At 55.3% G+C, this 115343-nt stretch carries 103 protein-coding genes, 5 tRNA genes, 2 pseudogenes and 1 riboswitch (2 of these 111 running past the window's edge); of the genes and pseudogenes, 61 read left to right on the top strand and 49 right to left on the bottom strand.

Annotated elements, in window-relative coordinates; translation table 11 throughout:
• The 4 genes and pseudogenes from OCA8868_RS16990 to lptF all read right to left on the bottom strand — a co-directional run.
• Positions 1-779 (bottom strand): annotated as a pseudogene (locus tag OCA8868_RS16990) (peptidylprolyl isomerase) (its annotated part extends 436 nt beyond the left edge of the window); the annotation flags it as partial.
• 40 nt (positions 780-819) lie between these two features.
• Positions 820-2916, bottom strand: a complete 2097-nt coding sequence (locus OCA8868_RS02750) for an LPS-assembly protein LptD (RefSeq protein WP_093995002.1) — start codon at positions 2914-2916, stop codon at positions 820-822.
• Complete coding sequence (gene lptG / locus OCA8868_RS02745; RefSeq protein ID WP_093995001.1) at positions 2916-4010, bottom strand: LPS export ABC transporter permease LptG; 1095 nt, start codon at positions 4008-4010, stop codon at positions 2916-2918. Before lptG ends, OCA8868_RS02750 begins: the two co-directional genes overlap by 1 nt.
• On the bottom strand, positions 4007-5146 hold the full coding sequence (gene lptF / locus OCA8868_RS02740) for an LPS export ABC transporter permease LptF (protein ID WP_093995000.1): 1140 nt from the start codon (positions 5144-5146) through the stop codon (positions 4007-4009). The genes lptG and lptF overlap by 4 nt, the downstream gene beginning before the upstream one ends.
• Positions 5147-5291: 145 nt before the next feature.
• On the opposite strand from lptF, the gene OCA8868_RS02735 reads away from it, so the two are divergent.
• Together OCA8868_RS02735 and OCA8868_RS02730 are read left to right on the top strand one after the other, a co-directional pair.
• A complete protein-coding gene (locus OCA8868_RS02735; protein WP_093994999.1) occupies positions 5292-6761 on the top strand; it encodes a leucyl aminopeptidase in 1470 nt (489 codons plus the stop codon).
• A gap of 6 nt (positions 6762-6767) precedes the next feature.
• Positions 6768-7226 carry a DNA polymerase III subunit chi gene (locus tag OCA8868_RS02730; RefSeq protein WP_093994998.1) on the top strand — a complete coding sequence of 153 codons (459 nt, stop codon included), beginning with the start codon at positions 6768-6770 and terminating at the stop codon, positions 7224-7226.
• A gap of 50 nt (positions 7227-7276) precedes the next feature.
• On the opposite strand, the gene OCA8868_RS02725 is transcribed toward OCA8868_RS02730, so the two are convergent.
• From OCA8868_RS02725 to OCA8868_RS02715, 3 genes are all read right to left on the bottom strand, one after another.
• Positions 7277-7849, bottom strand: coding sequence for a retropepsin-like aspartic protease family protein (locus tag OCA8868_RS02725; RefSeq protein ID WP_093994997.1), 573 nt, complete (start codon positions 7847-7849; stop codon positions 7277-7279).
• A 6-nt stretch (positions 7850-7855) separates the two neighbouring features.
• Positions 7856-8482: a MarC family protein gene (locus tag OCA8868_RS02720; protein ID WP_093994996.1), complete on the bottom strand. Its 627-nt coding sequence runs from the start codon at positions 8480-8482 to the stop codon at positions 7856-7858.
• Positions 8483-8570: 88 nt separating this feature from the next.
• Entirely contained in the window at positions 8571-10427 is a 1857-nt protein-coding gene (locus OCA8868_RS02715; RefSeq protein WP_093994995.1) for an ABC-F family ATP-binding cassette domain-containing protein, read from the bottom strand.
• A 45-nt stretch (positions 10428-10472) separates the two neighbouring features.
• Between OCA8868_RS02715 and OCA8868_RS02710 the strand changes: the two genes are divergently transcribed.
• The 3 genes from OCA8868_RS02710 to OCA8868_RS02700 all read left to right on the top strand — a co-directional run bounded on the left by OCA8868_RS02710 (position 10473) and on the right by OCA8868_RS02700 (position 12762).
• Positions 10473-11342 carry a hypothetical protein gene (locus OCA8868_RS02710; protein ID WP_179214754.1) on the top strand — a complete coding sequence of 290 codons (870 nt, stop codon included), beginning with the start codon at positions 10473-10475 and terminating at the stop codon, positions 11340-11342.
• Positions 11343-11438: 96 nt separating this feature from the next.
• The gene (gene ndk, locus OCA8868_RS02705; RefSeq protein ID WP_093994993.1) at positions 11439-11861 is read left to right on the top strand and encodes a nucleoside-diphosphate kinase; all 423 of its coding nucleotides are present in this window, start codon (positions 11439-11441) and stop codon (positions 11859-11861) included.
• Between the two features lie 76 nt (positions 11862-11937).
• Positions 11938-12762, top strand: coding sequence for a DMT family transporter (locus OCA8868_RS02700; protein WP_093994992.1), 825 nt, complete (start codon positions 11938-11940; stop codon positions 12760-12762).
• Here OCA8868_RS02700 and OCA8868_RS02695 read toward each other — a convergent pair.
• The gene (locus tag OCA8868_RS02695) at positions 12759-13247 is read right to left on the bottom strand and encodes a transglycosylase SLT domain-containing protein (protein WP_093994991.1); all 489 of its coding nucleotides are present in this window, start codon (positions 13245-13247) and stop codon (positions 12759-12761) included. The two genes, OCA8868_RS02700 and OCA8868_RS02695, sit on opposite strands and share 4 nt — an antisense overlap.
• Before the next feature lie 60 nt (positions 13248-13307).
• Positions 13308-13634, bottom strand: a complete 327-nt coding sequence (locus OCA8868_RS02690; RefSeq protein WP_093994990.1) for a TfoX/Sxy family protein — start codon at positions 13632-13634, stop codon at positions 13308-13310.
• Positions 13635-14254: 620 nt separating this feature from the next.
• Between OCA8868_RS02690 and OCA8868_RS02685 the strand changes: the two genes are divergently transcribed.
• Positions 14255-15448 carry an OmpA family protein gene (locus OCA8868_RS02685; RefSeq protein WP_093994989.1) on the top strand — a complete coding sequence of 398 codons (1194 nt, stop codon included), beginning with the start codon at positions 14255-14257 and terminating at the stop codon, positions 15446-15448.
• Positions 15449-15985: 537 nt separating this feature from the next.
• Here OCA8868_RS02685 and OCA8868_RS02680 read toward each other — a convergent pair.
• From OCA8868_RS02680 to OCA8868_RS02665, 5 genes and pseudogenes are all read right to left on the bottom strand, one after another.
• Positions 15986-16531 (bottom strand): IclR family transcriptional regulator, encoded by a 546-nt coding sequence (locus tag OCA8868_RS02680; protein ID WP_306456104.1) that lies wholly within the window; start codon positions 16529-16531, stop codon positions 15986-15988.
• 54 nt (positions 16532-16585) lie between these two features.
• Positions 16586-16759, bottom strand: a pseudogene (locus OCA8868_RS16915) (helix-turn-helix domain-containing protein); the annotation flags it as partial.
• Positions 16756-18159 (bottom strand): TRAP transporter large permease, encoded by a 1404-nt coding sequence (locus OCA8868_RS02675; RefSeq protein ID WP_093994987.1) that lies wholly within the window; start codon positions 18157-18159, stop codon positions 16756-16758. The gene OCA8868_RS02675 and the pseudogene OCA8868_RS16915, both read right to left, overlap by 4 nt.
• A 1-nt stretch (position 18160) precedes the next feature.
• Positions 18161-18856 (bottom strand): TRAP transporter small permease, encoded by a 696-nt coding sequence (locus tag OCA8868_RS02670; protein ID WP_093994986.1) that lies wholly within the window; start codon positions 18854-18856, stop codon positions 18161-18163.
• 129 nt (positions 18857-18985) lie between these two features.
• On the bottom strand, positions 18986-20215 hold the full coding sequence (locus tag OCA8868_RS02665; protein WP_093994985.1) for a TRAP transporter substrate-binding protein: 1230 nt from the start codon (positions 20213-20215) through the stop codon (positions 18986-18988).
• Between the two features lie 112 nt (positions 20216-20327).
• On the opposite strand from OCA8868_RS02665, the gene OCA8868_RS02660 reads away from it, so the two are divergent.
• The 7 genes from OCA8868_RS02660 (at position 20328) to OCA8868_RS02630 (ending at position 35574) form a co-directional block, all read left to right on the top strand.
• Positions 20328-21926 (top strand): GMC family oxidoreductase, encoded by a 1599-nt coding sequence (locus tag OCA8868_RS02660; RefSeq protein ID WP_093994984.1) that lies wholly within the window; start codon positions 20328-20330, stop codon positions 21924-21926.
• 17 nt (positions 21927-21943) lie between these two features.
• On the top strand, positions 21944-22705 hold the full coding sequence (locus tag OCA8868_RS02655) for an SDR family NAD(P)-dependent oxidoreductase (protein ID WP_093995496.1): 762 nt from the start codon (positions 21944-21946) through the stop codon (positions 22703-22705).
• Positions 22706-23108: 403 nt separating this feature from the next.
• On the top strand, positions 23109-23870 hold the full coding sequence (locus tag OCA8868_RS02650) for a tetratricopeptide repeat protein (protein WP_245848001.1): 762 nt from the start codon (positions 23109-23111) through the stop codon (positions 23868-23870).
• Between the two features lie 14 nt (positions 23871-23884).
• Positions 23885-24400, top strand: a complete 516-nt coding sequence (locus OCA8868_RS02645; protein WP_179214753.1) for an invasion associated locus B family protein — start codon at positions 23885-23887, stop codon at positions 24398-24400.
• Positions 24397-26109 (top strand): ShlB/FhaC/HecB family hemolysin secretion/activation protein, encoded by a 1713-nt coding sequence (locus tag OCA8868_RS02640; protein WP_093994981.1) that lies wholly within the window; start codon positions 24397-24399, stop codon positions 26107-26109. The genes OCA8868_RS02645 and OCA8868_RS02640 overlap by 4 nt, the downstream gene beginning before the upstream one ends.
• Before the next feature lie 14 nt (positions 26110-26123).
• Complete coding sequence (locus OCA8868_RS02635; RefSeq protein WP_093994980.1) at positions 26124-34247, top strand: two-partner secretion domain-containing protein; 8124 nt, start codon at positions 26124-26126, stop codon at positions 34245-34247.
• Positions 34248-34725: 478 nt separating this feature from the next.
• Complete coding sequence (locus tag OCA8868_RS02630) at positions 34726-35574, top strand: hypothetical protein (protein WP_093994979.1); 849 nt, start codon at positions 34726-34728, stop codon at positions 35572-35574.
• Between the two features lie 646 nt (positions 35575-36220).
• Here the strand turns inward: OCA8868_RS02630 and OCA8868_RS02625 are convergent.
• Both OCA8868_RS02625 and OCA8868_RS02620 read right to left on the bottom strand, forming a co-directional pair.
• Positions 36221-36295 (bottom strand) — tRNA-Asn (locus OCA8868_RS02625).
• A 64-nt stretch (positions 36296-36359) separates the two neighbouring features.
• Positions 36360-37259, bottom strand: coding sequence for an MBL fold metallo-hydrolase (locus OCA8868_RS02620; protein ID WP_093994978.1), 900 nt, complete (start codon positions 37257-37259; stop codon positions 36360-36362).
• A 53-nt stretch (positions 37260-37312) separates the two neighbouring features.
• On the opposite strand from OCA8868_RS02620, the gene OCA8868_RS02615 reads away from it, so the two are divergent.
• Both OCA8868_RS02615 and OCA8868_RS02610 read left to right on the top strand, forming a co-directional pair.
• The gene (locus tag OCA8868_RS02615; RefSeq protein WP_093995495.1) at positions 37313-38629 is read left to right on the top strand and encodes an ATP-binding protein; all 1317 of its coding nucleotides are present in this window, start codon (positions 37313-37315) and stop codon (positions 38627-38629) included.
• 111 nt (positions 38630-38740) lie between these two features.
• Positions 38741-39316, top strand: a complete 576-nt coding sequence (locus OCA8868_RS02610; protein ID WP_093994977.1) for an outer membrane protein — start codon at positions 38741-38743, stop codon at positions 39314-39316.
• A gap of 223 nt (positions 39317-39539) precedes the next feature.
• On the opposite strand, the gene OCA8868_RS02605 is transcribed toward OCA8868_RS02610, so the two are convergent.
• Positions 39540-39616: transfer RNA gene (locus OCA8868_RS02605), tRNA-Ile, on the bottom strand.
• 231 nt (positions 39617-39847) lie between these two features.
• Here OCA8868_RS02605 and OCA8868_RS16840 point away from each other — a divergent pair.
• On the top strand, positions 39848-39982 hold the full coding sequence (locus tag OCA8868_RS16840; RefSeq protein ID WP_281253582.1) for a hypothetical protein: 135 nt from the start codon (positions 39848-39850) through the stop codon (positions 39980-39982).
• On the opposite strand, the gene OCA8868_RS02595 is transcribed toward OCA8868_RS16840, so the two are convergent.
• Together OCA8868_RS02595 and OCA8868_RS02590 are read right to left on the bottom strand one after the other, a co-directional pair.
• Positions 39979-40497, bottom strand: a complete 519-nt coding sequence (locus tag OCA8868_RS02595; RefSeq protein ID WP_245847999.1) for a sterol desaturase family protein — start codon at positions 40495-40497, stop codon at positions 39979-39981. The genes OCA8868_RS16840 and OCA8868_RS02595 overlap by 4 nt on opposite strands.
• Before the next feature lie 44 nt (positions 40498-40541).
• On the bottom strand, positions 40542-40886 hold the full coding sequence (locus tag OCA8868_RS02590) for a hypothetical protein (protein ID WP_093994974.1): 345 nt from the start codon (positions 40884-40886) through the stop codon (positions 40542-40544).
• A 121-nt stretch (positions 40887-41007) separates the two neighbouring features.
• Between OCA8868_RS02590 and purM the strand changes: the two genes are divergently transcribed.
• The 3 genes from purM to rnd are packed head-to-tail and all read left to right on the top strand — an operon-like array spanning position 41008 to position 43869.
• On the top strand, positions 41008-42051 hold the full coding sequence (purM, locus tag OCA8868_RS02585) for a phosphoribosylformylglycinamidine cyclo-ligase (RefSeq protein WP_093994973.1): 1044 nt from the start codon (positions 41008-41010) through the stop codon (positions 42049-42051).
• Complete coding sequence (purN, locus tag OCA8868_RS02580; protein WP_093994972.1) at positions 42048-42659, top strand: phosphoribosylglycinamide formyltransferase; 612 nt, start codon at positions 42048-42050, stop codon at positions 42657-42659. Before purM ends, purN begins: the two co-directional genes overlap by 4 nt.
• A gap of 52 nt (positions 42660-42711) precedes the next feature.
• Entirely contained in the window at positions 42712-43869 is a 1158-nt protein-coding gene (rnd, locus tag OCA8868_RS02575) for a ribonuclease D (RefSeq protein WP_093994971.1), read from the top strand.
• 6 nt (positions 43870-43875) lie between these two features.
• Here rnd and OCA8868_RS02570 read toward each other — a convergent pair whose 3' ends face one another.
• Positions 43876-44361 carry a hypothetical protein gene (locus OCA8868_RS02570; RefSeq protein WP_093994970.1) on the bottom strand — a complete coding sequence of 162 codons (486 nt, stop codon included), beginning with the start codon at positions 44359-44361 and terminating at the stop codon, positions 43876-43878.
• 120 nt (positions 44362-44481) lie between these two features.
• Between OCA8868_RS02570 and OCA8868_RS02565 the strand changes: the two genes are divergently transcribed.
• Entirely contained in the window at positions 44482-44883 is a 402-nt protein-coding gene (locus tag OCA8868_RS02565; protein ID WP_093994969.1) for a SufE family protein, read from the top strand.
• Here OCA8868_RS02565 and OCA8868_RS02560 read toward each other — a convergent pair.
• The 5 genes from OCA8868_RS02560 to OCA8868_RS02540 all read right to left on the bottom strand — a co-directional run bounded on the left by OCA8868_RS02560 (position 44880) and on the right by OCA8868_RS02540 (position 49776).
• Positions 44880-45494, bottom strand: a complete 615-nt coding sequence (locus tag OCA8868_RS02560) for a DUF1638 domain-containing protein (RefSeq protein ID WP_093994968.1) — start codon at positions 45492-45494, stop codon at positions 44880-44882. The two genes, OCA8868_RS02565 and OCA8868_RS02560, sit on opposite strands and share 4 nt — an antisense overlap.
• 75 nt (positions 45495-45569) lie before the next feature.
• Positions 45570-46274 (bottom strand): cobalamin B12-binding domain-containing protein, encoded by a 705-nt coding sequence (locus OCA8868_RS02555; RefSeq protein ID WP_093994967.1) that lies wholly within the window; start codon positions 46272-46274, stop codon positions 45570-45572.
• Between the two features lie 154 nt (positions 46275-46428).
• Positions 46429-47457 carry a betaine--homocysteine S-methyltransferase gene (gene bmt / locus OCA8868_RS02550; protein WP_093994966.1) on the bottom strand — a complete coding sequence of 343 codons (1029 nt, stop codon included), beginning with the start codon at positions 47455-47457 and terminating at the stop codon, positions 46429-46431.
• A complete protein-coding gene (locus tag OCA8868_RS02545; protein WP_179214752.1) occupies positions 47426-49306 on the bottom strand; it encodes a phosphatidylglycerol lysyltransferase domain-containing protein in 1881 nt (626 codons plus the stop codon). Before OCA8868_RS02545 ends, bmt begins: the two co-directional genes overlap by 32 nt.
• A gap of 155 nt (positions 49307-49461) precedes the next feature.
• The gene (locus OCA8868_RS02540) at positions 49462-49776 is read right to left on the bottom strand and encodes a DUF1476 domain-containing protein (protein ID WP_093995494.1); all 315 of its coding nucleotides are present in this window, start codon (positions 49774-49776) and stop codon (positions 49462-49464) included.
• A gap of 140 nt (positions 49777-49916) precedes the next feature.
• Here OCA8868_RS02540 and purC point away from each other — a divergent pair, with 140 nt between their 5' ends.
• The 7 genes from purC to OCA8868_RS02500 all read left to right on the top strand — a co-directional run bounded on the left by purC (position 49917) and on the right by OCA8868_RS02500 (position 58697).
• Positions 49917-50678, top strand: a complete 762-nt coding sequence (gene purC, locus OCA8868_RS02535) for a phosphoribosylaminoimidazolesuccinocarboxamide synthase (RefSeq protein WP_093994964.1) — start codon at positions 49917-49919, stop codon at positions 50676-50678.
• Between the two features lie 18 nt (positions 50679-50696).
• Positions 50697-50927, top strand: coding sequence for a phosphoribosylformylglycinamidine synthase subunit PurS (gene purS / locus OCA8868_RS02530; protein ID WP_093994963.1), 231 nt, complete (start codon positions 50697-50699; stop codon positions 50925-50927).
• On the top strand, positions 50908-51300 hold the full coding sequence (locus tag OCA8868_RS02525; RefSeq protein WP_093994962.1) for a hypothetical protein: 393 nt from the start codon (positions 50908-50910) through the stop codon (positions 51298-51300). Before purS ends, OCA8868_RS02525 begins: the two co-directional genes overlap by 20 nt.
• Positions 51301-51363: 63 nt before the next feature.
• Positions 51364-52032, top strand: a complete 669-nt coding sequence (gene purQ / locus OCA8868_RS02520; RefSeq protein WP_093994961.1) for a phosphoribosylformylglycinamidine synthase subunit PurQ — start codon at positions 51364-51366, stop codon at positions 52030-52032.
• Between the two features lie 76 nt (positions 52033-52108).
• The gene (locus OCA8868_RS02515) at positions 52109-53830 is read left to right on the top strand and encodes a sensor histidine kinase (RefSeq protein ID WP_245847997.1); all 1722 of its coding nucleotides are present in this window, start codon (positions 52109-52111) and stop codon (positions 53828-53830) included.
• Between the two features lie 6 nt (positions 53831-53836).
• Positions 53837-55171: a sigma-54-dependent transcriptional regulator gene (locus tag OCA8868_RS02510; protein ID WP_093994960.1), complete on the top strand. Its 1335-nt coding sequence runs from the start codon at positions 53837-53839 to the stop codon at positions 55169-55171.
• A gap of 802 nt (positions 55172-55973) precedes the next feature.
• Positions 55974-58697 carry an Rne/Rng family ribonuclease gene (locus OCA8868_RS02500; RefSeq protein ID WP_093995492.1) on the top strand — a complete coding sequence of 908 codons (2724 nt, stop codon included), beginning with the start codon at positions 55974-55976 and terminating at the stop codon, positions 58695-58697.
• A gap of 71 nt (positions 58698-58768) precedes the next feature.
• Here the strand turns inward: OCA8868_RS02500 and OCA8868_RS02495 are convergent, their stop codons facing one another.
• Positions 58769-58996 (bottom strand): sulfurtransferase TusA family protein, encoded by a 228-nt coding sequence (locus OCA8868_RS02495; protein ID WP_093994958.1) that lies wholly within the window; start codon positions 58994-58996, stop codon positions 58769-58771.
• A 92-nt stretch (positions 58997-59088) separates the two neighbouring features.
• Between OCA8868_RS02495 and OCA8868_RS02490 the strand changes: the two genes are divergently transcribed.
• The 4 genes from OCA8868_RS02490 to OCA8868_RS02475 all read left to right on the top strand — a co-directional run bounded on the left by OCA8868_RS02490 (position 59089) and on the right by OCA8868_RS02475 (position 63099).
• A complete protein-coding gene (locus OCA8868_RS02490) occupies positions 59089-59844 on the top strand; it encodes a cytochrome c biogenesis CcdA family protein (protein ID WP_093994957.1) in 756 nt (251 codons plus the stop codon).
• Positions 59845-59906: 62 nt separating this feature from the next.
• Positions 59907-61226, top strand: coding sequence for an alpha/beta hydrolase family protein (locus OCA8868_RS02485; RefSeq protein ID WP_093994956.1), 1320 nt, complete (start codon positions 59907-59909; stop codon positions 61224-61226).
• Positions 61195-62544 (top strand): cytochrome P450, encoded by a 1350-nt coding sequence (locus OCA8868_RS02480; RefSeq protein WP_093994955.1) that lies wholly within the window; start codon positions 61195-61197, stop codon positions 62542-62544. The genes OCA8868_RS02485 and OCA8868_RS02480 overlap by 32 nt, the downstream gene beginning before the upstream one ends.
• A 282-nt stretch (positions 62545-62826) precedes the next feature.
• The gene (locus OCA8868_RS02475; protein WP_093994954.1) at positions 62827-63099 is read left to right on the top strand and encodes a hypothetical protein; all 273 of its coding nucleotides are present in this window, start codon (positions 62827-62829) and stop codon (positions 63097-63099) included.
• Here OCA8868_RS02475 and OCA8868_RS02470 read toward each other — a convergent pair.
• From OCA8868_RS02470 to tpiA, 8 genes are all read right to left on the bottom strand, one after another.
• Positions 63087-63311 (bottom strand): ribbon-helix-helix domain-containing protein, encoded by a 225-nt coding sequence (locus tag OCA8868_RS02470; RefSeq protein WP_093994953.1) that lies wholly within the window; start codon positions 63309-63311, stop codon positions 63087-63089. The genes OCA8868_RS02475 and OCA8868_RS02470 overlap by 13 nt on opposite strands.
• On the bottom strand, positions 63308-63487 hold the full coding sequence (locus OCA8868_RS02465) for a DUF4169 family protein (RefSeq protein WP_093994952.1): 180 nt from the start codon (positions 63485-63487) through the stop codon (positions 63308-63310). The genes OCA8868_RS02470 and OCA8868_RS02465 overlap by 4 nt, the downstream gene beginning before the upstream one ends.
• The gene (gene fumC / locus OCA8868_RS02460) at positions 63484-64875 is read right to left on the bottom strand and encodes a class II fumarate hydratase (protein ID WP_093994951.1); all 1392 of its coding nucleotides are present in this window, start codon (positions 64873-64875) and stop codon (positions 63484-63486) included. Before fumC ends, OCA8868_RS02465 begins: the two co-directional genes overlap by 4 nt.
• 87 nt (positions 64876-64962) lie before the next feature.
• Positions 64963-65475: an SspB family protein gene (locus tag OCA8868_RS02455; RefSeq protein WP_093994950.1), complete on the bottom strand. Its 513-nt coding sequence runs from the start codon at positions 65473-65475 to the stop codon at positions 64963-64965.
• A 30-nt stretch (positions 65476-65505) separates the two neighbouring features.
• Positions 65506-66744, bottom strand: coding sequence for a chromate efflux transporter (chrA, locus tag OCA8868_RS02450; RefSeq protein WP_093994949.1), 1239 nt, complete (start codon positions 66742-66744; stop codon positions 65506-65508).
• Entirely contained in the window at positions 66741-67538 is a 798-nt protein-coding gene (locus OCA8868_RS02445) for a chromate resistance protein ChrB domain-containing protein (protein ID WP_093994948.1), read from the bottom strand. Before OCA8868_RS02445 ends, chrA begins: the two co-directional genes overlap by 4 nt.
• Positions 67539-67644: 106 nt before the next feature.
• On the bottom strand, positions 67645-68808 hold the full coding sequence (locus OCA8868_RS02440; RefSeq protein ID WP_093994947.1) for a cytochrome P450: 1164 nt from the start codon (positions 68806-68808) through the stop codon (positions 67645-67647).
• A gap of 168 nt (positions 68809-68976) precedes the next feature.
• Positions 68977-69711, bottom strand: a complete 735-nt coding sequence (gene tpiA, locus OCA8868_RS02435) for a triose-phosphate isomerase (RefSeq protein WP_093994946.1) — start codon at positions 69709-69711, stop codon at positions 68977-68979.
• A gap of 63 nt (positions 69712-69774) precedes the next feature.
• Between tpiA and OCA8868_RS02430 the strand changes: the two genes are divergently transcribed.
• Both OCA8868_RS02430 and OCA8868_RS02425 read left to right on the top strand, forming a co-directional pair.
• Positions 69775-70683, top strand: a complete 909-nt coding sequence (locus OCA8868_RS02430) for an isopenicillin N synthase family dioxygenase (protein WP_093994945.1) — start codon at positions 69775-69777, stop codon at positions 70681-70683.
• Positions 70680-71264: a hypothetical protein gene (locus OCA8868_RS02425; RefSeq protein WP_179214751.1), complete on the top strand. Its 585-nt coding sequence runs from the start codon at positions 70680-70682 to the stop codon at positions 71262-71264. The genes OCA8868_RS02430 and OCA8868_RS02425 overlap by 4 nt, the downstream gene beginning before the upstream one ends.
• Here OCA8868_RS02425 and OCA8868_RS02420 read toward each other — a convergent pair.
• From OCA8868_RS02420 to OCA8868_RS02410, 3 genes are read right to left on the bottom strand one after another with little or no spacing between them, the layout of a single operon-like run.
• Complete coding sequence (locus OCA8868_RS02420; RefSeq protein WP_093994944.1) at positions 71261-71587, bottom strand: TfoX/Sxy family protein; 327 nt, start codon at positions 71585-71587, stop codon at positions 71261-71263. The genes OCA8868_RS02425 and OCA8868_RS02420 overlap by 4 nt on opposite strands.
• The gene (locus tag OCA8868_RS02415; protein ID WP_093994943.1) at positions 71584-71943 is read right to left on the bottom strand and encodes a HesB/IscA family protein; all 360 of its coding nucleotides are present in this window, start codon (positions 71941-71943) and stop codon (positions 71584-71586) included. Before OCA8868_RS02415 ends, OCA8868_RS02420 begins: the two co-directional genes overlap by 4 nt.
• A 27-nt stretch (positions 71944-71970) precedes the next feature.
• Positions 71971-72333, bottom strand: a complete 363-nt coding sequence (locus OCA8868_RS02410) for an SUF system Fe-S cluster assembly protein (protein WP_093994942.1) — start codon at positions 72331-72333, stop codon at positions 71971-71973.
• 164 nt (positions 72334-72497) lie between these two features.
• On the opposite strand from OCA8868_RS02410, the gene tgt reads away from it, so the two are divergent.
• The 3 genes from tgt (at position 72498) to lon (ending at position 76812) form a co-directional block, all read left to right on the top strand.
• Positions 72498-73628, top strand: coding sequence for a tRNA guanosine(34) transglycosylase Tgt (gene tgt / locus OCA8868_RS02405; protein WP_093994941.1), 1131 nt, complete (start codon positions 72498-72500; stop codon positions 73626-73628).
• Positions 73625-74164, top strand: coding sequence for a hypothetical protein (locus OCA8868_RS02400; protein ID WP_093994940.1), 540 nt, complete (start codon positions 73625-73627; stop codon positions 74162-74164). The genes tgt and OCA8868_RS02400 overlap by 4 nt, the downstream gene beginning before the upstream one ends.
• A gap of 236 nt (positions 74165-74400) precedes the next feature.
• The gene (lon, locus tag OCA8868_RS02395) at positions 74401-76812 is read left to right on the top strand and encodes an endopeptidase La (protein ID WP_093994939.1); all 2412 of its coding nucleotides are present in this window, start codon (positions 74401-74403) and stop codon (positions 76810-76812) included.
• A 71-nt stretch (positions 76813-76883) separates the two neighbouring features.
• Here the strand turns inward: lon and OCA8868_RS16580 are convergent, their stop codons facing one another.
• On the bottom strand, positions 76884-77315 hold the full coding sequence (locus tag OCA8868_RS16580) for a tail fiber domain-containing protein (RefSeq protein WP_179214750.1): 432 nt from the start codon (positions 77313-77315) through the stop codon (positions 76884-76886).
• A gap of 189 nt (positions 77316-77504) precedes the next feature.
• Between OCA8868_RS16580 and OCA8868_RS16715 the strand changes: the two genes are divergently transcribed.
• Positions 77505-77969, top strand: coding sequence for an HU family DNA-binding protein (locus OCA8868_RS16715; protein WP_093994937.1), 465 nt, complete (start codon positions 77505-77507; stop codon positions 77967-77969).
• An 88-nt stretch (positions 77970-78057) separates the two neighbouring features.
• Here OCA8868_RS16715 and OCA8868_RS02380 read toward each other — a convergent pair whose 3' ends face one another.
• Positions 78058-79293, bottom strand: a complete 1236-nt coding sequence (locus OCA8868_RS02380; protein ID WP_093994936.1) for a D-amino acid dehydrogenase — start codon at positions 79291-79293, stop codon at positions 78058-78060.
• Positions 79294-79436: 143 nt separating this feature from the next.
• Positions 79437-79525: riboswitch (glycine riboswitch) on the bottom strand.
• Positions 79526-79613: 88 nt separating this feature from the next.
• Here OCA8868_RS02380 and OCA8868_RS02375 point away from each other — a divergent pair.
• From OCA8868_RS02375 to OCA8868_RS02365, 3 genes are all read left to right on the top strand, one after another.
• Positions 79614-80174: a histidine phosphatase family protein gene (locus tag OCA8868_RS02375; RefSeq protein ID WP_093994935.1), complete on the top strand. Its 561-nt coding sequence runs from the start codon at positions 79614-79616 to the stop codon at positions 80172-80174.
• Positions 80175-80224: 50 nt separating this feature from the next.
• A tRNA-Val gene (locus OCA8868_RS02370) sits at positions 80225-80300 on the top strand.
• A 223-nt stretch (positions 80301-80523) separates the two neighbouring features.
• On the top strand, positions 80524-80760 hold the full coding sequence (locus OCA8868_RS02365) for a hypothetical protein (RefSeq protein ID WP_093994934.1): 237 nt from the start codon (positions 80524-80526) through the stop codon (positions 80758-80760).
• Between the two features lie 76 nt (positions 80761-80836).
• Here the strand turns inward: OCA8868_RS02365 and OCA8868_RS02360 are convergent, their stop codons facing one another.
• The gene (locus OCA8868_RS02360) at positions 80837-82852 is read right to left on the bottom strand and encodes a DEAD/DEAH box helicase (protein ID WP_093995490.1); all 2016 of its coding nucleotides are present in this window, start codon (positions 82850-82852) and stop codon (positions 80837-80839) included.
• 326 nt (positions 82853-83178) lie between these two features.
• Here OCA8868_RS02360 and OCA8868_RS02355 point away from each other — a divergent pair.
• The 4 genes from OCA8868_RS02355 to OCA8868_RS02340 all read left to right on the top strand — a co-directional run bounded on the left by OCA8868_RS02355 (position 83179) and on the right by OCA8868_RS02340 (position 84271).
• A tRNA-Asp gene (locus OCA8868_RS02355) sits at positions 83179-83255 on the top strand.
• Positions 83256-83315: 60 nt separating this feature from the next.
• A tRNA-Asp gene (locus tag OCA8868_RS02350) sits at positions 83316-83392 on the top strand.
• 133 nt (positions 83393-83525) lie between these two features.
• A complete protein-coding gene (locus tag OCA8868_RS02345; protein ID WP_093994933.1) occupies positions 83526-84017 on the top strand; it encodes a calcium-binding protein in 492 nt (163 codons plus the stop codon).
• Positions 84014-84271 (top strand): hypothetical protein, encoded by a 258-nt coding sequence (locus tag OCA8868_RS02340; RefSeq protein WP_093994932.1) that lies wholly within the window; start codon positions 84014-84016, stop codon positions 84269-84271. Before OCA8868_RS02345 ends, OCA8868_RS02340 begins: the two co-directional genes overlap by 4 nt.
• Positions 84272-84274: 3 nt before the next feature.
• Here OCA8868_RS02340 and OCA8868_RS02335 read toward each other — a convergent pair whose 3' ends face one another.
• Positions 84275-85639, bottom strand: a complete 1365-nt coding sequence (locus tag OCA8868_RS02335) for a S41 family peptidase (RefSeq protein WP_245847995.1) — start codon at positions 85637-85639, stop codon at positions 84275-84277.
• On the bottom strand, positions 85609-86982 hold the full coding sequence (locus OCA8868_RS02330; RefSeq protein ID WP_093994930.1) for a dipeptidase: 1374 nt from the start codon (positions 86980-86982) through the stop codon (positions 85609-85611). Before OCA8868_RS02330 ends, OCA8868_RS02335 begins: the two co-directional genes overlap by 31 nt.
• Before the next feature lie 239 nt (positions 86983-87221).
• Here OCA8868_RS02330 and hemA point away from each other — a divergent pair, with 239 nt between their 5' ends.
• From hemA to OCA8868_RS16835, 4 genes are all read left to right on the top strand, one after another.
• A complete protein-coding gene (gene hemA, locus OCA8868_RS02325; RefSeq protein WP_093994929.1) occupies positions 87222-88445 on the top strand; it encodes a 5-aminolevulinate synthase in 1224 nt (407 codons plus the stop codon).
• A 139-nt stretch (positions 88446-88584) separates the two neighbouring features.
• Complete coding sequence (locus OCA8868_RS02320; RefSeq protein ID WP_093994928.1) at positions 88585-89799, top strand: helix-turn-helix domain-containing protein; 1215 nt, start codon at positions 88585-88587, stop codon at positions 89797-89799.
• 83 nt (positions 89800-89882) lie between these two features.
• On the top strand, positions 89883-91004 hold the full coding sequence (gene ispG, locus OCA8868_RS02315) for a flavodoxin-dependent (E)-4-hydroxy-3-methylbut-2-enyl-diphosphate synthase (RefSeq protein WP_093994927.1): 1122 nt from the start codon (positions 89883-89885) through the stop codon (positions 91002-91004).
• A gap of 156 nt (positions 91005-91160) precedes the next feature.
• Positions 91161-91289 carry a hypothetical protein gene (locus OCA8868_RS16835; RefSeq protein ID WP_281253581.1) on the top strand — a complete coding sequence of 43 codons (129 nt, stop codon included), beginning with the start codon at positions 91161-91163 and terminating at the stop codon, positions 91287-91289.
• 253 nt (positions 91290-91542) lie between these two features.
• On the opposite strand, the gene OCA8868_RS02310 is transcribed toward OCA8868_RS16835, so the two are convergent.
• On the bottom strand, positions 91543-92283 hold the full coding sequence (locus OCA8868_RS02310; protein WP_093994926.1) for a DsbA family protein: 741 nt from the start codon (positions 92281-92283) through the stop codon (positions 91543-91545).
• 19 nt (positions 92284-92302) lie between these two features.
• Positions 92303-93622: a M48 family metalloprotease gene (locus tag OCA8868_RS02305; protein WP_093994925.1), complete on the bottom strand. Its 1320-nt coding sequence runs from the start codon at positions 93620-93622 to the stop codon at positions 92303-92305.
• Between the two features lie 57 nt (positions 93623-93679).
• Here OCA8868_RS02305 and OCA8868_RS02300 point away from each other — a divergent pair, with 57 nt between their 5' ends.
• On the top strand, positions 93680-94834 hold the full coding sequence (locus tag OCA8868_RS02300; RefSeq protein ID WP_093994924.1) for a pyridoxal phosphate-dependent aminotransferase: 1155 nt from the start codon (positions 93680-93682) through the stop codon (positions 94832-94834).
• Positions 94831-96060: an N-acetylmuramoyl-L-alanine amidase gene (locus OCA8868_RS02295; protein ID WP_245847994.1), complete on the top strand. Its 1230-nt coding sequence runs from the start codon at positions 94831-94833 to the stop codon at positions 96058-96060. Before OCA8868_RS02300 ends, OCA8868_RS02295 begins: the two co-directional genes overlap by 4 nt.
• On the opposite strand, the gene OCA8868_RS02290 is transcribed toward OCA8868_RS02295, so the two are convergent.
• Positions 96047-96670, bottom strand: a complete 624-nt coding sequence (locus OCA8868_RS02290) for a class I SAM-dependent methyltransferase (RefSeq protein WP_093994923.1) — start codon at positions 96668-96670, stop codon at positions 96047-96049. The genes OCA8868_RS02295 and OCA8868_RS02290 overlap by 14 nt on opposite strands.
• A gap of 157 nt (positions 96671-96827) precedes the next feature.
• Here OCA8868_RS02290 and OCA8868_RS02285 point away from each other — a divergent pair, with 157 nt between their 5' ends.
• The 3 genes from OCA8868_RS02285 (at position 96828) to OCA8868_RS02275 (ending at position 101504) form a co-directional block, all read left to right on the top strand.
• Positions 96828-99359 (top strand): penicillin-binding protein 1A, encoded by a 2532-nt coding sequence (locus OCA8868_RS02285; RefSeq protein ID WP_093994922.1) that lies wholly within the window; start codon positions 96828-96830, stop codon positions 99357-99359.
• A gap of 72 nt (positions 99360-99431) precedes the next feature.
• The gene (prfB, locus tag OCA8868_RS02280) at positions 99432-100559 is read left to right on the top strand and encodes a peptide chain release factor 2 (protein ID WP_093994921.1); all 1128 of its coding nucleotides are present in this window, start codon (positions 99432-99434) and stop codon (positions 100557-100559) included.
• Between the two features lie 165 nt (positions 100560-100724).
• Entirely contained in the window at positions 100725-101504 is a 780-nt protein-coding gene (locus OCA8868_RS02275) for a DUF2189 domain-containing protein (protein WP_093994920.1), read from the top strand.
• A gap of 63 nt (positions 101505-101567) precedes the next feature.
• On the opposite strand, the gene OCA8868_RS02270 is transcribed toward OCA8868_RS02275, so the two are convergent.
• The 3 genes from OCA8868_RS02270 to OCA8868_RS02260 form a co-directional block, all read right to left on the bottom strand.
• A complete protein-coding gene (locus OCA8868_RS02270) occupies positions 101568-102065 on the bottom strand; it encodes a bactofilin family protein (RefSeq protein WP_093994919.1) in 498 nt (165 codons plus the stop codon).
• Positions 102055-103374 carry a M23 family metallopeptidase gene (locus OCA8868_RS02265; protein WP_179214749.1) on the bottom strand — a complete coding sequence of 440 codons (1320 nt, stop codon included), beginning with the start codon at positions 103372-103374 and terminating at the stop codon, positions 102055-102057. Before OCA8868_RS02265 ends, OCA8868_RS02270 begins: the two co-directional genes overlap by 11 nt.
• 183 nt (positions 103375-103557) lie before the next feature.
• Entirely contained in the window at positions 103558-104373 is an 816-nt protein-coding gene (locus OCA8868_RS02260; RefSeq protein ID WP_093994918.1) for a ferritin-like domain-containing protein, read from the bottom strand.
• Positions 104374-104501: 128 nt separating this feature from the next.
• Between OCA8868_RS02260 and OCA8868_RS02255 the strand changes: the two genes are divergently transcribed.
• On the top strand, positions 104502-104948 hold the full coding sequence (locus tag OCA8868_RS02255; RefSeq protein WP_093994917.1) for a universal stress protein: 447 nt from the start codon (positions 104502-104504) through the stop codon (positions 104946-104948).
• Positions 104949-104977: 29 nt separating this feature from the next.
• Here OCA8868_RS02255 and OCA8868_RS02250 read toward each other — a convergent pair whose 3' ends face one another.
• Positions 104978-105439: a peroxiredoxin gene (locus OCA8868_RS02250; RefSeq protein ID WP_093995487.1), complete on the bottom strand. Its 462-nt coding sequence runs from the start codon at positions 105437-105439 to the stop codon at positions 104978-104980.
• A 65-nt stretch (positions 105440-105504) separates the two neighbouring features.
• Here OCA8868_RS02250 and OCA8868_RS02245 point away from each other — a divergent pair, with 65 nt between their 5' ends.
• From OCA8868_RS02245 to lpdA, 7 genes are all read left to right on the top strand, one after another.
• Positions 105505-108807, top strand: coding sequence for a YhdP family protein (locus tag OCA8868_RS02245; RefSeq protein ID WP_093994916.1), 3303 nt, complete (start codon positions 105505-105507; stop codon positions 108805-108807).
• An 8-nt stretch (positions 108808-108815) separates the two neighbouring features.
• Positions 108816-109862, top strand: a complete 1047-nt coding sequence (queA, locus tag OCA8868_RS02240) for a tRNA preQ1(34) S-adenosylmethionine ribosyltransferase-isomerase QueA (protein WP_093994915.1) — start codon at positions 108816-108818, stop codon at positions 109860-109862.
• 90 nt (positions 109863-109952) lie between these two features.
• Positions 109953-110294: a hypothetical protein gene (locus tag OCA8868_RS02235; protein WP_093994914.1), complete on the top strand. Its 342-nt coding sequence runs from the start codon at positions 109953-109955 to the stop codon at positions 110292-110294.
• A gap of 531 nt (positions 110295-110825) precedes the next feature.
• Positions 110826-112100 carry an MFS transporter gene (locus tag OCA8868_RS02230; RefSeq protein ID WP_093994913.1) on the top strand — a complete coding sequence of 425 codons (1275 nt, stop codon included), beginning with the start codon at positions 110826-110828 and terminating at the stop codon, positions 112098-112100.
• An 82-nt stretch (positions 112101-112182) separates the two neighbouring features.
• Positions 112183-112770, top strand: coding sequence for a DUF924 family protein (locus OCA8868_RS02225; RefSeq protein ID WP_093994912.1), 588 nt, complete (start codon positions 112183-112185; stop codon positions 112768-112770).
• Positions 112771-112834: 64 nt separating this feature from the next.
• Positions 112835-114379: a diguanylate cyclase gene (locus OCA8868_RS02220; RefSeq protein WP_093994911.1), complete on the top strand. Its 1545-nt coding sequence runs from the start codon at positions 112835-112837 to the stop codon at positions 114377-114379.
• Positions 114380-114473: 94 nt separating this feature from the next.
• A protein-coding gene (gene lpdA, locus OCA8868_RS02215; protein ID WP_093994910.1) for a dihydrolipoyl dehydrogenase crosses the window boundary here: on the top strand, positions 114474-115343 show its 5' portion. The gene runs 504 nt beyond the window's last position; only the first 870 of its 1374 coding nucleotides appear in the window; it begins with the start codon at positions 114474-114476; its stop codon lies beyond the right edge, outside the window.

Raw genomic sequence — 115343 nt, 5'->3', positions numbered from 1 at the left:
CGAACGCCGCGCATTTGGAACAAGGCCACGCCGTTTGTGATTGGAATTGGGGCTGTGACTTCACCGGGGGAAAGGTCGAGCAGTAGGCCACGCAATCCGGCAGGGTAGTTGGTGATTGGCAGCCAATCGAGGCGACCACCGCGGGTTCTGGAAGGCAGAGCCGACACGCGGCGCGCTTCGGCTTCAAACGCTGAGGTTGATGTAAGTTGCGCGATACGCGTGGCCGTGGCGATGGCCGCTTGCGCACGTGGTGGCGGGGCCGGAATGATGATTTCGCTAAGCAGGACTTCGATTCTGGATGAGCCGCCGGATTGGCCCAAGGCTTGGTCGATGTCGGCTTCGGAAACTTGTGCGCGGTCGCTGAAACGGGAGCGGATAAAGTCGCGCCAGCTGACATTGACGCGTACGAAATCGCGGAAGGTTTCCTCGGATACGCCGGACTGCGCGAGGACGGTGATGAACTGATCCAAGGACAGGTTCGCGCGCGCTGCGAATTCTTCCATCGCTTCAAGGAGGCCTTCGTCGGTGATGCGCAGGCCAGCATTGTTAAGCGCTTCGAGTTTCAGACGGTCTTCGATCAGCTGTTCACGAGCGAGATCTTCAAGATTTCCGGGGGTGCGGAAAGTGCGCAGCATAATGATGCGCTGGTCGATTTCGAATTCACTCACGACGCTGTCATTCACGGTAATAACAGGCGCAAATTGCGCCGTCGCGTAAGTGGGGGTCATCAGGGCCAGTGTTGTGGCAATGGCAGAGATTAGAACGCGCATCGAAGTCCTCGTTTTTTGTCTAGTCGGGTCGTTTCTTTTGTCTTGATCGTCAGTTTGAACATTGGCGTGATGGAAGACCCGTCGCGCGTCCGGCGCTAAAGCCGTTCAACCCGATAGAAAGCCCAAAATTCGTGCTTGGCGTGAGTGTAGTGGAAGATGTGAAGCGGCGCGACACCGAAAAATCAACCGTAACGCATTCGTTTTGCCAACCGATTTCCAGACCGGATTTGGTTGGGGACGTGGAGGCCACATCATATCGGGTATCTAGGCCCATCGACCATGTGTCGTTGAAACGGTAGGTCGTGTCGAAAGCCCATTCCGAAACGTCAACACTGCGGGATTCATCCAAATCTGAAGGCAGGAAGATGTATCCGGCGGTCAGGTCGAGTTTGCCGCCAGACCAGCTTGCAAGCGTTTCTGAGCGTGTGATGTCCAACTCGTCATCCACTAACATGCGGCTATCAATGGAAAAACCAGCAGGTGTGTGCAACTGCGCAGCAATAAGCCAATCAGACGACGTACCGCGCAGGCCCGACGTCTGGGAGAAGTTCAGATCAGGTGTTTCACGAAACACCCGACCAACCGTCATCGTGCTGTTCCATCCGCTGGTGCCAACGCGCGACCAGGATAGGCCCACAGCCCCCCGCAAGCCGGTTTCAACGGCGTCTTCGCCAGCAAAGCGGGACAAGGCGAGAAGATTGGCCTGGTCGAACTCTGTCGCGGTGCTGTCTTCGTTCGTGACTGTATCACCCTGCACATCAGACCACGCGAGCTGCACCATTGGTTCTAAGACATGGGTTGCGCGGGCGGTTTGGCGGATAAGCGGATAGCGCAGGGTGGTTTGCGCATAAATAGTGCTGCGCAGCGTGTCATCAACGAGGCTGTCATCGCTCACGTCGTAGTAATCAAAATCAAACCCGACAGTTCCGTCCACCACGAGGCCGTATTGCGTGACATGATCATTGCGCCACGCCGTTCCAAAGCTGATGCGTGCAACATCGCGGCCTGCAACGTCTGCCCCTGTTTCGCGAAAATGGCTTTGTATGTCTGAGGTAAAACTCAGCGTGCCGCCCCAGTCCGGTGTAAGGCGGCGCTCCCAACTGATGTCAGCGAGAAGCGGGGGCAGCGTTGCTGAATTCTCGCCAGAGCGCAAAGAGCTGTAATAGGTAAACGAGGCTTGGGTCAGATCGCGATCCCGTACGCGCTCAAGAGCGATTTCACTATCAAGGCGGTCTTTGCTCGAATAGCCGTATTGTAGTAGATAGACATCATCAGATGTGTATTCGATATCGAAACTGAGTTTGATTTCTTGGCCAAGGTCAAACACACCGTTTGCAAAAACATATGCACGCGGTTCGTCCGTGATGTCATCGTTTGTTATGGCAGCATCAATAGTGATGTCTCCGTGCAGGAATGCGTGCCGATACGCAGCCTCTAGTGTGGTAGTCGAGGAAGACAAGTAAGGGGTCAGGGTAAGATCGCGATGGTCATCAAGGCGTATGAAATACGGCAATTTAAGTCCCGTTCCCAAACTGTTGGACGACGAAATCGTGGGCGTAAGCAAGCCGGTGGCGCGTGCAAGGGTCGGGTCGGGCAGGCGCATACGTGGTAGCCAGAGAATAGGCACGCCAGCGACACGGAATGTTGCATCGTCAAAGTAAAGCTGGCGTTCGTCTTGGTCGTGGATTACGCGGCGGGCGCGGATTTCCCAGAGCGGGGTCTCACCGGTTTCACAAATTTGGCAAGACGTTGCCGCGACTTGATACAGCTGGGTGTAGCGCCCTTCGACACGATCAATTTGCGACGCAGCCATCTGTAATTGTTCGTTCAGAACCAGTCGTGCGCCGCGCAGGATGCCATTTTTAAGTTGGGGGTCGAGCGACGCGCTGTCAGCGGTAAAGATCATACCGTCCGCGCCCGTGACAAACAGCGGCCCTTCGATGGTCAAACTGTCCGTGGCTTGATTAAACGTGATGCGTTGCGCGGACAGTCGGGTTCCATCAAAGAAAACCTCAACGTTCCCTTGCGCGATAAGCTGCTGGCCACCTGCTGGAACGTAAACGCTGTCGGCAACAAGCGTCGCTGCACCCTGGGCGGACGCCAGCACTGGCAAAAACGAAAGGAGCAAGGTGAGTAGGAAGCGCATTAGCCGTCCTCAAGGTGTAATAAAAAGCCAAGGGACGCTGCGATGGCCGCGATTGGAGGAGCCCATGCCGCGAGCACTGCGGGAATCTGCCCGTTGTCCCCCAAGATTTGCGCGAAATTGCGCAAGAAGAAAAGCGCGAAACAGATTAGGATCGCCGCAAGGACCATGACACCCGTGCGTCCACCGCGTTGGTGGCGCATCGTGAAACACGCACCGATCAAAACCATCGAAATCAAAAACAATGGCAGTGCGAGTTCCATCTGCAACCAAACCTGATGGCGGGTCGCAGAAAAACCCGCGACTTCTAGACGTAAGATGAAAGCGGGAAGGTCCCAGATCGGGATCGAAGAGGGGACGCCAAAGCTATCGCGGATTTCATCAGCAGTAAGGGTGGACGGGATACGTAATTCTGTATGTGTCGTTGCCCATTGTTCCGAAACACGGTTATCGCCCAATGGCCAAACCTTCGCGTCCGTCAATTCCCACGCACCCGTCGACAACACGGCCGACGCCGCTTCAATCCGACGTGTTGGGCCAGTTTCTGGAGAAAAAGTAATAAACGTCACATACTGAAGTTCTGTGCCGTCTAGATTTGTTCCTGCAGCGCGGATCACAGTCTGGGTGGCTTCGTTCCCTTGGCGCAACCAAAGCCCGTTCTCGGAAATGGATAAGACAGAGGACTCACCAGAACGAAGGGCGGATTCACGAACTTCGAATTCCTTGGAGGTCGCCGCGACAAGGGGGTTAAACATCCCAATCGCGATTGCTCCGATAACGAGCGTTACAAACAACGGTGCAAGGAGAGCACGCAGGGCGGATCGGCCGGCAGCGCGGGTCACGATCAATTCAGAGGACCGTGACAACCCGAGGAACATAGCGAGAGTTGCCAACGCGGTGATCAGCGGCAGAATTCCGTAGATGCCGCTAGGAAGATTGAGCAGGCTCAACTGAAGTAAGTCCCAGAAGCCCGCGGTCTCACCGAAACGACGGAGTTGTTCGACGAGATCTATCAATACCATCAATAGGAAGAACGAGCCGAATGTGGCTGCGAAGCTCCAAGCAAAGCGTCGGGCAAAATAACGGTGCAGGATCATGTTGTGACCCCATTTGCCACAGCTTTCGGGCGGCGTTTAAAGAAATAGGGGCGTGCAGCGATGTAGAGTAGGCCCATTGATATGGCCGCACCGCTAATTCCCGCGAGGTACATAAAAGGCCAAAGTGCCTCATTCCCGCGGGCAATGCCGGAACCGGTGCTTTCTAGTGCCTTTAACAGGATAACGAGCCCAACAGCCAAAGCAATGTAGCGCCAAAGCCCAAAGCGACTGAAGCCACCAACCACGAGCGCCGAAAACCCAAGGAGGCCTGCAACCAATCCTAATGCGGCTTGCGCAACCCGATCGTGTCCCATGAGTTGTAGGCTATATGCCGACCTGTTGGTCGCCGCGATGATTTCGGGTGTCGGATTGAACAGAGCCCACGTAGATAAGCCATTTACGGAGGTTGATCGCGTTGAAATTTCGCCAATCAGCCCGCCAACATCATAGGCAAAGTCTTCGAATTCAGTTGTTAGTAAGCGATTGGTCTCCAGATCCAAAGTTTGCGTAAGGCCATTTACCATGACTAATTGCGGCCCATTGTCCGTGCGAACAAGATAAGCGCGTGTAGCGGTGTATGTGGAACGTTGTGTCGGTGATGAGGCTTCCGAAATAAAAATATCTAGCATTTCACCATTCGGAGAAACCTCTCCAATGTAGAACGTTACATTTGAGGTGGGTGTTAAGAATTCACCGGGGGTAAGGAGACGCGCTGTCATGTTTTGCGAAATCTCCGCCTGACGCAGAATCAAGCGTTCAGTAGACAACGGCACAAGCACATGGGTGAGGATAGACATCAACGCGCCGACGATCAGTCCGAAGTACACAACCGGCCGCGCGAGGCGGAAAGGGGAGTAGCCGGTCGCCTGTACGACCGTAAGCTCTGATTCCGAAGACATACGGTTAGTGACGTAAACGGCTGCGACAAATGCAGAAAGCGGCAAGACAATGCGTATAATGCCGGGGAGAGATAGGGAGGTGAGTTCCAAAAACACCCATGCAGACTGGCCATCAGCGATTAAACGATCAAAAAGGCTGACTGCGCGGTTGATCCAGTAAATCATCACAAGGATGAGGGAAAAGAACCCAAACAACGTAAGGAGCTGCAACAGCATATAGCGGTCAAATCTCCCCACAGCTTGTGCCCCCCTATAATAGACATACGAACAGTGGCAACTTGCTACCCCATTTGACCGGCGGACCCAAGTGCTGTCTGGTCTTTGGGAGAGGCGCAAGCTACCAATTGCCTAAAGCAGAAATTCACAACCTTACAGGTGTTCCATGACTGACCTTCCCAAGCTGCACATTTCCGAAACAAACCTAACCGAATTGGCCACCCGTGAAGGTGCGATTGCCGTGTTCGTGACGCCTGACAACGCGCTTGATCAAAGTGCGCGTAAGGTGAACGGGTTGACGAAAAAGGGGATCATGCGGGCCGTAGATAACCCGCAGTTTGCCAAGGCTAAGGTGGGTGAGGCAGTTGTTATGTCTTACCCGATCGGTCTGGCAGCGACAAAAGTGATCGTTGTGAAGCTCCCGCGTCGTCCATCCGTTGAGGAAGCGCGCAAGGCAGGTGCGTCCATCGCCAAGGCGCGCGGCGACAGTGATGTGCTGATCATGGGGGGCAACATCGGACGGATGGAACAGGTCGCGCTGGGCTGTGCGCTGCGTGGCTACACATTCACGCCGCACAAAACCGCTGATCAAGACGCGCTGGGCAACATTGAACTGATGGTCAACGCGCCTGCCAATATCCAAGCGGCGGCAGATGCTGAAATGGCCGTGGCGGAAGGTGTTGTTTTCACGCGTGATTTGACGAACGAGCCCGCCAACGTGCTGACAACGACCGAATTCGCCGACCGCCTGGTAGAGCTTGAGAACCTCGGCATGAAGGTTGAGGTTCTGGAAGAGGATGAGCTTGAAAAGCTTGGCATGGGGTCGTTGCTGAGTGTTGGGCATGGCTCTGCCAGCCCATCCAAAGTTGTTGTGATGCAATGGAATGGTGGCGGCGATGAAGCACCGATCGCATTGGTCGGGAAGGGCGTTGTGTTTGATACGGGCGGTATTTCCCTGAAACCAGCGGCGGGCATGGAAGATATGACCATGGATATGGGCGGCGCTGGGGTTGTGTCCGGCGTGATGAAGACGCTTGCCCTGCGTAAAGCCAAGGCCAATGTTGTCGGGCTTGTCGGGTTGGTTGAAAATATGCCATCCGATCGCGCAACGCGCCCGGGTGATGTTGTGAAATCCATGAAGGGCGACACAATCGAGGTTATCAACACTGATGCCGAAGGCCGTTTGGTTCTGGCCGATGTGATTTGGTACGCACAGGAACGGTTTGAACCGACGGGGGTTATCAACCTTGCCACGTTGACGGGGGCGGTCATTATTGCGCTGGGCCATGAAAACGCAGGTGTGTTTTCCAACCATGACGACTTCACCAAAGGGTTCATGAAGGCCGCCTATGCCGAGGGCGAGGGCGCATGGCGTTTGCCAATGTCAGCAGCTTATGACGCCAAGCTTAAGTCGCGGATTGCGGATATGAAGAACGTGGGCGGGCGCGATGGTGGGTCCATCACCGCAGCGCAATTTATCCGTCGTTTCGTCAAGGAAGACATGCCGTGGATCCATCTGGACATTGCTGGCGTTGCCTCGGTGAAGGCGGAAACGGCACTGGCGCCCGCTGGGGCGACAGGCTGGGGTGTGATGGCAATTAACCGATTTATCGCAAACGCTTACGAAGCGGAGTGAAAGTAAGTGGGCGCTGCGTATTTCTACCATCTGACAAGTGCATCCTTGGAGCAAACGCTGCCGATGTTGCTTGAGAAGTCCCGCGCTGCGGGATGGGTGGTGGAAGTGCGCGGCGTTGATCGCGGTGCGATGGAACGCCTCGACCAAGCGCTCTGGGGTGGTCCGCCAGAGGCGTTTTTGGCCCATGGATTGGCAGGGGGGGATCACGATGTAGATCAGCCAATCTTGCTAACAACCGGTGAAGGTGCGGCCAATACGCCAACCTGTTTGATGTCTGTGCATGGTGCTGACATCAGCGCGGGCGAGGTGGACGCGGCGGAACGTGTTTGCGTGTTGTTTGACGGCCATGATGGTGACGCCTTGGCCAAGGCGCGGACCCAATGGAAAACCCTTACGGACGCGGGCTGCTCTGCGCAATATTGGTCGCAGGATTCTGGTCGTTGGGAAAAGAAGGCTGAAAAGTAGCCAAATCCTTTTAAAGGATTTGGGACAAAGTCTTTGAAAGACTTTGGGCGCTAGCGGTTCAGGATTAGGATATCGCGGCGGATTTCGATGGTCTCAAACCGGCTCAGGTAAGACATGCCCAGCAGCGAACTTTCCATAGCACCGGAATTCACGCTGGCACGCACGCGCGTGTCGCGCATGTCGCCCAGATCAACGGTGTCCAAACGAACTGGAGCCGTTGCGACCTCGCCGTTGGCAGTAAATGCTGTACCGATGTAGGCGAGGTTGTCTGGGTCTAGCCCCACGCGTTCGGCATCCTCTTGGGTTAGCACCACTTGGCTTGCGCCCGTGTCGACTAGAAAATCAATAGGAACATCGTTGATCCGTAGCGTCAGTCTGAAGTGATTGTCAGCACCTTTGGGAACCTCAATGCGGCTGTCGATGAAGGTCGGTTCGCGTTGCACGAAGTTGCTTGAGACTGTTTCCCATTCACCCGAAAACATGAACATGCCCCCGAATATCGCGATCCAGATCAAAGCGTTACGAAGTTGGGTGCTGTTGCCTAGGATTGAGCCAAGAAAGGATAGGCCGAGCACGGTAAGAAAGGCTAGAGCAATAAGTTGTCCTGCGTCCAGCCCAAACATATGCGCTTAACTTCCCAATCCGAAGGAGCGCAATCCGTCGAGGACGAACTGTACTGAGAGCGCAGCCAGCAGCATGCCTAACAAGCGTGTCACGACGGTAATTCCCGTCTTACCAAGCATGCGTTCGATGGCCGTGGAGCCGAGGAACAGCACAAACACGATCGCAAGGACCGCGAGAAGGACGCCCATAACTGCAAAGAACCCAACAGTGCCGCTTGTTTGGCCGACAAACAGGATGATGGTCGCGATGGCCCCAGGACCTGCGATTAAGGGGATCGCGAGCGGGAATACGGAGGGGTCATCGTCATGATGATCTTCCTCTTCTTCAGCCTGATCTTCGCGACGCTTCTGGCGGCGTTCAAACAACATGTCGAGTGCGGTTAGGAACAGCAGAATGCCACCCGCAATGCGGAATGCGGGCATTGAGATGCCTGCAAATTCCAGAATACCAGTGCCGAACAGCGCAAACAAAAGGAGAATTCCGATTGAAACAAGGCAAGCTCGGATCGCAATGGTGCGACGTTTTCGTTGCGACATACCGGCGGTAAGGGCGACGAACAATGGCGCGAGGCCGATGGGGTCGATGACCACAAAGAGCGCGACGAAGGCGGTGATGAGGAAATTGGGATCCATGTGGATGATCCTTTACGGGCGAAGCGTCCGGCGCAAGGGGGGACGCTCCGCGGGGGATATTTTGAAACAAAGGCAGGGTTAAGAAAGGTTAAGCCTTCTCAGCGGTGTCGAGTTTTTCCAGCGCCATCATCCAGAGGCTTTCGGCTTTTTTCAGCGCTTCGCGGACTTCGGCATATTTACGGTTCCATGTCTCAAGCTCGCCTTTGCGGGTGTCTTCGTAGAGCACGGGGTCGGCGAGTTTCTTAGACAGTTTGTCGGCCATGTCATTGATTTTGTTGACACGTTCTTCGCACTTGCGCACTTCGGCCTTCATTGCCAGCAGTTGGTCGCGGGACGCTTTGGGCTTGGCCGGTTTCTTGGGCTTTTCTTTGTCGGCCTTGCGGGTGTCCGGTGTCAGCAGCATTTTCCGGTAGGCTTGCAGGTCGTCGTCAAAGGTAGCGACGCGGCCGTCTTTGACCAGCCAGAGCCGATCAGCGACCATGGAGAGAAGGTGCATGTCGTGGCTGACGAGGATCACAGCGCCCGTATAGGCGGTAAGGGCTTCGACGAGGGCTTCGCGCGATTCGATATCGAGGTGGTTGGTCGGCTCATCGAGGATCAGCAGGTGCGGGGCGTCAAGTGTCGCCAATAGCAACGACAAACGGGCCTTTTGGCCACCGGACAGGCGGCCGACTTCGGTGTCGGCCTGATCTGCGCCAAGGCCAAATCCAGCAAGGCGGGCGCGCAGTTTTGCGCCACCTTCTTTGCCGCGTTCGCGGAACAGGTGGTCCAGTGGGGTTTCTTCGATGCGCAGTTCATCCACTTGATGTTGAGCAAAGAATCCGATGCGCAGCTTGCTTGAAGACGCGAATTTTCCGCCCATCTTTTCAAGCCGCCCTGACAGCAATTTGGACAGTGTGGATTTACCTTCGCCGTTGCGCCCCAGCAGCGCGATACGGTCGTCCTGGTCGATGCGCAGGTCGAGTTTGTCCAGTACGATTGTGTCGCCATACCCCACAGAGGCGCCCTCGGTCGCGATGATGGGCGGGGAGAGTTCTTCGGGTTTAGGGAAAGTGAAAACTGTGCGCGCGGCGTCTTCCGGTGCGCGGATTGTTTCCATCTTTTCAAGGGCTTTGACACGGGATTGCGCTTGTTTGGCTTTTGACGCTTTCGCTTTGAAACGATCCACGAAGGCCTGCAGATGGGCGCGTTTGGCGTCTTGTTTTTTGGCCGCGGCTGTCAGGAGCGCGCGTTTCTCCGCACGTTGTTTGACGAACATGTCGTAATTGCCAGTGTAGTAGATCAGCCCCTTGTCTTCGAGGTGCAGGATGCCGCCAACGGAGCGGTTCAGTAGCTCGCGGTCGTGGGACACGATCAGCACGGTGTGCGGGTATTTAACCAGATAGGCTTCAAGCCAAAGCGCGCCTTCGAGGTCGAGATAGTTGGTCGGTTCATCCAGCAACAGAAGGTCAGGTTCAGAAAACAGAACCGCAGCCAGTGCTACCCGCATGCGCCACCCACCAGAGAAGGCAGAGCAAGGTTGCAGTTGCTCAGATGCGGTAAAGCCCAGACCTTTCAGGATGGAAGATGCACGCGCTTCGGCGGACCATGCGTCGATATCGGTAAGACGGTTCTGGATTTCTGCGATGCGGTTCGGGTCAGTGGCGGTTTCGGCTTCGGCCAGCAGGTCCACGCGTTCAACGTCGGCGGCAAGCACGGTGTTGATCAATGACACTTCGTTGCCCGGAACTTCTTGGCTTACGCCACCGATTTTCCAGCCCTTTGGAATGTCGATTTCACCTGTATCCAAGACCATCTCACCGCGAATGATCTTGAACAGCGTGGTCTTACCCGTGCCGTTGCGCCCCACAAGGCCAACCTTATGGCCTGTCGGAATGGTGACGGATGTGTTTTCCAGCAGCGTGCGGCCGGCAACGGAGTATGTGATTTCTTTGATGCGTAACATGTGAGTGCGCTTGCCAGAGGGGATGGGGCGTGTCAATTCTAGGGAATGAAACAGATGATTTTGGTTTCAGGGCGATCAGCCGGCGGTATGGTCAGACGAGTTAAGCCGTCTTTCGAGATTGTCTGTTGTGTCGACAGCTTTGTTACCGGTCCATTATGTGAGATTTCGGATTTCGACAGGTTCACTGATACGCGCAGAGCCTATTGGCAGACTATACCAATGGATCTTTCATGGTTTGGGCCCAAGCCTGAGTTTTCGATCTGGGATGCGATCTTGCCGCCGATGACACAGCGGATTCGGGGCGTGGATCGGTTTGAGATTTGGGTGGGTTCCGATGTGCAGGATACCACGTTTTCGATTTTCGCCATCCTGTATCTTGCAGACAATGGCGTCGATCCTTCTCAAGTCTTTTTGCGTCATTTTCACTCAGAAAATGGTCACGGTCTGGGTGTCTTGAATGAGGAGGAGCTCAGATCAGCTGGTAGGGTCCAATCCGTTGATGTCGAAGAGGTGGACCGTTTGAAAACGGTTTGGGCGGTCATGTGTGCCTTCACCCAAGGGCGTGACGCCCCACCAGTTCCTGCTCTTGGTGCTCTGGAGGCGAAGATGTTGGGCATTTTGAAACGACGTTGGCCTAATCCCGAATCTGGCCTGACCAATATTCAGCGATACCTGTTGGAAGTTGCGCCTACGGAACGGAAGAAAGCTGCATATTTCGTTGGGCACGCCATGGGATGCGCGATGGATCACGGCGATGTCGTCGGCGATGCGGTTTTGTTTGAAGAACTGAAGAAAATGGCCCATCCGGATGTTGGTGAGCCTTTGTTTGAGATTTTCGGCAGTGGGCATTATATGCGGCGAACAGAGGCTGTCTTGACCCCCGCAGGGCGAGCAATACAAGCGCAACTTGTGTGATGGCTTTTCAAACCGTGAACCCCGTGTTACCTGCGCCGCAGAATTAATGTGAGGGCGACACGCTCTCGAAACTCTCAAACATGAAAGAGCATCAAAATGGCTATCCAGCGTACATTCTCCATCATCAAACCAGACGCAACAAAGCGTAACCTGACAGGCGCGATCGCTGCCAAGTTCGAAGAAGCTGGCCTGCGCATTGTCGCGTCCAAGCGTATTCAGTTGTCCCTTGCACAGGCGCAGACATTCTACGGCGTACACTCCGAGCGTCCGTTCTTTGGCGAACTTTGCGAATTCATGATCTCCGAACCGATCGTTGTTCAGGTTCTGGAAGGCGAAGACGCAATCGCGAAAAACCGCGAAGTTATGGGCGCAACGAACCCAGCAGACGCCGCTGACGGCACAATCCGTAAGGAATTCGCACTGTCCATCGGTGAAAACTCCGTACACGGGTCAGATGCTCCTGAAACAGCAGCAGAAGAAATCGCCTTCTTCTTCTCCGGTCTTGAGCTGGTCGGCTAAGCCACCTAGCATTTGATCTTAGGGCCCCGTCGGAGCGATCCGGCGGGGCCTTTTTCTTTCATTTAAGGATACCTGTATGCACCTGTTTGCCCTGATCGCTGTGACCATGTGCGCCTTTGCGGCCAATTCGGTGCTGGCGCGGGCAGGGGTGTTTACCTATGGGATGGAACCGTTGCTGTTTGCGGGGGTGCGGTTGGCAAGCGGGGCTGGGATGTTAGCACTGTTGGTGTCGTTGCGTGGTGGCTGGGGGCGCGTTGACGCATCGCGCGGCATTACGGCGTGCATGTTGTTGCTGTATTTGGTCCCGTTTTCGATTGCCTATCTGACGCTGCCGTCTGGCGTGGGTGCGTTGATCCTGTTCGGGGTCGTGCAGATCACCATGTTTGGCGGGTCTTATTTGTCTGGAACCCAACCAAGTCTACGCCAATGGGGGGGCATGGCCGTCGCGATGGCAGGGCTTGGCTGGTTGTTGTGGCCGACGGAGAGCATGACCTTGGACGCGGTTGGCGTGGTGTTCATGGTGGTGTCGGGCTTTGGCTGGGGCGTGTTTTCTATGCGCGGGCGTGGCAGCAAAGACCCGCTGGGTGACATGGCGCTCAGCTTTGTGATTTGTGCACCGGTGGCGTTGGTTCTGATCCTGATCGGCAGCGGTTGGTCGTTGGGTGGATTGGTCTGTGCGCTGGTCAGCGGTGCGGTGATGTCCGGCTTGGGCTATGCGCTTTGGTATCGCGTATTGCCACAGGTGGCAGCCACCACCAGTGCCGTGGCGCAGTTGAGCGTTCCGGTGATTGCAATCATCGCAGGTGCCATATTCCTCAATGAAAGCATCACATTAAGCGTGGTTGTGGCCTCTGCCGTGGTGCTCGGCGGGATCGCGGTTTCGGTGCGCAAGCGAGGTTAGCAGTCGCGGCGCACTTCGCGGTCACGCAGGCGGGTTTCGACCAACATGCAACGGTCGCGGGCTTCGTAGTAATAGCCACGGGCGTACCATTGAACGGCTGTGTTGATGTCCCCATCCGACAAAAGCCACGCGCCGCGCAGGTAGCGCCCCGCATACAATAGGTTGGTTTCGGCATCGAGCAAATCGTTCGGAGCACCCGTAAACCCCATCTGGCCCGCCGTTTCTGGCAAAATCTGCATCAGCCCGTAATACGGCCCGTTGCGTGCCTCGGCACGGTAGTCGCTTTCGCGTTGAATGACCGCATGCAGCAAGGCTTCGGGGATGTCGTGAATTGCAGCGTATTTCACGACCAATGCGCGCATTTCAGCCGTTTCACCAGGGTTGAGGGTCGGTTCGCTGACGGCGATTGGCGCAGTGGTCTGAGCCGTCTGCGGTTGCGAACAAGCGGTTACGCCGAGGAGGGGGATCAATAACAGATGTCTCATGGCGTAACGACTAGCTGCTGACTGTTCACTGCAAAAGGTCCTGTTGCGGAGAGGCGCGGGTTACCGCCGATCGATCAGGCCGATCTGGTCCATAAAGGCGTCCAGTTCTGATTTGTCTTCGTTGAAATGCGTAGCCTTTAGCGCGTCAAACTTAACCCGTAGGGCTTTCTTTTCTTCGCCCTTGCAGTCATTCCACGGTCGCCCCTGAAGCGCCATGTGCAGTGCATAAAACCCGATGAAATGGGGGCGGTTTCCGTTTTCTAGCAGCTTTGCATAGGCCGCATCCGCTCCAATTTCGCGCAAGTCCTCGGCCGTCATAATACCCGCAGCATTATACATCGCTTCGGACGCGGGGCCGATGTTTCGAATTGTTGATATGGCTGCCATTGGACCAGCTTATGCGTCAGGCAAAAAAAGGGCCAGAGGGACGCGGTAGGATGCTGGAGAACATCAACGCGGCGTACCATCTGGCCTGAATTCCGTCGCCTGAGGGGGAGGAAAGGCGCCGGGGTCTTTTGAAAGCTTGGGTTGTCTGGGTTAGATGCTTGCGAAGTCTTTGAAGACGACAGGCTTGGGGGGGCCAGGTCTGCGCTGCGTCCCATTGGGGGAGGGCTGCTGGTTGCTCGGTGCGGGTATCGGCGTGTGAGTCGGCATCGGGCCGCTCCTTTGTCTGCTGTTTTGTTGCCTCGGATTGGCGGATGGGCCGCCGATTTTTCGACCTCTTTTTGGGCCGTGAAATGAGCAAAGCGCGGGTTCGTGTCGAAGGGGTGGCGCAAATGTGGCGCGAATATGGCGGTGAATTCTTGTGGCGAAAAAGACACGCGAATTTGTGATGGCATTGATTCTGGTGAGGAAATTTGGGTTGAGGCAGGTTTTGCAACCTTATGTTGATGTAGGGGGTGGTCTTGCTACTAAATATCAGTAAAACATCTATATATGGGCAATTTGTTCTGCCTTGTTACCGAGGCAAATCGTTTGAGACGAACTGACTGTTCTGGGGGGAACGGATGACAAACAAATTAATCAAGAATTTACCATGGATTGCGCCGACCGTAGCGATCTTGGCTGTCGGGTCGGGTTTCATGGATCGCATCAAGCTGTCGTTTGCTGGTGACGGGCAAGAGATCGCCCAAGAAACCTCAATCGAGACCGTAAAAGCGGCCGAAGCGGCTATTGCGGCTGTGCAGCCGGTCGAAGAAACCGTCCCGTTAACGCCTGCTGAACCGGAAAACGTATCACAGCAATTGGCGGTTCTGCTGAATGGAAACAGTGACGTTGAGGTGACACGCAGCGCAGGGTTCTCAATTGATACGCTGGAACAGGCGCGCGATGTGGCGTTGGGAGCAGAAGCAGCGACCGCTACCCCTGAACCGGACCCTGTCGGGGCTGACTTTTTCGCAGCAGCGCAAGAAAGCCTCGCGCGTGACAATCAGTGCGTGGAAGAGTTGCGCATTTTGGCGTCCCAAGCGCGTGTGTATTTCCCAAGCGGTGGCTTGACCGGATCCCAAGAAGGGCTCGGCCAAGCACGTATCTTGGGTCTGTTGGCGCACCAATGCCCTGGCGTGACGATCCGTGTCGAAGGCCACTCTGACCCGTCCGGTGACCCTGTCATTAATCAACGTCTTAGCCTTGAGCGGGCCGAAGCCGTCGTTGCACGCGTTGCCGCCTCAGGTGTTGATGCGCAGCTGTATGATGCTGTTGGCCTAGGCGACACAGTTCCGTCATTGGTTGAGGGGCCGCAGCCATCTGCGTTTTACGACCGCCGCGTGGAGTTCTCAATCGTTGAAAACGCGCAGCCAGCCAGTTACGTCGCGCCGTCCTTTGAAACATCCGGTACACAGTTTCAACTCGCCGCATGTGTAGCGCAGCTTGAGGCGGCGGTGCAGGGGGCTTCGATTGAATATGCGCCTAGCGGGATGATCGTTGAAGACGCGGATTTCGCGCTTGCATCAGAACTGGCAACGATTGCGGCCAATTGCCCACAGGCGCGTTTGCGTCTTATCGGACAACATTCCGATGCGGCGTTTTCCGGTGAAGACAGCGCGACAGGCCGATTGCGTGCCGCTGTGTTGATGGCGAAACTGGTGAATGCTGGTTTTCCTTCAGATCAGCTGATCCTCGCGGCGCCATCTGATTCACGTCCGCTGGATGGGTTCAGTAACAGCCGCGTCGATTTCGCTGTGATCCGCGAAGAGCTGTAAGCCAATTTGGAATTCTTGAGCGCGCCCGGCCTTTGGTCGGGCGTTTTCGGTAGATTTCGCCACTTCGCCGATATTCATCGTCGTCTGGAATCGGTTTGTTAACCGAGAGGGGCTTGAATTGACCATTGCGGCGAAGTTGGTCAGTTTCCTGTCTAACCTATTCTTTAGGCTGGGAATTTCCAGTCGATCTATACGCGACAGACTGCCTAGATTTTCATTGGCGCAGCTTTTGATGCCACTCCAGCCGCTTAAGAATTTTACCAATGCAATTGGGGACCCGATATCTGGATGAAACGGGATGTTGTCCGGCCTTGAGGGTGGGGGCAACAAAACGCGCAAGCTCGAATTTGTCGTTGGTGATGCCATTTAACGCCGATTGAACAGGAACTGGCCACGTGTGAGCGGGCCCGAACGGCACTCGAATAGGCGAGACTAGGCTTTCTCATTGTTGGAAATTGTTAGCAAGGTGGGCTCAACGGAGCTATCTGACGCGTCGCAACATAGAGCCGCGCAGGTATCAGGGAAGTCGGCGCGACTTTAGTCGTTGGAAATCAGGGCCGTTAGTGCCCTGGATGCTTCTTGCAGCGCTGGAAGGTGGCTTAGGGCATCTTCGACATTGAACCGCAATTTCGGCGCGTGAAAAGACAGCGTCGAAACCAGACCGCCGTTTGTTTCAAGGATAGGAACCGCGAGGGCAATCATGTCAGTCATGAATTCTTGGCGATCAAGTGCGTAGCCTTGTTGCGCAACACTTTCGATTTCATCAGCAAGCGCCGCCGGATCCGTTATCGTGTTTTCTGTATGCCGCGTAAGTTTTTCTGAATTCGCATAATGCAAAAGGTGTTTCTTCGGCAGCGTAGAAAGGTACATCTTCCCTGAGGCCGTGCAGTAAAACGGCACCTCTGTTCCGATGGGCAATTGGATACGCAGGGGCCATTCTGTTTCAACGCGCTCAAGGTAGACCATGGCATCTCGACCGGGCAGGGCGATGTTGCAGGTCTCTCCGATTTTGGCACTTAACTCCCGTAGAATGGCCAGACGTGCTGTCCGGATGCGCAATGACGAAAGTACACCGGTCGACAATTTCCTCGATCGCGCACCAAAAGAGTAACTGCGACCGTCAATGTCCCTTTGCAGAAAGCCCTCTTTCTCTAATGTGGCGAATAACCTGTGAATTGTGGGCTTCGGGAGACCCAGCTGCTCATTCGCCTGTGTCGGCGTCATGGGCATTCCAGCGCTGGAAATCTCCTCTAAGACCAACAGCAATCGAAGGCTGCTAGGTATTGTATCTGGAATTGGTGTTTCTTTCACCCGTCTCCCCCAAGGAACAATCCGCTAAGCGTTTCATAAACTATGCCACCCGGCAGAAGTGTCTTCGACAATTCCGGGATCAGCGCCACAGCGACCCATACAATGAGCAGTGAGATGAGGTAAAGCGTCGAATACCGCAGCAGTCGGAAATAGGGCACGCCCGTCACGCCAGAGGCGACGTAGAGGTTCAGCCCATAAGGTGGCGTAATGAATCCAATGGATGCACCCACAAGGAATACGACCGCGAACTGGATCGGATCGACCCCGACGCTGGCTGCAATTGGCGCAAGGATCGGGGCCAGAATGATCGTCACCGGAAGGCTTTCAAGAACCATGCCTGCTACAAAAACGATGGCCATAGCTGTAAAGAGGACTGGGTAGTATCCACCCATTGAAATTAGAAATTCTTCCAGCAACGCCTTGGCCCCAAGCGACGAGAGGTTCTGCTGCATCACGACAGAAATCGCGATCAGCGGTGCAAGGATGCCCGTGATCTGTGCCGACCGCATCGTGATAGAGGGGAGTTCCCGTGGCCCAAAGCCACGTACAACGATCATTTCGCTCCAGCTGCGCGTGTTGATTTCTTTTTCCTCGTCGATGTTCATCCTTCGGTAGATCGGCAAACAAACGAAGCCGACAATTACACAGAATCCCACAGTTACGCCTGCCGCTTCGGTTGGGGAAAACTTACCAGTGTAGATGCCCCATAGAACCAGACCGATGGCAAAGAACCCCAGCCAGCCGCCGAGCGCCGTCTTAAGCACCCGGATTGGGTCCAGCCGGATCAGGACACCCCATTTGTTCAACGTTGAGACAATGAAGGCTGTGACAATCATCGCGAAAACCATCAACGCACCTGGCACGATACCGGCGATGAACAGATCATTGATCGATAGGTTCATAATGAAGCCGTAGACAATAAAGATGATCGACGGCGGGATGATGATCCCGACCGTACCACCAGCCGCCGCTGTGGCCGCCGAGAAGCGCGGATCATACCCGCCTTTGACCATTTCAGGGTGCAACATGGAGCCAATCGTCGCCGTGGTGGCCGAGTTCGACCCCGAGATCGCCGCAAACAGGCCCGACGCGCCAATTGCGGCCATAGCCAAACCGCCGCGAAGCCACCCAAGGCAAGCATAGGCGAAATCCGACAGCCGCCGCGCGATGCCTGCGCGGTTGATTAGGTCTCCAGTAAGAATGAACAACGGCATCGCAAGCAATGCAAATCCGTCCGTAAATACGTCTGACAGGGCCGTTCCGATGTTGACCATCGGCTGCCCCAGCGCCAGCGACGTTCCAACCACCCAATAGGCAATAACCAGAAAAACCGGCACGCCGAGCATAAACAGGAATGTCACCGAAATAGAAATCAGAGTTACAAGTGTACCGAGTTCCATATTACTGCCCTCCCAGCACGGCTTGCGTGATCATCGGATTGCCTTCTCGGAAATTTCGAATGTCCTCGAACAGGTTTTGGAACACCCGCCCAGACAGAAGCATGAAGGCCAGCGGAAGGGTGATCAGGAACCACCATGTGAACCAGTCCGTGCCTGTGATCAGGCCGTAGTTGTTGCCAGAATTGGCTGTCACGAAGGAGGCGGTCACGATGACCAACGCACAGATGCCCCACCACAGGACAGCGTCCAATAACAGCACTGCGAACTGCATCGCGCGCGGCATTTTTGAACGGAACTCGGTAAAGGACAGGTGGGTGCGCAACCGGACATTATAGCTGCAGCCCGTCCAGGTCATGATCAGGAACAAATACCCCGGGATCGTCGTCGACCAAGGAAACTGTTCGGAAAAAACAAAGCGCCGGATCACCTCCATGAAGATAATTGCGCCAATGGCCAGATAGGAAACGACCATCAATGTGGGTTCGATATTGCGCTCGATAACAGGTGCTGCACGGTAGACCAGCGCAACGATGAACCCGCCAACCAAGGTCACGATTGTTCCCCAAACCCAGGCGGCTTCCCCAAACAACGCTCGTTTCAATCCGTTGAAATCCGGTTCTTTGCCGGTCACGACGTCAATCATGGCGGCGAAAACCCGGGCGAAAAGATCTCCGGTCTCTGCAATCAGTTCCAGCATATCGACAGCCTCCTCCCAAAGGCAGTGGTTGAGCCCACGTGCGCGTGTGGGTTCCGAGCGTGTTGGTTTTAATGATGTTAGTTAGTGGGTCGGCTGGCAAGACCAGCCGACCCGAAAGCGATAGCTCGCTTAGCCTTTCCACCAGCGGCGCGGTTCCACGTTCTCTGCGAGCGTGTGCGTGTTCTGACGCGCAACGTCGTAGATTTCCTGGTACGTGTCGCGGCCACCGGCCCATCCGTTGATCCGCTCGCGCCATTCTTCCCAAGCTGCAGGCTGAAATTCTGGCGAGCACATTTCTTCTGCTTCACGACGTGCTTCGTCAGACAAGAAGGCTGGCCTGACGTCGTTCTCGTCAAAGATTGTGCCAGGTAGAACTGGATCAGAGAAGCCAACGGTGTTGACCAGCGCTGCTTCGTTTGCGGCCTGAACGTGTACCTGTGTGAAGTATGCAGATTCCATGATCGCATCCTGCAGATGGCCTTCCATGCTGTCGAAGACAGAGGCGGACATGCCAGTGTGCTCGGTACCACAGAAGAAGCGCAGATCAACAGACTGCGTAACAGCAGGTGACATGTTGGCGTAAGCCACAGCCGATGCCCATGTCTCGGCGCCGTCGATCAGACCGGTGCGTAGAGCGTCGAGCGTCTCTTCCCAAGCCACGGGAACAGGGTTGAGGTCCAACAGTTCCATCGCGATGCGACCCAACTGAGTGCCCGTTACGCGGTTCTTGGTGCCAGCGAGTTCGGTCACGGATGTGACGAGCGGCTTGTCGGCGAAGTTGTTGCCCATCTGTAGACCACGCAATTCGCAGTGGCTGAACAGGAACTTCAACCCGTGGCGTTCTTCCAGTGGGTTACGCAGTAGGTCCATGGACTCTGGCGAATACAAGAAGTGGTACTGGTCGGCACGGCTACGGAACATATACGCGTAATCGAGCACGTTCAGGTAAGGTGTGGACCCAGCAGAGTTCTGCGTGGAAGCAGAATACATGTCGATCACGCCCAACTGCGCCTTTTCTGCGCAAGAAAGTTGTCCGCAGATCTGGTTGTCGCCGATGAACTCAACACGGATTTCGCCGTCTGTCCGCTCTTCAAGATCACGGGCGAATTCCAAGACGCCAGCACGCTCGATCAGTAGGTTCTGTTGGTTAAAACCGGCGGCGCCTAGTGTCAAAGTATGCTTCGCTTCCTTGCCGTAACGACGATCATAGGTCGATTCGACCGCCCTCGCGATATTGGGCAGCGTAGCGGCGCCCGTGAGTGCCCCAGCGCCAAGCAATACGGATGAGATCCCGTACTGGCTTGATAACTTGAAGAAATCCCGTCGAGAAATTTTACTCAGTATTTTCGAAGCCTTCATTTTTTTCCTCCCTTTCCAAAAATGATACTTGAAGTCTCAATCTTGGGCTTCATTATGTCACTTAGGCAAGCGTTTTTTTCAATTCGCCAAATTCGTGAGCAAGGAGCCAAGTGTGAAAACAGACTATGTTATTGTCGGTGCAGGTTCTGCGGGATGCGTCTTGGCGAACCGGTTAAGTGCCAACCCAAGTAACACTGTCACCCTGCTTGAAGCGGGTGGGCCCGATACGAATCCTTGGATCCACATTCCCGTCGGTTACTTCCGCACGATTCACAATCCGAAGGTTGACTGGTGCTACAAAACGGAGGCCGATCCTGGGCTGAACAATCGCTCGATCGAATGGCCGAGGGGTAAGGTGTTGGGCGGGTCGTCTTCCCTGAACGGGTTGTTGTATGTCCGTGGCCAGCCGCAAGACTATGATCGCTGGGCGCAAATGGGGAACGCTGGCTGGAGTTGGGACGATGTCCTGCCACTGTTTAAACGCTCCGAAAACAACATGCGCGGCGCGGATGAGTTTCATGGTAGTGACGGGCCTCTTTCAGTTTCTGATATTAGGATCCACCGACCTATCACCGACGCTTGGGTCAAAGCTGCGCAGGCGGCCGGCTATGCCTATAACCCCGACTACAATGGGGCTGTTCAGGAAGGGGTAGGTTTCTTTCAGCTTACTGCCCGTAATGGACGCCGTTGTAGTTCGGCGGTTGCATTCCTGAAGCCAGCCCGATCTCGCGAGAATCTGCGCATCATTACCCACGCTGCTGTTAATAAAGTCACCCTCGACGGTAAACGCGCCACGGGCGTGACCTACACGGACCGGAGTGGGCGCGAGCAGATCGTTACTGCCAACAAAGAGGTCATCTTATGTGGCGGCGCGATCAACTCGCCGCAACTGTTGATGCTTTCGGGCATTGGTGACGCCGGTCACTTGCAAGAGCACGGCATTGACGTTCACACAGATCTCAAGGGCGTGGGCAAGAACCTTCAAGACCATCTGCAAGCGCGGCTGGTCTACAAGTGCAATGAACCCACGTTGAATGACGAAGTCGCCACGCTGTTCGGTCAAGCCAAGATCGGGTTGAAATACATCCTGACCCGCACAGGTCCGATGGCAATGGCGGCAAGTCTTGCAACGGGTTTCTTCAAAACGCGACCCGAAGTGGCCACACCCGATATCCAGTTCCACGTGCAGCCCCTTTCGGCGGAGAACCCCGGGAAAGGTGCGGATAAGTTCAGCGCGTTTACGATGTCAGTCTGTCAGCTTCGCCCCGAATCTACTGGCGAAATTCGCCTAAAAGGCCCCGATCCGCGGCAATACCCGGCAATCAATCCTAACTATCTGTCGACCGAGAACGATCGCAAAACCATCGTTGCCGGCGTTAATATCGCGCGCACGATTGCCCAGCAGGAGCCGCTCGCCGCTAAAATCTCGGAAGAGTTCCGCCCCTCCGCTGATTTGCCCATGGATGATTACGACGCCACGTTGGATTGGGTCCGTGATAATACCGCGTCGATTTATCACCCGACGGGCACCTGCAAGATGGGCAGCGATTCAGCCGCCGTTGTGGACGCTCGGTTGCGCGTTCACGGAATTAGCGGGCTCAGAGTGGCCGACTGCTCGATCATGCCTGAAATCGTGTCAGGCAATACAAATGCTCCGGCGATCATGATTGGCGAAAAAGCGAGCGATCTTATTCTGGAAGACCACGCCTAATGGCAAATTTGGGCCATATGCGAGAGCCGGGAGACCTTTTCGACCTGACCGGTAAAGTCGCTTGCATCACTGGGGCCAGCTCGGGCCTTGGGCGGCGTGCAACGCTCACACTTGCGGCGGCAGGCGCGCGCGTTGTGGCGGTCGCGCGCAGTGCGGATCCTCTCGACAGCCTGTGCAAAGAAATCGGTGCATCCGCCGCCCGTGTCGTCGCGGATGTGGGCGATCGAGCCAACCTTGCGCAAACAGCGCAGGATATCTCAACGCCGTTTGGCGCACCCGACATTCTTGTGCATGCTGCGGGCATAAACACCCGCGAACCCGCCGATGATGTGACGCCAGAGGGCTGGGACCAGACCCTTGCGCTCAACCTTAGTGCGCCGTTTTTCCTGTCACAGGCCTTTGTGCCAGCAATGCGTGCAAAGGGTTGGGGGCGGATCGTTAATTTCGCTTCGCTTCAAGCCACACGGGCGTTTCCCGCCGGAATCGCTTACGGTACAACCAAGGCTGGCATCGTCCAAATGACCCGCGCTATGGCCGAAGCTTGGTCACGTGATGGCATTACGGCAAACGCCATTGGTCCCGGTTTTTTCCCAACAAAACTGACGGCTACCGTCTTTGAAGATGATGCCCGATCAGCGCGCAATGCTGCGCAGACATGCGTCGGTCGCAACGGCACTATGGGCGATATCGACGGGCCAATTCTGTTCCTGTGTTCGGATGCCTCCACCTATGTCACCGGGCAACTCCTGATGGTGGACGGAGGGTTCACAGCGAAATAAAGGCGCTTCTATTAGTGCCGAAGGCTCAGAGTCTCGGTTTGGCACCTTTCAAATAAGGGTGAGGTTCCGTGAGCTAAGAATCTTGATCAAACGAGCTTGCAATGTTTCCAAAACACGACGCCAACCCTCCAGCCCTATAATGACGTCGGAAGCCCTATGACATTGACCTCATCATCCTCGAGATCGTTTCTGTATTTCGACCCTTAAAAGCGCCGAATACACTTTAGCCGCTTGCCCGCATGTCTGGGGCCGCATTAAGTTCGCGTCTGGGTTGCAATTGTTAACGAAATCTTTATTCCTTCAACACATCGCCAACACTTGTGCTTACCCTTGGAGTATTGATTTGACTTATTTTTCTAAGTTCCCCTGCGGACTTACTGTTGTTACTGCTATGGCCGCGAGTATGGCTTTTGCCGATGTGCCCAACGGGATCACGGCGCTTGAAGCCGGGGACGTTCAAGAGGCGGCACAGCTGTTCCAAGCGGCCTATGATGCGGGCGACCCAAACGGGGCCTTTTACCTAGGCCGCCTGTTCGAACTGGGACTCGGTACAGATCTAGATATGCGCCGCGCCGCCTCTCTTTACGCATTGGCTGCCGAGGATCAAAGCGCACTGGCGCAAAACCGATTGGGGCTGATGTATTTGGGCGGTGAATTCGTCCTTCAGGATTTCGAGCGGGCCGCAGAGCTTATCTGCGCGGCGGCAGAAACCGGTGATGCGAACGGACAGTTCAATTGCGGTCTTCTTTACGCCGAAGGCAAGGGGGTGACAAAAGATGATGCAGAGGCGCTAACACTTTGGGAGGCAGCTTCGTCATCAGACCATATCGCGGCAACCAATTATCTGGCTGCCGCGTATCGTGACGGCGTCGGAACGCCTGTCGATATGCAGCGTTCAAGTGAATTGTTCGGACGCACGGCGGCGTTCGGTAACCCCCTTGGCCTGTATGAACTTGCACGTGCCTACTTTGCTGGGACAGGTGTTGATCAAGACTTGGAACAGGCCCATGCCTACGCCAACCTGGCATCGGTGCGTGGCGTTGACGAAGCGCGCTCATTACGCGACGAGATCGGCGCGCAACTTGATGCCGATGCACTAATCCGTGCGCAGACCATCGCGCGCAATTGGCACGCAGCTTCACCGGCGCAACCCGACGGCGAGTAATCGCAGGGGTTATGATGCGTGGGTTAATTATTTTTGTTTTGATGTTCGGACTGGGCGGCGCGTTGGCTGCCCAAGAGGTATCTGCGCCTGATACGTCTTCATTCACCACTGAGGTTTTTGGGGACTGGTCGGTAATTTGCACCACGCAAACATCCGGCGACCGTCTGTGTCAGTTAAGCCAAGCAGTCGGCGTTGATGGCGACGAAGAGCAGGCCTTCTTGTTGAACATTTCCGCGAGCGAAGATGGCCGTAAACACTTCGGTGTCGTGACCGTCCCTTTGGGCGTCTATCTTGCGCCCGGGGTTGAATTACGGGTGGATGCGCGCCGCCCCTTTCGGGTGCTCTATGAAATCTGCGACGTGCAGGCCTGCTATGCCGGGTTTGAAGTTTCCGGTCAGGCCTTGTCTGCGTTCCGCCGCGGGTTAGACGCCCGGTTTCGCGTATGGGTCGGTCGTGATCGCGCTGTAGAGTTTCCAGTTTCCTTGCGGGGCTTCAGCGCAGCATGGCGTGAGTATGAACGACAGCAATGATGAATTCCGCTTTGAATTTTACAGTGATTGCAGTGGTCGTATCGGCGATCGCAGGGTCTGCTACCGCCCAGCCCATTTCGACAGCAGATCAAGCCCTGATTGATGATGCGATTCAAACCCAAGCTGCACGCGACAACCTGCCCGATTTAGAACCACAGCAAACGGATGGCCCAGCCGGTGACGGTATCGTCGCACCAGACGTAGATCTGTTGACCGTCGGCGCAGGTGGCCCTTGTTTTGACTTGTCAGAAATACTCATTACCGGATGGGAAAACGCGGGGCCACGTCCCAAGGCAGCTGATCGCTTGATTGGAACCTGCGCAACCGCAACTGATATCGGCGCGGCATTGAACACCATCAATATCGAGTATCAAGATATTGGGTTGATCACGACACGTGCCTATTTGCCCGAACAAGATGTCTCTGACGGTGATCTTGAGATCGCTGTCATCGCAGGCGTGATTGAAGACTTCGTTTATGGCGACGGTAGTGCTGCAGACGCCCGCCTGACAACGGCCTTCCCCGTTGGGCCTGGCGCTTTGTTGGATTTGCGAGAGCTGGAACAAGGCTATGACAATCTGAATGGACCGGCGTCTGCATCCGCAGAAGCAAATTTCATTCCTGGTACCAAACCGGGTGATAGTTTGGTCGCGGTTGCGGTACAAGACGGGCGCCCGTGGTCATTGTCATCAACCCTGAGCAACCAGGGACAAGAGGCCACAGGCGAGTTTAAAGGTGGTCTGACCTTCGGCTACGATAATTTGGCGAACCGTAACGATGAATTCAGCGTCACGTTGTCCACGACATTGTTTGACAGCAGAAACAGCCGCTTTTCGGAATCCTTGGCGTTTGACTGGGGTGTTCCAGTTGGAGATTGGGCGCATTCGTTTTCATTGTCTGGAAGTCAGTACCGACTTCCAGTCGTAGGGATTAATCAAAGTTATACCGTTGAAGGCGACAGCGTGAGCTTCGGCTACAGCACAGAGGTGTTGTTAAGTCGCGATCAGACAAGCAAATTTTACGCTACGGGCGGCGTGGAGATCACCCAGTCGCGCAGTTTCATCGAAGGCGTTGAATTGACGACTCAACGACGCAATCTCACGATCGGTCATCTTGGCCTACGCGGTGAACAGACGATGGAGAACGGCGAATTCAAGTGGAACACAGGGTTGCGGTTTGGACTTGGCGCACTCGGATCCAACATCGGAGTGAGCAGTATCGTTGACCCTGACTTTATCGTCTGGTCTGCGCGGCTTGATTACGCGCGTCCCGTTGCTGAAACGGGTATTACCTGGCGGGCGCGTCTGGAAGGACAGGCATCACCTGACGTGCTGCCAAGTTCGGAGCAACTGTCTATTGGCAGCTGGAGCACGGTGCGCGGGTTTCATGAAGACAGCATGTATGGTGATGACGGGTTCTACCTGCGTAATACGCTGGAATGGCCCAGCCAAAGCTGGGAATTGGGCACGTACAAATTCAATGCTGGGTTGGATTTTGGCTATATTAACCCGTCACGGTTGCGCGAATGGAACCAGCGGGTTCTAATCGGTGTATCCGTGGGCGCTGATTTCGATTTTGGTGCTGACACAACATTAAGTGTAGGGGTGGCACATGCGCTAAGTCGCCCCGATGAAAACGCACCCAATACGACGTCAGCGTTCGAAGATTCTCGCACTGTGATGCGGTTTGAATTGCGCAAAGAGTTTTGAGGAAAGAGTTTGGCATGTTTGGCATGTTTGGTATCAACCCTAAGGTCTTGAAACATAACCTTAACAATGCGGTAAGTGTCGTGTTGTGCGGGTTGCTGACAATGCAACCGGCGCTTCTTGCTGCGCAGGATATCGTTCTCATAGGGCCGGACAATGGGGTGCGCCCTCATGTGGGATCTGCTGCAAATGGCACGCCTGTCATCAACATCAATACGCCAAACAGTAATGGCGTTTCCCAGGATGTTTACGACTCTTTTTCTGTCGGCGATGTGATTCTCAACAACTCTGCAACGAACACCCAATCTGGCCTTGGCGGGATTATCGAAGGAAACCCGAATTTAGCAACGGGCCAAGAAGCTGGCCTCTGGATTGGTGAAATCGTGGGCGGCAGTGAGTCTGAACTCACTGGTATTCTAGAGGTTGCTGGCGAAAACATGGATGTGGTGCTGGCCAATGAGTTTGGAATCACCTGTAACGGTTGTGGATTTATCAACACAGATCGCGCCACGTTGACGACTGGCACGACGGTTTTTGATGCGAATGGAGCGTTTGACGGGTTTGACGTGCGCCGTGGCGTTGTGCGGGTCGGCCCAGGCGGGATGAACCCAAGTAGCCGTATCGGCCTTTCGGACACGGGTCGCGTAGATGTCATCGCCCGCGCCGCTGAAATCTACGGGGCAATGCGCGCTGACAGCATCAATGTGATCGCTGGCGCCAATGAAGTTGCCTACGATTGGACCTATGATCCGTCCACGGGCACCATGACTGGCATCACACCACAGGCCGGTGAAGGAACTGCACCATTGCTATCTGTGGATGTCAGCGCGCTTGGCGGCATGTATGCCAACGCCATGCGTATGATCGCCACCGAAAGCGGTGTTGGTGTTCATACCGATGGCACGATGGCGTCCACGGGCGATATCTCAATCTCTGCAAGTGGCCAGTTGAGCATCGGTGCGCCGACGGCCACCAACACGCCGCAAGTCCGGGCAACACGAACAGTCCGGGTTGTTTCAACGGGCCCGATTAACCTAAGCGGTGTTGTGGCGTCCGAAGGCGGCGATCTTGTAGAAATCACGTCCGGAAATTTGATCGAGGCAAATGGCGCGCTTTTGGGCGGCGTCGTCAGCCTTGAGAGTGCAGGCCTGAATAACATCTCTGCCGCCATCGCAGCGCAAAATGCTCTAGAGATCACATCGACAGCCGGTGATGTCCTTATCGGCGCGGATGCTGTGATGCAGACGGACGCCATCGGTATTACGGCCGCAGCCGATCTTTCACTGCTGGGGCAGGTCGCAGTTACAAGTGACGCGGTGCTGACCGCCGGATCAGATTTGTCTGTCGGCAGCAGTGCTGTGCTGCAAGCGGCTGATACGGCTACGCTGTCCGCCGATGGAGACATGACCATCGCGGGCGCCGTTGTTGCAACAACATCGGTGACCCTTGATGCGCTCGACACCGCGCGTGTCCTCGACGGCGGTATCATCACCAGTGCAGACACGATGGTCAGTGGCGCCGACGTGACCAGCGGTGGCACCATTTGGTCGACCAATTCGACAACTTTGGTAGCGACCTCTGGCGATATCACAAACGAAGCGACAGGAGTTTTGGGCAGTCAGCTTACACTGGCCACGGATGCAGCGGACTCGTTTACAAACGCAGGTGTTGTGCAGGCCGATGTTTTTGACCTGACGAACCCGGGGGCTTTGTTGTTTGCAGCGGGCTCAGGTCTGACGGCGCGTATCGTGCGTTTTGCGGCACCGACCCTGACAAACAACGGCACCGTGGCCGCCACCGAAACTTTGGCGCTCACCACCACGTCAGGCGTTCTTGTTAACACTGGCACGCTCTATGGCGGCGATAGCCTGACGTTGGCCTCTACAACGGATCTGACTAACAGCGGCAGCCTGTCATCTAACGATGTCATCGGCATTGATGTCGCTGGCGCGTTTTCGGCGGCAACAGATGCACAAATGGTCGCGCAGACTGTCGGGATCAAAGCCGCATCCTTTGTAAACGAAGGCATAGCACAGGCTGGGCTTTTGGATATCGACACAACAGGGACCATGGCCAACAGCGGTACAATTTACGCCCTGCAAACAGCCACGATCGACTCAAGCGCCATCACCAATACGGGGACGTTGACCAGTCTTCAGGATGTCACGTTGAATGCGAACACGTTTGCGAACTCCGGCACATTGACCGTTGGCGGGCTGGCCGCAATGACGGCGAACGATGTGATCAACACCGGCACGTTGACCATGGCGCAGACCGCGACCGTTTCAGCCTCAAGTTCCTTCCTGAATGATGGCGTTCTTTCCGCAGGACAGGACGCGACGTTTACGACCGGTACGTTCACAAACTCTGGCACATTGACCGTGGTGCAGGACGCCACATTGAACACGGGCGGGTTTTCGAATAGCGACACCCTACAAGTAGGTCAGGCGCTGGCACTGAACAGCGGTGCGTTTACGAACAGCGGCACGCTTATCGCGCGCACTGGGCTGGATGTGGCAACGACGGCTGCCTTGCAAAGCACTGGGGATATCCTTTCAGGGGCGGACCTGACGTTGACGTCGCAGGGTGCGATGACAGTGTCAGGCGACGTGTCAGCGGTGGATGATATTAATTTGGCTTCAGCTGATATGCTGACGACGGACGCAAGCGGTGAAATCTCGGCGGATACGATTAAAATTAACGCATCGCTCAACAACGGCGGATCAATCCAAGCCATCAAAGAGCTTGAGATCAAAGCAGATACGCTGGCAAATAGCGGCGCGCTGATCGCGTCCCAACTTGCGACCATAACGACGACATCCGGCGCGTTGACGAATGCAGGAACGATCTATAGTGATGACCGTCTTGTGGTGGTGTCCGCAGGCCAGATTGCCAACAACGGCACGATTGCGGCCGGACAACTGGTCAACCTGACGGCCGCGACAGGCGTTTCAGGTTCAGGCGATTATTTGTCCGTTGGTGACCTTTATTTGACCGCCACAAGCGGCAACGCGACGTTTGGCGGCGAAGTGGCCGCCGCCGAAAGCTATATCAGTGTCGGCGGCAACCTGAACCTTGGAACAACGGGTGTGCTTAGCGGCGGCAACATCGTCAGTGTAGTTGCCGACGGATACGGTGGCACGTTCACGGCTGATGCATTTGGGCGTATTCGGTCTGACGGCCTGACGGCTGTGTCGCTTGCAACAGAAAGCCTTTCCATCGCCAGCGGTGAAACCGTCCAGTTTGGTGGCGATGTACTGCTCGATCTGGGTGGGTCATTCGCAAACGCTGGACTTTTCCAAACCGACGGAGCGTTTGAACTGCTTTCAAGCGGCAACATCACCAACGCCGGTGGGACGATCGCGGCAGGGTCAGATTTGACGCTGCGCACGGATGATACGGTCACCAATGATGAAGGCACCATCGCCAGTGCAGGTAGTGTTCTGATTGCTGGGCTGGGTACAACTCACGCAGCCGCATTGAACAACTATTCAGGCGTCGTGGCTGCGACGGGCGGCGACATGGTTCTTCGCGCTGATGTGATCGAAAATTCACGCCCAGACCCTACGATTATCTCAACTGACACATTGGTTACGACCGTCATTGGCAACGTCACAACACGGGACGAACGTACCGTCCAAACCGCTGGGTTTGTTGACGTTCCCGCGCAGATTTGGGCGTCCAATAATCTGTTGATCCAAGCCGGGACAGTCACCAATTCGTATTCGTCCATCGAAGCAGGTGGTGATCTGACGATTATTGCCAATCGGCTCAACAACGTCGGGACCGACCTTACGACGGAACAAGTTGTCTACGAAGACACTGTGACGGCTCAGCGCTACTGCAAGTTGCGCATTATCGTCTGTATCATCCGGGGCACACGTTACATCACCACCACCGCCGTTGTGCAGACGGATACATGGGTCTCTAGCACCACGCAGTCCGAACTGCGAAGCGGTGGCGACTTGGTTATTTCGGCAGGGGTCGTCAACAACACATCCGTCTCAGAGGCCGGTGCGACAGGACTAACAGCGCCCGCAATGAGCTTGCCCGCAGGCTCTGTCGGTCCGCTCGTTGATGCTGTGGAACTTACAGCTTTGGCAACCTCGCTTGGGGCGGCGTCAACGCCCGCAATTGATGACATCGTTGCAAATACCAACTTTGGGACAGATCCAAACCTTGGGGTTGATACCGGAACAGTCGGGCTTTTGAGCGGGCCGAATACACCGGGTGTCGACGATCCCGATATTATGACCACCGGCAGCGTTGGGACGACCGTAAATGTTGGCGAAAGCACATTCGCTGAAACCGATCCGGCTTATGCCACAATGTCAGGCTTTCTGACGTCCAACTACCTTATGGGCGTGGGGCGGTTGGAATTCCGTGATGAATTAGTCAATGCGCTCACGGCCCCTCGCGGCCCCGCTGGTGCGATCAATCTGGCACCGTTTGATTTCGCGGTTGCATTTGACGGCGTCGGCTTGCCTGACGGCTTGTTTGGCGAAGGTGCGCCTTATGCGTTGGATGGGTCGGGGCAACTGATCGTTCTAGCGGATGATATCTTTGGTAACGGCGGCGCGTTTATCGCCTCCGGCGACATCCTGCTGGCTGCGACGAATTCGATCACGCTGAACGGGACCCAGCTTTCGGGCCAAGACATCACGCTGAACACGGCAACAGGGGCGATCACCTTTGGTGGGTTTGACAATGCCCTTGGACTGTCAGGCGGGGACACCGTCGCAAGCCTATTCGACGAGACATCATCAAACCCCGACCTTGTGTCCAATGTCGTCAACATTCCGACAGCAATCAATGCAACGGGCACCCTTAGTATTTCAAGCGCGACAGACCTGACATTAATCGGGACGCAGCTGAACAGCGGCGGCGATATGATCTTGCAATCTGGCGGCGATATGGTCGTCGGGGCCCTTACTCAAGTGCTCCGCGAAGATCGCGAAGGCGGCGAATTCTTCTATTCAGAAGCAAACGTCGCATCCTTCAGCAGCGGCAACGATCTGGTCATGAATTCCGATGCGTCCATCACCCTATACGGAACAGAACTTACAGCGGCGGGCGACATCACTGTCACAGCGGCGCAGGATCTGACACTTGCAGCCGCAACGACCCAGTTCCACGAAAGCTTCAGCAGCGAGAGCGGTGGTTGGTTTTCAAGCTTCAGCGACCAATATGCCCGTGACACGGTGACCAACATTGGTGCGCAGGTGACAGCGGGCGGTGACCTGGCGTTGTCGGCAGAAGAAGGCAACCTGACCTTGGCCGGAGCCGACCTGACGGCGGGTGGCGATGCGCTGCTCAATAGCACAAACGGCGACATCCTCCTTGGCACCTACACGGATGTCGATTCTGAATCCTATTCTTACTCGTCTTCTCTGCTGGGTGGGCTTTTGTCGAGCGCGGCTCAGACGTCGTCCGTTGAACAGATCAGCTCTGGCACGGATACTTTGGCCGGTGTCGACCTGACGGTGGTCTCCGGTGCTGACACGGTCCTTACGGGCGGCGGCCTCACAGCAGGCGGTCGTCTGAGCATTCAAACCGGCGGCGACTTCACGGTCGAAGCGGCGGTTTTGTCAAATAGCTTCCAAAGCTTTTCCTCCGAGATGGGCGTCGTACTCGCCACAACCGAAACCACGACGATATATGAGGAGTCAGCGGACTACGCCACAATTTCGGGGGGCAGCTATTCATTTGATATTGGTGGCAAAGCATCGCTAACCATCTACGAACAAGCTGGCGTTGATACGCCAAACCCAAGTGATTTGTTCCCCGCAGAACTGTTGGCGCTCGACGGTATCGCGATCGTATCCGACGAACTGGCGTACGAATATTTCCATGAAGAAACGCAGGCGCTGTCCCCGGTCTTTAAAGCGCTGGTGAGCATCGTTGTTACACAAGGCATAGGTGGCTTCGGTGGGTCGCTTTTGGGGATCACCGAAACCAGCAGCACATTCTTGAATGCGCTTGCTACGGGTATCGACTCCTTCGCGGTCAATTTTGCTGTCGAAGGCTTCGACGGTATCGTGTCCGGTGACTTTGACCTTGGCGACATTCTGGAAGGGGCCGTGTTCGCGGGGGTGTCTTCGGGGCTGACAGCGGGCATCAACCTCGACACCTTGGGCATTGAGCTTGGTGACGCCGCAGGCACGTCCTTGCTTGGTTTCGGAAACGGAAACTTCTCATTGACGGAGATCCTAGAAGGGGTGGTGGACAACACCCTCACTTCGGGCCTGTCCAGCGCGATCTATGGCACGGACTTTGGCGATAGTTTTGTGGCTGGCATGGGCCAAACACTCGTGAGTCTTGCGCAAAGCGACATTCAGAATGTGATCGGCGAGACCTACATTGCTGGCAGCCTCGGCAATGTGGTCAGCCACGTGGCCTTGGGCTGTGCTGTAGCCGAACTGGGCGGAGCCGACTGCGCCGCAGGTGCTGCGGGTGCATTGGCCGAACAGCTTTATACGGCTCAGTTGGGTGACGCGGCCCCGGCCTACGGAACCGCGGAGTACTTCGCTTGGAAGGAAGCAAATTCGCAGCAGATTGCCTTGGTCGGCGCTGTGGTCGGTTGGGTTATTTCTGGTGGTGAAGCGGAAAATGTCTCGGCCGCGTCCGGCTATGCGGTGTCAGCATTTGAAAACAATTACCTCACCGAAAAGCAACGTGAACGTGCAGACGAACTCTTGAACGTACTGGACGGTTTCACCCGAGCTAGAAATTACTGTGGGGTAAGTTCATGCCAAGTGGATCAAGATTTGATCAATGCATTGGAGGCTCTTGGGATTATGGACCACGGGTTGCGCGTTGGACCTAACAACTACTTCTTGCTTACAAGTCTTGCCAACCAGTACGACGCGGCCATTACCGATGCGATAAATGCGCTTAAGCTGGACTCTTTGAACAATACCAACGCGATGCTTGCGTCATGTGCAGGGTCAACAGTGTCTACCACATGTGCAAGTAATCTGGATGAAGCAGAAAAGTTCCTCACATGGGAAAGTGAGAACTGGGGCGATTCACGTGGTATGTTCACGGTCGGATCAGACACGCTTGACCAGAACTTGGAATACGGACGCGACCTCGATCAATTGATCGTTAGCGAAATGCGCGAAGTACAGTCAGGCGGCCAATCGATGCTGGATGCACGCATCAACATTGTTACCCGCGCGTCCAGCTATGATGGCGGTATGAACCTGTTCATGTCCGGTATAACAGCCGCTGGCGTCGGTTTGGTTTGTTTCGGGACTGCCGGTACGGGTTGCGCATTGGCAGCGGGTGCCGCGGTAATCGGTCAGGGAGACGAGCTGATTGACGGTGCGGTGACCGTCGTGAACGGCACGCCAACGCAAAACCCGACTGAAGCGATGTTGATCGCAGCTGGCGCTACACCTGAACAAGCGATCCAGATCGAAAGCTGGATCGACGCAGGTGCGATGGTTGTCGACCTTGGTGGTGGCGTTCTGATTGCGGTAAAAGGCGGGCGTGTCATTGACGACGTCCTGACGATCAGTGGTCCACGGGCAACGGCGGATGATGTGACTGTCGTGAATGTAGGTGACATCCCGACTGGTTTGGTCGACGATGTTGTTGGGGTACCAAATACAGGGGTGAATGTAGAACTGCCTAACGGCGTAAGCGTTAATGGCACTCAGGCCGCAGACGACATCTTGGCACCGCCTGCTCCGACTACTCGGTACGAGGTCTCGCCGGCTCAGGCGGAACAGTATCTTCTCGATATGGGAATTCCACCGGGGCAAGCACAATCATTTGTGGAGTCTTTTGACGGCCCTATCTATGTCCGAGAGGCGCTTCCTGGCGAAACATTTGGTGCATACGGTGGGGTCAACGCAGGAGACGCCCCATCAGGCCAGTTCTTGACTCCCAATGCTGCTGGCCAAACTCCGGAGCAGGTAATTGATAATTTGGCGCTTCCCGAAGGAAATCCTGCGACCCAACTGAATGCTGCGACGATCAATCAACCGATCGGTGTTCTAGAAGGGCTTATCGCCCCGCAAAGCTGGAACGGTGGCGTTTCTGGCGGTAATTGGCAGGTATTTGTCCCCGGTGGTTCTGCTTATGGAACGCACCCCCCAGTCACGTTAGGACCAGTCTTAGATGTACTTGAATAGCCGAACATTAGAGATATTGAATTGGATAAAAGCCAATTTAGAGAGACCTGGTGCGCCCGAACCTGAGTCTCATTCCCGTCAATTTTATCTGTCGGTTTCGCGGCTAAGTTCCGGAGAGTTTGGCAAAGCGGACCTCAAACTTGTTTTTGAATGGACGCGGCCGCGCTCGGAAGTTGTCAGCTCTTTTGATACTCCGCCAGGGTATGAAACGCACGATTCCTGGGCCCCACTTCGCGCCATGAATGAGCTTCATGCTTTCTTACAGCCAAACGTCGATGGAGAAACTTGATGATATGGCCGACAATTAATGCCATCTCTAATCAATCCTGCAAGGCAGCTCAACGTTGTGACATTGAATAAGCCCATTGGCGTCTGATTTCCAAATGAAGCCGTCAATTATGTTCGACCAGATTTCGTTCCGGTGGTGGAACCCAATACCAAAAGCAGGTGAGAATTTGTTAATTTGAAGGGATTTTTTATGTCGCGTATCAAGTATCTCGCAATATTTGCTGCGCTTGCAGTGGTTCCGCAATCAACGCTTGCCAATTGTTCGGAGTTTGTAGGGTACAACGCCGAAGGAAATTGGGCGGCGGATATTCAAGTTCAAGTGGATGATGCGTTGGGTTGCGAAATGTGGACGTTCGAGCTGGATCAAACCACATTAGTTTACGCCCAGCGGTACATTGCGCATAGCGCCTTGATGGACATGCGGCCCGACGAGGCCATGCAGATAGCGGATGATTATTTTGACACCGCAGTCGCGCGTTACGACAGGGCAGTGCTGCGCTTTGGAAATCCAAGCTTATTAACGGAGGAGGGGATATTCCTCTCCGGTTTGAAAACTCGCGTGCAGCAGATTGGTTTTTTGGCGGCGGATGTTGAATCGACGCAGCACCCTTGCGATAGTAATCAGAGCCTGATCACCATCCTTGAACGGGTCCACGAAGAGATTGACGCTGAGATGGAGAGATCTACCGTCGGCGCTGAAGAGGCGCGGATGCGGACCGAGCAACAGTTACGTGAAGTTCCACTTGAACAGTGGCAACAGAATTTCCCGAACGCCGTAACTATGGATGACATCCGAAACGATCCATATATTAGGGACATCCTTGAACCTGATCTAAAGGAACGCTTTTTTGAACGCCTTAACCGACGGTATTTTTCTTTGTTAAATAATTCAAGCACAGCAGAAAATAGCACTGTACGCATGTGCTTGGTGGAGGCATTTGAAGCTATTCCAGAAGTAGCCGAATTGACGCCTGCGCAACGCCTTTGGAAATTTCCGGGGATTTCAAAATTCGCATACCGTCTTCGCAACGAACCTTAAGGTCCGTCTCTTCACTGACCTACGCCAAATGTCGAAACTGAAAACACTGTGGGGAACGGGTGGTACGATGTAATTCTTCGCATATTGCTAAGAACTACGATTTTTTCGAATTTTAAGTTCGGCAGCAACCGTGTTTGTTGATTGCTTTGAGCCGCGAGCGGACTTTGGCAAGAACATAGTCAATGACATGCCTCTTCGCATCGCAGATCTCGGCACCTCAAAAAGCTGAGATTTCGACCAATATCTTGTGTGGATAGCTCCTGCATAGCAAGATATTTTTGAAGTGACTTGGACTGGTCAGAAGCAGACGTGTGTCCGGCCTGTTTGCGCGGCACTCGTAGCAGCTGGCCCTGATGGTTTCCGCGACCGAGTCCGAAACGGCTTACCTCAACCGACCTGATGCGTTTGCGGAATCTGTCTGTGAAATACCAAAAAGGTCACGTTGGTTATGCCGATGCACGATTCCTTTGGGAGATCATGCCCGCCTTGGAGACGGTTCACATCACGAAAGGATGAAACATTTTGGGGTGCGACGTTTTGATTCACGACGCTAGATATAGATGTCTACACGGTGCCTACACGCAGTAGATAAGAGCAAAATTCGTTCAGCGATTGAGCTTTAAATATTTGCTTTTATTGAGTGAATTGGCTCCGGCGGTAGGGATCGAACCTACGACAAATTGATTAACAGTCAACTGCTCTACCGCTGAGCTACGCCGGAAAACCTGCGTCCGTATAGCCATGAGATTCTGGCGCGTCTAGGGGGGGTGATAGGTTTTTTCGCATCACGTCAGGACAAATTGCGCCGTGGCTGACAGTGGACCCATCGAGGAGGCTTTGTGGCGTTGGGTTAGGTCCACAAGATGAGCCAGAACATTGCGTTGGGCCATTGGAATTAAGGGGTTGGCGATGTCTTTGTAGATACGGTTGGTTAATTCGGCCGGAGTGGCAGGGCCTTTGCGCAAGGCCGCTAGAATTTCTGCTTCACGACCCAACCGGTGTGCAACAAGATCGGCAAGGCGGGATTGTGCGTCAAGGATAGGCGCGCCGTGGGCCGAATAGGCGCGAGACATCGCAGTTTTGGAAAGCGCGGCGCAGGACGCCATAAAATCAGTCAGATCACCATCGGGGGGCGACACAAGGGAGCTGGCCCAGCCCATCATATGATCGCCGGTAAATGCCGCATTGCCCCATAGAAAACTCAGGTGATTGCCGAAGTGACCTGGCGTGTGCCGCGCTGTGATGTGCCAATCGCCGCCGTCGATGACCTCACCATCGGATAACAGAATATCTGGTTTAAAATCATGGTCCACGCCTTCACCACCGCCCATCTCTCCGGACGCGGCGAGGGCCAACATCACTTCAGATCGCCCAGCAGAGCTGTCGCCGAACGCGAGAATCGGCGCCGATGTCAGATCAGACAATGTGCGGGCGAGGGGGGAATGGTCCAAATGGCTGTGTGTCACCAAGATATGGCTAACGGGGCGGCCATCAATTGCGGCTATCAAGGCCCTAAGGTGGTCATCATCTAAGGGCCCAGGATCAATGACGGCGAGGCTGTCTGTTCCAAGCAGGTAGGTGTTCGTTCCCCAATAGGTCATCGGGGAAGGGTTCGGGGCCAGCACGCAGGATAGTCCGTCTTCCAATTGCACCGGAACACCCGCCTTTGGGGGCACATTGCTCATACTGCGTTTCCTTGTCTGTCATTTCGCATTAGCGTCGCGTCATGGCTTATCGCATGTCTTTCAAATGGCTTAAACAATACATGCCGCGTTCGCTCTATGGGCGGGCGGCTCTGATCCTTGTTTTGCCCGTCGTTACGCTTCAACTGGTAATCTCGATTGGTATTGTTCAACGCCATTTCGAAAAAGTGACAGGACAGATGACGCGTTCTGTATCCTTGGATATTCTGTATGTGCAGGATGCGGTGAACGCGTCACCAGAATTGTCAGACTTACAGGCTGTTGGGGAAGACGTCGCCATGCCGCTGGGGCTAACACTGACCGTCCCTGCGCTGGGGATGCCGACGTCGGACGAGCGCCGCTGGTTTGACCTAACGGGCGGCGTAGTTGAGCGCACGCTTCATGAAACAATGGACGATCTTGGCCCCATTGTGCTTCCAGATACCAGCAGGGTTGAGCTGTGGTTTGAGAGCGCACATGGCCCAATGAAGATCGAATTCCAGCGTTGGCGGGTGTCTGCATCCAATCCGCACCAATTGCTGGTCTGGCTTATTGTGCTTGGGGCGCTGATGACATTAATCGCCTATTTTTATCTGCGAAATCAGCTGCGCCCGATCAAACGACTTGCGGCGGCGTCGGCGGAATACGGGCGCGGGCGCGTGGTGCCGTATCATCCCGCCGGCGCAAATGAGGTTCGCGCGGCAGGGCATGCATTCCTTGATATGCGCAACCGGATCGAGCGTCAGACCCATACCCGTACAATGATGCTATCGGGCGTTAGCCATGATTTGCGCACACCGCTAACCCGCTTGCGGCTTGGCCTTGGGATGATGGACGAAGACGAGGCTGCACCGCTGGTGCGCGATGTTGATGACATGCAGGGGCTGCTTGATGCATTCCTTGATTTCGCCCGTGGCGACGCTGAGGGCGAGGCGGAAATGGTTGATCCGATTGCAATGGCGGCAACTATTTTAGCGGACGCCGAACGTATGGGGCAGGCGGTGACGGCAGGCGTTATGGAAAACGATGGCGAAGTCGCGCTTCGCCCGCTAGCGATCCGGCGCGCATTGGAAAACCTGATTGGCAATGCGCTGCGCTATGGAAACAACGCGCGCCTTAGCGTGTCGATGACCCCCAAGGCTGTGGTGTTTTGCGTTGAGGACGACGGACCGGGTATCCCCATAGAGCAGCGAGACGACGCCGTACGCCCGTTCACGCGCCTTGATCCCGCACGTAACCAAAACCGCGGCACAGGTGTCGGGCTTGGCTTGGCGATTGTCGAAGATATTGCGCGTGCGCATGGTGGCGTACTGCGGCTGGGTGAAAGTGCGGATTTGGGAGGCCTGAAAGCGGAGATCGTGCTTGGGCGGTAACGCGTTGAAACGCAGCGATGTAGGTGCCTTCGCTAAAGTTTACTTAGCGTAATCCTTTCGTTAGCGTGGAACTACTATTTTGCCATTTCTATTATTAAGGACGGTTTTCTAATGTTTAAGATGATTACAACAACACTTGCGCTTTGCGTCGCATCTGCGGGCATTGCTCAAGCACAAGATTACAATATTGATGTTTTTGTCGGCCAAAGCGCGGACAATAGCCTGTTTTGGGGGAACAGAGATTACGACACGAATTCAGGCACGGTCTTGGGTTTCGGCGTTTCTCGCAATGATGTCTTGGCCCCCGGTCTGGAGATCGGATTGGAATTCAGCAGCAACGAACAGGAGTATACTCGTTATGAGCCGAATAATATCGGTGCAGATGCGCTGTTGGTTACGGCGCGCTATAACTTCTTTGAGAATGGCAGTTTTGAAGGCTACGCAGGTTTAGGCTTGGGCGTAGCGAATGTGACCTATGATGCTACAGGCAGTTACGAGAATTCTGAAACGGTCGGTGCTGGGCAGATCATGTTGGGCGGGCGGTACGACGTCGCTCCTGCTTCACAGGTTTTTCTTGAATACCGATATCTGCAAACAGCAGATGCACAAGTCGCTTTTTCAGACGCTTCTCGTGAAGCTGAGTTTAGTTCCTCCAATATCGTATTGGGGTATCGCTACTCGTTCTAAGGCGATTTAGAGTAATCAATCTGAAAAGGCGGCACTTTCGAGCGCCGCCTTTTTGATTTGTGGGGCAGCTACATACTGAAAGAATGTTCGCTTTGTGCGGCTCTGCAATAATCTTCTTCGCGATTTACCCGGGGATTGCGTCAAGTTGGCGAAGGCGTGTGCTGTGTGTTTGCGAGCAAACCCACTTTGCACACTCTTTCAAAAAACCTTCGTTTTTAGAAAGTGGTAGGCCCGGTAGGACTCGAACCTACGACCAAAGCGTTATGAGCGCTCTGCTCTAACCAACTGAGCTACAGGCCCCTAGAAATGGTTCGTAGCAGAGACGGCGGTGCGGTCAAGCGGTGGGTTAACAATTATTAGGAAAATCACCGCAATCTTGGTAGATGTTAGTTTCAATCCTTGGAAGGGAATGAGACATGAAACTTTTTACGGTATGACGAGTTTTTTGTTATTTTGTCCGCGCCAGTGCTGGCCGGAGCATCATCTTTTACACCGACAGCATCAAGTTCTAGCGGCAGTGAAGCCCTAATCTTGTTGTCATTTATTGGTGTCGTCTTGTTGGTTAATGCGTTGAACGGCGGTGGGTCGTCTGCAACATTGTCCACGCGCGATGCACCAGAGCAGACAGATGATGCGGACGAGTCCGACATTATCATGAAGTTCTAACGCCCTGCGCGCAAAGCCCTGAGCACAGGGTCGATTAAAATTAAATCAAGGCGGTGCGTCATCAACGGCGCATCGCCTTTTTCTGTAAGGCCAAGTGTTATCGTTTCGTCATCACCCGTCAGATACAGCGTTCCGAATATCCAGTCCCAGATCGCAAGCGTGCCACCGTAGTTTCGATTGTAATGCGCAGGGTTTGTGCTGTGGTGAATCTGATGCTGGGCTGGCGATATGATGATGCGTTCAACGATTGGGCCAAAACTGATCCAAATGTGTGAATGGTGAAAGTTAGCCATCGCGATGACCGCAATTGCTGTGAAGGCGTTAACGCCAACAATTTCTGCGGTCGTCGCCTGTGGGTCCAGTGTCCCAACAATAACGCCCAACACGAGCCCCATAATGCTTGTCTGGATGGCCACGATGACAAACAGCCCGAGTGGGTGCTGACGATAGGCTGTAATTGGTGTCATGACTTCGGCGCTGTGATGGACCGCGTGCAATGGCCAAAGAATACGCATTTGATGATGGATACGGTGGACCCAGTAGACCCCAAAATCGTTCGTTACCCAAAAATAACGGCAAGAATCACGGGGGATAACGATACGCCTTCAAATGCCGACCACGGAAGGCGCGTTGATATCCAAACCGCAAAAGCGGGTGCAGCGCTGAAGCGTGCGAGCAGGCCAAACCCGGTTATAAAACGGCCCAAGACAAACAATATTATGTCAAGACGGGTCGATTTATGTGACCAAATATTTTTCGGTAATAGAAAAGCGATGAAACCGCCGGATAACCCGCGGAAAACGTAAATCACCCATGCAACCGCCGCAAAAGCAACGAAGTAAAGCGGTGACGTCGTTGTGTTCCATCCAAAGAAGGCGCGTAGGAGATCTTGGATGGTTCCCATTGGCGTCCGTACCCTTTGTTATAATTAACGCTTTTGTTCGGGTTTACATTAACACGTACCGTTGCTTGCTGCTGCGCCATAGTTTATCGGAAAGCACACTTTGAACAAAGGAATCTTCCGCATGACTGAACCCAAGAAAAACGGCCTCACTTATGCGGATGCTGGCGTTGATATCGACGCAGGCAACACGTTGGTAGAACGCATTAAACCTGCGGCCAAACGCACCAAACGATCTGGCGTTATGGCAGGGCTTGGTGGCTTTGGCGCGATGTTTGATCTGAAGGGCGCTGGTTACAGCGACCCGATCCTTGTGGCGGCAACGGACGGTGTTGGCACCAAACTGCGCATCGCCATTGATACGGGAAACGTGGATGGCGTTGGTATCGATCTGGTTGCCATGTGCGTCAACGATCTGGTGTGCCAAGGTGCGGAGCCACTGTTTTTCCTAGACTATTTCGCGACTGGCAAGCTGGAGCTTGATCAAGCGACGCGGATCATCAACGGGATCGCTAAGGGCTGCGAATTGTCCGGTTGTGCACTGATTGGTGGCGAAACGGCGGAAATGCCGGGCATGTATCCTGAGGGTGATTTCGACCTTGCTGGGTTTAGCGTTGGCGCAATGGAACGCGGTGCTGAAATTCCACGCGATGTTGCTGAGGGCGATGTATTGTTGGGGCTTGCGTCCAATGGTGTTCACTCCAACGGCTATTCTTTGGTGCGCAAGATTGTTGAACGTTCCGGTCTTGCATGGGCTGACGCGTCGCCGTTTTCCGATGGAACGTTGGGCGAGGCATTGCTTGCCCCGACGACGCTCTATGTCAAAGGCGCGGTTGCCGCGATGGATGATTTGCATGCGCTGGCCCATATTACGGGTGGCGGTCTGACAGAAAACCTGCCGCGCGTTCTGCCGGAGACCCTTGGCGCTGACATCAACCTTGATGCTTGGGAGCTCCTGCCTGTCTTTAAATGGTTGGCCGAGCAGGGCGGTCTTGATCAGGGCGAGATGCTCAAGACATTTAACTGCGGTATTGGCATGGTCGCGGCGGTACCCGCTGACAAAGCAAACGCCGCGCGTGCCGCGTTTGAAGCTGCCGGTCACGACGTTTACGAGCTTGGTAAAATCACTGCTGGTGAGGGCGTTCGCTACACAGGCTCATTGGTATGAGCAAACGGGTCGCTATCCTGATTTCGGGTGGCGGCTCGAATATGGTGGCGCTTGTGAACAGCATGATTGGTGACCATCCAGCGCGTCCGGTGGTTGTGATTTCCAATGATCCGAACGCCGGCGGGCTGGCGAAGGCGCGAGACCTGGGTATTGCGACGGCTTTCGTTGATCACCGAGAATACCCCAATGATCGCAACGCGTTCGAAGAGATTCTTCATGCGACGCTTGAGGGCCATAATCCCGATATCGTTTGTTTGGCAGGCTTCATGCGAATATTAACCGAAGGCTTCACCGCGCGTTATGAAGGCCGAATGTTGAACATTCACCCGTCGTTGCTCCCGAAATACAAAGGGCTACACACCCACGCGCGTGCTCTTGAAGCTGGCGACCCAGAACACGGTTGTAGCGTGCATGAAGTGACGGCCGCATTAGATGATGGACCGGTTCTAGGGCAAGCACGCATTGCTGTTGAGCAGAACGACACGCCTGAAACCCTCGCCAGCCGCCTACTTCCGCTAGAGCATGAACTGTACCCTGCTGTTTTGCGCCGTTTTGCGAACGGAGATCGCACGCCAGTGCGCCTTCCCATTATGAGATCAATCCCCTAAGCTCACCAAAGCGAGCGGGGGGCCGCGACGAATAGAAAATGAAAAGGCCCAGATGAAGACCATCACAACGACGACTGATCTTGCCGCTTTTTGCGCCGAGGCCGCCAAGTATCCTTATGTGACCGTGGACACCGAGTTCCTGCGCGAACGCACCTATTATTCAAAGCTATGTCTGATTCAGTTGGCCTATATGGGTGACGGCAATGACGATGCGGTCTTGGTTGACCCACTGTCAAACGGCCTTGATCTGGCACCGCTGTATGCGCTGTTTCAAGACGAAAACGTGGTTAAGGTTTTCCACGCTGCCCGCCAAGATCTTGAGATTTTCTATATTGATCAGGGCATTATCCCTATGCCGTTGTTTGATACTCAGGTCGCTGCGATGGTCTGTGGTTTTGGCGAACAAGCTGGCTATGAGACGCTCGTGCGTAAAATTGCCAAGGAGTCCGTTGATAAGTCTTCGCGCTTTACGGATTGGTCCCGCCGCCCACTGACGGATGCGCAGCAGACCTACGCGCTGGCTGATGTGACCCACCTGCGGGTCATCTATGAATTCTTGTCTAAGCAATTGGATAAGTCTGGTCGCAAGAAATGGGTGGCCGAAGAGATGGCCGTGTTGAATGATCCGGCGACCTATCAAGCGGATCCTGATTTGGCATGGAAACGCGTTAAGACACGCACCAATTCGGGGAAATTCCTGTCAATCGTGCGCGAGTTGGCGCGTTTTCGTGAAACCTACGCACAATCTCGCAATATTCCGCGTAATCGTGTGTTTAAGGACGATGCATTGGTTGAGATCGCATCGACAAAACCTGCGTCAGAAAAAGACTTGGGGCGTTCGCGTCTGTTGCTGCGTGAAGCGCGGCGTGGCGATATCGCCGATGGTATCCTGAAGGCGGTGAAAACCGGCTTGGCCGTAAAGCCGGAAAACGCACCGCGTGTTGATTCCAGTCGTGAGAAGCTTCAGGTGAATCCGGCCTTGGCGGATATGCTGCGGGTGTTGGTGAAGTCCGTTGCAGACACCGAGGGTGTCGCACAAAAGCTGATCGCCAACAGCGCTGATCTGGATGCAATTGCTGGAGGTGTTCGTGATGTTCCAGCCTTGCGCGGTTGGCGCAAAGAGGTTTTTGGAGACGATGCGCTGCGTCTATGTAACGGCGAGATCGGCTTGGCGGTGAAGGGCGAAAAGGTCGTTGCGATTGCGCTTTGACAGCGCTTAGCGGCCGGAAGTTCGCGCATTTGTCGCGGCTTGAACGCGTACCGTGCGAATGCCGGAAAGATCAACGCTATCAATGACGTAGGCTGCGCTGATTTGGCGTGAACGCGTTGTGCCAGGCACTTCTAAACGTGTCGGCCTTTGTGCGCGAAACTCAAGCGTAAGCACGCCGTTTTCAACGCCACGACTGACAAGCTGCGCGTTAAAGAAGCCCTGCGTTTCGGCGACACCAACAGCGCGCACGATTGCGCCACTTGGTGCGCGGTCGACGCTGAGCGAAATGATGCTTTGAACCAGAATGCGCCCGTCTAAGGCTACTTGACGGCGGCCTTCTGGAACCAGTGGGCGGCGCTCACTCGGATCAATGACTGCGGCTTCGGTGCTGTTTCCAAACCAGTTGAAAGGGTTGAAGCGGCTTTCTGAAATCCGTGCACAGCCCGAAAGCGTGAGCAGGACAGCAGTGCCTAGAAGTGTTGCGCGCAGCATGGATCGCCCCTTTGGTCTTAAGTTGGTACGTCTTGCTAGCCCAAAGTTGCGTGTATGAAAAGCGGGCACTGGACGTTTGGTGGGGCTGGGCCTAAGTCAGGGGCAAGATAGGGGAACACTATGGCCACGACTGCCTTTGAAGATATCGCTGAAACGTTCGAGTTTTTGGATGATTGGGAAGACCGTTACGCGCATGTCATCGACATGGGCCGCGAAATGCCGCCCCTTGATGATGCGTTCAAGGTTCCCGCGACCAAGGTTGACGGATGCGCGTCACAGGTTTGGCTGGTCCCCACGATCAAGGATGGAGTGTTCACGTTCCACGGCGCGAGCGACGCAATGATCGTCAGCGGTTTGATCGCAATTTTGCATGCTTTGTATAACGGACTACCGGTTGAGGAAGTTGCAGGCGTTGATGCCCGCGCAGAATTTGAACGCCTTGGGTTGAACGACCATCTTTCCGCTCAGCGGTCTAACGGGTTACGCGCAATGATCGAGCGGATCCGCAGCGTTAGAGCTTAACGCAGCGCCGCCAGCGACGCTTCCAGATCACCATAGCCCGTCAGACGCCGCTCAAACGCAAGCCCGAGGCGCTGTGCGTGTTTCTTGGCGAGTTCAGTCAGGGCAGGGTCGTCGGTCTGCGCTTGATAGACCATTTTTTCATAGTTCCCGAAATACATGTCCCGCAGGTCGGGGTGACGGTCCATGCCCAGTGGTTTCCAGATAAAGGCGTCAAACTGGCGGACGGAAAAATCCGTCAGGTAAAACGCTGTCATTTCGCCAAGGTTTTCAAACACTGCGTTGCCCTCAAAGAAGCTATAGCAATGCGGCCCTTCGACCATCTGGACACCCATGCGATCACATGCAGCTTTTAGCAGCCCACCCGTGCCGCAATCGGCGTAGACCACGTAGATATCGTCAAAGTCATCGCGGCGTTCTGCCACCATCTTTTCGACGGCGGCGACGATCTTGTCGGGGGTGTGGTGCAGGTTGGCGGGCAGGCAATGTAGGTGCAGATGGTCCCAGCCATTGGCCTCGTTCAACGCTAGGATTTCGCGCGCCAAAGCACCGCAGGCGATCAACAGAATGCGGGCTTTGCCGTCTGGTGATTTTTGGCGTGTGATTTCATCCATGCGCAACACCTTCAATAGAAAACGCGCCCAGCAGCAGGGCCACTGGACGCGCTGGAATTTCAGTCTAGCACGTATTTAGGCTGTGGCACCTTGGTTGTGTTTACGGGCCATGAACGTCTTTGCCGTTTCGACGGCAACAGCAGCGTCACGACAATATGCATCCGCGCCGATGGCTTTGCCGAATTCTTCGTTCAATGGCGCACCGCCGACCAGCACGACGTAATCATCGCGGATGCCTTGCTCGATCATCGTGTCGATCACGACTTTCATATAGGGCATCGTGGTGGTGAGGAGGGCGGACATGCCAAGGATGTCAGGCTCTTCCGAGGCAATCGCCTCGAGGTAGCTTTCGACGGCGTTGTTGATGCCAAGATCGACAACTTCAAAACCAGCGCCTTCCATCATCATGGACACAAGGTTTTTGCCGATGTCATGGATGTCACCCTTAACGGTGCCAATCACCATCTTGCCAACGCGCGGCGCGCCAGTTTCAGCAAGCAGCGGCTTGAGGATGAACATGCCACCTTTCATTGCGTTCGCGGCCAGCAGCACTTCTGGCACAAACAAAATGCCATCGCGGAAGTCATGGCCAACGATGGTCATGCCGCCAACCAGTGCTTTGGTCAGAATGTCATAGGGCGCCCACTTGCGTTCGAGCAGGATATTTACGGCTTCTTCGATCTCTTCTTTGAGGCCGTCGTAAAGGTCATCGAACATTTGCGCGACAAGATCGTCGTCGTTCAGCTCTGCGAGAATGATGTCGTCTTCTTGGTCGGACATGAGGGAACCCTTTGAAGTGTCGTTAGGTGATTTGCGCGTAAATGCCGCAGTTGGTCTGGACCGATTGCGACACAAGGTGCGCGGACTGCGACGAGCACGCAAATGAAAGTGGTGCAATACGAATGTGAAAATCGTTCAGTTTAGCGTGACTTGCTTAGCCGCGGCGGCGCCCACGGCGCGGTGCGCGTGTTGGGCCAGCGCCGTCCGTTCCGTCGGATTCAGAAGAGAATGCACCCATTGCTTCGGTGATTTCTTCCAGCGTTGGTGCGTCACCCTTCGGGCGGGTTTCCAGCGCTTCACGCATTGCCTTCAGGTGTTCTGGGGTCGTGCCACAGCACCCGCCAATGATGGTCGCGCCGCTGTTGCGGGCAAGGCAGGCGTAGTCAGCCATCAATTCAGGCGTGCCATCATAGTGGATGTGGCCCTCGACGTATTTCGGGATGCCAGCGTTCCCTTTGGCAATGATCGGCTGTTCCGGTCCAGCGGAGGCAAAGCCCAGAACCGTGCGCAGCAAGTCGGACGAGCCAACACCACAGTTTGCGCCAAAGGCGATTGGTGCATTTGGTATTTTGCCGACGAGCTTTACCAGTTCGGCGCTTGTCAGGCCCATCATTGTGCGCCCGGCGGTATCAAAACTCATCGTGCCGCACCACGGCATGTCAGCCAGTGCAAAGGCAGCTGCGGCAGCTTTGAATTCATCACCGGCAGAAATGGTTTCTACCCAACAAACATCCGCGCCGCCTGCTTTCAGGCCTTCGGCTTGTTCGTGGAACATTTCCACGGCGGAGTCGAACGTGAGCGTGCCGCCCATATGATCCATGATGTCGCCGGTCGGCCCAACGGAGCCAGCAACGATGACCTTGCGGCCAGATTTGTCCGCAACTTCGCGGCCAATTTCAGCGCCCGCTTTGTTGATTTCATGCACCTGGTCTTGGCCGTCGTGCAGTTTCAGGCGCGAGGCGTTACCGCCAAAGGTGTTGGTCAGGAAAATGTCGGACCCTGCGTCAACCGCGCCTTGGTACAGGGCGGTAATACGGTCGCGGTGTTCAAAGTTCCAAAACTCAGGTGCGTCGCCAGATTGCAGGCCCATGTTAAATAGTGTCGTGCCCGTCGCGCCATCGGCCAAAAGCCAATCGCGGGTTGCAAGAAGGTCAGACAGGGCGTTCGGTTGAATACTGGACATTATGGCGTGCTCCTAAAGGGGTCGCACGCGCTTCGCATGACGCGGGCTTCTTCGCAATTGAATAATTTTCATCATGTCGCTGAATGGATTTTGGGTACGGCAATGGCGGCGGATTGTGAATGGCATTGGCCAAGGTTGCGACCGTTAGAATTAGGTCACTTGTCGTGCGCGCGCAGAGGTAACGTGCATGCCAAGATGGATCAAAAGCTTGTTTGAAGCGGCGCAATCCGGCGGCGGCATCTATGGTGCGCCTCGCGCCGGGTAAAGCGTTGGATAGAGAGGGAACCGAGGCTAAGGAGAGCTGGGTAGCGCCGCACTGTTTTGCGGCAAGAATCCCTTGATATACGAGGGCGTGCATCGTGCCATTCGGCAGCGGCGCGCCAGAAGGAAAGGCAGCGTGGCGCATAAGGTCGAGGGTCCAAATGGGGCCTGTGTGAAAGCTGACGAATGCCACAGGAGTTTTGCCCGCATAGGCGGCGAATACGCGCTGATGGGAGAGGTAGTCTGGGCAAAACCTTCCCATCGAATGACCGCGTTCGCCACCGGAGGCCTTTGCCCATTTTTTGGCAATTCTAGTGAGAGAAGCTGTGTTGCGGACTTCAAAAATATGAAGCCCGCTGTTTTTGAACCCGTTTAACGCGCGGCGCAATTGCCGTTTTTTAGCGCCTTGGGTTGACCAAGTCGCGAGCGTGATGAGCGCGTCTTCGGCGCAACGGATCGCGACCCAGCCAGATTTGCGCGCGCGCGTGGCCTGTTGTGCGCTGCATTTATAGAGGGCGCGCGGTGCCCCGCTGCTGCGCAAGTCGCTTATGGACATTCCGTTTGGCAAATCCCCCAAAACCACACCATTCCCCCAGCAAGACAGCGTGAGGAGGGGCGCTTTCTTGTGGGGGAATACATGGGCCGACTGCCGCGCAAGGGTCGCTTCGGGGTGCGTGAGCGGGCGGGACGGGACGGATGGTGTTGGGCGGATTAGGCAGAAGAGTGCAATGGCCGCGGGTAGTGCGTAATAGAGGGCGCGAAACGCCAATAGCGCCGCCATGGTTGATGCGGAATCGGTGACTGGTAGCAGCGCAAGCAAAGACAAATCAAATGCGCCAACCCCGCCCGGAGCGTTGGACAAAAGGCCTGCACCAAGGGCGACAAGGTAGGCCGCGAACAGAAGTTGGAACGAAATCGGTTCCGGCCAAAGTACCCAAAGTGCGGCTGCGGCAAACCCTGTGTCGACGAAAGTCGCAAGCAACAACGAGAATAGGGTCTTCGTGCGTACAGGGGTTGGGATCCAACCCAGCCGGAAACTGAGGCGGGCCAAGGCCATCAACCCCAAAAGCGCGACCAAGCCACTAAGAACTAGCCCGCCAGAGTGTGGCAAAAGGCCGGAAAATGGCACGATCAACGCGGCCACAACGGCAAGAGCGGCTAAAAAGGACAGGCTTACCGCTGCAGAAAGCTGCGCAATTGCGCTTGCGGTTAGGTCCGGCAAACAACGCCAGCGGACCAAGGCGCTTGTGATCGTGCCAAAACCTAGTGTTTGGGAGATAGCGATGGCTTTGATACCTGCGCTGCGTGCAAGGCTTGGGTGTTGGCGCGTGTGTAAAATGCGATGCACCAAAACGTCATAGATGCCGATTGCGCGAAAGCTGAGTGCGGTAAAAACCAAGGCGGCACCCCATTGCCACCACTGCAAGGATGCGAAAGCGCCCCAAATTGCGGCGCCGTCAATCTGTGCGATATGGCGCACAAACAGTGCCCCGAAAACGCCGAGCGCAAGAACGGGGACGGTTCTTGAAATCCATCGCGTCGAAATGAACATGCGCATTCGAGATGCGGCTTCTTGGCTTTGTGACATTCGTACCCCCATTCAAACTCAGCGTGAGCCCACCCACGAGGGGCACGTTAAAGGGGGAATGGTTCTTCAAACGTAAAGGCCAGCGCGTCTTTCGACGGGCTGGCCCTATCTTAATTCATTCAATTAGAACGAAATTTCGCTCAATCGTGGCGGGTTTAGGCTTCGCCGAGCAACTGTTCTTTGGCTTCTGCCATGCATTCCGCCATCTTCGCGCGAATGGTGGCTTCGTCAGCCAAGTGGCCCACGTCCGCGAACAGCTTGCGGTAGACGTCTTCGTGGCCGGCTTCTTCGAAATCGGCTTTGATGACTTCTTTAGCGTATTCATCCGCTTCGTCGCCTTCTTTGCCGAGCAGACCGGCGGCCCAATGGCCAACAAGCTTGTTGCGGCGGGCGTCTGCCTTGAACTGCATTTCTGCGTCATGGGCAAATTTGTTTTCAAATGCGGTTTCGCGGTCGTCAAAAGTGGACATTTTCAGGCTCCATTTGGTGTTCATACAAGATATGCCCCTCGCAGCGCTTGCCCGCAAGGGGGGCTTGGCTTATGAGGCGCGTATCAGGCCTTTTCTGCCCTCTTTGACGTCCAAAGAGAGGGGCCTGCGCAGGAGACAGCATGGCACGTCGCAAACTGGTCTATGAAGGCAAGGCAAAGATCCTCTATGAAGGTCCAGAGCCGGGAACGCTTGTACAGTATTTCAAGGATGACGCGACCGCGTTTAACGCCGAAAAGAAAGACGTAATTGACGGCAAGGGCGTTTTGAACAACCGCCTGTCGGAGTTCTTTATGCTGGGTCTTCAGCGCATTGGCGTCCCGACCCATTTCATTCGCCGCCTGAACATGCGCGAACAGCTGATCCGTCAGGTTGAAATCATTCCGCTTGAAGTCATCGTGCGCAACTTTGCCGCAGGATCGATGGCCAAGCGTCTTGGCATGGAAGAGGGCACACCGCTGCCACGCCCGATTGTCGAGTTCTCCTATAAAGACGACTCACTTGGTGATCCGCTGGTGCCGGAAGAATACATCATCGCATTTGGCTGGGCCTCGCAGCAGGATCTGGACGATATTGTCGCGCTCGCGCTGCGGGTGAACGACTTTATGGCCGGAGTCATGCACGGGGTCGGCATCAAATTGGTCGATTTCAAAATCGAGATTGGCCGCGTTTGGGACAATGATTTCATGCGACTTGTGGTTGCTGATGAAATCAGCCCTGACAGCTGCCGCCTTTGGGACATCGAAAGCGGGCGCAAGCTTGATAAGGACGTGTTCCGCCAAGATCTTGGTGATCTGGCCGATGCCTACACCGAAGTTGCAAAACGCCTTGGTGTGATGCCGTCCAATGCGACGAATATCACCAAGCCGACACTGATAAACTAACAAAGAAAGACTGCTGCCATGAAAGCCCGCGTACATGTAATGTTGAAAGACGGTGTTTTGGATCCACAGGGGGCCGCCGTGAAACACGCGCTTGGCGCGCTTGGGTTTGATGGGGTGGACGGAGTTCGCCAAGGTAAAGTCATCGAGCTTGATCTGGCGGATGGCGCAACTGAAACCCAAGTTGGTGAGATGTGTGAGAAACTTTTAGCCAATACAGTGATCGAAAGCTATGAAATTGAAATTGATTAAAGGCGTTGTTCTGGCCGGCATTTTTCTGGGCGCCATGCCCGCTGCTGCCGACAATTATGCAGCACGTCATATTGCCCTGACAGAGGCCTTTACCCGCGAAATGTCTCGCGTAGGTGGTGGTGATCAGAGCTGGACAGTGCCAACTGAGATGGCGGTGAAAATGACCTGTGCCATTGGCGAGCTTGAACGCCGTCGTGGCGTTCCGGTCGTCGAGGAGTATCTTCGCTGGTCAGCATGGGCGGTGGAAGAAGCGGGCAAACTGCAGGGAGTCGAAGGCTTCGGGACTTTGATCTCACAAATCCACATTCGTTCGGGCATCGATTTCGATGACGATCTTGGCCCGATTACCGATGTCTGCGGCATTGGGTTATAATCTTCCGCTTTGCCCAATGGGCGAAACAACTTGAACTCTTCTGTCCTGAAAAGGGGATCGACTATGAAAGCCGCTGTTATTCAATTCCCCGGGTCCAATTGCGATCGTGATATGGCTGTTGCCTTGGAAAAATCCGGCGCGGATGTCAGCATTGTTTGGCACAAAGATGCAGCGCTTCCGAAGGGTGTTGATTTGGTTGCGATCCCGGGCGGGTTCTCGTTTGGGGATTACCTGCGCTGCGGTGCGATTGCGGCGAACTCACCAATTTGTAACGCAGTTGTGGATCACGCGAATGCGGGTGGTTATGTTCTAGGTGTTTGTAATGGCTTCCAAATTCTGACCGAAACGGGTTTGTTGCCCGGTGCGCTGTTGCGCAATGCGGGGCTGAAATACATCTGCCGTACGGTTGGTTTGAAGGTTGAGACATCCAATTCCGCTTACACCGAAGGCTACAACGCTGGCGCTGAAATCGGCGTTCCGATTGCGCACCATGACGGCAACTATTTTGCTGACGATGCAACGATTGCGCAGCTGAAGGGCGAGGACCGCGTGGCCTTTACCTACACGGACAATCCGAACGGAAGCCGCGGCGATATCGCTGGTATTCTGTCGGAGAACCGCCGTGTGCTGGGGATGATGCCTCACCCTGAACGTGCCTATGAAGACGCGCATGGCAACACCGACGGTCAGCGTCTTTTTGCCGGTTTGATGGCGCAACTGGCCAACGCCTAAGGGCTGTGATGGACGCCGCGCGGGTAGGGCGGTAGTATTTTGAAATGACCTGGGGAATTCTGTGAAAAGGCGGCGCTTGTCGCCGGTTTGGTGGACGCGCATCCTTGTGACTGCGCTTGTGGTCGTGGCGTGCATTGTTGTCTACACGTCCAATCGCCTTTTGACCGAACGCTTTACAGACCGCACGCGCGGTGCCGCTGAAGTGCGCTTGGCGTTGTATTCTGCTAACCTTCTCAGCGAGCTACAGAGAAACTCAATCGTTCCACAACTGCTGGCGCGTGACCCCGCGTTGATCGGCGCGTTGAACTCGGCTGACTTTACCCAGTCAACCGCACGATTGTTGTCTTTCGTGGATGAAATCGGCGCGGCGTCTTTGGTACTGATGGACACAGACGGCCGCATTGTTGCCGCGACAAACCGCGAACGGCTTGGGGAAAACCAACGCCCGCAAAGGTCATTCATTGATGCGCTTCGCTCAAATATCACGACTTTTACCGTGGGTGAGCGCGAAGAGGGCGGATATTCGTTCACCTATTCGCGCCGGGTCGAAGACAGCAGTCTGGTGATTGGTGTAGTTTCCGTCGAAGTGGATTTGGCGAAACTGGAGCGGTCTTGGGCGGGTATTTCTGACGCGGTAATGGTTCTTAACAGTGAAGGCCTTGCGATATTGGCGACAGAGCCGCGCTGGCGTGGACGTCTTGAAGAAGAAGCGATCGCGCTGCAGGAGCCACAAACAGCGATTGAACGGGCGTTGCGTGGCACGCCAGATTGGTCAGCTTTGCCGATTGATGCCTACCTGCGGGGTGACGGCGTGATGCGCCAAGAAGCGCGTGTGCCGTTTCAGGGGTGGCGTGTGGTTAGTTTCACAACATTCCAATCCGTGCGTGAACGGGTGAATGCGATTTTGGCACTCGAAATCATGGGCTTCGCGATTACGCTGGCGGGCCTTTTTTGGTTCTTGTCACGTAGATCAAACCTCGCGGCGCGGATGTTTCAGATGGAATCGGCGGAGCTTCGCCAGTTGAATCGTCGACTGCAGCGGGAAATTGCCGAACGTAAAAAGGTCGAAAAGGATCTTGAGGTGGCCGAGCAGACCGTTGCGCAAACGTCCAAACTGGCCGCCCTTGGTGAGATGTCGGCGGCCGTTTCACATGAGCTAAATCAACCCCTTGCAGCGATGAAAACCTACCTTGCTGGCGTGCGCCTGTTGATCAGCCGTGAACGCCCTGATGAGGCCGTTGTCGCGGTACAGCGCATCGACAGCCTGATTGAGCGCATGGGTGCGATTACCAAGCAATTAAAATCCTACGCCCGCAAAGGCAAAGACAGCCTAGAACCCATTGATATGAAGGACGCGGTGCTGTCTTCACTGTCCATGATGGAACCGCAATTGCGACAGCGTCAGGTGGTCATTACGCGTACTTTGCCGGACCATCCCGTGATGGTTTTTGGCGATAGGATGCGGTTAGAACAGGTCATCATTAACCTGCTGAGAAACGCATTGGATGCGACCAAAACTGCGGGCGAACCCGTTGTTGAAATCTTGCTTGCGCAGGGGGACGTTGCACGCCTGTCTGTTCGCGACAATGGTGCCGGGATCGAAGACCTCGATGAGCTGTTTGAGCCGTTTTACACCACCAAAGCCCCGGGTGACGGTACCGGCTTGGGTCTTGCTATCTCATCTGGCATCGTAAACGACTTCGGTGGACGGCTGACCGCGCGCAATTCTGCGAAGGGTGGGGCCATATTTGAAGTAGAACTGCCCATATTGGGTTCAGAAATAGAAGCAGCGGAGTAAACGCGCATGGCTCAGGCAATGAAAATCGCAATTGTGGATGACGAACAGGACATGCGTCAGTCCATTTCCCAGTGGCTGGCGCTGTCGGGGTATGACACCGAGACATTCGCCAGCGCCGAAGATGCGCTGAAGGGCGTGGGCCAAGATTATCCGGGTATCGTTGTCAGCGATATCAAGATGCCGGGCATGGACGGCATGCAGTTTTTGAAAAAGCTCAAAGGTGTGGACAGCTCGCTTCCCGTTATCATGATCACGGGCCACGGCGACGTGCCGATGGCGGTTGAGGCGATGCGCATTGGCGCGTTTGATTTCCTCGAAAAGCCGTTCAATCCCGATCGCATGACGGAACTGGCGAAGAAGGCGACCGTTGCGCGGCGTTTGACGCTTGATAACCGTGCGTTGCGTCGTGAATTGTCTGACGGTGGCGCGTTGATGAAGAAACTCATCGGCGCAAGTCCTGTGATGGAGCGTCTTAAAGAAGACATCCTCGATCTGGGGCAGGCGGATGGTCATGCGCTGATTGAGGGCGAAACAGGGACGGGCAAAACGCTGGTGGCGCATGCGCTGCATGCGGTTGGTGCGCGGGCGAATAAGAAATTCGTTTTGATTTCCTGTGCCGCTTACGAAGAAGAGGCGCTATCCAAGCGGCTGTTCGGCCCAGCAGGGCAGGATGATCCGATCCCCGCAATGGAAGAGGCCCGTGGTGGTACATTGGTGCTCGAAGACATCGAAGCTTTGTCTGAAACCAACCAAGCGCGGCTGCTGACGGCCATTAACGAACAAGGCACCCCCGCTGAAACCCGCATCGTTGCCATTTGTAACCTACAGGACGAAGGCAAGACTTGCGAAAGCGTGCTGCGCAATGATCTGTTCTACCGTTTGGCCGCATTGCGGATCACGGTGCCGCCACTGCGTGCGCGGGGTGAAGATATCCTGACGTTGTTCACCCGTTTGGGCGAAGGATTTGCCGAGGAATACGGCTGCGACGCACCCGAAGTGTCCGCCCAAGAGGCCGCACAGCTGTTGCAGGCCCCATGGCCGGGCAATGTGCGTCAGCTGTATAATGTGGCCGAACGCGCGGTTCTGCAAAACCGTCGTGGCTCAGGCTCGATTGCCAGCCTGTTGATGACCGAAGACGATGAAAGTCAGCCGGCGATCACCACTGAAGGCAAACCGCTCAAGGAATTCGTTGAGGCGTTCGAGCGGATGTTGATTGATAACACCATGCGCCGCCACAAAGGATCAATTGTAAACGTCATGGAAGAGTTATGCCTGCCGCGCCGGACGTTGAATGAAAAGATGGCGAAGTATGGTCTCCAGCGGTCTGACTATCTTGGGTGAAATGCGCAAGACGACCGACCCCTATATTGCCTCTCCGATCCAAAGCGGGCGCAAACCAATAGACCCTCTCGCAAAGCGGTTGATGAGGTTTTGCGTGATCGTGGGGCTGTCTTCCTCAATCGGTGTGGCGGGCTACCTGTTTTTTTTATTGGGGTCGTCGGACGGAGGCGCCGCTTATGCGAATCGTTGGTCCGCTACTCTGATGGTCGCGGCGGGAGTTTTCACCTTCTGGTGTGTTGTGTGTCTGATTTTGTGGGTTTTTCGCCGTTGGGCACTTTTTTTTCACTTCCTCCTTCTAGTGGCAGGGATTGTCAGCTTTCTTGCCAGCGTGTCTTCGTGATGTAGGTGACTATGTCTTATGACGCCAATATTGAGCGTCTGATGCAGTTCATCATTGTAAATAGCCCCCCATGTCCCCTATGTATAAACCACGGGTGGTTGCCATAACGATTTGCGCAAAATCCCGGTGAGTTTTTCTGTGTATTGGTTGAGTGGCCCGATCAGGCGATCCCGTCATACCCATTAGACAGACCGAAGAATGTGGTTTCTTTTTAATGAGACCAGATGAATAGCCCTCGGCGGTGATGGACAACCTAACGCTTGGGGCCTTGAACGGGCCACTTTCGCATATGCATTGGTGGTCGGAGACCAACGCGATGAACCGCGCGACATTAAATGGCGAGAGAGCAGGGGGCCAATTGGCCGCCGCATCCGCTTGCGCGCGCATCGCCACAATCAATCACGCATCAGAAACTGCAGCGCCCTTGGGGGCGCCGCCAAATGGCGCGTGGAACAGGATACAATGGCTAAGAAAATGCTTATCGATGCCACCCACGCGGAAGAAACCCGCGTTGTGGTGGTCGACGGAAACAAGGTCGAGGAATTCGACTTTGAAACCCAATCCCGCCGCCAGCTGGCCGGCAACATCTATCTCGCAAAAGTAACACGGGTCGAACCATCGCTTCAGGCAGCGTTTGTTGACTATGGCGGCAACCGCCACGGTTTCCTTGCGTTCAACGAAATCCACCCTGACTACTACCAGATTCCGGTCGCAGACCGCGAAGCACTGATGGCCGAAGAAAAGGCCTACGCAGAAGCCATGAAAGCCGAGGCTGAGGCCGAAGCTGAAAAGCCAAAGCGTTCGCGCCGTCGCCGCAAGCCTAAAGCGGCTGAGGTGGACACTCAGGATGCCGTGGCAACGGCTGACCCTATTGAAACGCCCGAGGAAGAGACCTCTGGCGATATCGCGGGTATGGAAACGATTGACCTGACCGAAGGCGCAGAGATCGCTGACGGCGAAGCCACGTCGCACATGGAAACGGTTGCGGAGACACCTGTTGAAGAACCAACAGATGAAGTGCCTTCTGATGACAGCGACGATAGCGCCGATGAAGAAGCCGCCGCTGGTAGTGCTGATGCGACAGCTAAAGATGAATCCATCGAAAGCGTCGCTGACGAGGACGACCAAGAAGACGTGCGCCCTGTGCGCAAGCCGCGCCCGAAGCGTTATAAAATTCAAGAGGTTATCAAAGTTCGCCAAATCCTTTTGATCCAAGTGGTCAAGGAAGAACGCGGCAACAAGGGCGCTGCCCTGACGACATACCTTTCGCTTGCTGGCCGCTACTGCGTGCTGATGCCAAACACCGCGCGTGGTGGTGGCATTTCCCGCAAGATCACCAATGCCGCCGACCGAAAAAAGCTGAAATCCATCGCCAATGAAATGCTTGTACCAGAAGGTGCTGGCCTGATCATTCGCACCGCCGGATCACAGCGCACCAAGACCGAGATCAAGCGCGATTATGAATACCTGCAACGCCTGTGGGAACAAATCCGCGAACTGACGCTGAAATCGACAGCGCCGGCGCAGATCTATGAAGAAGGCAACCTGATCAAACGTTCGATTCGCGATCTTTACAGCAAAGAGATCGACGAAGTGATCGTTGAGGGAGAGGCCGGTTACCGCGTGGCAAAGGACTTCATGAAAATGATCATGCCGTCCCACGCGAAAAACGTGACCAACTACAAAGACCAGATGCCGCTGTATGCACGCCATCAGGTCGAAGGTTACTTGAATGGCATGTTTAACCCGACGGTGCAGCTGCCATCTGGTGGCTACATCGTGATCGGCATCACCGAAGCGCTTGTGGCGATTGACGTGAATTCTGGCCGTGCGACCAAAGAAGGTAGTATTGAACAGACTGCGACCAAGACCAACCTTGAGGCCGCCGCAGAAGTGGCGCGTCAGTTGCGCCTGCGCGACTTGGCTGGGCTGATCGTGATCGACTTCATCGATATGGACGAGCGCAAGAACAACGCCGCCGTTGAAAAGATGATGAAGGAAAAGCTGAAGACAGATCGTGCGCGCATTCAGGTAGGGCGGATTTCCGGCTTTGGCCTGATGGAAATGTCGCGTCAACGTTTGCGCCCTGGCATGCTGGAATCAACCACGCAGGAATGTTCCCACTGCCACGGCACGGGCTTGCTGCGTTCTGACGACAACGTCGCGCTAGGTATTCTGCGCCAGTTGGAAGAAGAGGGTGTACGCGGCCGTTCCAAGGAAGTTCTGATCAAAGCACCAATTGTGATCGCCAACTTCTTGATGAACCAAAAGCGCGAGCATATCGCCCAGATCGAGGCCCGTTATGGCCTGTCCGTGCGTATTGAATGTGACCCACATCTGGTGTCGCCTGACTATGCTATTGAGAAGTTCAAGACCGCGACCCGCGCGGTAGCTGAGGTTGAACTCGCGTCTGTGATTTCGTCGGACACGGCTGTTATGGCAGAAGTTGAAGAGACAGATGCGTCCTCTGAGGGCCAAGCCTCAGAGCAACAGGACGGCGAAGCACCAACCAAAAAGCGCCGTCGTCGCCGTCGTCGTCGTCGCGGTGGTGGGGGCGGTGGCGAGAACGCCGAAGCCAACAACGCCGAGAATGGCGAGAACGCTGGCGAAACAACCGCTGCATCTGTTGAGGGTGACGCCGCGGTTGTTGAAGCGGACGCAGCTGAGGCCGAAGACGCCAAGATTGAAGAGGCACCAAAGCCAAAGCGCACCCGCACACGCCGCAAGAAAAGCGATGCAGCGCCAGCTGAGGAGGCGGAAGCTGTTGAGGCTACTGAGGCGGCACCCGCTGAGGAAGTTGCCGCAGAAGAAGCGCCAGAAAAGCCCAAGCGCACGCGTACCCGTCGCAAGAAAAGCGATGACGCACCTGCTGAGGAGGCAAAGGCTGATGAAGAGGCACCTGCCGCCGAAGAAGAGCCAGCGCCAAAGCCAAAGAAGGCCACACGCGCCCGCAAGAAGCCTGCTGCGAAGAAGGTTGAGGCTGTTGAAGCAGTGGAGGCTGAAGCACCCGTCGCTGAGGCGCCCGCTGAAACGCCAGAACCTGTTGCCGAGGCAAAGCCAAAGCGGGTTCGCAAAACCACGTCACAGCCAAAGCCGGTTGAGGCGGAAGCAGAGGTAGCTGAACCTGTCGCTGAGGCCAAAGAAACGCCTAAGAAGCGTGGCTGGTGGTCGCTGGGTGGTCGCTAACGCGATGCATTAGAATTGACCCGTAAGGGTTTGAAAATAAATGCCGTCCCACAGTGGTGGGGCGGCGTTTTCTATTTAGGCAATCGCTCGATCACGTAAATCTGGTGCGCACCTTCGTCGGATTGCGAAACCAGCCGATGGCCAGCCTCAACGCAGAAATGTGGGATGTCGATCACGGCGATCGGATCATCTGACCAGACTGTAACCACCGTCCCAACGGGCACGCCACGCATCACCTTGCCAAGCTTCAAAATCGGCAAAGGACACATGAGCCCGCGTGCGTCTAAGATATCTTCCATGGGCAAGGGGTGCCGCGCGCTGTCACAAATGTCCACAAGGAAGTGACCAACTGTCGCGTGACGCCGCGCGCACGGACCGCTAAGAGGGTCGTATGTTTGAAACCGAAACCTTCCTTGCTGCCTCGCTGATTCCAGCGCTCCTAGTTGCGTTTTCAGCGGGCATTCTGTCGTTCCTCAGCCCCTGTGTGCTGCCGATTGTGCCGCCGTATCTCGCCTATATGGGCGGTGTCAGTGTGACCGATATGGAAGACGATAAGGGTGCGCGCAACCGTGCGGTTGTTTCGGCGCTGTTCTTTGTGCTGGGGCTTTCGACGGTTTTCCTGATCCTTGGTGCGGGGGCATCAGCGTTAGGACGCGCGTTTCTCGGGTACAAAAGCTACTTTGAGATTGGTGCAGGCATTGTTGTGATCATCTTTGGCTTCCATTTTCTGGGGCTGTATCGGTTGAAATTCCTTGATCGTGAAATGCGCGTGGATGCGGGGGACAAAGGCGGGTCCGCCTTTGGCGCATATTTCCTTGGACTTGCTTTCGCCTTTGGGTGGACGCCCTGTTTAGGCCCGATCCTAAGCGCCATTCTGGGCCTTGCCACAGGGCAGGCGGATGTCGGTAAGGGTATGGTATTGCTGGGTACTTATGCGATTGGCCTTGGCGTTCCTTTCTTGCTGGTTGCCGCATTCTTCCCGCAGTTGAAACGCCCGATGGCGTGGATGAAGCGCAACATGGGCGTGATTGAAAAGACGTCCGGCGTGTTGCTGATCATTGTCGGGCTGGCGATGGCGACGGGGTTCCTTGCGATGTTTGCCTATTGGATGCTGGAAGCGATGCCGTTCTTGGCCGTATTTGGTTAACGCTTAACTTAATTTCGCCGAAGTTCGGGTCTATAGTGCCTGCAAATTAGAGGCGAAGCACAATGGATCAGGCAGAGAATAGGCAGGTGAAACGCCGCAAGGTGTTCTATATTCCCGGCTACGACCCCATTCATCCGCGCCGCTACCGCGAGCTGTATCGCACTGAATCCGCAACACAATCTGAGATTTCCAGCTATGATGTCGGGATTGCCGCCAAAGCGGGTGAGCATTATGGTTGGCGCGTCGAGTCCCGCATGGACGGGCAATCGGTTGATGCCGAGGTCGAGGTACTCGTTTGGTCTGATATCGTGCGCGATTCAATGGCGTCCAGTATTCCCGCGACGTACCTGCAACTTGTGCGCACAGCGTTTATCTACATCTTTTCGGGCGCTTTGCGTCGCTTGATGTGGCTGCGCAAGGGGCCGGTGATTGCCGCGCTTTACCCTGTTGGCATGCTGTTGCTGCAACTGTTGGGGGCCGTTCTCGCGGGGGTGTTGGCGGCAAAGGTTTTAAGCTGGGCATTGGGCGGGATCGGCCGCGCCATCGTTGGGCTATTCACTGGCGGAGAGCCATCCAGCTTGGATTTTTCGATCTTCCACACCGGATTATTCGTGGCCCAATTGGTGTTGGTGGCATGGGTCACGTGGCAGATCCTATGCTGGTTCAAGAAGAACGACGGCAAGTTCTTCGCCTACTACCTGATGCATGATTTTGCCTATTCCGCAAAAACCAAGGGTGCGAATGCGCCCGAGCTTGAAGACCGCATGGCAGATTTTCGCGGCGTGATTGGTGAGGCATTAGAGGGCGACTTCGACGAAGTCTTGGTTGTCGGCCATTCATCCGGTGCACATCTGGCGGTTTCGATCCTTGCGGATCTGATCCGCAAAGGGGGCGTTCCGGCGAATGGTCCTGCGCTTGGGTTCCTGAGCCTTGGGCAGGTCGTCCCGATGGTTAGTTTCCTGCCGAAAGCCGACCGTTTGCGCGCAGATCTGAACTACCTGTCCACCCGTGATGAACTCGCTTGGATCGACGTCACCGCCCCAGGGGACGGCTGCACATTCGCACTGTGTGATCCGGTGGCGGTATCAGGTGTTGCCCCTGAGGGGCAGAAATGGCCTTTGGTGATCTCAGCCGCCTTCACACAAACCCTGTCGCCTGAGCGCTGGAAGGAACTACGTTGGAAGTTCTTCCGCCTGCATTTTCAGTATCTGTGCGCCTTTGATCGGGTTGGGGACTACGATTATTTCCGTATCACGGCGGGGCCGCTGACCCTCGCGGATCGCTTTGAGGGGCGCGAGCCAAGCAAATCACGTATTGACGTTGCCGCGTCCAAGTTTACCAGTATGAACCATGATCCCGCCAAAACCCCCATCACGCCCTGAGAAGGTCTCGCTTTGGCGGTATCTAAAGCTGTTTCGCCAAGACATTTTGTCAGCGCAACCAGCCAAGCTATACCGCGCGTGGATGGCGGAGTTTAAGACGCCGTTCTTTCGCAGCTATCTGGCGAATGACCCCGAGCTTGTGAAACGGGTGCTGAAAGATCGCCCTGATGACTTCCCGAAATCCGACCGCATTGGTGCTGGCTTGCGCCCGTTGCTGGGAAACTCGGTGTTTTTGACCAATGGCGAGACATGGAAACGCCAGCGCCGCATTATCGACCCCGCCTTTGAAGGTGGGCGACTGCGTGACACCTACGGTGCGATGTATGCCGCGGGGGAGGCCGCGGTGGAACGGATGGCGGCCAATCTTGGTACAATCGATATTGAACCGGAAACATCCCACGCCGCTGCTGATGTGATCTTTCGCACGCTGTTTTCCATTCCGATTGAGGATGAAACAGCAACGGCCGTGTTTGAGAAATTCCGCGACCACCAGCGCACACAGCCGATCCTGAACCTTGCCGCGTTCATTCCCGGCCCGCACTGGATGCCGCGCTTCTTTCGCCGTGCTACGAAGGACACCGCCGCTGATATTCGCCGTCTGATCACGAAATTGACCGCGCAGCGCATGGCCGAGATCACCGCCGGAACCGCACCTGATGATCTGGCGACCAAGATCATGACAACGGCCGACCCCGAAACAGGCGTGAAATTCAGCACGGATGAAATGGTCGATCAAGTGGCGATCTTTTTCCTCGCGGGTCATGAGACCAGCGCCTCCGCTTTGGCCTGGGCGTTTTATCTTTTGGCGATGTATCCAGACTGGCAGGACAAGCTGGCGGCAGAGGCTGGAGCCGTCAATGCGGACTTTGCTAGCGTGTCTAAGTTGCGCCTTGCACGCGATGTGTTTCGCGAGGCATTGCGCCTGTATCCGCCTGTTCCCATGATGGTGCGCGAAGCCAAATGCCCCGAACAGATGCGCGACCGGCAGGCCCCTAAGGGTGCGCAGGTCGTGCTCAGCCCGTGGCACTTGCACCGCCATGAACGCCTTTGGGACAATCCGGACGGGTTTGATCCGACCCGCTGGGCCACCGAGAACGGCAAAGAATGCCAGCGCAACGCCTATATCCCGTTTTCAGCAGGCCCACGGGTTTGCACAGGGGCAGGGTTCGCCATGGTTGAGGGCCCGTTGTTTCTGGCGCTTCTGTTGCGCCGATTTAGGTTTGAGCTGACGGACAAGGTGCCGGTTCCCGTCGCCCACCTTACGGTGCGGGCAAAAGACGGGATTTGGCTGAAAATCTCGGAACGAAATGCCGCGTAAGCTGCGTTAAAGAATCACTCAGAACGCGGTAATCGTTTTCAACGGCGCTTTAATCCCCAGATTTTCAGAAAGATTGTCGCGATTTGGTGAACCCTGTTTTTGCGGGAGTTAACTAAATTGGGCAAGAATGGGGCAGGATGGCGAACTATTAAAATCTTTTTTTTCAGTACCTTACGTCGCATTTCGACCGTGACTTAGCCAATTGTGACGAATTTGCCCTATTCTCGGCCGTGCTCGCTTAATGTATTTTAACGATGTGGGGGCTTCAAAGGGGTCGGTCTAATGACTGTTGCGAAGCCAATTTCTATTGTTCTGACAGCACCAAGCCATGTGATGTCATTTCTGCGTTCGCGTTTCGGCGCGCCGACAGAAGACTTGTATGTTCCAAAACCAAAAGTTGAACAGCCGCAGCGTGAAATGGATCCGTTGATGGCAGACCGCTCGCGCTATGCGCGGCTGTTGGATCATGAACTTGACCGCCAGTTGCTGACGGAAGTTGAGCGCGAAGATACAGACATGCTCAACCGCGTGCGCGCGGCGCTTTACGAAGCCTGATTATCGCGCAGGGTGTTCAAAACAAACACCCGTATAGCTGACGCGAGACCCACATCACCGCGGGCCTCGTCAATCTTGATCGCCAAACCATTGAGCGTTTGATCACGTTCAGCGGCGATGCGGCGAAACTCATCCCAAAATTCCGGTTCCAGTGAAACACTCGTGCGATGCCCGCGCAGGGTAAGGCTGTGTTTGACGGGGCGGGTGCTCATTCGTCTTCGAATTTCAGCTGATCGAGCCGGCCTTTGGCCTGTGCTTCACGGGCAGCTTCGGCAAGACGTTCGGCTTTGGTGCGCCCGAACTTGCGAGCGTTCAGATCGGCCTCGGCTTTTTTCTCTGTCCGCTCGCGGTCCTTGCGGACTTGGTTCAGGTTGATGATTTCGGTCATTTCGGGCCGATCATATCCTCAGGGCGCACAACGCGGTCAAATGTTTCCTCGTCCACGAACCCAAGCGCTACGGCTTCTTCGCGCAGTGTAGTCCCGTTCTTGTGCGCTGTCTTGGCGACCTTGGTGGCGTTGTCATAGCCGATTTCAGGGGCCAGTGCTGTAACCAGCATCAGGGATTCCTTCATCAGTTTGTCGATGCGGGCTTCGTTCGCTTCGGTGCCTGCAAGCATACGGTCGGTGAAGCTGTCTGTGACGTCGCCCAAAAGTTGCATGGATTGCAACAAGTTATAGGACATCATCGGGTTGTAAACGTTCAGTTCAAAGTGACCCTGTGAGCCTGCAAAACCGATTGCTGCGTCATTGCCCATGATGTGCGCGCACACCTGTGTCATGGCTTCGGCCTGTGTCGGGTTCACCTTGCCCGGCATGATGGAGGAACCCGGCTCGTTCTCAGGAAGGATCAACTCGCCCAAACCGGAACGTGGGCCGGAACCCAAGAAACGCATGTCGTTGGCGATTTTATAACACGCCATCGCCACTGATTTGATCGCACCGGACATGAACACCATGGCGTCGTGCGCGGCGAGGGCTTCGAATTTATTCGGGGCGGTGACGAATGGCAGGCCTGTGATTTCAGCCATGTTTGCGGCAACCGTTGTGTCCCAACCTTTGTCCGTGTTCAGACCGGTGCCCACGGCTGTGCCGCCCTGTGCCAGTTCATAAATGCCGGGCAGGGCCATCTTAATGCGTTCAATGCCGTTGCGGATCTGTTTTGCGTAGCCGGAAAATTCCTGACCCAATGTCAGCGGTGTCGCGTCTTGGGTGTGGGTGCGGCCAATCTTGATGATGTCCTTGAATTTCTCGGCTTTGTTTTCCAGCTCGGCCGCGAACTTTTCGAGGCCCGGCAGCATAACGTCGCGTGCCGTCATCGCGGAAGCAATGTGCATGGCGGTGGGGAAGGTGTCGTTGGACGATTGGCCCATGTTGCAGTGATCATTCGGGTGAACAGGTTCTTTGGAACCAATCACGCCGCCAAGGATTTCAATCGCGCGGTTCGAAATCACTTCATTGGAATTCATGTTGGACTGCGTGCCAGACCCCGTCTGCCAAACCACCAGTGGAAAGTGATCGTCGAGTTTGCCGTCGATCACTTCACCAGCGGCCTCGATCATCGCGTCGGCCAGTTTCGCGTCAAGCTTGCCAGAGGCTTTGTTCGCCATGGCGCAGGCTTTCTTAATCACACCAAGAGCGCGCACGATGGCGACGGGCTGTTTTTCCCAACCAATCGGGAAGTTCATCAGGGAGCGTTGGGTTTGCGCACCCCAGTAACGGTCTGATTGAACCTCAAGTGGGCCAAAGCTGTCGGTTTCTGTGCGTGTATCGGTCATGGGCTCGTCCTTGCAGAAATGTCTGTATACGGTTGTATGCCGTTTATCGCCGCGCGCGGCGCGAGGCAACTGCGCAATCGCCGCAGGCTACTTTCGGAATTGATCCAAGCTGACGACTTCGGCGTCTTTCTTGGGGGCTTCTTCTTCAGGTTCCGCCATCACTTCCATCGGGGCTTCTGGCGCGTCCTCGTCGTCTTCATCGCCTTGGGTTTCAAAGCGCAGGCCGAATTCGACGGATGGATCGACGAAGGTTTTGATCGCGTCGTAGGGCACGTAGAGCGGTTCTGGCGTGTCACCAAAGCTGAGCGTGATGGAAAACCCGTGCTCTGTCACGGCAAGGCTGTCGTATTGGTGCTGGATCACGATGGTCATTTCACCGGGGTAGCGGTCTGACAGCCAATCGGCGATTTCAACGTCAGGGTGCATTGTGTCAAAGGTCACGAAGAAGTGGTGGTTGCCCGGCAGCCCATTGGCGGAAATGTCAGTCAAGACTTCATAAATCAGCCCACGCATCGCTTTATGCATCAGGTTGCCGTAGTCAATGGTTTGGTTGGTGTTGGACACGTGGCAGCGCTCCGGTGTTGAAGACCCCCTTAGCATACGAGATTCTTGGCTGGATAAAAGGGGCGTTTAGCCCAGTTGCGCAATTGCGATCCCCGCCAGCGCCATCGTGCCCAGGGTGCGCCCCATTGGCCATTTGCGCCAAAGTAAAAGCGCGACGGCAAGGGCAGTAAGAAGCGCGGCGTTCAGGTTGAATGAGGACCAGACAGGGTTGAGGACATTTAGCGGGCCAGCAGTGGTGCCGACCTCGTCAAACATCACGTGGGCGGCGAACCAAAGCGACAGATTGGCGATAACGCCCACAACTGCGGCGGTAATCGCTGCAAGGCCTGCGCGGATACGGGGGTAACCATCAAGCCAGTCAATCAGCGGTGCGCCGGCGAAGATCCAGATGAAACAGGGCACAAACGTAACCCAAAGCGTCATAAGCCCCGCCAAAAGGCCAAGCACCCATCCGCCTTGCGCTGTTCCCGCGAGTTGCCCGACGAACTGCGTCACTAGGATCAGCGGGCCTGGGGTCGTTTCGGCCAGCCCGAAGGCGTCGATCATTTCTGGCGTGCTGATCCAGCCGTAATTTGTCACCACTGTTTGCGTCATATAGGCCAGCACTGCGTAGGCGCCGCCGAAGGTGACCAGTGCCAGCTTGGAAAAGAACAGTCCTATGGCGAGGAGGAACGTGGCCCCAGCCAGCCAAGCAGCGATCAGAGGCAAGGCCCACAGCGTCCCGCCAATCGCAATCGGGGCGATGGAATGTCGCCACGGTAGGGCGGATTTAACACTGGTATGATCTGTGCAGGCCCATGCTCCGTAAAGGGCCGCCACGATGATGACTAAAGGGTAGGGTAGATTGAACACAAACAAGGCGAGGAACGCGAGGAGCGCAATGATCCAGTAGTCTATCCGACCCAAGGCGCGGCCTAGCAGTTTCAGAATGGCCTGTATCACGATGATGATAACGGTGGCCTTGATGCCCAGAAAGGCCGCTTGAACCAAAGGCAACGTGCCAAGGGCAGCGTAGGCAAACGCGAGTACGGCAATGACCAACGCACCGGGAAGTACGAACAGCCCGCCCGCGATCAGACCGCCGCGAATACCGCTGATTTTCCAGCCCGCATAAGTCGCGAGCTGCATGGCTTCAGGGCCGGGCAGCATCATACAAAATGACAGCGCTTTCAGGAAATCCGCTTGCTTTAAAAGCGGGCGGTCATCCACCAGTTCTTTTTGCATCAATGCGATCTGTGCAGCTGGGCCGCCAAAGGACATACACCCGATGCGTCCGAACAGGCGGACCATATCAGCGGTGTTCATGGGGCGTCCTGTAGGCTTGCGTGGGTTTCGGCCACGCCGTCACGGGCCCAACGGTAGAGAGCATCATAAAGCGGCATCGCGGCGTCCAATTGAGTGTGATCATCGCGATGCATGCGCGATAGACCAACAGACATCGCCAAAAGCCCAGCGGCCTGCGGGTTATCATCGCGACCTGTATCGGCAGCGCGAATAACGTCTGACATGCGGTTCAACGCGTCAGTGCGCAAATCAAAGCGATCAAGGATCGCATCAAAGGTGCAATTGTTGCCCTGATGGGTCAGCTCGACATCAGGAATGTCGAATGGGGTAGCGCCGAAACGATCTGCTACTCCGGCCACCTGATCTGGGGAGACAAACAAAAACTCGGCATCTGTATCGATAAAGCGGCGGATCAACCAAGGGCATGCAATGCGATCAATCTTGGGGCGATGGCGGGTCACCCAAAGGTTGGTTGCGGGAAGGGCGGCGAATGGAATGCGTGGAGCATTCGGCTCATCGCGCCAGCCATACATGCCGCCTTGTAGGTACTGTGCATCAATTCCGCGACCACGTAGGCGCGACATCAAACCTTGGCTTAGTTTTAGCCCTTTCTGGCAGGACACGATGACAGACCGCTGATCAAGGCGCGCGATTATCCCTTCAAGGTCATTGTGCGGGTGCTTGATTGATCCGGGGATTAGATAGGGATCGTCGGCAAAGTCTTCATCCGTGCAAATGTCGACAATCACAGGGCTGTCGGGCAGGCCGATCAGACGCAGAAGTTGTTTGCAGGTGATTTCGTTTGGGGCAGCCATAGCGCATGCTTCCTTTCGGTGAACATGCGAACCTTTGGCCTAAGCCTCACGGGGGTGTTCGCGTTGCGCCCCATGGGGGTATTTGTGCCGCGTGACGGGCGCATGGTCAAGTCGTGACGCGCAAGGCCTCAAGCCCGTGGAAGTGGTAAGTGTTGCCGTATTGCGGTGGCTTTGCAAGGGCGAGGTTCGGGCAGCGTTCAAACAAAACCTGTAAGGCCACGCGCAGTTCAAGCCGTGCAAGTGGCGCGCCGACGCAGAAATGGATGCCGCCGCCAAAGGCCACGTTCACCGGACCCGTGCGGGCCGGGTCAAATGTGTGTGGATCAGGATAGGGGGCAGGGTCACGGTTGGCAGCGCCAAGCAGACATTTGACGGTATCGCCGCGTTTGAAAGCGTGGCCGAACAGTTCGCAGTCTTCAATGACGTAACGGTCAAACATGTGTAGCGGCGGATCAAAGCGGATTGCCTCTTCGACGATCTTTTCATCGGCTGTGCGGATGTCGCATTCCAGCAGGGTTTTAACGGTGTTGCCCAATGTATGCACTGTGGCCTCATGGCCTGCGTTCAATAGCAAGATACAGGTTGTGATCAGCTCATCCGTGCTGAGTTTTTCGCCGCCTTCTTCTGCCGCAATCAGATGCGACATCAGATCATCGGCGGGGGCTTTGCGTTTCTCGTCAACGTAGCTGCGCATGAAGGCAACAAAGTTTTCCGTGGCGGCGACGGCACGGTCTTCAACGGTGCGGGTGCGGCCGGACACATACATAGCGACCATGGCGTTGGACCAAGCCAGCAGATCATCGGCGCGGGTTTCAGGCACGCCCAACAGACGCGCGATGATGATAACAGGAACGGTACGCGCATAGGCATCCAGCAGGTCGAATTCGCCAGCCGGGAAGGCGTCGATCAATTGATGGCACAGGGCTTCGATCTCGGGCTCAAGCGCGGCTATGCGCCGTGATGTGAACGCGCGAAGTACCAAGCCCCGCAAGCGCGTGTGGCGGGGCGGGTTTAGCTCCAACATGGAATGCGCTTCAACGGCGTAAAATGGTGCCAGGTGTTGAGGGATATCCGGCGCAAATTCGGCCGGAATTTCACGGCCCATGCGTTTGTCTTTAAGGAAGGCGACTACGGCGGCGTGCGAAACTGCGCAAACTGCGTCGTAGTCGGTCCAATAAAACAGATCACCACCCGCGCGTGCCCGATCATAGAACGGATAAGGGTTTTGAACGAAGGTTGGATCGCTCGGAGATTGGGTCAGGATTTGCATGAGGGAGTGATGCCGACATGCCCAGATCATTGCAAGGCATGAGATTGAGCAAAAGGAGTGCTACCGCGCGTTCTTAGGGCTGAAAGTGGAAAGGCGACGCTCTGATTTTGAGGGCGTCGCCGTTCGCTTTGGTGGAATTGAGTATTTTTAAGCCAAAGAAAGCAGGGGTTAGGCGCTTTGTTGCAGGGCTGTGATAATGGGGGAGAAGTCAGTTGCTTTGAGGGATGCGCCGCCGACGAGGGCGCCATCTACGTTAGGAAGCGCGAAGATGTCATCAGCGTTGCTGGCTTTGACCGAGCCGCCGTAGAGGAGGCGCATTTGAGCGCCTTCGCTGCCAAAGCGGGTTTTGAGGTGTTCGCGCAGGGCTGCGTGAACGGCGGCGATTTCATCAGGTGTTGGTGTAAGGCCTGTACCAATGGCCCAGACAGGTTCATAGGCGATTGTTGTGGTCGCTGCGGTGGCCGCGTCCGGGATGGATTGGTCCATCTGGGCGCGCAGGATATCGAGGGTGTCACCCGCGCGGTACTGCGCTTCGGTTTCGCCAATGCAGATGATTACATGGAGGTTCGCGTTCCAGCCGGCTTCGGTCTTGGAGGCGATGAGGGCGTCGTCTTCAGCGTGGTCTGTGCGGCGTTCAGAGTGGCCCGTGATGACATAGGTCGCGCCGGTGTCGGCGATCATCGCGGCGGATATGTCACCGGTGTAGGCGCCTGAATTGGCCGGATGGCAATCTTCGCCGCCAATTTTAAGTCCAGTATCTGCCATTCGGCTAAGCAATGTCGCAGGGCCGCAGATGACGACATCGACTGATGAACCTGAATGGGTACTGGCCAGCTGAGCCAATTCCGGTAGATCGGCGCTGGTGCCGTTCATTTTCCAGTTTCCTGCAATCAGTTTACGCATGTCGCTCTCCCCATTTGGTTTCTCTTGATGTAGCAAGCGGCGAGATTAAGTGAAAGGCACCCAATGTCAGAGATTGAGATACCGCGAATTGATGCAGAAGCGCTATTGGCGGGCGACAAAGCCGTGGTGGAACAGGTGCGCATTGCTGCGCGTGAAGTCGGGTTTCTGACGTTACATAATACGCCTATTCCAGTTGAAGATATCCAAGAAGTGTTTGATGCGTACCGCGCGTTTTTTCTGCTTCCGGCTGCGCAAAAAGAGGCCGTGAATATGGCCCGTACGGGATCCAACCGTGGTTGGGGGGCTGCTGGATCTGAGCAAGTCGATCCAAATGCGAATCCTGACTATAAGCAGGTCTTCGATTCCGGTTTTGAGGTGGAAGGATCAGATCTGGCGACCTATGCGCCGAACTTGTGGCCCGACGCACCGGATAACTTCCGCACTATCATTGAAAACTACTATGTGCGTGCATTGGCCTTTTCGGGTGAGTTGTTGGAGGCGATCATTGGTGGGATCGGTGAAGACAGTTCGTATTTCAGGGCGCAGTTTGAACAGCCGATGGCGTTGATGCGTGGCAATTACTATCCGCCGCGTCCTGAGAATGCAGGGGCCAAGGATTTTGGTATTGCGACCCATACGGATTATGGATGTCTTACGTTGCTGGCGATGGATGGCACGCCCGGTTTGGAAGTGCGCAAGCGTGGTGGGGGGTGGATACCAGTGTCCGCACCGGTTGGTGAGTTTGTGATCAACTTTGGCGAAATGCTTGAAATGTGGACGGAAAAACGTGTTGTGGCGACGCCGCACCGCGTTATCGGTGGAGCGGATGAGCGCTTGTCGGTGCCGCTGTTCTTTAACCCGAATGCTGAAACCAATGTTGCACCAATTGGTTCGGATGAGGTTATTCGCGCCGTGGATCATCTACAAAAGCGGTTTGATGAAACGTACCTGCATTTGCAGGACAAGTCGTGATCACCTGCCTGCATACGGCAGAGGTGCATGTGGGGACCTTTGGCGCGCTACTACCTGATGCAACCCATGTGGTGCGTGCTGATTTTTTGGATCGAGCGCGGGCTGATGGGGTCGAAACGGTCGCTGGTGAAGTGAAGGCGGTGTTGCGTGAATTGGCGCAAGACGGTCCTGTTTTGTGCACCTGTTCAACGCTTGGTCCATTGGTGGATGATTTGGGATTGGCCAATGTTGTGCGCATTGATCGTCCTGCGATGGAGGAGGCCGTGGCGCAGGGAGGCGAAGTTGTCGTCGCGATTTGTTTAGACAGCACGCGGGACGCGACGTTGGCATTGTTTAACGAGGTCGCAGCGGGCCGCGCGTCGGCGAAGCTGGTGCTATGCGATGCGGCTTGGCCGTTCTTTGAAGCGGGCGATATGGCAGGTTTTGCACAGGCCATTGTAGAGGCGCTAAGCGGGCAGGGCTCGCGGGTGTTGTTGGCCCAAGCGTCTATGGCGGTGGCGGCGCCTCTGTTGAAAGAACAGGGTGTAACGGTGTTTACGACCCCACAAGCCGCCGCTGACGCTGTCGCGTCGCTGGCTTAAAGATGGGCGAGGGCGCGACAGGCCAGATCGCAGGCTTCTTCAGGATCATCCAGAGCTGAACCGGGAAGTATCCAGTAGGGCATTGCGGTTGGTTTCGGAGCCTTGTCGCGCTGGTAGGTCCAGCGGGTCAGGCCCATTTCGTCAAGTTCCTCCTGAAACGTGCCCGCGCCTTTGATCATGATGCCAAGGTCAGGATGAACCATCGAAAAGATCGTGCCATCGAGATAGAGGCACAACCCGCCCATCATTTTGCGGGTTGTGAGTGGGCCTAAGTCAGAGAATAAATCCTTTGCGAATTCAATTTCTTCCGGCGTGATGCTCATGTGTTGAGGTTCTCGTCGAACTTGATGGACTCGCCGCAGCCGCAGGCTTCGGTGACGTTGGGATTGCGGAATTTGAAACCGGATTCCAATAAGGACACTTCGTAGTCGATTTCGGTGCCGAACAGGAACATCTGCGCCATAGGAGCGATCATCACGCGTGCGCCGTCTTGTTCGACCACTTCATCAAGGGGATCGACCTCGGCCACGTATTCCATCGTGTATTCCATGCCCGCACAGCCGCCCTTTTTGATGCCAATGCGAAGGCCTGCGTGGTCGTCCTTGGCCATAAGTTTAGCGATCTGAACGGCGGCAGTGTTCGTAATTGTAACAGCTTGTTTTCCAGGAATTCCAAACATTTATCGAACCTCCTTAATGGATTAAGATTACATGAACCCGAGTTCTAGGCGGGCTTCGTCGGACATCATTTCCATGCCCCATTGGGGCTCCCAGACGAGTTCGACGTCAACGGTTTTCACACCTGCCAGTGGTTCAATCGCTTCGGCGACCCAGCCAGGCATTTCACCAGCAACGGGGCACCCCGGTGCAGTAAGGGACATAAGAACTTTCACTTCGTTCTCGTCGTTGATGTCGATCGTGTAGATCAACCCAAGATCCAGAATATTCACTGGAATTTCAGGGTCATACACCGTACGGCACGCTTCAACGATATTCTCGTAAAGAGGGTGCTCAGTGGTGGAAGGCTTGATCAGCGGTGTGCCTTCGAGGGGGGGTGTCGCGTCGTTCATGATTAGCGTCCTGTAATTCCTGACAGAACATATAGGGATTAGGTCGACGGGCGTAAAGATGCGCGAGCGCGACGATTGCGCAATTTCGATACCGTGGTGGGCAGGTCGTCCCTTTTCATTTACCTCATCAAAGGCCTAGAAGCGCTTGAAAGTAAGAGGGCACCATGACTGACACGTTTTCATTTGATCTGCAAAAAACCGATGGCGCTGCGCGCACAGGTGTTATGCGCACGCCGCGCGGAGACATCCGCACGCCCGCGTTTATGCCTGTTGGCACGGCCGCGACGGTAAAGGCGATGATGCCGGAAAGCGTGCGTCAAACCGGTGCGGATATTCTGCTGGGGAACACGTACCACCTGATGCTGCGCCCGACGGCGGAACGGATCGCCAAGCTGGGCGGTTTGCACAAGTTTATGAATTGGGAGCGGCCAATCCTAACGGACTCAGGTGGTTTTCAAGTGATGAGCCTGTCGGGTATGCGCAAGCTGACCGAAGAGGGCGTTGTATTTCAAAGCCACTATGACGGGTCCAAGCACAACCTGACGCCCGAACGATCAATGGAGATACAGCGCTTGCTTGGGTCAGACATCGTGATGTGTTTTGACGAATGCCCCGCACTGCCCGCAGATCGCAAGCGGCTCGAGGACAGCATGGAAATGTCCATGCGTTGGGCAAAGCGTAGCCGAGACGCCTTTGGCGATCGCCCGGGCCACGCGTTGTTTGGCATCCAACAGGGCGGGCTTGAGGAAGATTTGCGCAAGCGGTCTGCTGATGCGCTGCAAGAGATCGGGTTTGACGGCTATGCCGTTGGTGGCCTCGCCGTGGGCGAGGGGCAGGAGGCGATGTTTGACACGCTTGATTTCGCGCCTGACCAGCTGCCCGTTGATAAACCGCGCTACCTGATGGGCGTGGGCAAGCCGGACGATATTGTTGGCGCTGTGAAGCGCGGCATTGATATGATGGACTGCGTTTTGCCGTCCCGATCTGGGCGCACGGGGCAGGTGTTTACGCGCAATGGTGTGGTGAACATCAAGAACGCGCGCCACGCAGATGATCCGCGCCCATTGGATGAAAACTGCCGCTGTCCGGCCTGTTCGAACTATTCGCGGGCTTATTTGCATCACGTGTTCCGAAGCCAAGAGATGATCTCGGGGATGCTGCTGACTTGGCATAACCTGACGTATTTTCAGGATATTATGCAGGGAATGCGGGATGCAATTGCGGCGGGTATGTTCGCCGCGTGGGAGGCCGATTTCCATGCAGGCCGTGCGCAAGGGGATATTGAACCGCTATGAAATACGCAGCCATTGCCCTGATGTGTTTGACCGGCGCCGCGCACGCAGAAAGTTTTTGCGGCGTAACAGATGAAGGCGTTATTTTGAGCGACCTTTCTAACACGCTGCAAATGGGCGCGAAGTGGGACCTGACGGGCGCGTTGACATTCAGTCAGGGTGGTGAGGGATTTACCGACCCGCTTGTTGGCATCGTCACACTCACCAGTCTTGGAATGATATCGCTGGAGGTGGGCGGTTCGCGCGGTGACAATTTGTTCTTAGCCCCCAACAAGGGATCATACGACGACGAAGATCTTGCCAAGCTTTTTACTAGAACAGGTACAGAGTGGATCACGCAGGAGGTCGCGGAATCGCCCTGTAATTTAAACGAGGTTCTGCAGATGCGCGGAACCTATGATGACCCGAACGGTGATCTCAACCAGGTCTCGATTGTTCCGTATTCCAGCGACCACGTTGTTATGATCGCAGAGATCGAAGCCCTAACCGAAGGTGGGTTGGCGTTCGTGACCATCGTGGGGTTGATGACGCGACAATAAGGCCGAAACGCGCGAAATCGCGCTTAAGTCGCCGATATTGACACGATTTAGTCAGTTATCCCCAAATTTGACAGATTGCTGCCTTGCAGCGACCACGCGGCACAGGCAATGTGCCTAAACCTGAAACGGTTTGGTTGAAAGCGGGCATAAGACCCCCACATTAATAAACCAAGACCGGAGATCGGCGCGTTGCCTATGAATAGGGACCGCTGATCTTGCCAACAAAGGAAAAGAGCATGCAAGAACCACTGAGTTCATCCTACCCTGTCCTGCCACTGCGCGACATTGTTGTGTTTCCACACATGGTCGTTCCGCTTTTCGTAGGCCGTGAGAAATCCGTTTCCGCCCTTGAAGAGGTGATGGCGGATGATAAGCAAATCCTGCTGTCCAGCCAGATCGACCCCGGTGTGGATGACCCCGACCAAGACGGAATCTACAAAGCGGGCGTGCTGGCCAATGTGCTGCAATTGCTGAAATTGCCGGACGGGACTGTGAAGGTCCTTGTCGAAGGCATCGCACGTGTGCGCATCACGGATTTTGTTGAGAACGAAAAACATTTTGAGGCGGCGGCAGAATATCTGACCGAAATGCCAGGCGATATGACCACGATCGAGGCGCTGACCCGTTCCGTGGCCAAAGAGTTTGAGCGTTACGCCAAAGTCAAAAAGAACATCCCAGAAGAAGCGCTTGGCGCGGTTTCCGAGGCGTCCGAGCCTGCGAAACTGGCTGACCTTGTTGCGGGCCACCTTGGTATTGAGGTTGAGCAACGTCAGGAACTGCTGGAAACGTTGTCCGTCTCCGAGCGCCTTGAAAAGGTTTACGGCTTTATGCAGGGCGAATTGTCTGTGCTGCAGGTCGAAAAAAAGATCAAGACACGCGTGAAAACGCAGATGGAACGCACCCAGCGTGAGTACTATTTGAATGAGCAAATGAAGGCCATTCAGAAGGAACTTGGCGACGGCGAAGAGGGCGAAGGCGAAGTGGCCGAGCTTGAGGCCAAGATAGCCAAGACCAAGCTGTCCAAAGAAGCGCAGGAAAAGGTCGATGGTGAGCTGAAAAAGCTCAAGAACATGTCACCGATGTCTGCGGAAGCCACAGTTGTTCGCAACTATCTGGATTGGATCTTGTCCATCCCGTGGGGCAAGAAATCTCGCGTTAAGAAAGATCTCGGCAAGGCCGAAGCTATTCTAGACGGTGACCACTATGGCCTCGACAAGGTAAAAGAACGCATCGTCGAATACCTTGCAGTGCAACAGCGCAGCCAGAAACTGAAGGGGCCAATCATGTGTCTCGTCGGCCCTCCTGGTGTGGGTAAAACGTCGCTCGGGAAATCCGTGGCGAAGGCCACAGGGCGCGAATTTATTCGTATCTCCCTTGGTGGTGTGCGTGATGAATCTGAAATTCGCGGTCACCGTCGGACCTATATCGGGTCCATGCCCGGCAAGATCATTCAGGCGTTGAAGAAGGCGAAAACCACGAACCCGCTTATCTTGCTCGATGAAATCGACAAGATGGGGCAGGATTTCCGTGGCGACCCTGCATCCGCGATGCTTGAGGTTCTTGATCCGGAACAGAACGGTACGTTCGTCGATCACTATTTGGAGGTCGAATATGACCTGTCCAACGTGATGTTTCTGACCACGTCGAACTCCTACAACATGCCCGGGCCATTGCTGGACCGGATGGAGATCATCCCGTTGTCCGGTTACACCGAGGACGAAAAGCGTGAGATCGCAAAGCAGCATTTGCTTGGGAAAGTGATGAAAAATCATGGCCTTAAGGAGAGCGAATTCACACTTGAGGATTCTGCGCTGACTTCCATGATCCGCTATTACACCCGCGAAGCCGGTGTGCGGAACCTTGAGCGTGAGATCGCGAAAGTGGCGCGTAAAGCAGTGACCAAGATCGTCAAGAAAGAGGTCGAGAGCGTTGTCGTAACTGAAGACAACATCGAAGATTTCCTTGGCGTGAAGAAGCATCGCTTTGGTTTGGCGGAAGAAAGCGATCAAATCGGCGTTGTCACAGGTCTTGCCTATACGTCAGTTGGGGGTGAGCTTTTGAACATCGAAGCGCTGCGCCTTCCAGGTAAGGGCCGGATGAAGACAACAGGTAAGCTTGGCGATGTGATGAAGGAATCTATCGACGCCGCAAGCAGTTACGTGCGTTCCATCAGCCCGCAAATCGGAGTGAAGCCGCCGGAGTTTGATAAGCTCGACATTCACGTGCACGTCCCAGATGGCGCGACGCCGAAGGATGGACCGAGTGCTGGTCTTGCAATGGTCACGTCTATCGTGTCCGTGTTGACCAAGATCCCCGTTCGCAAAGATATTGCGATGACGGGTGAGGTTTCTCTGCGCGGGAATGCGATGCCGATTGGTGGTTTGAAGGAAAAACTGCTTGCAGCTCTTCGCGGTGGTATCAAGACAGTGCTGATCCCCGAGGAAAACGTAAAAGACCTCGCGGATATTCCGGACAACGTGAAAGAGGGGCTGCAAATCATCCCAGTCACTCACGCGTCTGAGGTGTTGAAGCATGCGCTAATTTCGGAACCGCAAGCGGTTGAGTGGGACCAAGAGGCGGAAGATGCAGCCGCCGCCGAGGCTGCCTTGCGAGCGCGTGACGCGGGTGCAGGCGCCACTGCGCATTGATTGAACCGGCTCAGAGTCAAACGGGCGCTTGATGAATTTCAAGCGCCCTTTTTTTGTTAATAATCGTATGTTTAATCGACGACCTTAAACTCAATTCCAAGCATGTCGTAATTCACAGCCATGAGACCGGATGGATAGGTAATGACGGCTGCGGGAGTGTGCATCAACACATCTTGGGCCATGACACCTTCGAATACAACGCTGCTGCCAATGTAACTGTAGTGATAGATGGGAAGGCCACTAGGAGACATGCCAACGGGCTGAATGTCGGTCTTAATGCGTGCATCGCTCGGACCGAAGACAGCTGCGTCGCTGCCGCTCGATGCGGCGACGATCAGGGCAATCAGTACCAGCGGGATAATTAGATTGCTCGAGGACGATGCTTGTGACTCAATTTCGACCTCGGTTGGTGCCATTGCAATGATGGGGTCAGCTAAGCCCCCCGCAAATGATGGCGATGCGATAGCCCCGGACAAAGCCAAGGCAAAAAAAGAATTTTTCAAAATAATCTCCTAATAAATGAGCCAAAATTACACCACAGGCTGTGATTTCGGTCAAGGTATGCATCGGCAAGCGCTTAATTCGGACGCCACAGTCATTAACTTTATGGATTTTCACCATGGGATATGCACTGACTTCCAGCTATTGTTTCCGAAACAGGCACAATACCGTGCACCCGATCGGAGAGAGCAATGGCCACGAGCACTACAAAAGCAGCGTCAAAACCTACGAAAAAGGCAGCGAAGCCCGCCGCGAAATCTGTATCTACTGCACCCAACGCAGCTACAAAGACCGTCACCACACCAAAGGCAGTTGCGGCACCAGCGAAAACATCCGCGACCACAAAGGCGACAATCGTCGAAACGGTAAGGCCAACGGTTGCCTGCACTCCTATCAAAAAGCCAGAGCTTATCGAACGTGTGATGGCCGAAACGGGTATGAAAAAGAAAGACGTCAAACCTGTGGTTGAAGCGATGCTCGCCGTATTGGGTCGTGCGTTGACGAAGGGCGAAGACCTGACAGTTCCGCCGCTTGGAAAGTTGATGGTGAAGCGGACAAAAGAAGCCGCGAATGCGACGATAGTTACGGTGAAACTACGGCATCCGAACAATGCTGGCGGCCCCGCAAAGACAGTCATTGGTGATGAAGCAATTTAGTTAAATCAGTACGATGGCCGTCAAAGCTAATCCAAGTCCAAGACTTAAACGCGGCACGTGAGGGAACGCCCTCGCGTGCCGCTTTGCGTTAGGCCGCGTTTGAACGTGACGCTTCCAACACGTTTTCGGCGACGATCTCGGCCGTTGCAGCCGACAGCGTCCACCCAAGGTGCCCGTGTCCGGTGTTGTAGAACACACCGGATGATTTGCCGGGGCCGACGCGAGGCATCATGTTTGGCATCATTGGACGCAGGCCTGCCCAGGGGATAGCGTGTTCCGTGCTGACATCTGGAAACAGTTTTTCCACCCATTTCACCAGCGGCTGGATTCGGTCATCCCGAATGTCGCGGTTTTCGCCGTTAAATTCAGCGGTACCCGCCACGCGAAAACGGTTGTCTCCAAGGCGTGAGGTCACAATTTTTGCTTTGTCGTCCAGCAGGGACACCCAAGGCGCGGCCGCTTGGCTTTCCTCATCGTCCAGTGCGACCGTGATGGAATAGCCTTTGACAGGGTAGACGTTCACGCGGTCGCCAACCATCGCAGCAAAGGCGCGGCTGCGCACGCCCGCGCAGATGACGATGCCATCGAAGTGTTCAGATTGATTGCCCGATCCATCCGTCCACACAACGTCGACGCCACCACGTTCTCGGGCTGTCAGGGTTTCCACATAGCAGCCGTAGTTGAAGGTTGTTCCACGGTTTTTGCAGGCCGAACCGAGACCCTTGGCATAACTATGGATGTCACCCGTGAAGTCGCTTTCGGTATAGTAGCCACCGTAAATCTCACCTTTCAGAGCTGGTTCAAGCTTCCTCATTTCATCAGCTGTGACGGCATGGCGTTCGAGACCGCCTTCTTTGAGCAGTTCGTTAACCTTGGCGGCTGCGTCGAAGTCCGGCTTGCAGTCGTAAACATGAAGGATACCGCGTTTCTCTAACGAAAAATCAAAGCCCTCTGCAGCAGCGTGAGAAACAAGATGTTCACGCGCGGCGATGGCCAAACGCACAGTTTCAACGGTGTTCTTGCGGTAGTTGGGGATGTTGGACATGAATTCCGCCATCCACGAATACTTGTGCCAGCTCGGTTTGGGGTTCACCAACAGGGGCGCACCGCGCTGTGTCATCCATTTGAGACCTTTGAAAATGGTGGACCATTGGGTCCAGACTTCGGCGTTGGATGCAGAGAGTTGGCCGCCATTGGCAAAAGATGTTTCCATAGCGGCGTAGCGGTTGCGGTCAAAGACAGTGACGTCAAAACCACGTTTCATCAAGGCATAGGCTGTTGTGATTCCGGTGATGCCAGCACCGATTACGGCGATTGTTTTCATTGGGATACCCCCCTTTAGACAGCGTTCAAACATGCCGACGTATCGGCGGTGAACCCATCTGTCAGGGGACCTGAGAGTTTCGCCACGATGGTCTGCGACGGCTCCTTCGGTGGGCAGGCCTAACTGCCACTCTCCAGATTGCTTTACGCACCGCGGTCCATTTGCCTGAGAGTTTCCGGGTTGTTGCTCCTTCGGCGCCGGCGTTTCCACCGGACTCTCCCGCGGGCGAGAGATGCACTCGCGCTATGCCTTCGAATTCGATTCGGATCAACGGATTTCTTGGGGTTTTGCTTTGTTCAGGGGCAGGGTAGGCATGCGAAATGATTTACCCAGAACTCTATATCCTGCGTCACGGTCAGACCGTTTGGAACGCAGAAGACCGCATGCAAGGTTGGCTTAATTCCCCCCTGACCCCCAAAGGGCAAATGGATGCAGCACGCCAAGGTGAAATCCTGCGCTGCATTGATTTGGAGGGGTTTGAGTTTTGGTCCAGCCCATCGGGGCGTGCCGTTCAAACGGCAGGGATCGCCTGTGGCCCTTTGGCCGAAGCAGTACATACTGACATTCGCCTGCGTGAGATTGGCGTTGGCGATTGGGCAGGGCGTTTGCGCGCTGATCTTCCGCAGGGCACGGGCGATGACCCATATTTAGAGCAATATGAGATGGCCCCGAACGGAGAGGGGCTTGCAGCAGTAGAAACACGGTGCCGTGCTTTCCTTTCAGAAGTGGTGCGGCCTACTGTTCTGATAACGCATGGAATTACCAGCCGCGTGATCCGTTCAATCGTGATCGGTCCGGCGGCTTTGGAGAACTCGGACATCCACGGTGGGCAGGGTTGCGTGTATCATTTGAAGGGTGGCGTGCAAAAGTTGCTCACATAGGCAATCGGGGGCTTGCGCGTCGTGAAAAGGGACGCTAAACGCTGCCCATCGGGTCGTTAGCTCAGTTGGTAGAGCGCTTCGTTTACACCGAAGATGTCGGGAGTTCGAGCCTCTCACGACCCACCACTTCCCCCGATTTTACAATGCTGAACTGGAAACGCGCTCGCGTCGGTATCGATTATCAGCGACAATCTCCTGACCTGATCGCACCTACTATACCCATTTACCCGCCGTTCCAAACGTCGTTTAGTTCTTCCATAAGTTGTTAAAAATTTGGATGGGGGATTCAATGAATTCGGTTTTGTCAAAAATGATTGCGAGTGCTTGCTTTTTAGGGGTGGCGGGCTGCATGACAGTGCCCGCGGATTTCGCTTGGGGCGACAATGCCAGCCAATGGGCCAATGATGGGGATTGTGATGATCCGCGCTTTGATGGGCCAATGGCGCACACATTGTTATTGCCAGAAGATGCGATGCATGACGCCAACGATTGCCGTGCTTTGTATAATGAGGGCAAGGTTTGGCTGCGCGCCAATTACCAGCCGGGCGTCACCTATGAGAACCCTGGCTACGCTGGTCCGAATTGATCGGTCACGACTACCTATCCAAACGAAAAAGCCCCGGCGCATCACTGCGCCGGGGCTTTGTGTGCCGGGTTACCGCTTAGCTGCGTGGCTTGCGCGGGGCGGCGTTGCCGCCTTTGGCTGCCAGTGCACGAGCGCGGTTCTTCTTGCTGGACGGCTTGCCCTGCTTCGGCGCAAGGCCAGCGCCTTTGGCAACCTTATTTGCGGGTTTGCCGCCTGACTTGCCTGCGTTCGGCTTACTGGATGGTTTGCCATCAGACTTGCCAGCGTAGGGTTTGCCGTCACGCGTTTTGCGCGGCTTGTAGGATTCGATAGTGTCATCGGATGATTTGTTCTTGTCGAACTTTGGCTTGCCACCCTTTGGCTTTGCGCCGCCCTTAGGTTTTTTGGGTTTTGGTTCGCGTTCGTCGTTCCAATCCACGGGCTTTGTGGTGCCTTTGGACTTATGCGGCTTGGGGCCGTCTTTGCCGCGGTGCGGAGCCTTGTCGCGCGATTTGAAGTCTTTGCGCGGTGCGCCACGTTCAAAGGTTGGCAGCTTTTCTACGCGGGTGAGGGGGGCGCCGTTTTCCAACGTCATGTCCCCACCAAGTGCGTCTGTGAGCGTCTTCAGGGCAGTCTCGCGGACTTCGATGTAGGATTCGTTGGGCTGAATGCGGATCGCGCCGATGTCGTCCTTGGAAATGTTGCCCATCTTACAGATCATCGGCAGCAAACGGCGCGGTTCGGCACCGGCTTCGCGGCCACCTGGAAGGGAGAACCAGACCGATTTGCCAAATGCCTCACGTGGTTTTGTAGGTGCAGACACTTCGGACAACTCTTCAGGGGCGGTGTGTTTTTCGCGATAAAGACGCAGGTAAGCGGCGGCGATTTGTTCGATCGACAGCTTGGCGACCATGGCGTCGACGACGGTTTTGGACGTGCCGTCGACCTCGTTGGACCAATCGGTTTGTTCCAACATGCGTTCTTCGTCTTGCGCGATGACCTGTTCCGCCGATGGCGCGTCAGTCCAGTCTGCGGTCAGTTTTGCCCAGCCCAGAAGACGTTCCGCCTTTTTGCGCACGGCAGGGGGGACGATCATCGCGGAGGTGCCTTTGCGACCCGCGCGCCCTGTGCGGCCAGAACGGTGCAACAAGGTGTCTTGGTTGCTTGGCAGTTCGGCGTGGATCACCAGATCAAGGTTGGGTAGGTCAATGCCGCGGGCAGCCACGTCAGTTGCCACACAAACACGCGCACGGCCGTCGCGCATTGCTTGTAGGGCGTGGGTGCGTTCGGCCTGTGACAGCTCACCCGACAAGGCGACAACGGCAAAACCACGGTTCGACAGGCGGGTTGTCATGCGGTTCACGGTGGCACGAGTGTTGCAGAACACAATGGCGTTCGGCGCTTCATAAAAGCGCAAAACGTTGATGATCGCGTTTTCTGTGTCACGGGGGGAGACACGGAAGGCCTTATAGTCGATGTCGGCGTGCTGCTTTTCACCCGTGGTGGTCGCAACGCGCTGTGCGTCCTTTTGATACCGCTGTGCGAGTTTGGCGATGGATGCTGGGACGGTCGCAGAGAACAACAATGTCTGGCGGTCCGTGGGGGACTCATCGAGAATAAATTCAAGATCTTCGCGAAACCCGAGGTCGAGCATTTCGTCGGCTTCGTCTAGCACAACGGCCTTCAGGTCAGACAGATCAATAGACTTGCGCATGATGTGGTCGCGCAAGCGGCCCGGTGTGGACACAACGATATGGGCCCCACGTTCCAGTGCGCGGCGTTCATCGCGCATATCCATGCCGCCAACGGTGGATGCAATCACCGCACCCGTTTTTTCATAAAGCCATGCAAGCTCACGTTTAACCTGCAACGCCAGTTCGCGAGTTGGAGCAATAACCAACGCCAGCGGTGCGTCTGCACGGTCAAACTTTTCAGCGTCACCTAGCAGGCTCGGCGCAATCGCGATGCCAAAGCCAAGTGTCTTACCAGAACCGGTTTGCGCAGAGACCAGCAGGTCTTTGCCTTCCAGCGCTGGGTCTGAACACGCCTCTTGGACGGGGGTCAGCGTTTCGTAGCCACGCGCTTTGATGGCATCAGCAAGAGCCTGTTTCACAGCAGTATCACTTTTCTTAGTTGGGTTTGGCGCAGCCATCATGGGCGCGCGTCAATGTTTGCGCGGCTCTAACGTGTTGCGGGGCACTTGTATAGGGCGTCAGGTGATGGGCTGCTATGCAGGTGTGTGAATGCAGTTTGTGCGACGAGTCAGGAGATGCGCGTTTCCTTCAAGAGCCGTCGAGGGATATGCTGGGCAATTCACTATGAAATTCGTTTATTTTCGCTCTTTTGAGAGAAACTTAAATTCAAGTTCGCTTGTGGCTTGACGGGGCGATGTGTGCTGCCTAGAAGCACCTCACATCGACTAACGTTGATGGACAGTGGGCGGTTGTAGCTCAGTTGGTTAGAGTACCGGCCTGTCACGCCGGGGGTCGCGGGTTCGAGTCCCGTCAACCGCGCCACCGCTGTCCCTTTGGTTCAAGGATTGAACTGCTCTGTACGAGGTTAAGTACAAAAAGTGCGCGGTTGTAGCTCAGTTGGTTAGAGTACCGGCCTGTCACGCCGGGGGTCGCGGGTTCGAGTCCCGTCAACCGCGCCACTTATCCCCCTCCACGGTTCAAACCTCCCATGAAGTCGGAAAACTCTGTGGCGTAATGGACAAGCGCATCAGGACCGAACTCCAACAGGCCGCCAACAACTCCACCAATGAGGAGTGATACGGGGGCGGTACGATGAGCTATGAGTTGGCGATGTTGACGAATTGGTTGATGGTGGGGGCAGGTTTGCTGGCGTCTGACACGTTCAGTGGCCTGTTTGATGATCTGTTCAAGGGCGACGATGCTGCGAAAGCCGTACAGGAAGAAGAAATTACACCGCTCGGGGACAATCTCGGCCTAGGCGATGGCAATGATACCTATGTTGGAACGGACGAAGGCGATTTCGTACTTGGTCAGGCTGGTGATGATGAAATCGATGGTGGCGCAGGGGATGACACGCTTGAAGGTACTACTGGTGACGACATCCTCACGGGTGGTGCGGGCGTACGGATATGGTTTCCGGTGGTAATGGAAATGATGTTCTGGCAAGCGATCGTGCGGATAGTGACGCCGATTGGACGCGCGGCGATGTTGAGCAGTTGGATGGTGGTGAAGGCGACGACAAGCTGTTCTTTTCAAGCGAAGACATTGCGACGGGTGGCACTGGGGCGGATACATTCGGCTTGATAGAGACCGGAGAGGGCGCAGCGCGCACCACCGATTTTGATGCAGCCGAAGATGATGTCACGATCTATGTCGACGGGTTGAACGACGCAGAAACGTCGCCGGTCCTAAGTTACGCCACAGATGAAGAGGCAAGCACGACAACGGTTTCACTGGATGGCGCGGAGTCCCTTGTTTTTGACGGACTCTTCACGCCAGAAGAGCTGAACATTGCCTTGGTAGACCCTGACGACATAGATTTTGCCGCAATACCTTAGGCGTTAACCGCCGCGTGCCCGTTCAAATGCTGCGCGTAGAAGGGGGTCTTCGCCGTTGATGAGTGGGGTGGCTTCGATCGTAAAGGGGACATCGGGTGGGATGCCAATAGCCTCGTAAAGTGACCCGTCCATTGTGCGGTAGGTTTGATGGGATAGGCCAAGGTCCCAACCGTTGGGTAGCTTGAACCCTAAAATGTCGGACAAACCGCCTGACGTAGCTTCGCCCATGACTGTAACTTGCGGCAATTCACGCAAGGCCATGGTCAGGATTTCAGCCGCCGAACCGGTCAGCTTGCTGGTGAGTACGATTACGGGTTGGCTAAGCGGTGTTGCGTCAAAGGGTTGTAGGATGGCCGTGAAAGGGGCGGTTTGCGTATCCCCGTCACGGGTTGTTTTGGTAAACACATCAAGGGGTTGATCGGTGAAGTGGCTGGCGATTCCAAAAGACACGGAGTCCGATCCACCGGGGTTGTAGCGCAGATCTATGATGATGGAATTTGCTTCGGCCATGGTGTCCGCGACCTCTATAAACGCCTGCGCCATTGCCGGTTCGCTGCGCGCACCGAACGGCGTATCAAACCCCATGTGGCGGATGGAAATATAGCCAACGCCGTCAGGCAGCAGGGCGTATTCGATGCCAGTCAATTCAACAGAGGTCAGCGGAATGCCTACAGTTTCATGGGCCGTGCGGTCCAGGTCGGCGCGGATAAGATAGCCATCGCGGGTGAAATACGGGTTTTGGGTGAACCACTCCGGAGTTTTGGACGGGGAAAAATACCCAATTGGTGACCCTAGCTGCACATGGCCGTCGTCCAAGCCGTCTAACGCTTGGCCAAGAAGGTCAAATAGCTCCGCGTCGGTTAGGACTGCATCTGGGGCAGGGGCCAAGGCGCGGCGGGTGTCCCAATTGACACTGTGCAGGTCAAAGAATGCATAGTGTTCGCCCATCGCCGTCCACATAGCGTCAAAAACTTCGCGCGGTGTGGCGTTACCTGCTGGGGCGCAGGCGGCGGGCAGGGTGTCGATGCGGGTGTAGGGCGTCGGGTCCAACGCACCATCAACACGCAACATCAGGGTGTCGTCTTCAACCGAAACGGTCGCGCCTTCGGCAAACTCGACAAGTTTTAGGTGCGCTGGAAACGTCAACTGTTCGACGCAAGAATGACTGCTTTCACTATATAACTTAGCCTGAAGCCTGTTCAGCGTGATGATCGACCCACCCGATTGCGCGCGCCAAACGCCGCGTTGTTCGGCGTCTGGCATGTAGATCACCCAAGACGCGATAAAGGCCGCAACAACCGCGCCGATCACGACCCAAAGCTGGTTGAGCAGACGTTTCACGTCAGCGCCGCCAGAACCCGCGCCCATGAGCGCATACCTTTGTGGAAGGCTTCAACGTCGTACTTTTCATTTGGCGAGTGGATGCGGTCGTCCTCGGAGGCAAAGCCGATTAGCATCGCGTCCATGTCCAGCACGGTTTTGAAATGGCCTGCGATAGGGATCGATCCGCCCATGCCGACGAACACGGCCTCGCGGTCCCACTCATTGGACAGCGCTTGGCGGGCCTGTTCAAATTCGGGGCGGTCTGTGTTCATCACCGAGGCGGGCGCGCCTTCAAGGTCGTTGTCCCATGTGACGGATGTGCCAAGGCGCAGCTGGCTTTCCACGTGTTTACGCAGGGCGTCGCGGATTTTGTCGGGGTCCATATCGCCAACAAGGCGGCAAGTGATCTTGCAGTGGGCGTCGGCGGGGATAACGGTTTTGGACCCGGCACCTTGATATCCGCCCCATAAGCCATTGATCTCTAACGTCGGACGGGACCATTGCTGTTCCAGTATCGAATAGTTCTTCTCACCTGCCGTTTCGGTCAGCCCTGCGTTTTGCATGTAGTCCGCTTCGTCAAAGCCACAGGTTTCCCACTGCGCTTTCAGGTTGTCGCCGATCTCGATCACGTCGTCGTAGAATCCATCAATCGTGACGCGGCCATTGTCGTCATGAAAGGACGCAATGATGCGGCTGATTTCCTTAAGCGGGTTCACAGCAGGCCCGCCGTAGTGACCAGAATGCAAATCCATCGCGGGGCCGTGCAGGGTGAATTCATCCTTCAACATCCCGCGCAGCTGGCTGGCGATGGATGGCACGCCTTGGGCAACCATGCCTGTGTCGCAAATCAGGGCTAGGTCGGCCTTCAGCTCATCCGCGTTGGCCTCCATAAACGGCACCAAGCTAGGTGATCCGGTTTCTTCTTCACCTTCAAACAGAAACGTAATGCGGCAGGGGAGTTCGCCATGAATGGTGATCCACGCGCGACAGGCCTCCATGAAGGTCATCAATTGGCCCTTGTCATCAGACGTGCCGCGACCACGGATGACTTTTTTACCGTCGCGGTCTTCGATGAACGGCGCGAATGGATCGTGGTCCCATAGTTCAATAGGATCAACGGGTTGCACGTCATAATGACCGTAAAACAGCAGATGCGGGCCGGTGTTGCCAACATGCCCGACGACCATCGGATGCATCGGCGTGTCGCGTTTTGTTGCGTCAACACCCAGCGATTTCAGGTCATTAACCAACCAGTCTGCGGCCTTGTTGACCTCGTCCTTATAGGCGGGGTCGGTGGACACGGACTGTAGTTTCAGCAGCCCCATAAGGCGGTCAAGGGCGGCATCGAGATCTTCATCAATTTTGGAAAGTACAGCGTCGAGCGACATGGGGAGACTCCGGTATATTGGTTTCAGCAGAGAGTGTCACAGTGGAGGGCAGGGTCAAGCGCTCGCAAGGCTGATCCTGATCTAAGTTACCAAACAGCCCAAAACCTAGAGTGCGACGAACCGTATCAGGGCTGATATATCCATAGGCAAAGTGTTGCCTGAAAAGGGACTCGGATATATCAGGCATTAAACCTAACTGGTGGGACGCGTCCCATCGCTGCTCGACTAGGGAATTCGTTTTGGATTTTAACGCAAAACTCGACGCTGCCTTGGAACGTCTTCACACTGAAGGCCGTTACCGCACGTTTATCGATATTGAACGCAAGCAGGGGCAGTACCCGCATGCGGTCTGGACAACACCTGAGGGCGCGCTAAAGGACATCACTGTCTGGTGTGGCAACGACTACCTTGGCATGGGCCAACACCCTGTTGTGCTTGACGCAATGCATGAAGCAATCAACGCAACGGGCGCGGGTTCCGGCGGCACACGCAACATTTCCGGCACGACCGTTTATCACAAACGGCTTGAGGCCGAGTTGGCGGATTTGCACGCCAAGGAAGACGCGCTTTTGTTCACGTCCGCCTACATCGCTAATGATGCGACGCTGTCCACATTGCCGCGCTTGTTCCCCGGTTTGATCATCTATTCTGACGCGTTGAACCACGCGTCAATGATCGAGGGGATTCGCCGCAACGGTGGTGAGAAACGTATCTTCAAGCACAACGATCTGGACGATCTGCGCCGCATGATGGCCGCTGACGATCCGTCCGCGCCGAAATTGATCGCTTTCGAATCTGTCTATTCGATGGATGGTGATTTCGCTCCGATCAAAGAAATCTGCGATATTGCAGATGAATTTAGCGCATTGACCTATTTGGACGAAGTGCACGCCGTTGGCATGTACGGCCCACGCGGTGGCGGCATAGCGGAACGTGACGGGTTGATGGGGCGTATCGACATCATCAACGGCACGCTGGCCAAGGCGTTTGGCGTCATGGGCGGCTACATCGCGGCGAGCACCAAGATGTGTGATGCTGTGCGATCCTACGCGCCCGGCTTTATCTTTACGACGTCCATTCCACCTGCTGTTGCGGCAGGGGCGGCGGCGTCTGTTGCGCATCTGAAGGTCGACCAAGATCTGCGCGATCAGCATCAAACACAGGCAAAAATCCTAAAAACACGCCTTCGCGGGCTTGGTTTACCGATCATTGATCACGGTAGCCACATTGTGCCGCTGATCGTGGGTGACCCTGTGCACACGCAAAAACTGTCTGATATGCTGCTGCAAGATCACGGCATTTACGTTCAGCCCATCAACTTCCCAACTGTGCCGCGCGGCACAGAACGTCTGCGCTTTACGCCGTCACCGGTTCATGGGGCGAAAGAGATGGACGCGCTGGTTGGTGCACTGGACGCGTTGTGGTCCCATTGCGCGCTGAACCGTGCGGAACTCGCAGGTTAAGATCGCCGTATCGGCGGGAAAAGGCGCTTCTGGTTTGCCGCACGTGCAAAATAGTTTTTCTTGTGGTAATAAGAGGGTAAGGAACGCGTATGGGACGAATCGACGCGTTTCAACTGGGGCAGCAACACGAGGGTAACGGATGATCCGGAAAGGGTTCAGACGCGCAAAGGAAGAGCAAGCTGTTGAGACAGTCGGCTTTGACGCGTTCGAATTACGACTTGGTGATCTGATGCGCGGGGAACGCGCAACCATCGGTAAAAGCCTTTTGGACGTTCAGCGCGAGCTGAAAATCAAAGCGGCCTACATCGCTGCCATCGAAAATTCCGACCCAACAGCGTTCGATACTCCGGGCTTTATTGCCGGCTATGTGCGGTCTTATGCGCGCTACCTGAATATGGACCCAGATTGGGCGTTTGATACGTTCTGTACTGAATCCGGTTTTGCAACGGCGCACGGCATGTCCGAGCAAGCCTCTGGCGCTAAGCCTGTGAAAGCTGCGGCTTCCTCGCTTGAGAAAGATATTTTCGCGACACCCGCCACGCCGTTTATCCCAGCAGGGGATGCAATGTTCGCCTCCGTGGAACCGAGGGCCATCGGGTCATTTGCGGTTTTGATCGCACTGATTGGCGGCCTTGGGTTTGGCGGGTACACGGTTTTGCAAGAAGTGCAGAAAGTGCAACTTGCGCCCGTTGAGAACACGCCGACAGTTGTCGCTGACATTGACCCGCTGGCCGGTGGTGGTTTGCCAGCCGCAGATGCGGGTGTGGATGTTGTCGCTGGATTTGACGCGCCGACATCAGAAATTCTTGACCGCCTGTACCGCCCACAAGCGCTTGATGCGCCTGTTTTGGTGCCGCGCGACGGCCCGATCGTAACCCTGAACCCAGCGGCGAATGGTGCCTTGGCGCCAACTTCGGCTGAACGTCCAGGTCTGCTTGAAGACGAAAACACTTCGCTTGCCGGTGTTGGCCCGAATGTCCAAGTCACAGAAAACCCAATTCCGGGCGTGCAGCTTGTTGCGGTTCGGGATGCTTGGGTTCGTGTGCGTGCGGCGGATGGCACGGTTCTGTATGAATCAGTTATGACGGCGGGTGACACCTACAACGTGCCACAAACCGAAGAGCCAGCGACATTGCGTATCGGTGAATCCGGCGCGGTCTATTTTGCTGTGAATGGCGCACATTATGGTCCGGTTGGGCCACGTGGTCAGGTGACATCAAACCTCGCGCTGTCGGTTGATAACCTTACAACAAGCTACGCGGTTGCTGATCTGACTGCAGATAGCGATTTGGCTGAAGTCGTGCGCGTCGCGGAAGTGCAAGTGCAGACACCTGCACAAGACGCCGACCAATAATCCCGAAACAAACTGTCGCAACCCGTTGTTCGCACGCCCTGCGAGGGATAAGTACTGCGTAACACGTCCTGACAGGTGATCTGATGTCGCTGAACCAAATCCGCCCGTGGCGCAATATTTACCGCCGTGAAAGCCGCCAGATTATGGTGGGGAACGTCCCAGTCGGGGGCGGCGCGCCGATTACGGTGCAGACGATGACCAACACGCTGACGCCGGATGTTGAAGGCACGTTGGCTCAAATCAACCGCTGTGCAGATGCTGGCGTTGATATTGTGCGTGTGTCTGTCCCAGATGAAGACAGCAGCGCGGCGATGAAAGAGATTTGCGCGCGCAGCCCTGTGCCGATCGTGGCGGACATTCATTTTCACTACAAACGCGGGATTGAAGCGGCTGAAGCAGGGGCCGCGTGTTTGCGCATCAACCCCGGTAATATTGGCTCTCCCGAACGCGTGCGTGAGGTTATCAAGGCCGCCAAGGACAACAACTGTTCGATCCGTATCGGCGTGAACGCGGGATCGTTGGAGAAGCATCTGCTTGATAAGTATGGTGAACCTTGCCCAGACGCGATGGTGGAAAGTGGCCTCGACCATATCAAGATCCTGCAAGACAACGATTTCCACGAGTTTAAGATCAGCTGTAAAGCGTCTGACGTGTTTATGGCGGCCGCGGCATACCAACAACTTGCTGAAGCCACCGACGCCCCCATTCACCTTGGCATCACCGAAGCTGGCGGGTTGATGAGCGGTACGATCAAATCATCCATCGGTATGGGGAGCCTGCTGTGGGCGGGGATTGGCGACACGATCCGCGTATCGTTGTCCGCAGACCCCGCTGAAGAGGTTAAGGTAGGGTATGAAATCTTGAAATCCCTCGGGCTGCGGCATCGCGGTGTGAACATCATTTCTTGTCCCAGCTGCGCGCGGCAGGGGTTTGATGTGATTAAGACTGTTGAGAAGCTGGAAAAGCGGCTTGAGCATATTAAAACGCCGATGAGCCTGAGCATCATTGGATGTGTGGTGAACGGACCAGGTGAAGCGCTGATGACGGACGTTGGTTTTACCGGCGGCGGCAATGGCGCGGGTATGGTATACCTTGCAGGCAAACAATCCCATAAGTTGAGCAATGACGATATGGTTGAGCATATTGTCGAGCAGGTTGAGGCTAAGGCCGCTGAACTGGAAGCCGTGGCGAAGGCTGAAAGCTAAAGATCGAATTGGCTGCGCCAATCCGATCCGCTGGAGGGCCGGCCCTCCAGACCACCCGGGATATTTTTGAAACAAAGGCAAAGGGTGGGATTTCCTGCCTTTGGATTTGTGAGCTTCCCTATTTGGTGAACGTCGTTCAAGAATTGAGGCGTGAAGATGAAGAAACTGTTGGTCATAGGGATTGCTTTGGTTGCAATCGTGGGTGGGTCTTATTTGAAGGCGCAAGGGCGCGAGATTTCGAGCGAGGTGCCTTGGGACAATCAAGCGGCTGAGGCGGTTTTGTAACAGCACTTGGCCGAACGTTTTCTTGACGGGACGCCGGTTGGGGTTCTGAATGAGATGCTCGAGCGTGAGTGGTTCTCACTAGTTTCAGACGATCGTGGTCAATCAACGCCGACTGGGGACGGTTTACGCTATGCGAGCTGCGGTGTTGTAAGGTTCCTTATCGGCTGTTCCACGCGAGTTTCTTTGAGGTGGGAACAGCGCGACGGGCAAGTCTTTGAGATGGAAGGGTATATGCACCAAAGGTGCCTATAGTTTAGCCGTCTTCGCGTTCTTCGGCGACGATCTTGCGCATTTGCGCGAGGTCGACATAGCCGCGCACCAGTTGGTCACCAAATACGAATGTCGGGGTTCCTGTGATCTGCATGCGGTCGCCAAGAGCACGATTGGTGGCTAGTACTTCGCGCACCGCAGGGCTGTCCATTTCGGCCATGATCGCGTCTCCGTCCAGATCGAACGCCGAGGCGAGGGCCGAGAGGCTGGCAGGTGTCACATCAGAGCGCATGTTGATCAGTGCGTCAGAAACCTGCTTGTAGGCTACATCCCCAGCAACGATCTTGGTGGCGACGGCAAATTGGGATGCGATAACCGACTGTTCCCCCAGAATGGGGAATTCTTTGGTGATGATGCGGATGTTGCCGTCCGTTTCGATCAGCTCGGCGACTTCTGGATGTGCGCGGCGGCAGAAGCCGCAGCGGTAGTCGGTGAATTCAATGATTGTGATATCGCCGTCAGGGTTGCCACCGACGTATGAGAACCCGTCATCCACCAATGCGTTCATATTTGTCGCGACCAGCTGATCGTCGCGCAGCAGTTCGGCTTGCGCTTGGCGTTCCTCTAGGACTGCGATGGCTTCCATCAAGACTTCCGGATTTTCCAGCAAATAGGCGCGGACTTCGGCGCGAAATTCTGTGCGCTCTGCGTCGGTCATCGCGTCTTGGGCGAACACGCTGGACACTGTCATCATCAGTGCAGAAAAAGTGGACGTCAGGCGCATTGGAAACTCCGATTAAGAACTATTGAGCAGCAGAAAGCACGTCTTGCGCGCGCTGCCAAGGGGCGGATCCGCGCGGCAGGCGGTCTGCGGCCCGTCTGGCGTGCACAATCGCGTCATCTAGGCGCCCTTGAAGGGCGTAACGTTCTGCGGTGGCCAATGACGCTAGGCCGGGTTGGCCTGTGCGGGCATAGGCTTGGCCCAAGTCACGCAGGGTGCTTGATGACTGCCCGTCGAGCGCGCGGGACCGCTCCAGTGCGCGCACTGCGCGCGAATTTCCATCCGCAGTGTCCAAGGCCAAAAGCGCACGACCATAACCCGCAAGGATCAAAGGTTCGTTTCCATTGAGGGACACAGCATTTTGATAGGCCTGAACAGCAGGGCCGGGTTGGCGGCTTTCGAGGAGGATTTGACCGTACAGTTCATACCAATAGGCATCATTTGGATATTGCGCGAGAAGGGACTGCATTTCGCCAATGGCACGGTTCGCGTCGGCTTGGCGGTGATAGGCCACAGCACGGCGCATTACGCCAATGGGGCTGTTGTCATTGCGCGTGCGGCGTATGGTCCAACCGGGGTTTTGAACGAACGCGCTGAGTTTGCCTTGCGCGCGGGCGAACCAGAAATCGGCGTTTGCATTTACTTCAGCAGCGCGTGGGTTGGCAGCGGCCAAACCACGTAGCGCGCGGATGCGATCATTGGTTAGGGGGTGCGTGCGGGCATAGGGGTCTTGGCGCGAAACGGACAGGGCCTCTTGGCCTCGGAATATCTCTAGCACTTCGATTGCGGCGGCGGGGTCAACGCCTGCGCGAAGCATAAAGCGGATGCTGGATTGATCAGCAGCGGATTCTTCGGCACGAGTATGGGAAAAGAACTGACGTCGCGCTGAGCTGGCAGCCCCAGCAGCGATACCACCGGCAGCACCTGCATTGTCAGATGCCAAAGCAACTGCGAGGGCGAGAGCAATGCCAAACCCAGCAGCCGTATTCGCACCACGAAGATTGGTGAGGCGACGTGAGATATGGCCATTGGATATATGCGCCGCTTCATGTGCAATAATGGATTGCAACTGCGCGGCTGAAGTTACGCGCTGAATTAGGCCTGAATGAATGAAGATCGCGCGGCCATTGATGACAAAGGCGTTCAACCCGCTGTCATTCACAATCAGAATGCGCACGTTGTTGGGGTTCAGCCCCGCGGCCCGCAAGATTGGCGCGGCCAATTGATCGAGACTGTGTTCGATATCGGCATCGCGGATCAGGTTTACAGCATTTGCAGGCATCGCGAGGCTGGTAAACGCCAAACATGCGCTCAGACAAAGTGACAAGATCGAGAGGCGCATTGACGGGCTCCGGCTGGACAGGGCAAACAGGGTTCAAAGAAGAATAGGGCGGGCAGTATGCGAAACTCAAGGCGGGGCGACGTTGATCCCTTCATCGTGATGGATGTGATGGAACAAGCGCGTGCAGCGGAAGCGGCAGGGCGCCATATTATCCATATGGAAGTGGGCCAGCCGGGGACGGGTGCGCCTAAAACGGCGATTGAGCGATTGTCCGCTGACATGGCGGGGGACCCGCTGGGATATACGGTTGGGTTAGGGTTGCCGGAGCTACGTGCACGGATCGCGCAGCATTACCACGATTGGTATGATCTGGAATTGGACCCTGAACGCGTGGTTATCACGGCTGGCGCGTCGGGTGCATTTTTGTTGGCGTTTTCGGCGCTGTTTGACACGGGCGAACGGGTTGGCCTCGGGGCGCCGTGTTATCCGTCCTATCGTCAGATCCTGAAAGCACTGGACTTGGTTCCGGTTGATATGCCGACAACATTGGAAGCGCGGATGCAGCCTGTTGCTGGTGATGTGGTCGCGCATGACTTGGCTGGGTTGATCGTTGCGTCGCCAGCAAATCCGACGGGAACAATGTTGGATATTGACGCGATGCGCGCGCTGGCAGAGGCATGCGAGGCAACAGGTGCCGCGCTGATAAGCGATGAGATTTATCATGGGTTGGGCTATGAGGGCCGCGACGTAAGCGCACTTGAGGTGACGGACGAGGTCTATGTCATCAACTCGTTCTCCAAGTATTTCTCGATGACGGGTTGGCGGGTTGGCTGGATGGTTGTGCCACAAGACCACGTCCGCAAAGTCGAACGCCTCGCGCAGAATATGTTCATTTGCCCGTCCCATGCGTCCCAACGGCTGGCGCTGCATGCAATGGACTGCGCGCCGGATTTGGATTTGAACGTTGATGTGTATCGCGCCAATCGTGCGTTGATGCTAGAGGAACTCCCCAAGGCCGGCTTGGACAAGTTTGCGCCGCCAGACGGCGCGTTTTACGTCTATGTGGATGTGTCTGATTATACCGACAACAGCCTTAACTTCTGTCGGGAAGTCCTTGATAAGGCAGGTGTTGCGATTACTCCGGGTCTCGATTTTGACCTTATTGGCGGGCACAAATGGGTGCGATTGTCTTATGCGCGCTCAACGGAAGATATTCGTGAAGGGCTCGAACGATTGAAGACTTTCATGGATCAGCTGAGGGGCAAGAGTTGAAGGTATTTGCCAAACTAAGACGCGTGTTTTGCGCGACCTTGGTCCTGTTGGGCGGAGCTGTTGGTGCGCAGGAGTTTTCCGCGCTCGCACGGTTGGACGTGACCCAATCGGGTGCGGACGACGGGTTTCGCCACACTGAGGTTGAGCTGTTTTTGTCCCAACCTGTTCCCTATCGCGTGTTCACCTTGGATGAGCCTATGCGCTTGGTGATGGATTTTCGCGAAGTAGATTTTCGCGGCGCTGATGCGGGCGCATTCACTCAAAGTGATTGGATCTCAGGTGCGCGGTTCGGTGGTTTACGCCCTGGTTGGTCGCGTATGATCTTTGATCTTAGTTATCCGGTGCGGGTCGACGAAGCTGGGATGCGCGTGAACGAGGTCGATGGGACTGCGCGTATTGGTGTGGTCTTGAAATCCACATCGGCTGAGGAATTTGTAGCAGCATCTGGCGCACCCAATGACCCAAATTGGGCGTTTTTTATGGCAGCCGACCCTGCGACGCCAGCACCTCAGGCCGATGATGGGCCTCTCGTGATTGTTATCGACCCTGGCCACGGTGGGATCGATCCCGGTGCGGATGTTGGCGGTGTGCACGAAGCAGACGTGATGTTGGCTTTGGGGTTAGAGCTTGCCGCAGCATTGGGCCGGATTGAAGGGGTTCAACCCGCGATCACACGCGCCGAAGATATGTTCGTGCCGTTGCAAGAACGCCTGACGCTGGCCCGTGGTGCAGGGGCGGATTTGTTCATTTCGCTTCACGCCGATGCATTGGAGGGCGATCAGGCGACAGGTGCGTCGGTCTATACGCTCACCAGCCAAGCTGCGGCAGATGCATCATTGCGCATGGCAGAGCGCCACGAAAAGGGTGACTTGCTTGCGGGCGTTGACCTTACGGGGCAGGGCGACGAGGTCGCGCTGATTTTGCAAGACCTTGTGCGTATCGACACAGCCGCCGCCGGAGAGCGATTTGCCAGCCAGTTGGTCACGGCAATGGAAGATACGGGTACGGTTCTGAACACGCGCCCACGTCGACGCGCGCCTTTGGCTGTTTTAAACGCTGCTGATTTCCCGTCTGTTTTGCTAGAAGTTGGCTTTTTATCCAATCCTGACGATCGGGCTCGTCTGACAACTGCGCAGGGCCGCGCGCCGATTGTTGCGGCTGTGACATTGGCCGTCGGACGTTGGGCGATTGAAGAAGCCGCGCTAGAGCCGCTTATCCGCCAGTAAAACGCGCCAACCAGATACTGTGGCCATGACAGTTCGGGTCTTCGGCGCGAAAGCTGATGACTTTGAAATTATTGGCGATCAGAAGTGCGCGGTATTCATCGGGCGCCAAGCTGGAATGGTAGACCTGTTCGTTCACGGCATGGCCCCAAACTTCGCCGTCAGAGGTACCCGATGTGAACATCAGCGCAGCGTTTGGTGCCGCGTGCGCGGCAAAGATCGGGAACATGGCGCGCTGTGCATCTTGGTCGAGGTGGAAGAAGCTATTCCACGCAAGAATGGCGTCGAAACGCTCGCCCAGATCAAGGGTTCTCATATCCGCGTGAATGGCGCGGGCGTTCGGCAAGGTCGCCGAAAACAGATCGACCATTGTGGGCGCCCCATCAACACCCGTTACGGCAAGTCCGCGATCAGTCAGATATGTTGCAATCGGCGCACCGGGACCGCAACCCAAATCAAGGACCCTACGTTGAGAAATATTGCGTGGTGTTATGCCTAACATTCTGTCCAACCAAGGTTTTTCGAAAAGCGACTTGTTACGCAGCGCCTGAAAGTCGGCCGCCACGCGATCATATGTCGGGAGGATGTCTGCGGGTGTAGATTGGGTTTCCATAGTGCTGGTTTGGGCTGTGAATGCGGGGCGCACAAGCCGGTTACAGGTTACCCCAATGTAACAGGCGGGAATTGGCCAGAAACGGTGTTTGGCCTTTTGACGCCAAGCTGCATTCTGCCTATAAGCAGGGCAATTCTACCAAAGGGCGGTCTGCCACATGATCTTGCGATTCATCTTCTCGTTCTTTGGCGGCATCTTTTCGATGCTTACGCTTGGTGCGGGCATGGCGGCCCTGACGCTAGGTGCGATTTTTTACATGTATGGTCGCAACTTGCCGACCTATGAAACCTTGGCGAATTATCAGCCCAAGACGATCAGCCGTGTCTATTCTGGCGAAGGGCAAGTGATTGATGAATTCGCTGAGGAACGCCGTTTGTTCACGCCAGCGGAAGAAATTCCGGACATCGTGAAGCAGGCGTTCATTTCCGCTGAAGATAAGAACTTTTACACCCACGATGGGTATGACCTTCGCGGAATCGGCGCCGCCTTGGTTGAAGCTGTCGTAAGCCGCGGTGAAAACCTGCGTGGTGCGTCAACGATCACACAGCAGGTTGCCAAGAACTTCCTTTTGGATGGTTCGCGTCGTGTTGAACGCAAAATCCAAGAGATCATTCTAGCGCCTCGTATCGAGGAAACTCTGGGCAAAGAGGGCATTCTTGAGCTTTATTTGAACGAGATCGACCTTGGTGTGCGCTCCTTTGGGGTAACAGCAGCGGCGCGTTCGTACTTCAATAAACCATTGTCAGAATTGTCTCCGGCTGAGGCGGCTTTCCTCGCGGTGCATCCCAAAGCGCCCTACAGCTACCATCCAGTACGCAACCGCGAAGCGGCGCTTGAACGCCGTGATTTCATTCTCGAAGAGATGTTCGAGAACGGCTACATCAACGAACAAGAACTGGCTATCGCCTTGGCCGACCCCATTCGTACGGTACAAAACGGCGACTTCCCGAGTGCTCGTTCAGAACGCCCGCCGCGCGACTACTTCACTGCAGCCATTGTGCAAGAAGTCGAAGGCTTGTTTCCGGATTATGAAATGAATTCTGCCGGTCTTGCGATCCGTGCGACGGTGGATGAATCATTGCAGGCTGCGGCGCGCGAAGCGTTACAACGTCAGTTGGAAAGCTATGACCGCGGGATTGGTCGTTGGCGTGGCACGGGGCTGACGTTGCCTGTTGAAATGCTAACCGACGAAGACACATGGCGCGCGAACCTGCGTATTGCACCTGTCATGCGTACGATCACGCTGGAAAATACGTGGTATCCTGCTGTTGTGCTTGAGGTTGGTGAAGACCAGATGCGCATGGGGATTGAGGGCTGGGAGATCGGCGACGAAGAGCCGATCATTCCACGTCGTGATATCGAATGGATGCGCGGCGGGTTTGCTGACAACTTTGCACCGGGCGATATCGTTTACGTGCGCCGTATGATGACGGGCGACAATGGCGCGGGTGACTTCATTCGCTGGACGCTGCGCCAAGTGCCAGAAGTACAGGGCGCTTTCATGGCGATGGATGTGAACACCGGTCGCGTTTTGGCGATGCAGGGTGGCTTTGGCTATCAGATCGCGATTTCGGAACTTAACCGTGCCTATGCCAACCGCCAGCCGGGTTCCGCATTCAAACCTTTCGTCTTCGCGGCTGCCTTGGATTCAGGCTATACTCCCGCGACCATCGTCGTTGACGCCCCGATCGAGGTTGTCGCTGGAGGCGAGATCTGGCGCCCGATGAACGCGTCTGACCGGTTCTATGGCCCGACGCCATTACGCACAGGGATTGAGCAATCGCGAAACGTTATGACCGTGCGTTTGGCACAAGAGGTCGGCATGCGCACTATTGCGGAATATGCCGAACGCTTTGGCGTCTATGACCGGATGAACGCGTATTTGTCAGCCTCTCTCGGGTCCGAGGAAACCTCCCTTTATAAACTTGTCGCGGCCTATGCGATGTTTGCCAATGGTGGTGAACGTGTTGAGCCAACTTTGGTTGACCGCGTGCAAGACCGAAATGGCAACACGATCTATCGCCATGACCAACGCGTTTGCGCGGAATGTTTGGATGCTACGCTCGAGCAGGGCCGTGGCCCACGCATCGCATCCAACCGTGAGCGCGTGATGAATGCTGTCACGGCCTATCAACTCACGTCCATGATGGAAGGCGTTGTGCAGCGCGGGACGGCGCGTTCTTCCATCAACCTGTCCGTGCCGATCGCTGGTAAGACGGGTACAACGAACGATGCCAAAGATGTTTGGTTCGTTGGGTTTAGCTCTAACATTGTGGCCGGGTGCTACATTGGTTTTGACACGCCACGTTCCCTTGGTCGTGGTGCATCGGGTGGCGGTCTTTGCGGCCCGGTATTTAACAGCTTTATGCGCACAGCGATCAACGAATACGGTGGCGGTGCATTCCGCGCACCAGAAGAATGCCTGTTTATCAAAATCGACCGCTTCACAGGGGCACGCTTGCCCGATAGCGCAAGTGGCGACAACGTTGTTCGCGAATGTTTCCGCCAAGACGAAGAGCCAGTTTTCGGTATCACGTTTGACGGTGGTTTCGCGATGGCAGCTGATTTACCGCTATTTGACGAAGTGAGCCCACCAGCAGCCGTAAGCGTGACAACGTCAACAGGTGAAACTGCGACCATCAACTCCAATGCGTCCTTCGGGTCGTTGTCATCTGGCGGTTTGTATTAGGGTCTTGGGCCGATTGCCCAGCCAACTGGGATAGGTTAGACCCTGCACAACCCTTTGACATAGAAGTCTGATATGCGCGCTGAAATCCAAACGATCGTTACTGAAATCGAAAAAAGCCTGACGCTGCTAGAGCAGCGCATGGACTGGGAAACTGCGCCCCATCGTCTAGAAGAATTTGACGCCCGTGTTGAAGACCCCAACCTTTGGGATGATCCCGACGCAGCACAAAAGCTGATGAAAGATCGTCAAGCCTTGGTGGACGCGATCGCGAGCTATGAAAGCATCAAGCAAGAGCTGTCCGATCAACAAGAGATGATCGAGATGGGCGAGATGGAAGATGATGCAGACGTCGTCACCGAAGCGGAAGAGGCGCTGAAAGCCTTGAAGGTGACCGCTGCCGCGAAAGAGCTGGAAGCGTTGCTGAACGGCGAGGCGGATGCCAACGACACGTTCCTTGAGATTAACTCAGGTGCTGGTGGCACAGAGGCCTGTGACTGGGCGGCGATGCTGGCGCGGATGTATATCCGCTGGGCGGAGCGCAAGGGTTACAAGGTTGAACTGCAGTCTGAAAGTGCGGGCGAAGAAGTTGGCATTAAGTCGGCGTCGTACAAAATTTCCGGTCACAACGCCTATGGTTGGTTGAAGTCTGAAAGTGGCGTGCATCGTCTTGTGCGGATTTCACCCTTTGATAGCGCCGCCAAACGGCATACGTCGTTTACTTCGGTAAAAGTCTATCCGGTCGTGGATGATAACATCGAGATTGAGGTCAATCCTGCGGACATTCGTATCGATACATATCGCTCGTCAGGCGCGGGTGGACAGCACGTCAACACGACCGACTCTGCGGTGCGGATCACGCACGCGCCGACTGGTATTGTTGTGACGAGTTCCGAGAAATCCCAACACCAGAACCGCGATATCGCGATGAAGGCGTTGAAGTCTCGTCTGTACCAAATGGAACTGGACAAGCGCTCTGCACTTGTGAACGAAGTGCATGAGAACGCGGGGGATGCGGGCTGGGGCAACCAGATCCGGTCTTACGTGTTGCAGCCGTATCAAATGGTGAAAGACCTGCGCACCGCCCATGAGACGTCTGATACCAAGGGTGTACTTGATGGTGACCTCGATGCGTTCATGGGCGCGACTTTGGCGATGGACGTAAGCGGCAAAAGCCGTGCGGATGCAAACGCTGAAGACTGATCCGGTCCTGGGATTATAGATGCATTTCGCCTGCGGCGGGCGGGGGGCAAAATTTTTGAAAAATTTTGCAGCGCTTGCAGCGGGCGAGTATTTTCGAGCCAAAGAAAGATATGGGGTGCTTGACCTGAGGTGTTTGCCGCTCAATTCTAGTGGCGGAGGATCACTATGTCACAAGCAGAACTACCAGCCGCATCTCCTATACCGAAAATCGGGACCGTAACCCTTGCTGAAGTTTGGGTTTGTTTAAAGGCCGGGCTTGCGGATTTTCGGGCCGCACCGCAGTTTGGGCTCTTCTTTTCGGCGGTTTATGTTGTTGGTGGATTTGTGTTGCTGTGGCTTGGGGCTGGGCACGTGTCGTGGACCTTGGCTACGTCGCTGGGGTTTCCGTTGGCGGCGCCGTTCGCGGCTGTGGGCCTTTATGAAGTGTCACGCCGCCTAGAGAGCGGGGACTCCTTGGACTGGCGCGAAATTCTCGGGGTGGTTTGGAAGGAACGGACCAAGCAGGTGCCGTGGATTGGCGCGATTATCCTGTTCTACTTTTTGTTCTGGACCTTTCTGGCGCATATGATTTTTGCGTTGTTCATGGGGCTGAGCGCGATGACGAATGTGTCGACGTCTTGGGACGTGTTTTTCACGTCAAACGGGTTGACGATGATCGCGGTTGAATTGGGCGTCGGTGGGGTATTGGCATTTCTGTTGTTCTCGCTGACCGTTGTGAGCCTACCGTTGGTTTTGGACAAAGAGATCGATTTCGTCACGGCGATGTTGTTGAGTCTGTCCTGCGTGAAGGCGAATTTTCGCACGATGCTGGTCTGGGCCGCGATTATTGCGGTGTTGACGTTCTTGGCGTTACTGCCGTGGTTTTTGGGGCTTGTCGTTGTGTTGCCCATGTTGGGGCATGCAACGTGGCATATGTATCGGCGTGCGCTTTACAGCCCTGTGTAGTTTGCCTTGAAAAAGGGGCCAGCGTTTGCACGCGGCCCCCGTTTCGAAATTATGTAGGTTACATTACGCCTTTGGCGGAGCAGCCTTGGTTGCTTTCGCGCCGCCAGAACCCAGTGGGTCATCCTGACGCTGAACGGAGCCTTCAAAGTGGGCGCCGGATTCAATCGCGATGGTCTTGTGGATGATGTCACCCTCAACACGTGCAGTGGATGTCAGGCGCACCTTTAGGCCGCGCACGGTGCCCACTATGCGGCCGTTGACGACAACGTCGTCTGCCATGCATTCGCCGTTTACTGTGGCGCTTTCACCGATAGTCAGCAGGTGCGCGCGGATGTCGCCGTCAACTGTGCCTTCGATCTGGATGTCGCCGGATGTCTTCAGGTTACCCGTGATGTGCAGGTCCGTGGACAGCTGGCTTGCCGGTGGCTTTGCCTTTGGTGCGGAGGATTTGAAATCGCTCGCAGAAGGGGCAGGGGCCGGGCTTGCAGGCTTGGCAGCCGTGTCTGGCGTTGCGGGTGTGGCAGTGTTGCCAGGCTCATTGATTTTGCTTTTAGAAAACATCTTGTCCAGCTCTTATGTAAATCATTGGGTTAACGGGGCGTCCGCCTACGCGGATTTCATAGTGCAGGTGCGGTCCGGTTGAACGACCAGAGTTACCAATATCACCAATGCGGTCCCCACGCGAGAGTCTTTGTCCAACTTCTACGCGCATTCTGCTTTGGTGCGCATATCGTGTCTCGATGCCGAAGGCATGCTGTACCTTGACGAGGCGCCCATATCCTGAGGACCAACCCACAAAAGTTACCACACCGTCCGCCGGAGCGTAGATTGGCGTTCCAATTGGGGCGGCAAAGTCAGTTCCGTTGTGCATTCGGCCCCAGCGCATGCCGAAACCGGACGTAAACCGGAAACCAGAGCGCACGGGCATGTCGAACGGAATCCGTTCAGCCGCGATGCGATAGAGGTTCAATCGGTCCATAGACCCGAGAATCCCGTTGGCACGTGCTGCGTCGGGGTCTTCACCGCCGCCACGTGTCGAAAATTGAAGCGGGGTCAGCGGGCCACCGGAACCGGAATAGCCGCGACGGACCTGTGCAAGCACGTCGTCAGGGTTCATGCCAGCGGCGCGGAACATGTTGTCGAGAGGTTCAACAGAAACTGTAAACGCATCCTCAAGCTGACGGAAAATCTGGTCGTTGCGTTCTTGCAAGAGGCGCAGTTCAAGCTCCATCTCAGAAGCGCGGCTTAGGGCGAACTCAGCGTCGCTTGCGATTTGATCGCGTTCTGCGGCGGTGTCTGCAAGGGCAGTGGCCAACAAATCAACCGTGCCATCAGCCTGTCCAGCTTGGGCATATCCAAGTGGGGTTTCGCCATCACCACTCATCGCGGCTTCTAGTGCGGCAACCTGATCTTGTGCCGCTTCACGCTCACCCATGGTGCGGCGCAGCGTGACCTGAACCACTTCGAGGCCGGTTTCCAGTTCACGGCGGCGGTCTTCTGAACGCAGCAATTCGGACTGCATCAGGGAAATCTGTTCGAGGGCGGAGGAAAAACGGGCTTGGGCGGCGACGGCTTCGTTGGCACGCACGTCGCGTTCTGTGGATAGGGCGTTCAGGCGATCTTCGTAAGTAGCTTGATCCCGTTGTGCTTGGGCGCGGAAGTTACCGGCGCCGATGCTGTCCATTAGAAGAACAGCGGTCGCGATGATCGTCCAGCTGACGATAAGCGCACTACCAGCCCATGCAACCAGCTGCGTTTCCGGTTTGAGGCGGATAAACCGAGTTTCAGTGTCAGACCGCAGAAACAGGCGCTTCTCGGGAAAGCGCTTTTCCAAAGCCACATGCAGTTTATGTATAAGCCGAGCTTTCACGTAGGTTTCCTGATCCCATCCCTGTCCATTAACGCAACCCCCAACATCACGTCTCGACTGTGTTAGCGGGTGGCTGAATCTCTGGCAAGGTTTTTGCCCAAAATATTGAATATTCAGCAAGATAGGCAGCATTCCGGCAGCAATTCGCCCATTTATCTAAAGGTAAGCAGCCCCAAGTTGTAGCTAGCCGGAAGATTGCTCGGCGAGGGGCCAGTAAAAGTCGGGCGGAATGCCTGCTTCGGCTCGCTTTTCCTCGTTGAAGGGGGGCTTTAGCGTTGTGTGGAAATATTTGCGGACGAGGTTGTGAAAAACGGGTGTCGGATCAAGGTTGTCGCGGCCACATAGGAAATGGAACCATTTTGAACCGTAAGACACGTGGTGGACTTCTTCGGCGTAGATGACATCCAGCGCTTCAACCGCTTGCTTGTCTTTGGCTTGCTGGAAAATCTTGATCATGCCGGGTGTCACGTCGAGGCCGCGTGCCTCAAGGACCATGGGAACAACGGCGAGGCGGCCCATAAGATCGTTGGCCGTGTCTTCGGCTGCGCGCCACATGCCAGCATGGGCCGGAAGGGCGCCGTAATGGGACCCATTAGCTTCAAGACAGTCGCACATCAGGTTGAAATGTTTGGATTCTTCGTCAGCGGCTTTGACCCAATCGTCATAGTAGCCAATGGGCATCGGGGTGTCTGAAAACCGCGCGATGATGTCCCAGTGAAGATCAACCGCGTTCAATTCGATGTGGGCCACAGCGTGTAGAATTGCGATGCGACCTTCAGGCGTGCCGGGTTTGCGGCGCGGGACATCGCGCGGGTCCAACAGTTCTGGCTGGGCAGGGCGTGCGGGCATATCGGGCGGGGACGCTGTTCCAATTTCGGGCGCTTCACCTGCATCGCGCGCGGCTTTCCAAGCGGCGGCGTATTCGCGTGAGATCGCGGTCTTGGAGCGGCCATCGGGCGTGCGCAGAACGTCGTCTGCCATTTGTGCGAGTGGTTTCATGGCGTGGGAATTACCGACACCTATCTGGATGCACAACACTTCACGTCGAACAAATGATTGATGCACATCAAGGTGCGCTGCGCTGGTTCTGTTAGGTTTGCTTTGGCTTAAAACCAAAGGAGCACGAAATGTTTGAGAAAATTGCCGTCGGTTTCGATGGATCTGAACCCTCTGAACGTGCGTTGACGCTCGCGTGTGATTTGGCGGGCAAATACGGATCAGAAATCCACCTTGTTTACACTCCGCAGCCGCCAACTGTCGCTTATGCGATGGGGGCGATACCGGGATATCAAACGGCTGCGATTATGCCGGCAGCCGAAGAAGTGAGGGAAGCCAACAAAAAGGTGATGGCGCAAGGCAAATCTATTGTTGAAAACTGCGGTCAGACGTTGAGCGAAACACACATCAAAACCGGTGATCCGGGAGATGTGCTGGTGGGTTACGCAGAAAGTTGCGGCGCGGATTTGATTGTTCTCGGGCGGCGCGGTCTAGGCGCCTTGGGGGCAATTGTCCAAGGCAGCACGTCGGTGCGTGTTAATCACATTGCAAAATGTGCAACGTTATCAGTAGTTTAAATAGCGTCCCTCACTAATGGCCTCGCGGGTTAAAGCCCGCGAACGGCTTCTAATACATCTTCTACATGGCCAGGGACTTTTACCTTGCGCCAGACGCGGACGATCTTGCCGTCCGCAATAAGAAAGGTTGCGCGCTCGATTCCCATGAAGACTTTGCCGTACATCTTTTTCTCACCCCAGACTCCGTAGCGCTCGCACAGATCTCCATCAGCGTCCGACAGAAGTGCGATCTTGAGGTCGTGTTTGGTGATGAACTTTTCATGTTTTGAGACTGTATCTTTGCTGACGCCCCAAATCGTCGCGCCGCTTTGTGCAAATGCCTCGAGCTCTGCCGTGAACCCAATCGCCTCAGTGGTGCAACCAGGCGTGTCATCGCGGGGGTAGAAATACAGCACCAATGGGCCTGTTATGTCCGCTAGCGTTACAGTTTCACCGCCATCTCGGGGCAGGGTGATTGCGGGGGCCGCGTCGCCAATCTGAAGTTTTGACATATGTGATCCAATTTGCGTTTCATTCCCTTTGCCTTCTACCGCGTGAAAGGCGATTATGCACCCCAATGAGTGAGAGCAGCGCACCAAAAGAAGATGAAGTAGACGTGGAGGCGAAACCCCGCCGTCCGCGCCGCTTGTCTATTTGGTGGTGGCTGCGTGCGGTCGTGTTGATTATCGGGACGCCGTTGATCATGGCGCTGATCGCGGCCGTGATGCTTATCGGGCACGAAGTTACGGCTCCATCCTGGATCGTGCGCGATGTTGAAAAGCGTGCTACCGAAGTCCTCGCTGGGGGCTCGCTCGGGTTCGGATCGATGAAGTTCACAGTCGGGCAGGACTTGCATCCACGTCTTGTTTTGCAGGACGCAACGCTTTGGGATGCTGAAGGGGGTGTTCTTGCGCGCGTTCCCCGTATCGAAGGTTTGATTTCCCCACGCGGCGTTTTGCAAGGGCGGGTTCTTGCACAAGAGATAAAATTACACGGCGCACAGATATCGTTGCGACGCGCAAGGGATGGCACCGTCGCGCTTGCATTTGATCAAGGTGCCACTGCGATTGGCGCCGCGGATGGTTTTGTGGGTCTGCTGGACCAGATTGACCGGGTTTTCGAAGAAGGCGCACTGGAAGCGCTTGAAGAGGTGCGTGCTGATGGGTTGATCATCAATTACGTTGATGCGCGTGCACGCAGATCTTGGGTCGTTGATGACGGCCGCATTGAGCTTGACGTGAATGACGGTGACCTTCAGCTGCGGGCTGACGTGGCCCTGTTATCGGGGCGGGCCTATGTGACCACGGCGGCGTTGAGCTACGAGTCTTTGCGTGGCAGTCGATCGGCTGAAATTGGGTTGAACATTACGGACGCGGCAGCGCCTGACATCGCAAGCCAATCGCCATTGCTGGCGTGGCTGGGCGTGTTGGATGCGCCTATTTCAGGCGCGGTGCGGGGGCATTTGGGGGAAGATGGTGAGCTATCCGATGTTTCTGCATCATTGCAAATTGGTGCGGGGGAGCTTCAGCCGAACTCGCAAACGCGCCCCATCCCATTTGAGTCCGCGCGGACCTATCTAAATTACGATCCAACTGATGAGCGGCTTTCGTTTGATGTACTTGAAGTAAATAGCGCGCTTGGAAACGTAAAGGGTACTGCGCAAACCTATTTGCGCGAGTTTGAAGATGGCCGGCCTTTGGCGTTGCTTGGGCAAATCCAACTGTCAGAGATGACAATTGCGCCGGAAGTTATCTTTGATGATCCGGTTGATGTTACACAGGCGAACTTGGATTTCCGCCTTCGGCTTGATCCGTTCACCCTAGATATCGGGCAGGCGGTGCTTGAGAGCGGCGATACTCCCGTTTCGCTACGCGGCAGGATCACGGCGATTGCTGACGGGTGGGTGGTGTCACTGGATGGCAGCATGGCTGAGATTGCCACGGAGCGAGTGATCGCGCTTTGGCCTTCCAATCTTGGAACTAAGACGCGCGACTGGCTAGCGGCGAACGTTAGCGCCGGTGTTCTGCATGACACGTCCATTGCGTTTCGAGCCCGCCCTGACACCGAGGCGACGTTTGCAATGACGACCGGGTTTCGCGACGCCACCGTCGGCTATATTCGCAACGTTCCACCGGTTGAAAACGCCCGTGGTGTTCTGTCGATTGTTGACCGTCGCATGGCGTTAACACTTGATGACGGATATGTCTCCGCGCCAGAAGGCGGGCGCATTGATATGGCGGGAAGTAGTATGGTTATCCCGCGCACAGGCATTCCAAATCCGCCTGCGCGGTTTGATCTTGAATTGGCAGGGGCTGTCACAGCAGTTATGGCAATTCTAAACCTTGAACCGTTTAACGTTCTTCGCAATTCCGATCTGCCTGTTAGCTTTGCGCAAGGTCGCGCTGATATTAATGCGTTGGTTGAAACGCCCTTGGGACGTGGAATTAGCGCAGATCAGAGGGTTTGGTCCGCCTCTGCTCGTGTTCGAAATGTGCGTTCGGATGCTCTGGTTCCAAACCAAACATTAACCGCGTCTGAGCTGCAAGTGCGGGCGAACCCGACCAGTTTGGTAGTGAGCGGCCCTATTCAGTTGGGCGATGTCGGCGGTACAGGGACGTTTTCACGTGCGCTTGGGGCCGGATCAGAAGGAACTGCGCGGGTTGAAGCGAACGTCACGATTGGTCCTGCGTTCCTAGAGGCGTTCAACGTTAATTTGCCAGATGGAATGGTCAGTGGGCAATCACCGGCCCAGATCGCGATAGATCTAAGTAACCCCGGAGCCGCGTCTTTCCGGCTGACGTCAGATTTGCGCGGTTTGGGGTTGTCGCTGGCTGGGGCGGGGTGGTCCAAGGCGCGAAGCGCTGTAGGTGCGTTGACGGTTGTTGGACAGCTTGGCTCGGCACCCCGTGTAGATCAGCTGTCGATTTCCGCACCTGGTTTGCAAACAACCGGCACGATCCGTCTGGCCTCTGGTGGCGGTTTAGAACGCGCAGCGTTTGAGCGCGTGCGGCTGGGCGGTTGGCTAGACGCGCCTGTCGTGCTTTTGGGGCGTGGTGCAGGGCGCCCTGTTCAAGTTCAGATCGCGGGCGGCTCGCTTGATCTAAGGTCTGCCAATTTTGGGACCGGTGGTGGTGGCGAAGGAGCGCCAATGGAAATCACCTTGGATCGTCTGGTGGTTACCGACAGCATACAGCTCGACAATTTTCGTGGCACATTCACATCGCCTGCTGGCTTACAGGGGGAATTTCAGGGGGATGTGAACGGAACAGCACCCATTCGCGGAACAATGGTGCCAATTGATGGGCGTTCAGCGGTCCGTATCGTTACGGATGACGCAGGTGCGTTGTTGCGCGCGACACGTCTTTTGCGAAATGCCAACGGAGGCGACCTGCAACTGACGCTTATTCCCGCGGGCGCTGAGGGCAGCTATGACGGAACATTGGTTGGGAACAATTTGCGGGTAATGGACGCACCAGCATTGGCGTCTTTGTTGGATGCGATTTCGGTGGTTGGGTTACTGACCCAGTTGGATGGGCAGGGGCTGTTGTTCACTGACGTCGATGCGAAGTTCAGGCTGACGCCTAACCAAGTGATCGTTACGCAGTCCAGCGCCACAGGGCCGGGTTTGGGGATTTCGTTGGATGGCATTTATTCAACAGCAGGACAGACGATGGATTTCCAGGGCGTGGTGTCACCCTTTTACCTGCTCAACGGCATCGGGTCGATTTTAACGCGGCCGGGCGAGGGGCTGATCGGGTTTAATTTCAATCTGCGTGGTCCCGTTGACAACCCGCAGGTTCTGGTCAATCCGCTGTCTGCACTGACGCCGGGAATGTTCCGTGAAATATTCCGCCGCGCGCCGCCGACTGTGGACCAATAGGACGTGACATGAAGCTAAGCGAATTTGACTTTGATCTGCCGGAACGCTTGATCGCCGTGCGTCCAGCCGTGCCGCGCAGTTCCGCCAAGATGCTGGTCGCACAAGGTGCGCGAACTCGTGATATGATTGTAACCGATCTGGTGTCGGTGCTGCGGTCAGGCGACCATTTGGTGCTGAATGACACGAAGGTTATTCCCGCGCGGCTGTTCGGCGAGCGGACCCGTGACAGCGAACATGGAAGCGGTGTTGCGAAGATCGAAGTGACTTTGCTGGAACCGCAAGCGGATGGGACATGGGCCGCGTTGATCAAGCCGTTGCGCAAAGTGCGCGATGGTGAGACGATTGTGTTCTCACCCAGTTTGTCTGCGACCGTTAAGGCGCGTGATGACGGGATGGGCTTTCTTGAATTCAACCTTAGCGGAGACGATTTTGATGCCGCCTTGAACGAGGCCGGCGCGATGCCTTTACCGCCCTACATTGCTGCCAAACGGGCGGCGGATGAGCAAGACAAAGACGATTATCAAACCGTCTGGGCCGCCAAAACGGGGGCGGTCGCCGCACCTACTGCTTCGTTGCACTTTGAACAATGGTTGCTGGATGACCTTGCCGCGATGGGGGTGAAGTTCAGCTATGTGACACTGCATGTGGGCGCTGGCACGTTCCTGCCTGTGAAGGTGGATGATGTGTCCGAACACGTCATGCATTCCGAATGGGGACAGGTCAGCGCGCAAACGGCGGCGGCTGTGATGGTAACCAAAGCCGCTGGCGGGCGCGTGATCCCCGTGGGCACCACCGCGTGTCGGTTGATTGAAACCGCAGGGCGTTCAGGTGTGCTTGAGGCATGGGAAGGGGATACGGATATCTTCATCACCCCAGGGTTTGAATTTCAAATTGCCGATGGTTTGATGACGAATTTCCATTTGCCAAAGTCTACGTTGATGATGCTGGTGAGCGCGCTGATGGGCCAAGACTGCATTCGCGAGATTTATGCCCATGCGATTGCGAACGACTACCGGTTTTTCAGCTATGGTGATGCGTCGATTTTGCTGCCTTAGGGGTAGCCACTTGCGTAGCCCATCTAGTTCCGTACAAACTTTGATGAAATGCCAACAGGTATGTTCTGAAGAGATTAAAAGGGATTGAAGATGTCAGAAAACAAAGACGAGCAAGATGGGCATTCGAAGGACTATTCCAAACGAGTTCCTCTTGAACGTGGAGTAGAGTTATCTAATTTCTTAAACGAACGTGCTGGGGGGCAGGAGAATGACACTTGTCCTGTCTGCAACGATTCCAGGAATGTAGTGCTTGATACCGAATACGCGATTCCAATCGGCCAAACAGAACCTTTGATAGGGTTGGGAGGCTATGCACCGGCATACGCAACGGCTTGCGTTAATTGTGGTTACATGCGGTTTTTTAGTAAAAACATGCTTGATAAATTGCTGGCGGACTCCAAAAAGTCCGACGACTCAAAGGTGGTTGACTAATGGCAACTGTAAATAAGACTGGCGCGATAATCGAGAACACATACCATTCATTGAACGAAGAAGTATGTCCGGTCCCCAAAAGCGCAATACTAGAGAATTCATCCTCAGCGCTAGAGGAAATATGGCAGTTTTCGGTTGGTGGATTTCTGTTTTCAGGGGCATTTTGGCTTGGTTTGGAGAGGCTTCTAACCGTGGGTAAAGATGACGCACTTTTCCTTGCATGCATAGCGTTTGTTATTTGTGGCGGCGTTTTAGCTGTATCTGGTTACCGTCAGGCACAGCGACGTGTGTCTCGACTAGAAAAGTATATTCCGAACGATGATTCCTAGCCGGCTTTTCCAACCTCCATTCCGTTACTTAACCAATGCGATGATCTTCGACAGTAATTGTCTGTTCGATTATTTATAAGTATGCGGGAAGGTGGCGCATTGGCCGATTTCGCCATTAACATGTCGCTCTTAAGTGCGATGTCATTGATCGTGGGCCCCATGACTAGGGTATCAGGCGGAATCGTTTTCCAAAGGGCGTGCTATGTTTAAGGTTTTTATCTCTTCTTGGGCGTTGTTCCTCGGCATGTTCATGTTGATGGTCGGTAACGGCTTGCAGGGGACGTTGCTGGGTATTCGTGGCGGCATTGAGAACTTTTCGACGTTCGAGATGTCGATCGTGATGTCGGCCTATTTTGTAGGCTTTCTTGGCGGGTCGCGTCTTGCGCCTGAAATGATCCGACGGGTTGGCCATGTGCGGGTGTTTGCGGCTCTTGGGTCAACGATTTCAGCTGTATTAATCCTATATCCGGTGTTGCCCGAAGTCTGGGCGTGGACCATGGGACGTGTCGTGATCGGGTTCTGTTTCTCGGGCGTTTATGTGACGGCTGAAAGCTGGCTAAACAATTCGGCCACCAATGAAACGCGCGGCCAGTCCCTTAGCATCTATATGCTGGCGCAAATGGCGGGCATCGTTTTAGCCCAAGGTATTCTGAGCCTCGGGGACGTGAGCGGTTACATTTTGTTCATTATTCCATCGGTTCTGGTGTCTTTGGCGTTTGCGCCGATCTTGCTTTCAGTCGTGCCGACACCGTCGTTTGACACGACACGCCCTATGAAGATCAAAGACCTTGTCCAAACTTCGCCACTGGCGTCAATCGGGATGTTCCTGCTTGGCGGTGTGTTCGCGGCACAATTCGGGATGACGGCTGTTTACGGCACCCAAGCCGGACTGAGCGTGGCGCAGATTTCACTGTTGGTTTCGGTAATCTACATCGCAGCGCTTGTCGCGCAATATCCGATTGGTTGGGCGTCGGATCGGATGGATCGCCGTGTTTTGATTATTGGAACCGCCGCGTTAGGCGGGGCAGGCGCTATGTTGGCTGCGATGTCGGGGGGGAATTTCTACGTTATTCTGGTTGGCGCCGCACTTGTGGGCGGTACGTCCAACCCGCTCTATGCGCTCTACATTGCCTATGCGAATGACTTCCTTGAGCACGAAGATATGGCGGCTGCATCGGCAGGCTTTATCTTTATCAACGGGGTCGGCGCGATCACGGGCCCAATCTTAATTGGTTACGTAATGGGAGTGTTCGGGGAAGCGGCATTCTGGGTTGTTGTTGCATTGCTGATGTCGGCAATGGCGCTTTACGGGGTCGTTCGAGTACTGCAACGACCAAGCGAAACATCGGTCGAAGATCAGGTTCCATACTCGCCCGTTATGGCCAATGCGTCACCAGTTGCGATGGAGTTGGCGCAAGAAATCTATATCGATGCGGAACTCGATGAACAGGCAGACAATGAAGAAGATCCATCCTAACGGTTGCCAGATCAAACCGTTTCTGCAACTTTCCAATTAAAGAGCCAGTTAAAGGCTCGGATAACGATTGAAAGGGTTGGCGATGGTCACGCCTGAGCAGGTATTATCGTACTGGGTTGATGAAGTCGGACCGAAAGGCTGGTACGTCGGTTCAGAAGAGCTCGACGCGCAAGTGCGTGAGAAGTTTGAAGAAACTTGGCACGAAGCACAAACCGGTTCGTGCGGTCTTTGGCTGACGTCTCCGGTTGGCACGCTAGGGTATATCGTTCTTACGGATCAATTCCCTCGCAATATGTTTCGCGGGCATGCAGACTCATTCGCGACTGACAAAAGTGCGCGTGCGGCCACGAAAGTCGCCATCGAACGCGATTGGGATATGCGTATTCCTGAACCCGTCCGTCAGTTTTTTTACATGCCGCTCATGCATTCTGAAAACCTGATCGATCAGGATCGCTGCGTGCGTTTGATGAAAACACGCTTGCCGGAAACCGGCGTGGACAACTTGCGCCATGCTTGTGCGCACCGTTTGATCATCCGCCAGTTCGGCCGTTTCCCATTTCGCAACGCGGCGTTAGGGCGGACGCCAACCGCTGCTGAGACGTCATGGATTGCCGAAGGAGGCTATGCGGCGGCATTGCGTGCTGTCGATGAAAAGGCTGCTGCTAGCTAAGTCCACTTAACCATATCGTAATGTATGGAAGGGTATCGTTGACGGGCATCAGCGAGGCATCCATATGACGAAATCTGAACCGATCGACGGGGGCGTTCCGGTCTCTAAGCGTGTCTCATGGAGAGACACCGAAAACAGCAACGATGCCGGTGTCCTGCTCGCCACCCAGATCATGAACGTTATGGAACAGGGGATTATCGTTTGGTCAGCGGATGGTACGTGTGAATTGCATAATACGCGCATCTACGAGGTGCTCGAGTTAGAGCGAAATGCCCTTGGAATTGGTACGATACGGGATGACTTTTTGGCCGCTGCTGTAACGCGTGGGGAGTATACCGAAGAGAAACTGTCGGAACTGCGCGCGTTCGCGAAGACGCGCATCTCGTATCAATATGACCGAATGCTCCCATCTGGTGGTGTCGTTGAATGTCACGCCCGCCCGACCCGCGAAGGCGGGTATGTCGTCACCTGCACGAATGTCACGGAAGCGCGCAAAGCTGCGGAGGAACTTGCTGAAGCGAAGAAGGCAGCGGAGGCTGCCGAAAGTAAGTCGAGTATGATCCTTCAGGAAGAGCGCGCACGCCGAGCTGAGGCCCGCACGCTCTCGGATTTGGATGAATGGTTGCAGTCCTGCAAATCACTAGATGAACTGTTTAAAATTGTCGCGCGATTTATGGGCTATCTTCTGCCTGACAGCTTCGGAGAACTTTACCTTTATTCCAACTCTCGCGACGTTCTGGACGGCGCATGTGAATGGGGACAGCAAGATGAAATAAATTCTCACATCACGCCGGATTCCTGTTGGTCACTAAGGCGCGGTCGTGCCTATGAGCACAATCCGGATGCGTTGTGTTTTCCCTGTGACCACCTTTCTTCCAGTTCGAAAGAAACGCCAGGCGATTACATCTGTATTCCGGTCATTGCGCACGGGGATACAGTTGGGCTTTTACACATTAATTTTAAGAAGGGAATGTCACGGGCGGACATCAAATCCTCGGGTCGGTTCGCAGCGCGGTGTGGCGAACATATCTCGATGGCGATCGCGAATGTGAAGTTGCGGGATGAGCTTCACGACCAGTCAATCCGCGACCCGCTGACGGGGTTGTATAATCGCCGCTACTTCATGGACGCTATGCGACGAGAAACATCTATTGCCGATCGTGGTGGGAAGGGTTTTGGCCTGATTTCGCTGGATGCGGACAAGTTCAAGACGTTTAACGACAATCACGGTCACGAAGCAGGGGACGTTGTATTGCGTGCGCTTGCCGAACGGATGCTGGCCGTTTTGCCAAACAGTGCAGTGTGTGCACGTGTTGGCGGGGAAGAATTCGCAGTTCTCTTACCACAGACAGACGAAGACGAGTCAATGAAGCTTGCAGAAACGCTGCGGGCAAGCGTGTCACAAATGGAAGTACGCACCGCGTATGGGATACTGCCGCGTGTTACGATTTCCTCGGGCGTTGCTGCGTATTGTGGCGATTCTACCGCGCCAAGTGTGTTGATGAAACGGGCTGATGTGGCGCTTTATGACGCGAAATCCGATGGACGTGATTGTGTTCGGCTCGCTAAAATAGACACTCGCGAAGCTGTGACGCCGATGCATAGCTGAATTGACGTTCGATCACTGGTTCTGATTTGAAAATTAGTTTAATGCTAAACTATATTCGGATGAGGAGGATCCCGGCGTGGCTCAAAACTTTGATATGATCGTAATCGGTGCGGGGCCAGGTGGCTATGTGGCGGCTATTCGTGGCGCTCAGTTGGGTTTGAAGGTTTGCGTGATAGAACGTGAACATCTGGGTGGCATTTGTCTGAACTGGGGCTGTATTCCGACCAAAGCAATGTTGCGTTCTGCTGAGGTGTTCCACCTGATGCATCGTGCTAAAGAATTCGGCCTGTCCGCTGACGGTATTAACTATGATTTGCCTGCGGTGGTGAAACGTTCACGCGGCGTAGCTGGCCAGTTGTCTGGCGGAATTGGCCATCTTCTGAAAAAGAACAAGTGCACAGTCATCATGGGCGACGCGACGATCACTGCAAAGGGTAAGGTCTCGGTGAAGACCGAAAAAGGAACCGAAGAGGTAACGGCGAAGAATATCGTTGTGGCCACGGGCGCGCGCGCACGTGAGTTGCCAGGCCTTGAGGCGGATGGCGATCTGGTATGGACATATAAGGCCGCGCTTGACCCTGTGCGGATGCCAAAGAAACTTTTGGTGATCGGTTCTGGCGCCATCGGTATTGAATTTGCAAGTTTTTACAACACTTTAGGCGCTGATACGACCGTGGTCGAAGTCATGGACCGCGTGCTGCCTGTCGAGGACGCCGAAATTTCAGCATTCGCGAAAAAACAGTTTGTGAAGCAAGGCATGAAGATCATGGAAAAGGCGATGGTCAAGCAGCTTGACCGTGGAAAAGGCAAAGTCACCGCGCATATCGAAGTGGGCGGCAAAGTTGAAAAGCAAGAGTTCGACACCGTGATCTCTGCTGTAGGTATCGTTGGTAATGTTGAGGGGCTTGGCCTTGAAGAGGTTGGCGTCAAGCTGGACCGCACCCATGTCGTAACGGATGAATTC

This window comes from Octadecabacter ascidiaceicola (genome assembly GCF_900185015.1).
GTDB lineage: Bacteria > Pseudomonadota > Alphaproteobacteria > Rhodobacterales > Rhodobacteraceae > Octadecabacter > Octadecabacter ascidiaceicola.
The sequence above is the reverse complement of the archived record's forward strand: the minus strand, read 5'-3'. Positions and strand labels throughout refer to the sequence as shown.

Bases quoted from the DNA above. Each gene is read 5' to 3' on its own strand.
- purC (WP_093994964.1), top strand. From the start codon at position 49,917: ATGGCACGTCGCAAACTGGTCTATGAAGGCAAGGCAAAGATCCTCTAT.
- OCA8868_RS02590 (WP_093994974.1), bottom strand. From the start codon at position 40,886: ATGGGAACCATCCAAGATCTCCTACGCGCCTTCTTTGGATGGAACACA.
- ndk (WP_093994993.1), top strand. From the start codon at position 11,439: ATGGCTATCCAGCGTACATTCTCCATCATCAAACCAGACGCAACAAAG.
- OCA8868_RS02610 (WP_093994977.1), top strand. From the start codon at position 38,741: ATGTTTAAGATGATTACAACAACACTTGCGCTTTGCGTCGCATCTGCG.
- OCA8868_RS02655 (WP_093995496.1), top strand. From the start codon at position 21,944: ATGCGAGAGCCGGGAGACCTTTTCGACCTGACCGGTAAAGTCGCTTGC.
- OCA8868_RS02635 (WP_093994980.1), top strand. From the start codon at position 26,124: ATGTTTGGCATGTTTGGTATCAACCCTAAGGTCTTGAAACATAACCTT.
- ispG (WP_093994927.1), top strand. From the start codon at position 89,883: ATGTCGCTGAACCAAATCCGCCCGTGGCGCAATATTTACCGCCGTGAA.
- OCA8868_RS02640 (WP_093994981.1), top strand. From the start codon at position 24,397: ATGATGAATTCCGCTTTGAATTTTACAGTGATTGCAGTGGTCGTATCG.
- OCA8868_RS02380 (WP_093994936.1), bottom strand. From the start codon at position 79,293: ATGAAAACAATCGCCGTAATCGGTGCTGGCATCACCGGAATCACAACA.
- OCA8868_RS02455 (WP_093994950.1), bottom strand. From the start codon at position 65,475: ATGCTAAGGGGGTCTTCAACACCGGAGCGCTGCCACGTGTCCAACACC.
- OCA8868_RS02510 (WP_093994960.1), top strand. From the start codon at position 53,837: ATGGCTCAGGCAATGAAAATCGCAATTGTGGATGACGAACAGGACATG.
- OCA8868_RS02620 (WP_093994978.1), bottom strand. From the start codon at position 37,259: ATGAGCAATGTGCCCCCAAAGGCGGGTGTTCCGGTGCAATTGGAAGAC.
- OCA8868_RS02245 (WP_093994916.1), top strand. From the start codon at position 105,505: ATGAGTGAGAGCAGCGCACCAAAAGAAGATGAAGTAGACGTGGAGGCG.
- OCA8868_RS02375 (WP_093994935.1), top strand. From the start codon at position 79,614: ATGATTTACCCAGAACTCTATATCCTGCGTCACGGTCAGACCGTTTGG.
- OCA8868_RS02725 (WP_093994997.1), bottom strand. From the start codon at position 7,849: ATGTTTGGGCTGGACGCAGGACAACTTATTGCTCTAGCCTTTCTTACC.
- OCA8868_RS02430 (WP_093994945.1), top strand. From the start codon at position 69,775: ATGTCAGAGATTGAGATACCGCGAATTGATGCAGAAGCGCTATTGGCG.
- bmt (WP_093994966.1), bottom strand. From the start codon at position 47,457: ATGTCCAGTATTCAACCGAACGCCCTGTCTGACCTTCTTGCAACCCGC.
- purS (WP_093994963.1), top strand. From the start codon at position 50,697: ATGAAAGCCCGCGTACATGTAATGTTGAAAGACGGTGTTTTGGATCCA.
- queA (WP_093994915.1), top strand. From the start codon at position 108,816: ATGAAGCTAAGCGAATTTGACTTTGATCTGCCGGAACGCTTGATCGCC.
- fumC (WP_093994951.1), bottom strand. From the start codon at position 64,875: ATGACCGATACACGCACAGAAACCGACAGCTTTGGCCCACTTGAGGTT.
- OCA8868_RS02525 (WP_093994962.1), top strand. From the start codon at position 50,908: ATGAAATTGAAATTGATTAAAGGCGTTGTTCTGGCCGGCATTTTTCTG.
- OCA8868_RS02750 (WP_093995002.1), bottom strand. From the start codon at position 2,916: ATGCGCTTCCTACTCACCTTGCTCCTTTCGTTTTTGCCAGTGCTGGCG.
- prfB (WP_093994921.1), top strand. From the start codon at position 99,432: ATGCGCGCTGAAATCCAAACGATCGTTACTGAAATCGAAAAAAGCCTG.
- purN (WP_093994972.1), top strand. From the start codon at position 42,048: ATGAGCAAACGGGTCGCTATCCTGATTTCGGGTGGCGGCTCGAATATG.
- OCA8868_RS02500 (WP_093995492.1), top strand. From the start codon at position 55,974: ATGGCTAAGAAAATGCTTATCGATGCCACCCACGCGGAAGAAACCCGC.
- OCA8868_RS02540 (WP_093995494.1), bottom strand. From the start codon at position 49,776: ATGTCCACTTTTGACGACCGCGAAACCGCATTTGAAAACAAATTTGCC.
- OCA8868_RS02630 (WP_093994979.1), top strand. From the start codon at position 34,726: ATGTCGCGTATCAAGTATCTCGCAATATTTGCTGCGCTTGCAGTGGTT.
- OCA8868_RS02335 (WP_245847995.1), bottom strand. From the start codon at position 85,639: ATGGGCGCGGGTTCTGGCGGCGCTGACGTGAAACGTCTGCTCAACCAG.
- OCA8868_RS02270 (WP_093994919.1), bottom strand. From the start codon at position 102,065: ATGTTTTCTAAAAGCAAAATCAATGAGCCTGGCAACACTGCCACACCC.
- OCA8868_RS02665 (WP_093994985.1), bottom strand. From the start codon at position 20,215: ATGAAGGCTTCGAAAATACTGAGTAAAATTTCTCGACGGGATTTCTTC.
- OCA8868_RS02415 (WP_093994943.1), bottom strand. From the start codon at position 71,943: ATGTTTGGAATTCCTGGAAAACAAGCTGTTACAATTACGAACACTGCC.
- OCA8868_RS02345 (WP_093994933.1), top strand. From the start codon at position 83,526: ATGAGCTATGAGTTGGCGATGTTGACGAATTGGTTGATGGTGGGGGCA.
- OCA8868_RS02645 (WP_179214753.1), top strand. From the start codon at position 23,885: ATGCGTGGGTTAATTATTTTTGTTTTGATGTTCGGACTGGGCGGCGCG.
- OCA8868_RS02330 (WP_093994930.1), bottom strand. From the start codon at position 86,982: ATGTCGCTCGACGCTGTACTTTCCAAAATTGATGAAGATCTCGATGCC.
- OCA8868_RS02255 (WP_093994917.1), top strand. From the start codon at position 104,502: ATGTTTGAGAAAATTGCCGTCGGTTTCGATGGATCTGAACCCTCTGAA.
- tpiA (WP_093994946.1), bottom strand. From the start codon at position 69,711: ATGCGTAAACTGATTGCAGGAAACTGGAAAATGAACGGCACCAGCGCC.
- OCA8868_RS02735 (WP_093994999.1), top strand. From the start codon at position 5,292: ATGACTGACCTTCCCAAGCTGCACATTTCCGAAACAAACCTAACCGAA.
- OCA8868_RS02225 (WP_093994912.1), top strand. From the start codon at position 112,183: ATGGTCACGCCTGAGCAGGTATTATCGTACTGGGTTGATGAAGTCGGA.
- OCA8868_RS02305 (WP_093994925.1), bottom strand. From the start codon at position 93,622: ATGCGCCTCTCGATCTTGTCACTTTGTCTGAGCGCATGTTTGGCGTTT.
- OCA8868_RS02410 (WP_093994942.1), bottom strand. From the start codon at position 72,333: ATGAACGACGCGACACCCCCCCTCGAAGGCACACCGCTGATCAAGCCT.
- lon (WP_093994939.1), top strand. From the start codon at position 74,401: ATGCAAGAACCACTGAGTTCATCCTACCCTGTCCTGCCACTGCGCGAC.
- OCA8868_RS02465 (WP_093994952.1), bottom strand. From the start codon at position 63,487: ATGACCGAAATCATCAACCTGAACCAAGTCCGCAAGGACCGCGAGCGG.
- OCA8868_RS02675 (WP_093994987.1), bottom strand. From the start codon at position 18,159: ATGGAACTCGGTACACTTGTAACTCTGATTTCTATTTCGGTGACATTC.
- OCA8868_RS16715 (WP_093994937.1), top strand. From the start codon at position 77,505: ATGGCCACGAGCACTACAAAAGCAGCGTCAAAACCTACGAAAAAGGCA.
- OCA8868_RS02275 (WP_093994920.1), top strand. From the start codon at position 100,725: ATGTCACAAGCAGAACTACCAGCCGCATCTCCTATACCGAAAATCGGG.
- OCA8868_RS02720 (WP_093994996.1), bottom strand. From the start codon at position 8,482: ATGGATCCCAATTTCCTCATCACCGCCTTCGTCGCGCTCTTTGTGGTC.
- OCA8868_RS02445 (WP_093994948.1), bottom strand. From the start codon at position 67,538: ATGGCTGCCCCAAACGAAATCACCTGCAAACAACTTCTGCGTCTGATC.
- OCA8868_RS02695 (WP_093994991.1), bottom strand. From the start codon at position 13,247: ATGAGACATCTGTTATTGATCCCCCTCCTCGGCGTAACCGCTTGTTCG.
- lptG (WP_093995001.1), bottom strand. From the start codon at position 4,010: ATGATCCTGCACCGTTATTTTGCCCGACGCTTTGCTTGGAGCTTCGCA.
- OCA8868_RS02690 (WP_093994990.1), bottom strand. From the start codon at position 13,634: ATGGCAGCCATATCAACAATTCGAAACATCGGCCCCGCGTCCGAAGCG.
- OCA8868_RS02615 (WP_093995495.1), top strand. From the start codon at position 37,313: ATGTCTTTCAAATGGCTTAAACAATACATGCCGCGTTCGCTCTATGGG.
- OCA8868_RS02290 (WP_093994923.1), bottom strand. From the start codon at position 96,670: ATGGAAACCCAATCTACACCCGCAGACATCCTCCCGACATATGATCGC.
- OCA8868_RS02250 (WP_093995487.1), bottom strand. From the start codon at position 105,439: ATGTCAAAACTTCAGATTGGCGACGCGGCCCCCGCAATCACCCTGCCC.
- OCA8868_RS02480 (WP_093994955.1), top strand. From the start codon at position 61,195: ATGATCCCGCCAAAACCCCCATCACGCCCTGAGAAGGTCTCGCTTTGG.
- purM (WP_093994973.1), top strand. From the start codon at position 41,008: ATGACTGAACCCAAGAAAAACGGCCTCACTTATGCGGATGCTGGCGTT.
- OCA8868_RS02220 (WP_093994911.1), top strand. From the start codon at position 112,835: ATGACGAAATCTGAACCGATCGACGGGGGCGTTCCGGTCTCTAAGCGT.
- OCA8868_RS02555 (WP_093994967.1), bottom strand. From the start codon at position 46,274: ATGTCCGACCAAGAAGACGACATCATTCTCGCAGAGCTGAACGACGAC.
- rnd (WP_093994971.1), top strand. From the start codon at position 42,712: ATGAAGACCATCACAACGACGACTGATCTTGCCGCTTTTTGCGCCGAG.
- OCA8868_RS02490 (WP_093994957.1), top strand. From the start codon at position 59,089: ATGTTTGAAACCGAAACCTTCCTTGCTGCCTCGCTGATTCCAGCGCTC.
- OCA8868_RS02710 (WP_179214754.1), top strand. From the start codon at position 10,473: ATGAAACAGATGATTTTGGTTTCAGGGCGATCAGCCGGCGGTATGGTC.
- OCA8868_RS02560 (WP_093994968.1), bottom strand. From the start codon at position 45,494: ATGGATGAAATCACACGCCAAAAATCACCAGACGGCAAAGCCCGCATT.
- OCA8868_RS02670 (WP_093994986.1), bottom strand. From the start codon at position 18,856: ATGCTGGAACTGATTGCAGAGACCGGAGATCTTTTCGCCCGGGTTTTC.
- OCA8868_RS02650 (WP_245848001.1), top strand. From the start codon at position 23,109: ATGGCTTTTGCCGATGTGCCCAACGGGATCACGGCGCTTGAAGCCGGG.
- OCA8868_RS02235 (WP_093994914.1), top strand. From the start codon at position 109,953: ATGTCAGAAAACAAAGACGAGCAAGATGGGCATTCGAAGGACTATTCC.
- tgt (WP_093994941.1), top strand. From the start codon at position 72,498: ATGACTGACACGTTTTCATTTGATCTGCAAAAAACCGATGGCGCTGCG.
- OCA8868_RS02260 (WP_093994918.1), bottom strand. From the start codon at position 104,373: ATGAAACCACTCGCACAAATGGCAGACGACGTTCTGCGCACGCCCGAT.
- OCA8868_RS02475 (WP_093994954.1), top strand. From the start codon at position 62,827: ATGACTGTTGCGAAGCCAATTTCTATTGTTCTGACAGCACCAAGCCAT.
- OCA8868_RS02420 (WP_093994944.1), bottom strand. From the start codon at position 71,587: ATGAGCATCACGCCGGAAGAAATTGAATTCGCAAAGGATTTATTCTCT.
- purQ (WP_093994961.1), top strand. From the start codon at position 51,364: ATGAAAGCCGCTGTTATTCAATTCCCCGGGTCCAATTGCGATCGTGAT.
- OCA8868_RS02285 (WP_093994922.1), top strand. From the start codon at position 96,828: ATGATCTTGCGATTCATCTTCTCGTTCTTTGGCGGCATCTTTTCGATG.
- OCA8868_RS02470 (WP_093994953.1), bottom strand. From the start codon at position 63,311: ATGAGCACCCGCCCCGTCAAACACAGCCTTACCCTGCGCGGGCATCGC.
- OCA8868_RS02440 (WP_093994947.1), bottom strand. From the start codon at position 68,808: ATGCAAATCCTGACCCAATCTCCGAGCGATCCAACCTTCGTTCAAAAC.
- OCA8868_RS02700 (WP_093994992.1), top strand. From the start codon at position 11,938: ATGCACCTGTTTGCCCTGATCGCTGTGACCATGTGCGCCTTTGCGGCC.
- OCA8868_RS02565 (WP_093994969.1), top strand. From the start codon at position 44,482: ATGGCCACGACTGCCTTTGAAGATATCGCTGAAACGTTCGAGTTTTTG.
- OCA8868_RS02685 (WP_093994989.1), top strand. From the start codon at position 14,255: ATGACAAACAAATTAATCAAGAATTTACCATGGATTGCGCCGACCGTA.
- chrA (WP_093994949.1), bottom strand. From the start codon at position 66,744: ATGAACACCGCTGATATGGTCCGCCTGTTCGGACGCATCGGGTGTATG.
- OCA8868_RS02570 (WP_093994970.1), bottom strand. From the start codon at position 44,361: ATGCTGCGCGCAACACTTCTAGGCACTGCTGTCCTGCTCACGCTTTCG.
- OCA8868_RS16835 (WP_281253581.1), top strand. From the start codon at position 91,161: ATGAAGAAACTGTTGGTCATAGGGATTGCTTTGGTTGCAATCGTGGGT.
- OCA8868_RS02715 (WP_093994995.1), bottom strand. From the start codon at position 10,427: ATGTTACGCATCAAAGAAATCACATACTCCGTTGCCGGCCGCACGCTG.
- OCA8868_RS02300 (WP_093994924.1), top strand. From the start codon at position 93,680: ATGCGAAACTCAAGGCGGGGCGACGTTGATCCCTTCATCGTGATGGAT.
- OCA8868_RS02495 (WP_093994958.1), bottom strand. From the start codon at position 58,996: ATGGAAGATATCTTAGACGCACGCGGGCTCATGTGTCCTTTGCCGATT.
- OCA8868_RS02485 (WP_093994956.1), top strand. From the start codon at position 59,907: ATGGATCAGGCAGAGAATAGGCAGGTGAAACGCCGCAAGGTGTTCTAT.
- OCA8868_RS02310 (WP_093994926.1), bottom strand. From the start codon at position 92,283: ATGCGCCTGACGTCCACTTTTTCTGCACTGATGATGACAGTGTCCAGC.
- OCA8868_RS02400 (WP_093994940.1), top strand. From the start codon at position 73,625: ATGAAATACGCAGCCATTGCCCTGATGTGTTTGACCGGCGCCGCGCAC.
- OCA8868_RS02545 (WP_179214752.1), bottom strand. From the start codon at position 49,306: ATGTCACAAAGCCAAGAAGCCGCATCTCGAATGCGCATGTTCATTTCG.
- OCA8868_RS02320 (WP_093994928.1), top strand. From the start codon at position 88,585: ATGATCCGGAAAGGGTTCAGACGCGCAAAGGAAGAGCAAGCTGTTGAG.
- OCA8868_RS02595 (WP_245847999.1), bottom strand. From the start codon at position 40,497: ATGCGTATTCTTTGGCCATTGCACGCGGTCCATCACAGCGCCGAAGTC.
- OCA8868_RS02230 (WP_093994913.1), top strand. From the start codon at position 110,826: ATGTTTAAGGTTTTTATCTCTTCTTGGGCGTTGTTCCTCGGCATGTTC.
- OCA8868_RS02365 (WP_093994934.1), top strand. From the start codon at position 80,524: ATGACAGTGCCCGCGGATTTCGCTTGGGGCGACAATGCCAGCCAATGG.